General features: G+C 62.2%; 108 protein-coding genes and 1 pseudogene (1 of these 109 only partly in view). 54 read left to right on the forward strand and 55 right to left on the reverse strand.

What is annotated here, in order from left to right; genetic code table 11:
- Nucleotides 1-106: the beginning of a polyamine ABC transporter ATP-binding protein gene (gene potA / locus GWQ44_RS25845; protein WP_060838662.1), read on the reverse strand. It extends 1037 nt beyond the left edge of the window; the window shows 106 of its 1143 coding nt (coding positions 1-106); it begins with the start codon at nt 104-106; the stop codon falls past the left edge of the window.
- 250 nt (nt 107-356) lie between these two features.
- A complete protein-coding gene (locus GWQ44_RS25850) occupies nt 357-1112 on the reverse strand; it encodes a gamma-glutamyl-gamma-aminobutyrate hydrolase family protein (protein ID WP_275928564.1) in 756 nt (251 codons plus the stop codon).
- 266 nt (nt 1113-1378) lie between these two features.
- Between GWQ44_RS25850 and GWQ44_RS25855 the strand changes: the two genes are divergently transcribed.
- The 4 genes from GWQ44_RS25855 to GWQ44_RS25870 all read left to right on the forward strand — a co-directional run bounded on the left by GWQ44_RS25855 (nt 1379) and on the right by GWQ44_RS25870 (nt 6432).
- Nucleotides 1379-2755, forward strand: coding sequence for a glutamine synthetase family protein (locus tag GWQ44_RS25855; protein ID WP_275928565.1), 1377 nt, complete (start codon nt 1379-1381; stop codon nt 2753-2755).
- A 33-nt stretch (nt 2756-2788) separates the two neighbouring features.
- Nucleotides 2789-4279 carry an aldehyde dehydrogenase gene (locus GWQ44_RS25860; RefSeq protein WP_275928566.1) on the forward strand — a complete coding sequence of 497 codons (1491 nt, stop codon included), beginning with the start codon at nt 2789-2791 and terminating at the stop codon, nt 4277-4279.
- A 55-nt stretch (nt 4280-4334) separates the two neighbouring features.
- Complete coding sequence (locus tag GWQ44_RS25865; protein WP_065363688.1) at nt 4335-5615, forward strand: FAD-binding oxidoreductase; 1281 nt, start codon at nt 4335-4337, stop codon at nt 5613-5615.
- 268 nt (nt 5616-5883) lie between these two features.
- Nucleotides 5884-6432 carry a cupin domain-containing protein gene (locus GWQ44_RS25870; RefSeq protein ID WP_016968722.1) on the forward strand — a complete coding sequence of 183 codons (549 nt, stop codon included), beginning with the start codon at nt 5884-5886 and terminating at the stop codon, nt 6430-6432.
- Nucleotides 6433-6620: 188 nt separating this feature from the next.
- On the opposite strand, the gene GWQ44_RS25875 is transcribed toward GWQ44_RS25870, so the two are convergent.
- From GWQ44_RS25875 to GWQ44_RS25900, 6 genes are all read right to left on the reverse strand, one after another.
- The gene (locus GWQ44_RS25875) at nt 6621-7160 is read right to left on the reverse strand and encodes an AAA family ATPase (protein ID WP_275928567.1); all 540 of its coding nucleotides are present in this window, start codon (nt 7158-7160) and stop codon (nt 6621-6623) included.
- 412 nt (nt 7161-7572) lie between these two features.
- Nucleotides 7573-8133, reverse strand: a complete 561-nt coding sequence (locus tag GWQ44_RS25880; protein WP_275928568.1) for a hypothetical protein — start codon at nt 8131-8133, stop codon at nt 7573-7575.
- Nucleotides 8130-8690, reverse strand: a complete 561-nt coding sequence (locus tag GWQ44_RS25885; protein ID WP_179596921.1) for a hypothetical protein — start codon at nt 8688-8690, stop codon at nt 8130-8132. Before GWQ44_RS25885 ends, GWQ44_RS25880 begins: the two co-directional genes overlap by 4 nt.
- A gap of 614 nt (nt 8691-9304) precedes the next feature.
- Nucleotides 9305-10498 (reverse strand): radical SAM protein, encoded by a 1194-nt coding sequence (locus GWQ44_RS25890; protein ID WP_103741901.1) that lies wholly within the window; start codon nt 10496-10498, stop codon nt 9305-9307.
- Nucleotides 10499-11257: 759 nt separating this feature from the next.
- Complete coding sequence (locus tag GWQ44_RS25895; protein ID WP_016968718.1) at nt 11258-11716, reverse strand: Hsp20 family protein; 459 nt, start codon at nt 11714-11716, stop codon at nt 11258-11260.
- Nucleotides 11717-11920: 204 nt separating this feature from the next.
- Nucleotides 11921-12175 (reverse strand): bacteriocin immunity protein, encoded by a 255-nt coding sequence (locus tag GWQ44_RS25900; RefSeq protein ID WP_275928569.1) that lies wholly within the window; start codon nt 12173-12175, stop codon nt 11921-11923.
- A gap of 268 nt (nt 12176-12443) precedes the next feature.
- Here GWQ44_RS25900 and GWQ44_RS25905 point away from each other — a divergent pair, with 268 nt between their 5' ends.
- The 5 genes from GWQ44_RS25905 to GWQ44_RS25925 all read left to right on the forward strand — a co-directional run bounded on the left by GWQ44_RS25905 (nt 12444) and on the right by GWQ44_RS25925 (nt 15548).
- Nucleotides 12444-13892, forward strand: coding sequence for a PAAR domain-containing protein (locus GWQ44_RS25905; RefSeq protein ID WP_275928570.1), 1449 nt, complete (start codon nt 12444-12446; stop codon nt 13890-13892).
- Nucleotides 13889-14284 (forward strand): hypothetical protein, encoded by a 396-nt coding sequence (locus tag GWQ44_RS25910; RefSeq protein ID WP_016968654.1) that lies wholly within the window; start codon nt 13889-13891, stop codon nt 14282-14284. Before GWQ44_RS25905 ends, GWQ44_RS25910 begins: the two co-directional genes overlap by 4 nt.
- Nucleotides 14285-14307: 23 nt before the next feature.
- Nucleotides 14308-14448 carry a hypothetical protein gene (locus GWQ44_RS25915; protein ID WP_275928625.1) on the forward strand — a complete coding sequence of 47 codons (141 nt, stop codon included), beginning with the start codon at nt 14308-14310 and terminating at the stop codon, nt 14446-14448.
- Between the two features lie 99 nt (nt 14449-14547).
- Complete coding sequence (locus GWQ44_RS25920; protein ID WP_275928571.1) at nt 14548-15153, forward strand: hypothetical protein; 606 nt, start codon at nt 14548-14550, stop codon at nt 15151-15153.
- Nucleotides 15150-15548, forward strand: a complete 399-nt coding sequence (locus GWQ44_RS25925; protein ID WP_253165920.1) for a hypothetical protein — start codon at nt 15150-15152, stop codon at nt 15546-15548. The genes GWQ44_RS25920 and GWQ44_RS25925 overlap by 4 nt, the downstream gene beginning before the upstream one ends.
- Before the next feature lie 843 nt (nt 15549-16391).
- Here the strand turns inward: GWQ44_RS25925 and GWQ44_RS25930 are convergent.
- From GWQ44_RS25930 to GWQ44_RS25940, 3 genes are read right to left on the reverse strand one after another with little or no spacing between them, the layout of a single operon-like run.
- Complete coding sequence (locus tag GWQ44_RS25930; RefSeq protein ID WP_275928572.1) at nt 16392-16928, reverse strand: hypothetical protein; 537 nt, start codon at nt 16926-16928, stop codon at nt 16392-16394.
- A gap of 53 nt (nt 16929-16981) precedes the next feature.
- The gene (locus GWQ44_RS25935) at nt 16982-17911 is read right to left on the reverse strand and encodes a hypothetical protein (protein WP_275928573.1); all 930 of its coding nucleotides are present in this window, start codon (nt 17909-17911) and stop codon (nt 16982-16984) included.
- 3 nt (nt 17912-17914) lie between these two features.
- Complete coding sequence (locus tag GWQ44_RS25940) at nt 17915-18559, reverse strand: 2OG-Fe(II) oxygenase (protein ID WP_275928574.1); 645 nt, start codon at nt 18557-18559, stop codon at nt 17915-17917.
- Between the two features lie 105 nt (nt 18560-18664).
- On the opposite strand from GWQ44_RS25940, the gene GWQ44_RS25945 reads away from it, so the two are divergent.
- Entirely contained in the window at nt 18665-19273 is a 609-nt protein-coding gene (locus GWQ44_RS25945; RefSeq protein ID WP_275928575.1) for a TetR family transcriptional regulator, read from the forward strand.
- Nucleotides 19270-19956: a hypothetical protein gene (locus GWQ44_RS25950; RefSeq protein WP_275928576.1), complete on the forward strand. Its 687-nt coding sequence runs from the start codon at nt 19270-19272 to the stop codon at nt 19954-19956. Before GWQ44_RS25945 ends, GWQ44_RS25950 begins: the two co-directional genes overlap by 4 nt.
- 154 nt (nt 19957-20110) lie before the next feature.
- Here GWQ44_RS25950 and GWQ44_RS25955 read toward each other — a convergent pair whose 3' ends face one another.
- The 3 genes from GWQ44_RS25955 to GWQ44_RS25965 all read right to left on the reverse strand — a co-directional run bounded on the left by GWQ44_RS25955 (nt 20111) and on the right by GWQ44_RS25965 (nt 22790).
- Nucleotides 20111-20539 carry a hypothetical protein gene (locus GWQ44_RS25955; RefSeq protein ID WP_275928577.1) on the reverse strand — a complete coding sequence of 143 codons (429 nt, stop codon included), beginning with the start codon at nt 20537-20539 and terminating at the stop codon, nt 20111-20113.
- Between the two features lie 114 nt (nt 20540-20653).
- Nucleotides 20654-21313: a hypothetical protein gene (locus GWQ44_RS25960; protein ID WP_275928578.1), complete on the reverse strand. Its 660-nt coding sequence runs from the start codon at nt 21311-21313 to the stop codon at nt 20654-20656.
- A 406-nt stretch (nt 21314-21719) separates the two neighbouring features.
- Nucleotides 21720-22790 (reverse strand): SDR family oxidoreductase, encoded by a 1071-nt coding sequence (locus GWQ44_RS25965; protein WP_275928579.1) that lies wholly within the window; start codon nt 22788-22790, stop codon nt 21720-21722.
- A 74-nt stretch (nt 22791-22864) separates the two neighbouring features.
- On the opposite strand from GWQ44_RS25965, the gene GWQ44_RS25970 reads away from it, so the two are divergent.
- Nucleotides 22865-23248, forward strand: coding sequence for a MerR family transcriptional regulator (locus GWQ44_RS25970; RefSeq protein ID WP_016963274.1), 384 nt, complete (start codon nt 22865-22867; stop codon nt 23246-23248).
- Between the two features lie 37 nt (nt 23249-23285).
- Here GWQ44_RS25970 and GWQ44_RS25975 read toward each other — a convergent pair whose 3' ends face one another.
- Together GWQ44_RS25975 and GWQ44_RS25980 are read right to left on the reverse strand one after the other, a co-directional pair.
- Nucleotides 23286-26936, reverse strand: a complete 3651-nt coding sequence (locus GWQ44_RS25975) for a transporter substrate-binding domain-containing protein (protein ID WP_345894554.1) — start codon at nt 26934-26936, stop codon at nt 23286-23288.
- A gap of 98 nt (nt 26937-27034) precedes the next feature.
- Nucleotides 27035-28234 (reverse strand): EAL domain-containing response regulator, encoded by a 1200-nt coding sequence (locus GWQ44_RS25980; RefSeq protein ID WP_047303581.1) that lies wholly within the window; start codon nt 28232-28234, stop codon nt 27035-27037.
- Nucleotides 28235-28455: 221 nt separating this feature from the next.
- Between GWQ44_RS25980 and GWQ44_RS25985 the strand changes: the two genes are divergently transcribed.
- The 5 genes from GWQ44_RS25985 to GWQ44_RS26005 all read left to right on the forward strand — a co-directional run bounded on the left by GWQ44_RS25985 (nt 28456) and on the right by GWQ44_RS26005 (nt 32484).
- Nucleotides 28456-29085: a response regulator transcription factor gene (locus tag GWQ44_RS25985; protein ID WP_275928581.1), complete on the forward strand. Its 630-nt coding sequence runs from the start codon at nt 28456-28458 to the stop codon at nt 29083-29085.
- 193 nt (nt 29086-29278) lie between these two features.
- Nucleotides 29279-30031, forward strand: coding sequence for a fimbria/pilus periplasmic chaperone (locus GWQ44_RS25990; protein WP_275928582.1), 753 nt, complete (start codon nt 29279-29281; stop codon nt 30029-30031).
- Nucleotides 30028-30525 carry a fimbrial protein gene (locus GWQ44_RS25995; RefSeq protein ID WP_275928583.1) on the forward strand — a complete coding sequence of 166 codons (498 nt, stop codon included), beginning with the start codon at nt 30028-30030 and terminating at the stop codon, nt 30523-30525. Before GWQ44_RS25990 ends, GWQ44_RS25995 begins: the two co-directional genes overlap by 4 nt.
- 7 nt (nt 30526-30532) lie before the next feature.
- A complete protein-coding gene (locus GWQ44_RS26000) occupies nt 30533-31615 on the forward strand; it encodes a hypothetical protein (RefSeq protein WP_275928584.1) in 1083 nt (360 codons plus the stop codon).
- A gap of 305 nt (nt 31616-31920) precedes the next feature.
- Nucleotides 31921-32484, forward strand: coding sequence for a fimbrial protein (locus GWQ44_RS26005; RefSeq protein WP_042940615.1), 564 nt, complete (start codon nt 31921-31923; stop codon nt 32482-32484).
- A gap of 163 nt (nt 32485-32647) precedes the next feature.
- Here GWQ44_RS26005 and GWQ44_RS26010 read toward each other — a convergent pair whose 3' ends face one another.
- Nucleotides 32648-32968 (reverse strand): hypothetical protein, encoded by a 321-nt coding sequence (locus GWQ44_RS26010; protein ID WP_235436977.1) that lies wholly within the window; start codon nt 32966-32968, stop codon nt 32648-32650.
- Between GWQ44_RS26010 and GWQ44_RS26015 the strand changes: the two genes are divergently transcribed.
- The 4 genes from GWQ44_RS26015 to GWQ44_RS26030 are packed head-to-tail and all read left to right on the forward strand — an operon-like array spanning nt 32876 to nt 37246.
- Nucleotides 32876-35284 carry an outer membrane usher protein gene (locus tag GWQ44_RS26015; RefSeq protein WP_260620689.1) on the forward strand — a complete coding sequence of 803 codons (2409 nt, stop codon included), beginning with the start codon at nt 32876-32878 and terminating at the stop codon, nt 35282-35284. The two genes, GWQ44_RS26010 and GWQ44_RS26015, sit on opposite strands and share 93 nt — an antisense overlap.
- Nucleotides 35285-35299: 15 nt before the next feature.
- Nucleotides 35300-36055, forward strand: coding sequence for a fimbria/pilus periplasmic chaperone (locus tag GWQ44_RS26020; RefSeq protein ID WP_275928585.1), 756 nt, complete (start codon nt 35300-35302; stop codon nt 36053-36055).
- A complete protein-coding gene (locus tag GWQ44_RS26025; RefSeq protein WP_275928586.1) occupies nt 36045-36695 on the forward strand; it encodes a hypothetical protein in 651 nt (216 codons plus the stop codon). The genes GWQ44_RS26020 and GWQ44_RS26025 overlap by 11 nt, the downstream gene beginning before the upstream one ends.
- 8 nt (nt 36696-36703) lie before the next feature.
- Nucleotides 36704-37246, forward strand: a complete 543-nt coding sequence (locus tag GWQ44_RS26030; RefSeq protein WP_275928587.1) for a fimbrial protein — start codon at nt 36704-36706, stop codon at nt 37244-37246.
- A gap of 112 nt (nt 37247-37358) precedes the next feature.
- Here the strand turns inward: GWQ44_RS26030 and GWQ44_RS26035 are convergent, their stop codons facing one another.
- From GWQ44_RS26035 to GWQ44_RS26055, 5 genes are all read right to left on the reverse strand, one after another.
- Nucleotides 37359-38123 carry an amino acid ABC transporter ATP-binding protein gene (locus tag GWQ44_RS26035; protein WP_016964488.1) on the reverse strand — a complete coding sequence of 255 codons (765 nt, stop codon included), beginning with the start codon at nt 38121-38123 and terminating at the stop codon, nt 37359-37361.
- Nucleotides 38120-38779 carry an amino acid ABC transporter permease gene (locus tag GWQ44_RS26040; RefSeq protein ID WP_275928588.1) on the reverse strand — a complete coding sequence of 220 codons (660 nt, stop codon included), beginning with the start codon at nt 38777-38779 and terminating at the stop codon, nt 38120-38122. The genes GWQ44_RS26035 and GWQ44_RS26040 overlap by 4 nt, the downstream gene beginning before the upstream one ends.
- Before the next feature lie 9 nt (nt 38780-38788).
- Entirely contained in the window at nt 38789-39436 is a 648-nt protein-coding gene (locus GWQ44_RS26045) for an amino acid ABC transporter permease (RefSeq protein WP_047303593.1), read from the reverse strand.
- A 63-nt stretch (nt 39437-39499) separates the two neighbouring features.
- Nucleotides 39500-40288: an ABC transporter substrate-binding protein gene (locus tag GWQ44_RS26050; RefSeq protein WP_103740118.1), complete on the reverse strand. Its 789-nt coding sequence runs from the start codon at nt 40286-40288 to the stop codon at nt 39500-39502.
- 190 nt (nt 40289-40478) lie between these two features.
- Nucleotides 40479-43526 carry an aminotransferase class III-fold pyridoxal phosphate-dependent enzyme gene (locus GWQ44_RS26055; protein ID WP_275928589.1) on the reverse strand — a complete coding sequence of 1016 codons (3048 nt, stop codon included), beginning with the start codon at nt 43524-43526 and terminating at the stop codon, nt 40479-40481.
- A gap of 139 nt (nt 43527-43665) precedes the next feature.
- Here GWQ44_RS26055 and GWQ44_RS26060 point away from each other — a divergent pair, with 139 nt between their 5' ends.
- The 5 genes from GWQ44_RS26060 to GWQ44_RS26080 all read left to right on the forward strand — a co-directional run bounded on the left by GWQ44_RS26060 (nt 43666) and on the right by GWQ44_RS26080 (nt 49201).
- Nucleotides 43666-44106: an Lrp/AsnC family transcriptional regulator gene (locus GWQ44_RS26060; RefSeq protein ID WP_016964483.1), complete on the forward strand. Its 441-nt coding sequence runs from the start codon at nt 43666-43668 to the stop codon at nt 44104-44106.
- 126 nt (nt 44107-44232) lie between these two features.
- Complete coding sequence (locus GWQ44_RS26065) at nt 44233-44739, forward strand: sigma-70 family RNA polymerase sigma factor (RefSeq protein ID WP_275928590.1); 507 nt, start codon at nt 44233-44235, stop codon at nt 44737-44739.
- Nucleotides 44736-45701 carry a FecR domain-containing protein gene (locus GWQ44_RS26070; protein WP_275928591.1) on the forward strand — a complete coding sequence of 322 codons (966 nt, stop codon included), beginning with the start codon at nt 44736-44738 and terminating at the stop codon, nt 45699-45701. Before GWQ44_RS26065 ends, GWQ44_RS26070 begins: the two co-directional genes overlap by 4 nt.
- Before the next feature lie 97 nt (nt 45702-45798).
- Nucleotides 45799-48633, forward strand: a complete 2835-nt coding sequence (locus tag GWQ44_RS26075; protein WP_275928592.1) for a TonB-dependent receptor — start codon at nt 45799-45801, stop codon at nt 48631-48633.
- A 103-nt stretch (nt 48634-48736) separates the two neighbouring features.
- A complete protein-coding gene (locus GWQ44_RS26080) occupies nt 48737-49201 on the forward strand; it encodes a DUF3429 domain-containing protein (RefSeq protein WP_275928593.1) in 465 nt (154 codons plus the stop codon).
- A 125-nt stretch (nt 49202-49326) separates the two neighbouring features.
- Here GWQ44_RS26080 and GWQ44_RS26085 read toward each other — a convergent pair whose 3' ends face one another.
- On the reverse strand, nt 49327-49533 hold the full coding sequence (locus tag GWQ44_RS26085) for a hypothetical protein (protein WP_016964479.1): 207 nt from the start codon (nt 49531-49533) through the stop codon (nt 49327-49329).
- Nucleotides 49534-49633: 100 nt separating this feature from the next.
- A complete protein-coding gene (locus tag GWQ44_RS26090) occupies nt 49634-49864 on the reverse strand; it encodes a hypothetical protein (RefSeq protein WP_016964478.1) in 231 nt (76 codons plus the stop codon).
- A gap of 277 nt (nt 49865-50141) precedes the next feature.
- Here GWQ44_RS26090 and GWQ44_RS26095 point away from each other — a divergent pair, with 277 nt between their 5' ends.
- Nucleotides 50142-50834, forward strand: coding sequence for a tRNA (adenine(22)-N(1))-methyltransferase TrmK (locus GWQ44_RS26095; protein ID WP_345894555.1), 693 nt, complete (start codon nt 50142-50144; stop codon nt 50832-50834).
- Between the two features lie 62 nt (nt 50835-50896).
- Here GWQ44_RS26095 and arsH read toward each other — a convergent pair whose 3' ends face one another.
- Genes arsH through GWQ44_RS26110 form a run of 3 tightly spaced genes read right to left on the reverse strand, consistent with a single transcriptional unit; the run spans nt 50897 to nt 52485 of the window.
- Nucleotides 50897-51589: an arsenical resistance protein ArsH gene (gene arsH, locus GWQ44_RS26100; RefSeq protein ID WP_047303668.1), complete on the reverse strand. Its 693-nt coding sequence runs from the start codon at nt 51587-51589 to the stop codon at nt 50897-50899.
- A 24-nt stretch (nt 51590-51613) separates the two neighbouring features.
- Nucleotides 51614-52084, reverse strand: coding sequence for an arsenate reductase ArsC (locus tag GWQ44_RS26105; RefSeq protein ID WP_047303606.1), 471 nt, complete (start codon nt 52082-52084; stop codon nt 51614-51616).
- Nucleotides 52085-52137: 53 nt separating this feature from the next.
- Complete coding sequence (locus GWQ44_RS26110) at nt 52138-52485, reverse strand: metalloregulator ArsR/SmtB family transcription factor (protein ID WP_275928595.1); 348 nt, start codon at nt 52483-52485, stop codon at nt 52138-52140.
- 243 nt (nt 52486-52728) lie between these two features.
- Here GWQ44_RS26110 and GWQ44_RS26115 point away from each other — a divergent pair, with 243 nt between their 5' ends.
- Together GWQ44_RS26115 and GWQ44_RS26120 are read left to right on the forward strand one after the other, a co-directional pair.
- Complete coding sequence (locus tag GWQ44_RS26115; RefSeq protein ID WP_275928596.1) at nt 52729-53583, forward strand: hypothetical protein; 855 nt, start codon at nt 52729-52731, stop codon at nt 53581-53583.
- Nucleotides 53584-53704: 121 nt separating this feature from the next.
- Complete coding sequence (locus GWQ44_RS26120; protein WP_275928597.1) at nt 53705-54130, forward strand: GNAT family N-acetyltransferase; 426 nt, start codon at nt 53705-53707, stop codon at nt 54128-54130.
- Between the two features lie 67 nt (nt 54131-54197).
- On the opposite strand, the gene GWQ44_RS26125 is transcribed toward GWQ44_RS26120, so the two are convergent.
- Entirely contained in the window at nt 54198-54629 is a 432-nt protein-coding gene (locus GWQ44_RS26125) for a hypothetical protein (protein WP_016968439.1), read from the reverse strand.
- Nucleotides 54630-54910: 281 nt separating this feature from the next.
- On the opposite strand from GWQ44_RS26125, the gene GWQ44_RS26130 reads away from it, so the two are divergent.
- Both GWQ44_RS26130 and GWQ44_RS26135 read left to right on the forward strand, forming a co-directional pair.
- On the forward strand, nt 54911-55801 hold the full coding sequence (locus tag GWQ44_RS26130) for an AraC family transcriptional regulator (RefSeq protein ID WP_275928598.1): 891 nt from the start codon (nt 54911-54913) through the stop codon (nt 55799-55801).
- Between the two features lie 416 nt (nt 55802-56217).
- Complete coding sequence (locus tag GWQ44_RS26135; RefSeq protein WP_275928599.1) at nt 56218-57150, forward strand: alpha/beta hydrolase; 933 nt, start codon at nt 56218-56220, stop codon at nt 57148-57150.
- 38 nt (nt 57151-57188) lie between these two features.
- Here GWQ44_RS26135 and GWQ44_RS26140 read toward each other — a convergent pair whose 3' ends face one another.
- Nucleotides 57189-57701 carry a ClbS/DfsB family four-helix bundle protein gene (locus GWQ44_RS26140; RefSeq protein WP_275928600.1) on the reverse strand — a complete coding sequence of 171 codons (513 nt, stop codon included), beginning with the start codon at nt 57699-57701 and terminating at the stop codon, nt 57189-57191.
- A gap of 139 nt (nt 57702-57840) precedes the next feature.
- On the opposite strand from GWQ44_RS26140, the gene GWQ44_RS26145 reads away from it, so the two are divergent.
- From GWQ44_RS26145 to GWQ44_RS26160, 4 genes and pseudogenes are all read left to right on the forward strand, one after another.
- Complete coding sequence (locus tag GWQ44_RS26145; RefSeq protein ID WP_047303615.1) at nt 57841-58128, forward strand: barstar family protein; 288 nt, start codon at nt 57841-57843, stop codon at nt 58126-58128.
- Between the two features lie 95 nt (nt 58129-58223).
- Nucleotides 58224-60788 carry a valine--tRNA ligase gene (valS, locus tag GWQ44_RS26150; protein WP_275928601.1) on the forward strand — a complete coding sequence of 855 codons (2565 nt, stop codon included), beginning with the start codon at nt 58224-58226 and terminating at the stop codon, nt 60786-60788.
- Nucleotides 60789-60908: 120 nt separating this feature from the next.
- Nucleotides 60909-61760, forward strand: a pseudogene (locus tag GWQ44_RS26155) (EcsC family protein).
- Between the two features lie 13 nt (nt 61761-61773).
- On the forward strand, nt 61774-62325 hold the full coding sequence (locus GWQ44_RS26160) for a GNAT family protein (RefSeq protein ID WP_042942239.1): 552 nt from the start codon (nt 61774-61776) through the stop codon (nt 62323-62325).
- Nucleotides 62326-62703: 378 nt separating this feature from the next.
- Here GWQ44_RS26160 and GWQ44_RS26165 read toward each other — a convergent pair whose 3' ends face one another.
- From GWQ44_RS26165 to GWQ44_RS26175, 3 genes are all read right to left on the reverse strand, one after another.
- Nucleotides 62704-63138 carry a hypothetical protein gene (locus GWQ44_RS26165; protein WP_275928602.1) on the reverse strand — a complete coding sequence of 145 codons (435 nt, stop codon included), beginning with the start codon at nt 63136-63138 and terminating at the stop codon, nt 62704-62706.
- A 4-nt stretch (nt 63139-63142) separates the two neighbouring features.
- Complete coding sequence (locus GWQ44_RS26170; protein ID WP_016968433.1) at nt 63143-63472, reverse strand: cyclic-phosphate processing receiver domain-containing protein; 330 nt, start codon at nt 63470-63472, stop codon at nt 63143-63145.
- Nucleotides 63473-63559: 87 nt separating this feature from the next.
- Nucleotides 63560-64165 carry a hypothetical protein gene (locus GWQ44_RS26175; RefSeq protein WP_275928603.1) on the reverse strand — a complete coding sequence of 202 codons (606 nt, stop codon included), beginning with the start codon at nt 64163-64165 and terminating at the stop codon, nt 63560-63562.
- Between the two features lie 228 nt (nt 64166-64393).
- Here GWQ44_RS26175 and GWQ44_RS26180 point away from each other — a divergent pair, with 228 nt between their 5' ends.
- The 5 genes from GWQ44_RS26180 (at nt 64394) to GWQ44_RS26200 (ending at nt 68199) form a co-directional block, all read left to right on the forward strand.
- Nucleotides 64394-65182: a hypothetical protein gene (locus tag GWQ44_RS26180; RefSeq protein WP_047303623.1), complete on the forward strand. Its 789-nt coding sequence runs from the start codon at nt 64394-64396 to the stop codon at nt 65180-65182.
- 130 nt (nt 65183-65312) lie between these two features.
- A complete protein-coding gene (locus tag GWQ44_RS26185) occupies nt 65313-65942 on the forward strand; it encodes a DUF4375 domain-containing protein (protein WP_179596866.1) in 630 nt (209 codons plus the stop codon).
- A 59-nt stretch (nt 65943-66001) separates the two neighbouring features.
- Nucleotides 66002-66448, forward strand: coding sequence for an NUDIX hydrolase (locus GWQ44_RS26190; protein WP_275928604.1), 447 nt, complete (start codon nt 66002-66004; stop codon nt 66446-66448).
- A gap of 209 nt (nt 66449-66657) precedes the next feature.
- Nucleotides 66658-67353 (forward strand): OmpW family outer membrane protein, encoded by a 696-nt coding sequence (locus tag GWQ44_RS26195; protein WP_016966342.1) that lies wholly within the window; start codon nt 66658-66660, stop codon nt 67351-67353.
- A gap of 222 nt (nt 67354-67575) precedes the next feature.
- Nucleotides 67576-68199, forward strand: a complete 624-nt coding sequence (locus GWQ44_RS26200) for a cell wall hydrolase (protein ID WP_275928605.1) — start codon at nt 67576-67578, stop codon at nt 68197-68199.
- A gap of 15 nt (nt 68200-68214) precedes the next feature.
- On the opposite strand, the gene GWQ44_RS26205 is transcribed toward GWQ44_RS26200, so the two are convergent.
- The gene (locus GWQ44_RS26205; protein ID WP_275928606.1) at nt 68215-68613 is read right to left on the reverse strand and encodes a GFA family protein; all 399 of its coding nucleotides are present in this window, start codon (nt 68611-68613) and stop codon (nt 68215-68217) included.
- A 256-nt stretch (nt 68614-68869) separates the two neighbouring features.
- Here GWQ44_RS26205 and GWQ44_RS26210 point away from each other — a divergent pair, with 256 nt between their 5' ends.
- The gene (locus GWQ44_RS26210; RefSeq protein ID WP_275928623.1) at nt 68870-69331 is read left to right on the forward strand and encodes an isoprenylcysteine carboxylmethyltransferase family protein; all 462 of its coding nucleotides are present in this window, start codon (nt 68870-68872) and stop codon (nt 69329-69331) included.
- Between the two features lie 42 nt (nt 69332-69373).
- Here GWQ44_RS26210 and GWQ44_RS26215 read toward each other — a convergent pair whose 3' ends face one another.
- Nucleotides 69374-69811 carry a hypothetical protein gene (locus GWQ44_RS26215; protein WP_042941717.1) on the reverse strand — a complete coding sequence of 146 codons (438 nt, stop codon included), beginning with the start codon at nt 69809-69811 and terminating at the stop codon, nt 69374-69376.
- Nucleotides 69812-69998: 187 nt separating this feature from the next.
- Between GWQ44_RS26215 and GWQ44_RS26220 the strand changes: the two genes are divergently transcribed.
- Nucleotides 69999-70526, forward strand: coding sequence for a DUF1993 domain-containing protein (locus tag GWQ44_RS26220; protein ID WP_016966348.1), 528 nt, complete (start codon nt 69999-70001; stop codon nt 70524-70526).
- Between the two features lie 24 nt (nt 70527-70550).
- Here GWQ44_RS26220 and yfcF read toward each other — a convergent pair whose 3' ends face one another.
- Nucleotides 70551-71183, reverse strand: a complete 633-nt coding sequence (gene yfcF, locus GWQ44_RS26225; protein ID WP_253165875.1) for a glutathione transferase — start codon at nt 71181-71183, stop codon at nt 70551-70553.
- Nucleotides 71184-71471: 288 nt separating this feature from the next.
- Between yfcF and GWQ44_RS26230 the strand changes: the two genes are divergently transcribed.
- Nucleotides 71472-71801 (forward strand): hypothetical protein, encoded by a 330-nt coding sequence (locus tag GWQ44_RS26230; RefSeq protein WP_016966349.1) that lies wholly within the window; start codon nt 71472-71474, stop codon nt 71799-71801.
- Between the two features lie 344 nt (nt 71802-72145).
- Here GWQ44_RS26230 and GWQ44_RS26235 read toward each other — a convergent pair whose 3' ends face one another.
- Nucleotides 72146-73042 (reverse strand): DMT family transporter, encoded by an 897-nt coding sequence (locus GWQ44_RS26235; protein ID WP_275928607.1) that lies wholly within the window; start codon nt 73040-73042, stop codon nt 72146-72148.
- A 108-nt stretch (nt 73043-73150) separates the two neighbouring features.
- Between GWQ44_RS26235 and GWQ44_RS26240 the strand changes: the two genes are divergently transcribed.
- A complete protein-coding gene (locus GWQ44_RS26240; RefSeq protein ID WP_047303640.1) occupies nt 73151-74485 on the forward strand; it encodes a PLP-dependent aminotransferase family protein in 1335 nt (444 codons plus the stop codon).
- 52 nt (nt 74486-74537) lie between these two features.
- Here the strand turns inward: GWQ44_RS26240 and GWQ44_RS26245 are convergent, their stop codons facing one another.
- The 5 genes from GWQ44_RS26245 to GWQ44_RS26265 form a co-directional block, all read right to left on the reverse strand.
- Nucleotides 74538-76166 carry a methyl-accepting chemotaxis protein gene (locus tag GWQ44_RS26245; RefSeq protein WP_113194354.1) on the reverse strand — a complete coding sequence of 543 codons (1629 nt, stop codon included), beginning with the start codon at nt 76164-76166 and terminating at the stop codon, nt 74538-74540.
- A 248-nt stretch (nt 76167-76414) separates the two neighbouring features.
- Complete coding sequence (locus tag GWQ44_RS26250; protein WP_275928608.1) at nt 76415-77296, reverse strand: alpha/beta hydrolase; 882 nt, start codon at nt 77294-77296, stop codon at nt 76415-76417.
- A gap of 87 nt (nt 77297-77383) precedes the next feature.
- The gene (locus GWQ44_RS26255) at nt 77384-77905 is read right to left on the reverse strand and encodes an alpha-ketoglutarate-dependent dioxygenase AlkB (RefSeq protein ID WP_016966353.1); all 522 of its coding nucleotides are present in this window, start codon (nt 77903-77905) and stop codon (nt 77384-77386) included.
- A 56-nt stretch (nt 77906-77961) separates the two neighbouring features.
- On the reverse strand, nt 77962-78279 hold the full coding sequence (locus tag GWQ44_RS26260) for a hypothetical protein (RefSeq protein WP_275928609.1): 318 nt from the start codon (nt 78277-78279) through the stop codon (nt 77962-77964).
- A gap of 106 nt (nt 78280-78385) precedes the next feature.
- Nucleotides 78386-79111, reverse strand: coding sequence for a murein L,D-transpeptidase catalytic domain family protein (locus tag GWQ44_RS26265; protein ID WP_016965372.1), 726 nt, complete (start codon nt 79109-79111; stop codon nt 78386-78388).
- A 153-nt stretch (nt 79112-79264) separates the two neighbouring features.
- Between GWQ44_RS26265 and GWQ44_RS26270 the strand changes: the two genes are divergently transcribed.
- The gene (locus tag GWQ44_RS26270) at nt 79265-80836 is read left to right on the forward strand and encodes a L,D-transpeptidase family protein (protein ID WP_275928610.1); all 1572 of its coding nucleotides are present in this window, start codon (nt 79265-79267) and stop codon (nt 80834-80836) included.
- A gap of 101 nt (nt 80837-80937) precedes the next feature.
- On the opposite strand, the gene GWQ44_RS26275 is transcribed toward GWQ44_RS26270, so the two are convergent.
- Nucleotides 80938-82821 (reverse strand): amidohydrolase, encoded by a 1884-nt coding sequence (locus GWQ44_RS26275; RefSeq protein WP_275928611.1) that lies wholly within the window; start codon nt 82819-82821, stop codon nt 80938-80940.
- 113 nt (nt 82822-82934) lie between these two features.
- Here GWQ44_RS26275 and GWQ44_RS26280 point away from each other — a divergent pair, with 113 nt between their 5' ends.
- Nucleotides 82935-83306: a hypothetical protein gene (locus tag GWQ44_RS26280; protein ID WP_042941186.1), complete on the forward strand. Its 372-nt coding sequence runs from the start codon at nt 82935-82937 to the stop codon at nt 83304-83306.
- Nucleotides 83307-83309: 3 nt separating this feature from the next.
- A complete protein-coding gene (locus tag GWQ44_RS26285; RefSeq protein ID WP_047303656.1) occupies nt 83310-83492 on the forward strand; it encodes a DUF1289 domain-containing protein in 183 nt (60 codons plus the stop codon).
- Here GWQ44_RS26285 and GWQ44_RS26290 read toward each other — a convergent pair whose 3' ends face one another.
- From GWQ44_RS26290 to GWQ44_RS26305, 4 genes are all read right to left on the reverse strand, one after another.
- Nucleotides 83493-83978: a hypothetical protein gene (locus tag GWQ44_RS26290; protein ID WP_275928612.1), complete on the reverse strand. Its 486-nt coding sequence runs from the start codon at nt 83976-83978 to the stop codon at nt 83493-83495.
- Between the two features lie 13 nt (nt 83979-83991).
- Complete coding sequence (locus tag GWQ44_RS26295; protein ID WP_179596840.1) at nt 83992-84633, reverse strand: LysE family translocator; 642 nt, start codon at nt 84631-84633, stop codon at nt 83992-83994.
- 139 nt (nt 84634-84772) lie between these two features.
- A complete protein-coding gene (locus GWQ44_RS26300; protein ID WP_275928613.1) occupies nt 84773-85324 on the reverse strand; it encodes a hypothetical protein in 552 nt (183 codons plus the stop codon).
- Between the two features lie 67 nt (nt 85325-85391).
- Entirely contained in the window at nt 85392-86150 is a 759-nt protein-coding gene (locus GWQ44_RS26305; protein ID WP_072452364.1) for a hypothetical protein, read from the reverse strand.
- 323 nt (nt 86151-86473) lie between these two features.
- Here GWQ44_RS26305 and GWQ44_RS26310 point away from each other — a divergent pair, with 323 nt between their 5' ends.
- Nucleotides 86474-87148, forward strand: coding sequence for an ATPase (locus GWQ44_RS26310; protein WP_275928614.1), 675 nt, complete (start codon nt 86474-86476; stop codon nt 87146-87148).
- Nucleotides 87149-87266: 118 nt separating this feature from the next.
- On the opposite strand, the gene GWQ44_RS26315 is transcribed toward GWQ44_RS26310, so the two are convergent.
- From GWQ44_RS26315 to GWQ44_RS26325, 3 genes are all read right to left on the reverse strand, one after another.
- Nucleotides 87267-88112: a CAP domain-containing protein gene (locus GWQ44_RS26315; RefSeq protein ID WP_177435212.1), complete on the reverse strand. Its 846-nt coding sequence runs from the start codon at nt 88110-88112 to the stop codon at nt 87267-87269.
- 99 nt (nt 88113-88211) lie between these two features.
- A complete protein-coding gene (locus tag GWQ44_RS26320; protein ID WP_275928615.1) occupies nt 88212-88907 on the reverse strand; it encodes a DUF1963 domain-containing protein in 696 nt (231 codons plus the stop codon).
- Between the two features lie 81 nt (nt 88908-88988).
- The gene (locus GWQ44_RS26325; RefSeq protein WP_275928616.1) at nt 88989-89948 is read right to left on the reverse strand and encodes a helix-turn-helix domain-containing protein; all 960 of its coding nucleotides are present in this window, start codon (nt 89946-89948) and stop codon (nt 88989-88991) included.
- A gap of 97 nt (nt 89949-90045) precedes the next feature.
- Between GWQ44_RS26325 and GWQ44_RS26330 the strand changes: the two genes are divergently transcribed.
- Nucleotides 90046-90501: a tautomerase gene (locus GWQ44_RS26330; RefSeq protein ID WP_275928617.1), complete on the forward strand. Its 456-nt coding sequence runs from the start codon at nt 90046-90048 to the stop codon at nt 90499-90501.
- 20 nt (nt 90502-90521) lie between these two features.
- On the opposite strand, the gene GWQ44_RS26335 is transcribed toward GWQ44_RS26330, so the two are convergent.
- Complete coding sequence (locus tag GWQ44_RS26335) at nt 90522-91016, reverse strand: PaaI family thioesterase (RefSeq protein WP_103742535.1); 495 nt, start codon at nt 91014-91016, stop codon at nt 90522-90524.
- A 724-nt stretch (nt 91017-91740) separates the two neighbouring features.
- Between GWQ44_RS26335 and mqo the strand changes: the two genes are divergently transcribed.
- The 3 genes from mqo to GWQ44_RS26350 all read left to right on the forward strand — a co-directional run bounded on the left by mqo (nt 91741) and on the right by GWQ44_RS26350 (nt 95222).
- The gene (gene mqo / locus GWQ44_RS26340) at nt 91741-93378 is read left to right on the forward strand and encodes a malate dehydrogenase (quinone) (RefSeq protein WP_016965389.1); all 1638 of its coding nucleotides are present in this window, start codon (nt 91741-91743) and stop codon (nt 93376-93378) included.
- Between the two features lie 270 nt (nt 93379-93648).
- Nucleotides 93649-94371, forward strand: coding sequence for a GNAT family N-acetyltransferase (locus GWQ44_RS26345; protein WP_275928624.1), 723 nt, complete (start codon nt 93649-93651; stop codon nt 94369-94371).
- A 68-nt stretch (nt 94372-94439) separates the two neighbouring features.
- Nucleotides 94440-95222, forward strand: coding sequence for a DeoR/GlpR family DNA-binding transcription regulator (locus GWQ44_RS26350; RefSeq protein ID WP_275928618.1), 783 nt, complete (start codon nt 94440-94442; stop codon nt 95220-95222).
- 75 nt (nt 95223-95297) lie between these two features.
- On the opposite strand, the gene GWQ44_RS26355 is transcribed toward GWQ44_RS26350, so the two are convergent.
- The 4 genes from GWQ44_RS26355 to GWQ44_RS26370 all read right to left on the reverse strand — a co-directional run bounded on the left by GWQ44_RS26355 (nt 95298) and on the right by GWQ44_RS26370 (nt 99379).
- Nucleotides 95298-96626, reverse strand: coding sequence for an MFS transporter (locus GWQ44_RS26355; protein WP_047303685.1), 1329 nt, complete (start codon nt 96624-96626; stop codon nt 95298-95300).
- Between the two features lie 89 nt (nt 96627-96715).
- Nucleotides 96716-97909 carry an L-2-hydroxyglutarate oxidase gene (lhgO, locus tag GWQ44_RS26360; RefSeq protein WP_275928619.1) on the reverse strand — a complete coding sequence of 398 codons (1194 nt, stop codon included), beginning with the start codon at nt 97907-97909 and terminating at the stop codon, nt 96716-96718.
- Nucleotides 97910-98031: 122 nt separating this feature from the next.
- Nucleotides 98032-98742, reverse strand: a complete 711-nt coding sequence (locus tag GWQ44_RS26365) for a FadR/GntR family transcriptional regulator (protein WP_016965400.1) — start codon at nt 98740-98742, stop codon at nt 98032-98034.
- A gap of 109 nt (nt 98743-98851) precedes the next feature.
- Nucleotides 98852-99379, reverse strand: coding sequence for a GNAT family N-acetyltransferase (locus tag GWQ44_RS26370; RefSeq protein ID WP_179596830.1), 528 nt, complete (start codon nt 99377-99379; stop codon nt 98852-98854).
- A 124-nt stretch (nt 99380-99503) separates the two neighbouring features.
- On the opposite strand from GWQ44_RS26370, the gene GWQ44_RS26375 reads away from it, so the two are divergent.
- A complete protein-coding gene (locus tag GWQ44_RS26375) occupies nt 99504-100385 on the forward strand; it encodes a LysR family transcriptional regulator (protein ID WP_179596828.1) in 882 nt (293 codons plus the stop codon).
- A gap of 11 nt (nt 100386-100396) precedes the next feature.
- On the opposite strand, the gene GWQ44_RS26380 is transcribed toward GWQ44_RS26375, so the two are convergent.
- Entirely contained in the window at nt 100397-101011 is a 615-nt protein-coding gene (locus GWQ44_RS26380; protein WP_275928620.1) for a LysE family transporter, read from the reverse strand.
- 305 nt (nt 101012-101316) lie between these two features.
- Here GWQ44_RS26380 and GWQ44_RS26385 point away from each other — a divergent pair, with 305 nt between their 5' ends.
- Nucleotides 101317-101775, forward strand: coding sequence for a GNAT family N-acetyltransferase (locus GWQ44_RS26385; protein ID WP_179596826.1), 459 nt, complete (start codon nt 101317-101319; stop codon nt 101773-101775).
- Nucleotides 101776-102059 lie beyond the last annotated feature (284 nt).

Below are 102059 nucleotides of genomic sequence, written 5' to 3' on the forward strand. Positions count from 1 at the left end.
CGGTTTCATCGAACTTCTTGGTCACGCGGTCGATCTTGACCAGGACCTTCTGCGGGCTCGGGGTGCCTTCGAGGGCCTTGCGGTAAGTGCTGGAGGCGTTTGCCATGTGAAACTCCCAACAGGTGTCAGCAGCCTGGCCAATTCGGCCGGGCTTAAAGGTTGATTGCCAGCCCGCAGGGGGTGCGGGCTGATTCGGCGCTGCCTTCCTGGCGGCCTGACGCTATTTGTTGTTGTGGTCTTGCCGTTTGCTGCTCACGCCGAACGTCGGGCGCGCACAGGCGCGCTCGCCGTGGGGCAGGGCGTGGTGAATCGTGTTGAATGCCTGGAGGGCCGCCTTGGCGGCCGGGGTTTGCCGCTTAGCGCCGTTGCGCGGCCCGTTGCCGACAGGCGTCGCCAAAGGCCTGGAAGATCCGCAGGTAGGCCGGGTTCGACAGCACCTGCCATTCCGGGTGCCACTGCACGCCGAAGGCAAAGGCCTTGCTGTGTTCCACCGACAGCGCCTCGATCAGGCCATCCGGGGCCACGGCCTCGACCCGCAGGCCGGGGGCCAGGCGGTCGACGCCCTGGCTGTGGATCGAGTTGACCTGGATCTCGCCGGCCAGGCCCATGGCTTCGAAAACGCCGCCGGGCTGGATCGCCACCGGGTGGGCCGGGGCGTACTGCACTTCGATGCGCGGGTCGTCGGCTTCGCGGTGGTCCATGTAGCCCGGCAGTTCATGCACCTTCTGGTGCAGGCTGCCGCCGAAGGCCACGTTCATTTCCTGGAAGCCGCGGCAGATGCCGAGCACTGGCACGCCAGCGGCAATCGCCGCGCGCAGCAGGGGCAGGGTGGTGGCATCGCGTTGCGTGTCGTGGGCGGTGCCCGGTGCGCTGGGCGGGCCCTGGTAATGGAAGGGTTCGACATTCGATGGCGAGCCGGTAAACAGCAGCCCGTCCATGTTGTGCAGCAGATCGTCGATATCGATCAGATCCGCCAGGGAAGGAATGATCAGGGGCAGGCCCTCGGCCGCGACGCTGACAGCACGCAGGTACTTGTCGCCGCTGACGTGGTAGGGGTGCAGGCCGATCTCTTTGACGCACGCAGTAACGCCGATCAATGGCTTGAATGCCATTTTTATCACCTCGAAATTCACGCTGGAACGAGTTTTTCCAGAGCTTATCCTCGTTGATTTTAATTAACAACTTCCATGTAAAAAATTCTAAACGTTACTCGTCTGAAACCCGCAAGCGGCGCGGATTGCGCCGGTTATTTGTCTCTAGTGGAGAAAAATAATTGACGAAAAGCCGCCGCTGTTGGCTATTGACTCCGGTTTTTCTTTCGGGTTGACTGCTGGCGTGTCACAGCAGTGAACATAATAATTAACACAATAGGTGCATCATGTCGGTCCCCCCGCGTGCCATTCAACTCAATGAAGCCAATGCCTTCCTGAAAAAACACCCCGAGGTTCTCTACGTCGATCTGCTGATTGCAGACATGAACGGTGTGGTGCGCGGCAAGCGCATCGAGCGCACCGCGCTGCACAAGGTCTACGAGAAGGGCATCAACCTGCCAGCCTCGCTGTTTGCCCTGGATATCAACGGCTCCACGGTGGAAAGCACCGGCCTGGGCCTGGACATCGGCGACGCCGACCGCATCTGCTATCCGATCCCCGGCACCCTGAGTGTCGAACCCTGGCAGAAGCGCCCCACCGCGCAACTGCTGATGACCATGCACGAGATCGAAGGCCAGCCGTTCTTCGCCGACCCCCGCGAAGTGCTGCGCCAAGTCGTCACCAAGTTCGACGAGATGGGTCTGACCATCTGCGCCGCCTTCGAGCTGGAGTTCTACCTGATCGACCAGGACAACGTGAACGGCCGTCCACAGTCGCCCCGTTCGCCGATCTCCGGCAAACGTCCGCATTCCACCCAGGTCTACCTGATCGATGATCTGGACGAATACGTCGACTGCCTGCAAGACATCCTTGAAGGCGCGAAAGAGCAGGGCATTCCGGCCGACGCCATCGTCAAGGAAAGCGCCCCGGCGCAGTTCGAAGTCAACCTGCACCACGTCAGCGACCCGATCAAAGCCTGCGACTACGCAGTACTGCTCAAGCGCCTGGTGAAGAACATCGCCTACGACCATGAAATGGACACCACCTTCATGGCCAAGCCCTACCCGGGCCAGGCGGGCAACGGCCTGCACGTGCACATCTCGATCCTCGACAAGCAGGGCAACAACATCTTCGCCAGCGAAGACCCGGAAACCAACGACGCCCTGCGCCACGCCATCGGTGGCGTGCTGCAAACCCTGCCCGAGCAGATGGCCTTCCTGTGCCCCAACGTCAACTCCTACCGCCGCTTCGGCGCGCAGTTCTACGTACCCAACTCGCCGACCTGGGGCATCGACAACCGCACCGTGGCCGTGCGCGTACCCACCGGTTCGGCGGACTCGGTGCGCATCGAGCACCGGGTCGCCGGAGCCGACGCCAACCCCTACCTGCTGATGGCCTCGGTGTTGTCGGGCATCCATCACGGCCTGACCAACAAGATCGAGCCCGGCCCGGCGATGGAAGGCAACGCCTACGAACAGAGCGAGCCGAGCCTGCCGACCAACCTGCGCGATGCCCTGCGGGTGCTGGACGACAGTGAAGTGATGGCCAAGTACATCGACCCGATGTACATCGACGTGTTTGTCGCCTGTAAGGAAAGCGAGTTGGCGGAGTTCGAAAACTCCATCTCCGACCTGGAATACAACTGGTACCTGCACACGGTCTGATGACCGTGCCGCCTTCTGTGTTGAGTATTTGCCATGACTAAATCCCGCAGCGACTGGGAGCAGCACTTCCAGTCCCTCAGCCTTGAAGGCCGTGCCTTTATCGACGGCCAGTACTGCGCCGCCGCCAGCGGTGCCACCTTCGAATGCCTGAGCCCGGTGGACGGACGCTTTCTGGCCAACGTTGCCAGCACCGATCAGGCCGATGCCGATCGTGCCGTGGCCGTGGCGCGCCAGGCGTTCAACAGTGGCGTCTGGTCGGGCAAGGCCCCGGCCGAGCGCAAGCGCATCCTGATTCGCTTCGCCGACCTGATCCTTGCGCACCAGGAAGAACTGGCGCTCCTGGAAACCCTGGACATGGGCAAGCCGATTGGCGACTCCATGGCCATCGACATTCCGGCCACGGCCAACGCCATCCGTTGGAACGCCGAAGCCATCGACAAGCTTTACGACGAAGTGGCGGCCACCCCTCACGACCAGCTGGGCCTGGTGACCCGGGAACCGGCGGGCGTGGTGGCGGCCATCGTGCCTTGGAATTTCCCGCTGATCATGGCCAGCTGGAAGTTCGCCCCGGCCCTGGCGATGGGCAACTCGTTCATCCTCAAGCCGTCGGAAAAGTCGCCGCTGACCGCGATCCGCATCGCCCAGCTGGCCCTGGACGCCGGTATCCCCAAGGGCGTGTTCAACGTCCTGCCGGGTTACGGCCACACCGTCGGCAAGGCCCTGGCCCTGCACATGGACGTGGACGTGCTGGCCTTCACCGGCTCCACCGCCGTGGGCAAGCAACTGCTGGTGTATTCCGGTGAAAGCAACATGAAGCGGGTGTGGCTGGAAGCCGGTGGCAAGAGCCCTAACGTGGTGTTTGCCGACGCCCCGGACTTGCGTGCAGCGGCCGAAGCGGCGGCTGCGGCCATTGCCTTCAACCAGGGCGAAGTCTGCACCGCCGGCTCGCGCCTGCTGGTGGAACGCTCGATCCGCGAGCAGTTCATCCCGCTGCTGGTGGAGGCCCTCAAGGGCTGGAAACCGGGCCATGCCCTCGATCCGCAAACCCGGGTTGGCGCGGTGGTGGACCAGCGCCAACTGGAGAACGTGCTGCGCTACATCGAGATCGGCAAGGAGCAGGGCGGCCAACTGCTGGCCGGTGGTGTACGCACTCTGGAGAGCACTGGTGGCCTGTATGTCGAGCCGACGATCTTCGACGGCGTGACCAACGCCATGACCATCGCCCGGGAAGAGATCTTCGGCCCGGTGTTGTCGGTGATCAGCTTCGATACCGAAGAAGAGGCGCTGCAGATCGCCAACGACAGCATCTTCGGCCTGGCGGCCGGGGTCTGGACCGCCAACCTCAGCCGCGCCCACCGTTTTGCCCGTGGCCTGCGGGCCGGCAGCGTATGGGTCAACCAGTACGACGGCGGCGACATGACCGCGCCGTTCGGCGGCTTCAAACAGTCCGGCAACGGCCGCGACAAGTCGTTGCACGCCTTCGACAAATACACCGAGCTCAAAGCGACCTGGATCAAGCTCTAACTCTTATAACAACAGCGGCGGCGGGCCTGGGCCCGTACCCGCTGGGGAATTTCTCATGCAAACCTACGTGAACAGCTACTACGCGGCGACCCGCAACCAGACCACCGACTACCCGCAACTCGACGAGTTGGTGGAGTGCGACGTCTGCGTGATCGGCGCCGGTTACACCGGCCTGTCCTCGGCCTTGTTCCTGGCGGAAGCCGGCTACAGCGTCACCGTTCTGGAAGCGGCCAAGGTCGGCTTCGGCGCCAGCGGGCGCAACGGCGGGCAACTGGTCAACTCCTACAGCCGCGATGTGGACGTGATCGAAGAACGCTACGGCGAAAAAAGCGCCGAAGTGCTCGGCAGCATGATCTTCGAAGGTGCCGACATCATCCGTCAGCGCATCCAGCACTACGACATTCAGTGCGACTACCGCCCCGGTGGCATCTTCGCCGCCCTGAACAACAAGCAGCTCAAGGGCCTGGCGGAACAGAAACGCAACTGGGAACGCCTGGGCAATAACAACCTGAAGATGCTCGACAAGGCGCAGATCGACCGCGAAGTCGGCACCAAGAACTACATCGGCGGCCTGCTGGACATGCAGGGCGGCCACATCCACCCGCTGAACCTGGCCCTGGGCGAAGCCAGCGCCATCATCGGTCTGGGCGGCAAGATCTTCGAACAGTCGGCGGCGGTGGAAATCACCTACGGCGAACCCAACGTGGTGCGCACCGCCAAGGGCGTGGTCCGCGCCAAATACCTGCTGATCGCCGGCAACGCCTACCTGCAGCAAGACCTCGACCCCCGCGTGACCCGCAAGAGCATGCCCTGCGGCTCGCAGATCGTGGTTACCGAGCAACTGCCGGAACAACTGGCCCGCAGCCTGATCGCCAACAACTACTGTGTGGAAGACTGCAACTACCTGCTGGACTACTTCCGCCTCACCGGCGACAACCGCCTGCTGTACGGCGGTGGCGTGGTCTACGGCGCCCGGGAGCCGGATGACATCGAGCAACTGATCCGGCCGAAGATCCTCAAGACCTTCCCCCAGCTCAAGGACGTGAAGATCGACTACCGCTGGACCGGCAATTTCCTGCTGACCATGTCGCGCATGCCGCAATTCGGCCGTATCGAAAAGAACGCCTACTACATGCAGGGCTACAGCGGCCACGGCGTCACCTGCTCGCACCTGGCGGGTAAGCTGATTGCCGAAATGATTCGCGGCGACGCCGAACGCTTCAACGCCTTCGCCTCGCTGCCGCACATGCCGATGATCGGCGGCCGCACCTTCCAGGCCCCGCTGACCGCCATGGGCGCCGCGTACTACGCCCTGCGCGACCGCTTCGGCATCTGATGCCACCTCGCTCCTACAGCCCCCACTCCTGTAGGAGCGAGCTTGCTCGCGAAGCTCCGGCCCTTGACTCACCCCAGAAAAAGCCCCGCAAAGCCCCGGAAAACCGGCACTCCATCACCCGGCCTTCACGCCCATCGCCGGTCTTTACAGCTTGCCTGTCAAACATGTTTAAATAGCCGCCTTTTCAGGCTCCAGGGCAGCCAAATCGCGATCTTCGCGACCCAACCGCCGCAAAAATACCCTTAAGTACTTCTCACATAAGGCTGTTATGGACACGGGCACCCGACTCAAACTCGTTCGCGAAAGCTACAAACTCTCCCAGCGCGAGCTGGCCCGCCGTAGCGGCGTGACCAACGCCACCATCTCCCTGATCGAACAGAACCGCGTCAGCCCCTCCGTCAGCTCCCTGAAAAAGCTGCTGGAAGGCATCCCCATGTCCCTGGCCGACTTCTTCACCTTCGACCAACCGCCCCGCGAGCACCAATACGTGTTCCGCGCCAACGAACAGCCGGACCTCGGTCGCGACGGCCTGCGCCTGCTGATGATCGGCGCCCCGGTGGCCAACCGGCAGATGCGCTTTCTGCGTGAGCAGTACGCCCCCGGCGCCAGCTCCGGCGAAGAAGCCATCGTGCATGCCGAAGGCGAGGAGTGCGGGCTGGTTGTTCGCGGCACTGTGGAGTTGACGGTGGATGGGCAGGTGAGTGTTTTGAATCCTGGGGATGGCTATTACTTTCCGACCACTTTGCCTCATAGCTTTCGCAATATTGGGCAGGATGAGGCGGAGATTATCAGTGCCAATACCCCGGCGAACTTTTGAGTGGGGAGACGGGGGGACTGATCTGAAGCGGCTTTTGATAGCCGCTTTTTGTGAGTGAGGAGGGGCTGATCTTATTGGTTTGGCGGTGTTTGCTTTTGACTGTTAATGGTCATTTAGAACGGGCAGCAATAGGCCAGAAGTATCCGCTCGTAACCAGCAGTTTCCGTAGTGAGTCAGTCAGCCGTCGATCAACCTCGCGGAACTGGGACAGTCGAACTTCCAATATTCGCGAGAAAAATGCCGATATCCCGATTGGACTGCAGACAAACCACGCGGCAAGTGGATGGCGCTGTTGCCACAAGTTGCTGCATCTTTTCTCGCGCTGAATTTTTCGTCCGCCACATGAATCTGAAAAACTCTGGCAGGTTCGCCAGCATTTCGGGGCAGTTCTCCGGCAAGTCGGGCCGAGACTGACCGCGTTGGAGCAGCGTTCTGCGCAGTACGCGGAAGAATCGAAGCGTCGCCGAACGATCAATCCATATCAAAAGATCTGCACGGGCCACTCGGTTGTCCCAAGTGGCTGAATGGCCACCTTCGAATATCCAGCGATCTTGAGCCTCTACATCGAGACATAGTCGGGTTTTCTCTTCCGGGCTTCGTTCTATCCATCCTGGCTGCCAGTGGATAGTGTCGATATGGACGACCGGCAAGCCCGTGCGCTGACCAAGCTCACGCGCCAAAGTGCTTTTGCCTGATCCAGGTTGACCAACAATCATCAGCCGTTGCATCGAAGCTCCTTCTCGCTATGCAAGCTGATCTTTTGGGGCGGCGATTTTATGTCACTGCTTACCTTGGTCAACAACAAATGGTCGGCACTACAGGTAGCTAATGGCCGAAAGTAGCGATTCAAAAAGCCGATCACCGTATGCTTTTGCAACGATAAATCGAACGATCGCTTATCCGGAAACGCTCATCGAGCGAATACCGCGTCTACAGTTCGATGCGTCACCGCAATTTAGTGACTGGTCATCGCGGGCCAAAAACTATGGACATAACGCCTCGTTGTCCGATCTGTATGCCTGCGCTCAGCAACGCATCGGCGCAGCCCGCAACCTGCTTGAACTCGGTTGAGTGCTGAGGAAATGAAAAAGGGCGCCGCATTGCGTCGCCCTTATCCTAGAAAAAACACCGTTGGAGCATTCATTGGTGGCCGCGCCAGTAGAATTCGATGTGCCACAACGGCTTTCCTTGAAGGGCATCGCGTATGCCATTGATCACCGCTTGATACTGCTCGGTATCGAGCTTCGACCAGCGTTGTTTTCGTGCTTGTCTCCAGACGGCCTTTAAAGCGCCAATGTCCTGATGGTAGAGCTCATCCAGCAAAAGCTTGTCGATAGGAGGGTGCAGGGCCTGCACATGGGGATGCAGTTCCTGGCCGCCGCAAACAAAGGCGCCCTTGAGATAAACGTTGATGAGCTTTGCTGCGACGCCGTGGCCGAACCCAACCAGGCCTTTGCTCTTGGCCGCTTCGATTGCCAGTTCGCGCCAGATCTTGTGCTGGGCATCGATACGCTCGGGAGGCGGCAGAAGTTCTGGGCCTGCCAGTAGCAGGTGCAGGCCTGTGGCTTCGATGATCACCTTGCCGGTGCTGACACTGAAGCGGCAGGTCTTGGTGCTCGCTGCACGGCCTGCGGCCCAGGTGCAGTAGCGATGCCGGTGCTCGACAATTTCGTAGTCGTTAATCTGCGTCGCAACCTTCATGCAGGCATCTCCAACTGCTCATAGGCGTATAGCCAATGCAGTGTTTCTTGTTCATCGAAGGCCTTGACCTCGACCGCGTCGCTATTGTCTGGCAGCCAGCTGTTATCCCAGGCCCGGACGGTGTCTTGCTTCTTCCACCAGTTGACAATATTCGGGCTCCAGGTTTCGGCAAGCATCAAGCGATAGACACTGCGTGTCCGGGTGGAAGGGGAGATGAATTTTTCCAGTATCGGTGCCAGGGTTTCTGCATTCATACGTTGGAAGTCGTTACGCAGTTGCTCGGCTTTCTCTAGCCTGAACAGGCGCTTGGCCTCGACAAAGAACACCCGCTCCTTGTCGAACAGCATGCAGTCGATCCGATATTCAAAACGTTGGGTCAGTGGGTTGAGAAACGGCACTTCCATAAAGGCATGGGCGCCGTTACGTGCTCCAAAGGCGTTGGCCAATTGAAAGGTGAGGTTGCGTTCGTTTATGCCATTGCGGCCGTAGGAGGGGTAGAACGCACTCAAACTGTGGGAAAAATTTTCCGCGGCTTGTTGAATCACACGGTTGATCACTCGACTCACAGCATCCCTCTGCTTCTGTCCTGGAAAATGGGCCTGCCCTGGTGTTATTGCCCCCGAGGCACGGAGCGCATCATAAATACCTTGGCCAGGGCATGGCCATTAAAATGCCGCTATTGATGGCGCGGCTTTTCGCGTGCTGCGTGCTGGGGCTATCGGGCCGCGCAGGAGGCGGGGTCATGCCATTGGCTATGCCATGCTCGATCCCCCATCCATACCGGCGCTTTCCCACTGTTCAAGCAGCAAACTGCGTCAAACGATCACTGGCGGTTCAACAGGCGCCGCGCCCGGTTGGCGCTGTTGCGTTTTCTGCGGCTCTGGCGAAGTCATCTCGTTCAGCCCGAACCGTAGCTGCCGGTGGCGATAGTAAAAAACGGGAAGTAACGACCGAGGCTGTGTGAAAGCGTCAATGAAAATTGCACGCCTACGTAAACTTCAGGTCTGCCGACTCACAAAATACCAGCAGGTTTTACGTAGCAACGCGGACGTCAAAACGGTGCGTGAGTTTTCATGCGGCCTCGGCTCATAGACGCCAGTTTTCGCTGGGCGGCAACACAGTGAAGACCAGTCTTTGTCCCGGACTGGTGTTTTATGACGCGAAACAATCTTCAGCTCTGATCCGTCACCATGTTTGAATCCTTGCGTGCCAATGGTGAACTTGCCCCTTTCCTGCCTTCATAACGACCAAAAAACAGGTAGTGCTGATAACCACTGGAGAAGGCGTTATTGGCGATTGCGGCCTTCACATCATGGTTCGACTGTAGATACTGATGCTCATCAAAGTCTTCTGCGCTAACTTCGTCGTCCTGCTTTCCAAGTGCTTCATTGTCAATCGGTAGGCCTAGAAGGCTGCGGCGTTGAAAATCCATAATGCGACTGACAGCGTGGCGTTCCAGCGGCCCTTGGTTGGGATACATGGCGTACTCGTGCAAACCATTTTTTGCGCAACGATTGCACATGTCGACGCAATTTTCTTTAGTGGATTTAAGGCTTGTTAGCTGCTCCAGTGGCAGATCCAGATACTTTCCGACTTGGTACTCGGATTGGTTGAAGATAGAGCAGCAAAGTACAGTGTTGCCGTTACAGTCAAGTACCAGCATTTGATCTTTTAGCTTGCACGCCCGCTTCGGGTAGTGTTTGACCAGGTTGATCAGATCGTCGTAGGGCGGTAATGCGAGTCTATTAAGGGTTTCACGATCTGCTTCGGTGACGGACGGATCGCGCTCGATGATGGCAAAGGTTTTTTCCAGCGGCATCATCACAGAATAACCTGTGCTGAAACTGAAGCCCAAGCGCTCGCTGAACTCGCGCATCAAGCTTTCTTCTTCCAGGTTGTCTAAGTAGCGATGGTAGTAGACTTCGATCAATGTATTAAGATTGTATTGCTGCTTGATGTCATGCAGCATGATCATGTTTTGTTTTACAACTTCGATGTCACCTCCCACATGTCCCTGTGCGTAGGTGTTTTGATGGAAGCCGGACAGCGAAATACGGAAAAATGAAGGCTCAGCCCGTAGGGCTTGTTCTATGTTCTTGGCAATGTTCAAGTTGGTGCTAATACCGCTGGCAATGCCTGCGGCGTTTATTATTTGGATAAATTCACCAATTCGCGGGTGAATTAAGGGCTCAGTCCAGTTGTAAAGATGAATCGAGTCGACACCCTCCAGCTTGGCTTTTTCTACTATTTGCCTGAACGTCTCGATCTGCATGGATTTTTTGAAGTTGTTGTTTTCAGAGTTTCCCATGGGGCATGAGGGACAGCTTAAATTACACGCTCCAACTATATCGATAAACATGTGCATTATGGGGCTCTTTATATAAGTTGTGTGAGTGCTGCTGCAGGCTTTCGGTGTTAAATGCGATTTGGTGATCGCTGAATTTCATGCTGGCAATTTGACGCATTTTTTTCAAAGCAAAATTCGAGCCATGGTAGGGGCGATACGATTGTATTAGGTCGAATCTGGCTGTTCTATGCTGGTCGCGACTGGCTGCTTCTGGCTAAAAATAGGCGTTAGTAAGTTGATCACCGGATGTTATTGAAACGATAAACCGCACGATCTCTACCCAGAAACCGTCATCCAGCGTATTCCACTTCGATAGTTCAACATGTCAGCGCTTGTTGGTGACTGACCATCGCGGGCTAAAAAGCTAAGGGCATAACGCCTTGCCTTTAAGCCGATTCCATCTGGCTGTTTGACGACGGTAAAGGCTTGTCTCTCATGGAGCTTCACCAATGACCCGCACCTATACTTTCAACCCATCCAGCTCACCCGTGACGACACCGACCATACCGTCCTATATCTGAACGCCAATGCCTCGTTGCCTGATCTGTATACCTGCACTCAGCAACGCATCGGCGCAGCCCGTTGGAAATTTTCGACTGCGCTTCTGGCTCGCAGTACCTTTCACAAATCCACTTTGCCATCGACCTGTTACTCAGTGAGGGTTTCGATCTGCTACGTACCTGGGTGATAGAACATTGGGGCAGGTTGATCCTGCCTAATCCCGGCTTAGTGCTCGACAAAAAAAGAGGCGCTCCGCAGAGCGCCTCCCCATGCCGGTTACTGCTCGCTGACCGGCTTCGAATCAGCAGCCTCAGCTCCCCCGATCATGATGCGTTTAGGCTTCGCTTCCTCCGGTACAACCCTGAGCAGGTCAATGCTCAGCAGACCGTTGGTGAGCTTCGCACCCTCCACCTCGATGTGATCCATCAAGCGGAACGACAGCCGGAATGCCCGCTGTGCGATACCTTGATGCAGGTAAGTGACAGCTCCGTCGCTTTCTCGCTTGTCACCGGTGACGGTCAACACACCTTTTTCAACCTGAATGTCCAGATCCTCTTCGGCCAGGCCTGCTACCGCGATAACGATCCGGTAGTGGTCATCACCGTGCTTTTCGACGTTGTGCGGAGGATAGGAAGTACCGGCCTCACTGCGAAGCGCCGATTCAAAAAGGTCGTTGAAACGGTCAAAGCCGACCGAGTGGCGGAAAAGTGGGGCCAACGAAAGGGTAGTAGCCATTGCAAAATCTCCTGAGGTTTCTCCAAGTGATTTGAGGCGCGGCCCGCATTCGGCACCGCGCAAGAACCTAGGTATGTGCCAGAAGCAAAACTTCAAGAGCCCCAAAAAATTGATTTTATCTATTAATTTCAAAGAGTTAATCGCCGTTTTTCAATGTGGCGAAGATGCTCGTTGAGCCGCTACAGGTTCTGGCGGTGAATTCAATCAGCCGTTCTTGAGTCCCGGCAGTCCCTGAGCTTTGCGCCATTCCTTCACGGTACTGGTCACCCCCTCGGCGGAGTTATCCGCGCCGGGCTCAGGGTGGAAAATCAGGTCGTAGCCATCTGGATGGCCGGCGAGCTTGCTGAACCTTTCAAGCAACTCGCCTAGCTCATCGTCCGTCCCGCTCTTGTTGACGGTTTGTATGTTTTTCACGAAGGAAATGAATTCGGCTTCGGTCAAATCAGAAATGTCTTCCATGTAGTGCCTGTTCTCTTTCGTGAGGGTCAATGGGGTTTCGTGTGTCGTTGATCTTCAAGCTTTCTGCGTCTTACGCCACCCAAGCGTCTTGGTCTGCGGGGGCACTTTCAAGGGCTCGGCTCTGGGTTCGTTATCTTGCCTCAGCCACCGACCCTCAGCGCCACTCACCGCGTTTTGAGAATCTCCTTAAGGCCCTGCCCGAACTCCTGCGTTAGCGTTTCCTGTCTCCCGGACTGGAGGCTTTTTCACTCATAGCGCAGGATGCCAAATGATCTCTTCCTCTCGCCTGGGCGACAGCCATGTCTGCCCGCTGCCGGGGCACGGCACTACGCCCATCGTTACCGCTTCCAGCAACGTCATCATCAACGGCATGGGCGCGGCCCGGGTCGGTGATGTCTGTGGCTGCGGCGCGGTGATTACCACAGGATTTCCTTCTGTGCTGGTCAATGGCCGGCCCCTGGCCCATGTGGGCAGTCTCACCAGTCACGGTGGCAGCATCGTCAGCGGCTCTGGCGATACCTTCGGCGGCTCGCTTTTCGCGCCCGCCGACGGCGCCGCCATCGTCAACTTCGCCACGCTGGGCGCCATCCGCGCCGATGGCTCGGTGGATGAGTCGCGCATGGCCACGCTGCTGGCCGATCCGGCGCTGACGGAAAAAGCCCAGGCGGCCAATGCGCTGGTCAGCCCATTGGCTGCTTCCACGGCGGCCCTGCAGGAGGGCGTCGAGCCGGGGTTTCATATCGTCGAGCAGCCCATGTCCCGCTCGGCACTGGAGTCCATACTCTTCGCCAGGCCCGATAGCGCGGTGCTGGAGAAGTTTCGCCGCCTCAACCCGCAACTCAGCGACTACGCCAAGCCGGGACAATTGATCGTTCTCAGTGATCCGGCCAACGTCCAGTGCACCCGTGAGGAGGCCTGGCTGATGGAGGTGGCGGAGAAGGTCAACGCGGCACTTGAGCCGATGAGCGATGAAGAGGCCAGTTTCCTGGCGCGCCATCGTGATCTGTTGGAGTCCTTTGCCTCCCAGGGATCGACCGCGCTGGGCGTCGGCGCCGCGATCTTCGCCAAGAACCTGGAGGATGTGAAAGCCTCGCTGCGGGATATCGAGAGCTTGCATCAACGTACTTTTCAGCAGCATGGGCATTTGCGTTCTGTCGAGTTTTTTGCCGAGCGCAAAAGGTTGCTGGCGCAGTTGGATACTCGGTTGACTGCCTTTACCCGCAAGGGGATCGGTTTTCCCGAGCATCCCAAGTTGAAAACGGCGCTGGGGATTTCCAGCCGCAGCCTGGTGCACCACTGGAAACTGGCTGGCGCACCGGGGCAGATACCGGGGTATGCGACGAATATGCAAGGCGTGGCAAAGGCGTCTCAGTATGTAAAGCGCTTGGGCTGGCTGGGTGTCGGGTTGGGTGGGGGCGCTTCGTATCTGAAGGTTCAGGAGGTGTGTACGGCGGGCAATGTTGAGGCTTGTGAACGGGTGAGATTGACAGAGGGAGGCAGTTTTATTGGGGCTGTCGGTGGTGGTATGGCGGCGGGCACGATATTGACGGGTTCTGTTGCAAGCTCCGTTTGTGTGGGGTTAGGAGTTCCTACCCTGGGTGCCGGAGCTCTGGTTTGTGGACTAATAGTTGTAGGGGTTGGTTCTTATGCTGCTGGCACTGCAAGTGGTCTGGTGGGAGAAAAGGTAGGAGAGCGGATCTATGAGATGCAGAAATGAACCTAGTCAGTAGCGTGTATGAATTTTCTGTCCTTCTGGGCGCCGTGGCTCTATCGGGGATTTTCGTTTGGATGGGCGTCTGCCTGTATTGGGGATATACCCAGGTCGATGAGTTTCTGGAGCGTCTCAAGCATTGTTCTGCCGTCATGAACCTGGCTCCGCTTAAGCAGGGCGGTCCTTGGGCAAGGTTGTTGTTGGTCGGGGGGGTGACGTCTATCGTAACTTTTCCACGTGTATATCTTAAGAATGGCGGTGTCAGTGTGGAGGATCTCGATAGTTTTCCGCAGAACTTAAAGAACAGGTTTGCCGTATTGCAGTGGGTTGGGCGCGGACTCATTACGGGACTGCTTATATCTGCCGGAACGATAAAATTAATAGAACTGAGTGTCTGAGTTGTTCGGGAGGAGGGTGTTAAGTGCAGCCTGTGGACAAACTCTCCGGCGAGCTGGTTTATAACCCACATCATTCCATTCAGGCTATTCAGCAGTTCGCGTACACCAAGGGTAAAAATGCAACTGACAGCGCGCTCATCATTGACGCCATGGACTTGCTGTAGCCCTTTGCCTCCCAGGGATCGACCGCGCTGGGCGTCGGCGCCGCGATCTTCGCCAAGAACCTGGAGGATGTTAAAGCCTCGCTGCGGGATATCGAGAGCTTGCATCAGCGTACTTTTCAGCAGCATGGGCATTTGCGTTCTGTCGAGTTTTTTGCCGAGCGCAAAAGGTTGCTGGCGCAGTTGGATACTCGGCTGACTGCCTTTACCCGCAAGGGGATCGGTTTTCCCGAGCATCCCAAGTTGAAAACGGCGCTGGGGATTTCCAGTCGCAGCCTGGTGCATCACTGGAAACTGGCTGGCGCACCGGGGCAGATACCGGGGTATGCGACGAATATGCAAGGCGTGGCAAAGGCGTCTCAGTATGTAAAGCGCTTGGGCTGGCTGGGTGTCGGGTTGGGTGGGGGCGCTTCGTATCTGAAGGTTCAGGAGGTGTGTACGGCGGGCAATGTTGAGGCTTGTGAACGGGTGAGATTGACAGAGGTTGGAGGCTTTCTTGGTGCCGTTGGTGGAAGTGCCGTGGTTGCTGGCTACTTGTCGGGGGGAGCTGCTGGAGCTCTGTGTGTAGCTCTGGGAGTTCCAGCAGGGGGGACTGCTACAGTTGTATGCGTACTTGCAGTAGTTGGGGCCGGGTCTTACGCCAGTGGCGCAGCTATTGGGGCCTTGGGAGAGCAAACGGGCGAAGTAATATACGAGATGATTCAATGATTTTTATCGATTTTTTATACAAGGCTTTAGCGCTGCTGGGTGGAGTATTTATTCTAGGTATGTTTGTTTGGATGTACTTGTGTCTACGTTTGGCATATACGCGAATGGACGAAATACTGGATCTTCTTAAAAACTGCACGGCAATTATGAGTCGCGCGCCACTCAGGCATGGAGGGGCTTTAGGTAAATTGCTGTTGATAGGTGGCATATCAGGGATCGTTGCCTTTCCTGGTTTCCATCTCAAACATGGAGGTGTGAGCATTGAAGATTTGAATGGGCTTCCCACATCACTCAGGAAGAAGTTTGTTTTTTTGCAGTTGAGCGTTATCTGTTTAATTGTTGGGGCGTGTATATGTGCTGCGGGTATAAAGCTGATAAAACTTTATGCGGGGTAAAGCATACGTCAACCCTATGGGGTCGGAGTCTTGGTCAGTGGGTTAAAGGTAGTTGGCTGTCACTGCAGTTGTCTCCCACTCCCTGATCGAACAGAGCGTGTTAGCGTATACATTGACCTTCTTGAAGGAAGTCTTTTAACGCTGCCTGATAAATAGTCAATGGTTTATTTTCAGTGCTGAGTAGGGCGAATGGTATCGCGGTGAGGTGCGAGAACGATATTGAGCTTATGGAGTAGGATTTCTGTCTGCAAACGCCGTGACTATTGTTCAGTGTGAAATCGAACCTGAATAGGTTGGGTCTTGTACACCAGCTAGGAATAAAGCCAAGACTCAAGCCGGTTAAGTAGTCTTGTACGCAAGCGCCTCCAGACGGAAACTCGGAGATTTTTATTTCTAATTCAGGAAGGTGTGGAGCTATAAGTCTTGAACTATTGTCTTGTGCATTTGGGATGATTTTTTGTGTTGCTTCGTATGCGTTCTTTGCGAAGCGGCTGTTTTTCCATGTGGAGTCTATTTTATACGTGAAGCTGGAGATGGTTTCTTTTGTTCTTGGTTCGAAGTGTTCACTGATTGGTGGTTTGGACGTATAGGATGTGCAGCCGGAGCAGGTTATGGCAAAGCTGATAGCAATCAGGCTGTTAATTATTGAGTGACGCATCCTGAGCTTTCCCTGGCTATTGGTTGTTCGGTATTTATTTAGTTGAGCATTCATTACGTACCTTATGTACGTCAGGTTGATTCTGAGCAACCCCGATTGAGTCCTGAAGATACGAAAAAAGCTGGGAGACAGCTATCTGCTAGATCAGAGAAAGCAAATCTACCTCGCTGCCCCAGTGCCTTTTTCTAAAAGTTGAAGCGTTGGTCAAACACGGTCTGCTCGCCCACCATCACGCTGCATTGGCGGGCCACTTCAACTGGTATCACCTTGCCCAGCAACGGCGCCAGCGACTTGTAGAACGCCTTGTCGCAGGCGTCGTCTTTGCTGAAGGCTTGGGCGTTACCGGCCGCGTCTTTTGTGATCCGGCAGCCTGCCACCAATTCGCTGGGCAACTCGTTCAATGGCACTGTTGTCGAGCCGGAGCCCTGCAACTCGATCAGCTCGTTGCATGTGCCCTTGGCCGGACCTTCCTTGATGGTTTTGGTAAAGGCGACGCGTTGGTAGTCGGTACCGGTGAACAGCACCTGGTCGTTAACAGTGACTCGGTATTGTGAGGGTTTGAAGGCGATGGTCTTGATGCAGAACTGCGTCGTGACCGGTTTCCCATTGACCTCAGCGATGGCCGCTTTGCAACCTGGGGTGGCCTGGGTGAAGGAGGTATCGGACGAGCTGACACAACCGGCCAGTGAAAGCAGACACACACCGAACAGCATTCTTTTCATGGGACTTCCTGTGCTCAAACACACCGCCTCCAGCAGGCGGCTGCGGACGCGGATCATACCCGCGACCTGTTGGCCAAAGGCGCAGAGCGGGTATTGAGGGACAGGGGTAGGGCGTCCTGGCCCTTGTCGCCATGTACCAGTATCCGGCCGTCATACCCACAGCTGATCCAGCGACCGGCGCGGGTGGGGAGCACATCGGTTGCAAAGTTGTCGTGTGAGCCGATGATCGCCCCCTGCCGTGAGGGCAGGTCCCAGCGTCTGACGAATCCGTCCTCGCCGCAGGTCAGCAGCATGTGTCGCGCCTCGAAGCGCACGCGCCGGACCGGCCCGTCATGAGCGGCAAGGCAATCCAGGAGCGCCAGCCTCGGTTCGGTCGCTAGCAGGTGCACCGCGCCGTCAAGATCACCAGCGGCCAAGGTGACGCTGCCATCGGCGTCGATCCAGCTCGCCAGCGTCCTCAGGGGGCGGCCCAGATCGAGCACTTGTACGCAGTCCCGCTCCTCGGGTCGCCACAGCCTGACGGTTCCGTCCTCCGATGCGCTGGCGAAACCACCGTTGGCCGTAGGCGCGATCGCCCAGACCCAGCAGGCGTGGGCCTGACGCCTGTCCGCGGCACCTGTGGCCAGGTTCCAGACGGTCAGGCGACCGTCAGCAGCCCCGGTCACGAAGCAGTCAGCGCCTAACCTTGCCGAGGACAGGACGGCCGAGTCCGATGTGCCGACCAACCTTGACTTGCCGGTCGCCAAGGACCAATGCCGGATCGTACGGTCCCGCGAGTGAGAAACCAGCTCGCCAGGCGCCACTTCCACCAGACCCAGAATGGATTGTGTATGTCCGTCAAGCTGACCCAGGCAGCGGCCCTCGCGATTCCATAGCCGGATGGTTGCGTCACGCCCGGCGCTTGCCAAGCCCCGGTCGCCAAGGTCGGCAAGCGCCCATACGTAGCCGCGGTGGCCCGGCTGGAAGGGGCCGGCGACGTGCAAGGATTACTGTGGCTCGTACATCAGGTCACTGCGCATGACGTATTTTTGGCCAGTGTCCACTAAGGCGCCGGCGTGCCAGAGGGTGTGGTCGAATACGATCAGGCTGCCCTTACGCGGGCGCAGCCTGAGCGTCGCATTCCGGTTCGACATGGCGGCGGACCGTCCCTCGAAGAACAGCGTCTCTCCGCCGCTGAATGCATCGTCGTTAAGATAAATCATGAAGGTCAGGCGTGACTGTTGGTGCTGGCGGTGGTGTACACCATCCTGGTGGGCACGGAACTGGGTGCCGGGCCGGTAGCGGCAGAAGCGCAGCCGCTCATTGATGCCGACCGGACGCCAGCCGTCCTCATCGATCACCGTTCCGAGCCTCGGCATCCGCGAGGCGCAGTGCTTCAAGCGTTCGAAGAGTCGCTCGGCCAGAGCTGGGTCGTCTGCCACGATCCGGTCATTATCGCGGTAGGAAGACGGGTAGTCAGACCCTGCGCTGGCGAACCCGCGCTGCTCCGTGGCTTCTATCAACGCTTCGCACTCGCTGGCCGAAAGAAACCCGTGGACCAGTACACAGCGCACCCGGTCACCCAGCGGTAGTTCGACCGAGGCCGACGGAGCAGTGGCCCCCGCCAACAGTTTTTCAGCGAAGGAATTCATCGCAATCTCCAAAGTTGGTCTGATAACCAATATTTGGAAAACTAGGGTGTGGCAGGGTCGATGTCAATGCTAAGCTGGTTGCGCAACCAACATTGGAAAGGTGACATGGCACGGCGCTCGAACACTGATGAAAGACGCGGCCAGATCGTGGCGGCACTCCAGGCCGTCATGGCCAAGGCCGGCTACGCTGGCGCAACCGTAGCGGCCATCGCCCGGCATGCGGAGCTGGCCCCTGGGCTTGTGCACTACCACTTCAAGGACAAGCGCGAGATCTTGGTGGCACTGGTCGACTCACTGGCCGACTACGCCCGTCAGCGTTACGAGTCCCGCGCCGCTGCGGCCCAGACCGCCGAGCAAAGGCTTCAGGCCTATATTGCAGCACACCTGGCCTACGGTTCGGACGCGCAGCCCGATGCGGTGGCGGCGTGGGTGATGATCGGCGAGCAGTCGGCCCACGACCCAGAGGTGCGCGAGGTCTATCAGGCCGTGCTAGCGGCGCAAATGAAGCTCCTCAAGGGCCTGCTCCGGCAGCGATTCGCCGAACGCGGACGCCGCGTCCGAGGGCTCGACGCCCTGGTGGCGGGCATTACCTGCTTTATCCAGGGGGCGTTCACGCTGTCCATCACGGCGCGGCCGCTGCTGCCGACGGCTTTCGCCGCACCGACGTTGATCGCCTGGGTCGAGCGTTACATTGACGGGGAAGAGGAGCGATGAAGGGAACGCCAGAAGGGAACTGCCTATTCCCGGCCGGCGCGCACGGCGCCGCCGAGGTGCCTGATGGTGTGGACTTCGCCGCCTGGGCTCGCCTCTGGGCGGAGCTTGGCGCCGGCTGCCCGCCGCGAGCAACCTACGAAGAGCTCCTGCGACGCTACCGCGAGCCCCATCGTGCGTATCACAACTGCCAGCATTTGCAGGAATGCCTCCAGGTGCGCCGACTGATCAACGCTGCCTGCCAGGCCCCCGCCGAAGTCGACCTCGCACTTTGGTTTCATGACGCCATCTACGACCCCCTTCGCAACGACAACGAGCTGCGCAGTGCGCAATGGCTGGACGAGGTGGCACGCGATAGCGGCCTGGGCGATGAAATCCGACGCAGGCTTTACGGCCTGATCATGGTGACGCGACACGACGGCGCTCCAGCGTCGGCAGACGAGGCCGTGCTGGTGGACACGGATCTGGCGATCCTTGGGACATCGGCCGCACGGTTTGATGAGTACGACCGCCAAGTCCGTCGCGAGTACCGATATGTGCCGCTGTTTGTGTACCGCCGAAAGCGGCGCCAGGTCCTGGAGGGCTTCCTGGCACGCGGGCGCATCTATACGACCGAACCGTACTTCGATGCATTCGAACAGCAAGCCCGCGCCAATCTTGCCCGCGCCATCAAGCGTCTCGACTGAGAAACAGCCAACAGCGGAGGCAGGGCATTCGCCTTCTCAGGTGCTTGGCCACTTGGCAGATCAACCCGCCACCGCAAACAGATGACGGGGCATCGCCGGCCAAAAAAACATGGTTACAGGTCACACAGGCTGCCGTTGCGCTCTTGATCTCGACCTAAGGCTTGGCCCGATCCCATCGACACTCCGCCAATCGGTGCTCATCGGTTCCGCTCTTTTCTCGCCTGTCGATGTCGCCGTCGGCGTTAAGGTAGATATGGGTGTTGGGCCATTGCGGGGTGATGCTGATGCAATGATTGCGTCCGGTGTTCTTGCTCCACCAGGAAAACTCCATAAAGAATTCGTCGTCCGGGAAGAGCACGCCATGGTCGGTTGCGCCGCCTCCAGGAAGCATTCCTCCTTTATCAATCCGATCCTGGACATTCCAGATGTACCTGAGCTCATCCCGGCCGGCTTGGGAGTAGTGAACAGTCACCCTTGGCAACGCGAAGTCCCAATGGGTGACCAGCCCAAGCAGCAGCGGTATCCAGAGCCGCTTTAGGTACCATGGCCGGCGCGTGCCTGCGTGGCGGGGCCAGAATTTCATCTCCATCCTTTGGGCGTATTTTTTTGGGGGGGCGTGGGGTTGCTAGTGGAGACGGCAGTGTGGCAGCCGGTCGTTATCCACGTCCGGCTGCTGTGTGGCTTCTCGTGCTGACGGTCAGCAGCCAGAAGTCTTGAGTTCCGTGCCGATGGTCACCGCGTTGACCTGCACTTTCTCAAAGGCCTTCTGCGCGGCGGCGTCGTATTTCTGGTCGCAGTTGAAGCGTGTCTCCATCACGTAGTCTTCGCCCTCGGCTTTGCGCATCTGCGCTTCCCACTGGTTGGCGGCGTTGAGCGCGGGATCCGAGGCCAGCACCACCTCCAGCAGCACCTCTCTGAAACCTATGGCGCGAGGGCCTTCCCAGTGGGCATAGACGGAAGGGTCGGCGGCGTTGCCGCACATGCTCAGGCAACTGGCGCTGTAGCTCAGGCCGCCACCGGACGATGCGTTGAAGGCGCCGACGGTGAGGGGTTTGCCTGGGGCGGGGGCGAAGCTGCCGACGAACTGGGTCAGGTCGGCCTGGCATTTGGGCGTCAGCTCCATGCGCAGTTTGCTGACTGTGCCGCCCTCTATGGTGGCGGTGATATCGCAGCCCTGGACTTTGAACTTGTGCTCATCGCCGAAGGATTCCCGAGGGATTCCGGCGACGGATTCAAAGTAACGCTGATTGGTGCCCAGCATCTCGCCGGTGAAGACTTGGGCCACGGAAGTGGCGTGGGCAACGTCGATAGACAGGGCCAGTGTCGAGGCAAAAAGGCCGTAGGTCAGCTTGTTCATGGCAGAGTCCTTTCAATGGGGCGGTCAGTGCCTGTGGTCATCTTCAGGCGGGTTCGGGGGGGGGGGCGGAGTCTAGCAGGCGTCGCTGCTGCATTTTTTGGGGGCTTGCTGATTGCTCTGGGTGTTGATGCCTATCCGCGGAAAGTTGCTTCAGGCCGCAAGTGTTCACTTAAGAACGGCTGAGGACAGCGTGGCGCGCTCAGTTGCTTAAAACACGACATAAAACACCGATCACCAAAGCAATCAGGGGCCGAGAATAGCTCATTTGCTGAACGTGGATGGCATGGATGACGATCCCTGTCGCTGAATTGTTGTTCGTTAGGATACCGCTCTACATCACTTGCCTGCGCACAGTTCCTGCCATCGGGGCTAAGCGTTGTGCCGCCCCGAGGGGAGCCGTCGGCGGCTAGCGCTTGGCCATGCAATGAGCGTTGACGAAGGTTGCAGTGTGCCGCAGAGACTGGCGTATATCCGGTTTGGCGATTGCGTGCCTGTTGGCAAATTGCTCGACGGCCGCGGTATCAAAACGCGTGGTCTGGATAAAGTCCAGGGCTTCGGGTTGGGTATTCATCAATCGCGCGACGGGTGGAATGCTCAGCAGCCACTTCAGCAGGCGAAGCGAAACGTGATGCCTGGGCGACTTCAAGCCCAAGGGTTGGGCCACCTGTGCCAACAGTTCTCGCAAGTTGGGCGTTTGCGCATCCAGCGCCAGCAGTTCCTGGCCGGCCATGGCCGGGTCAAAGGCACAGGCCGCCATCAGCTCAACTAGGTAATCCACGGTGACCAGTGGCAGCCAGTGCTGGGCGGTGCCGGGCACGGCCGTCAGCTTTCCCTGCACCAGGTTGCGTATCAGCGCCACCAGGGGCTGGCCGTCGAGGATATGCCCGGTGCGGCTGTGGCCACACACCGTCGCCGGGTGGACAACGGTCAGCTCGCCACCCTTGGCGGACATGGTCTCCAGGGTCGCAAAATGTGCTTCCAGCTTGCTCGCCTCGTAACCACCGACCTGCCGGTAGACCGCAGGCCAATCGGTCCGCTGCGGATGACGAGGATCGATGCCGATGCGTTGCAGGTGCTTATGGTTTTTCAGCATGTAGCCGCCGATCATCACTAACCGGCTGTTCTGCTCAGCCGCCAGCAGCGCCACGCGCTGGGCTCCTGCAACGTTCACCGCGCGCGACTGCGCCAGGGAAAGCCCCCAAGCGAAGTGGGCGCCCAGGTGGAAGACGACGCCGGCGTGCCTCAGCGCTGCTCGGTCGTCAGGACTCAGCCCGAGGTTGTCCCGTTCCAGATCGCCGGCCACGGCCAATACCCGGGTGCCACAGCCGCCCAAATGCTCGACTTGCTCGCGCAGTGCCGCGAGTCGCTCGGGACGACGCATCAATACCCGGACGGTGTGGCCTTTCGCACTCAGGTGCGCCAGCAAATGTTGACCGATGAAGCCGGTACCCCCGGTGACAAAACACTCCACGCTCATTTCCCTGTTCCTTGTTGACGGTGAGAAATCAAGCGTAAACTGTCGACCCAACTCTACAGTCAAGCGGTGTTTTCATGAAAATCGGTGAAATCGAGGCCCGCAGTGGCGCCAGCCGTCATACGCTGCGTTACTACGAGCAAATCGGCCTGATCTCTCCGCAGCGGCGAACCAACAACTATCGCGTTTACACCGCGCAAACCCTGCAGGATCTGGACTTTATCCAGCGCGCGCAAAGCATGGGGTTTTCCCTGGGGGAAATAGGCGAGATTCTGGAGGCGCAGCGCAACCAGCAGATCGACTGTGCCGAGGGCGCCAAGCTCATTGAAAAGAAGATGGCCCAGATCAAGCAGAAGATCGCCAACTTCCAGGGCATTTATCGCTACCTGGACCAAGAGCGTGCAAAGCTCGAAGCCAGCGCCGCCGAGCAACTTGAGCTGCAGCGGCGGAACAACCCCTAGCCCGCATCCCTAGCCCGCACCCTGGGCCTGCGCCACGCTATCCCCCGGCAAGGGGTGCTGGCCCTTCGTACTGCTCAAGCAGGTGCTGTTCAAGGCTCAGGATGGCCTGCTTAACCTGTTCGACACATTCGCTCACCAGGAGCATGTTCAGCTCCGGGCCCAGGCAGGCGTCTTCCAATTGCCGGCAGCTCTCCACCAGTTGCTCGCCCTTGACGACTCGCGCAGCCCCCTTGATGCGATGCGCCAACTCGGCAAGTTCCGCTGTCGCTTGCTCCCGGAGCAGTGTCTCCAGGGTCTGCAGGTCGGTGCGATTGTTGCTGAGCAGTTCACTGAGAATGTGCTGCAGCATGGTCGGCTCGCTGCCCACCAGGGTATGCAGGGACTCCAGGTCGAATACCTGTGGGGATTGGCTGCTGACGCGTTCTTCGGGCGGCAGGGGCGGGCGTTCTTCTTCCTCGACCTGACCCAGGGCCAACAGGCGCGCTTCCAGTTCATCCAGGCTGATGGGCTTGATCAGGCAGTCATTCATTCCGGCCTGGATGCAACGCTCCACTTCCTCTGGCTGGGCGTCGGCGGTCAGGCCGATGATCACGATCGGCTCGTCGTGGCTGTCGCGTTCTTCCTGGCGAATTGAGCGCGCCAGTTCGGCACCGTTCATGACCGGCATGTGGCAGTCGGTGATGATCAGGTCCAGGGCATGCTCGCGCCAGATCTTCAGCGCCTCTTGGCCATGTTGCGCTTCGACTACGTCGTGCCCGAGAAACGCCAGTTGCTGTCCCAGGACCTGACGGTTCACCGGATGATCGTCCACCACCAGAATCTGCAAGCGGTACATCTGCCGCTGCTTGATGCTGGGTGGCGGTTCTGCGGCGGCCAGGCGCTCCAGCACTTGAAGGCGCAGGTCCACCTCCACCAGGGTGCCCTGGCCCAGGGTGCTGCTCATCGACACAGTGCCGCCCATCATTTCGCACAGGGAGCGACAGATCACCAGCCCCAGACCGGTGCCTTCGGTATTGAGCACATTGCGTTCGACCTGGGCAAAAGGTTGGAACAGGCGCTGCTGGTTGCTGGGCGATATGCCTATTCCTGAGTCTTCGACGCGCAGTTTGACGTGCAGCAGCGAGTTCTCCAGCAGATCGCCAGTGATGCTCACTTTGATGAAGCCGGCTTCGGTGAACTTGATGGCGTTGCTTATCAGGTTGGACAGAATCTGCTTGAAGCGCATGCCGTCTACCAGCACATCGCAATTGATGCGCGAGTCGATATCGAGGATGAAGCTCAGGCATTTCTGGCGTGCCAGGCCTTCGAACACACGGGCGATGGATTCCACCAGTTCGCGCAGGTTGGCGCGCTTGGGCGAGAGGCTCAGGCGTCCCGACTCGATGCGGGCGATGTCGAGTATGTCGCCGATCAGGTCCAGCAGGCTCTTGGCCGAGCTGTAGGCAATCTCGATGCTGGAACGCTCGATCCGGTCGCTGTCGGCGCGTTTGAGCGCCAGTTCCAGAATGCCGATGATCGCGTTCATCGGCGTGCGGATTTCATGACTCATGGTGGCCAGGAACGTGGTCTTGGTGCGGCTGGCCTGGTCGGCCAGGTTCTTCGCCTCTTTCAACTCCTGGACCAGATGGCGGTGCTTGGTGATGTCCAGCCAGCCGCAGATCACGCCTTTGGTGACGCCATTGTCGTCCTGGAAGGGCTGGATCCAGTGATCGATCCAGACCTCCTTGCCCTGCAACCTGACCTGGTACACCGAACTGATGGTCTGCCCCTCGCGCATGGCTTGCAGGTAGCTGTGATGCAGGTCGGGTTGGGCCGAGAAATGTTCCTCGGGCAGCTGTTGCACGGATTTGTGCAGGACCTGGTCGGCGCTCAGGCCGACACTCTGCAGGTAGCTGCGGTTGCACGAGAGCATGTTGCCGTCCATGTCCCGAATGTAGAGAACCGGAGGCATGTTTTCGGCCAGGGCCTCGATGAAGCGCAATTGGTCGTTCAGGGTTTTCTCGGCCTTGATCCGCCGTCGCAGATAGAGGGCCCAGGCCAGTGTCAGCACCAGCAGCAGCGTCGCGGCGGCGATGATTTCGGCGATCAGCAGCGCATAGTCGCGCCAGGTTTCGCCACTCATGCCCGGTGGCGAGCGCCAGTGGTTGGCGATGGCGTTCAGATCGTCCGCCGGGAGGCTGAGCAGGGCCTTGTCGAGAATCGACTGCAGCTCCGAGTCGCTGCGCCGCAGGGCAAAGCTGGCGGTTGCCCGGCTGGTGTGGATCAGGTCGGCGATGTTCAGGCGATTTTGAAACAGGCGGACAATGTAGTAGCGAGCGGCCGGCAACGACACCAGGGCGGCACCGGCGCTGCCGTCATAGACCTTGTTCATGGCATCCAGGGAGGTGCCGGCCTCGATCAGTTGCGTGCTCGGATAAAGCTCGCGGACGTGTTGCAAGGTCACGTGACCTGACGGAATGGCAAGACGCTTGCCTGCCAGGTCTTCGGCGGTCAGCCGCTTGTCCTTGCTGCCGTTGGGTGTGACCAGGACAAAAGGGCTGGTCAAGAAGGGCCGGGTGAAACGTAGTTTGTCCTCGCGCTGCGGACTGGCGGTCATGATGGCCATGTCCGCCTCGAAGTCGCTCATGGCTTCAATCTGCTGCGGATAGCCGCCGTTACGCACGGTCACCTGGAAATGCAGGCCGGTGCGCTGCGAGATGATCTCCAGCAGTTCGGCGGCAACCCCCGAGAACACCCCGTTGGCGTCGAAGAACGCCACGGGCGCCAGGTCATCGTTGATGATCAGGCGGATCACCGGGTGACGATCGATCCAGCGTGATTCTTCTGGCGTCAACACAACCTTTTCGCCGGTGGGCACGAAACCGCTGCCGACCCAGCGCTGGCTCAGATTGCTCAGTTTTTCCTTGCCAATGGCCTCGATGCTTCGGTCAAGGATGCGCTGAAGACGGTCGTTGTCCTTATTGATCGCATAGCCATAGCCACCCGTGGTCAGGTCAACGAAGCGCTCGAACTTGAGGAAGCCGTAGTAAGAGCGATTGATCTGGAAGTAGGCGCTCAGTACATCGTCCAGGTACATGTCGGCATGACCAAATGCCGCGGCGGCGAGGGCCTCGTTGTGGGTGGGGTAGATCATCAAGCGGGCCCGGGGAAAGCGCGACTGGGCTTCGCTGCTGTGTTCCTTGGCCACGGCAACCCGCAGCCCGGCCAGGTTTGCCGGGGACTGGCGCTGTTCGGCGTTGCGCTTGAACAAGGCCAGCCGCCCATCGGCGAACGGGCGGGTGAACCTGACGCCATCACTGGCTGGCCCGGGGCTGTCGTAGCTGCCCATCAAGTCGATCGAGGCGTCCTGCAACGCCTGTAGGGCTTGTTCTCGAGAGGCGAAGGGAACCACCTTCATGCCGACTCCGAGCATCTGCCCGATCAATGAACTGACGTCCGCGGTAATGCCTTCGTAGCGACTGTCGTTGTAATCGACATTGAAGGGGGGCGACTCCTCGGCGACCACGCCGATTTTCAACTCCGACGTGTGCCGTAGCCAGTGCCAGTCCTCTTGTTCAAGTATCAGGTCGTGATGATCGAGGCGCACCGGGCTGTACAGAGTATTGGGCATTAGGGGCGCTTGGGCCGCAGCCGTCTGAGCCGCGATGGTCAGCGAGCAGATAAATAGCCAGATAAGTCGTAGGGGCATGGTTTCTTCAGGCAATGGGGGGAGGCTTGGTTGCGTCGAAAGCCCCGCAAGTACAGGGTGAAAATAGTAGCTGTAGCCGCTGGCCTTGGCCTATCAATTTAAGGCGTCAACGGGGAACTTGAGTGCTTGCTGCAATAGGCGATGAAGTGACTTTCCGGCATGGGGCGGGCAAATAGAAAACCCTGGGCAAGCGCGCCACCCAACTGCAAGAGTTGCTCCTGCTGTTCATGGGTTTCCACGCCTTCGATGATCACTTTCATTCCCAGGGCGTCACCCAGGGCCAAGGTGTAGCGGATGATGGCGCGGCTGGCGGGGTGATGTTTCATCTTGCGCACGAAGTTGCCGTCCAGCTTGATCTGGTTGAACGGCAGTTCGCACAGGCGTTGCAAGGAGGCGAAGCCGGCGCCGAAATCGTCCATGGCCAGGCCGCAGCCCATCAGGCGCAGACGCACCAGGTTTTCCAGGTTGCAGGCAGACGCGCCCAGCACACAGGTTTCGGTGATTTCAAAGGTGATGCAACTTGAAGGCACCTGGAACAGCGTCAACAAGGAGGTGACGGACTCGGTCAGCGTCGGCGAGGCCAATTGCGCAGGGTGCAGGTTGAAGGAAAAGTTCAGCGCAAGGTCCTTTCTCGCCAGTTTGCGCCGTAGGGCCAGGCCTTGATCGAACAACTGCCAGAACAGTCGATCCAGCAGGTTGTGGTCTTCCATGATGGTCAGGAAATGCGAGGGCGGCAGCACGCCCAGTTGGGGGTGGTTCCAGCGCGCCAGGGTTTCGGCGCCTTGCAGTGCCGCGGTATCGAGCGCCACCTTGGGTTGGTAGTAAGGCTCGAACTCTCCGTTGTCCAGGCCGCGCACCACATCGCTCAGGGTGGGCAGGGCAATGCGCGGGAGCGGGCTGCCCAGGTCATGGCGCAAGGGCTGGTAGCGGTTCAGCAAGGTGGTCAGGCGTTCCAGGTTGAAGGGTTTGCTCAGGCTTCCAAGAAAATGTAGGCCCAGGCGCTTGATCATGGACACGGTGGTGTTGCGCAGCGCCAGATCAATCTGGCTGCAGAGGATGACCGCGCGCAGTTTGCCGCTGTGGCTGGCGTGACGCAGAAAGGCCAGGCCGTCCATGCCGGGCATTTTCAGATCGCAGATGGCAATGTCCATGGCTTCACAACTTTCCAACAGCGCCAATGCCTGACTGCCGCTGATGGCTTCATGAACCTGGCCGGGTATGACCTTCCTTAACGCAGTGATGGTGACCAGGCGTTGCAGGGGCTCATCTTCCACAACTAGAACGTTCAGCTGTTGCATTGCAGGCTCGTCTCGTTTATCCGACGGATATCTTGCTTAAGCCATTTGATGCGGGTCTATTAGAGTGATCTTCATGCCTTGTAGGAAATTTCCTACCTAAGAATAAGAGCATCTGAATTTTTCAAAGATCGTCAATAACCACTTGTAACCAGGGGCAATTCCGGGGAGTTTGCAGCCCGTTAGTTGCAATCCGGCGGCAAGTTACAAGGTGAAATGACATTATGCACAGCGTATTAATAGTGGATGATCATCCCGTCGTCCGACTGGCGGTGAAGGTTCTGCTGGAAAAGCACGATATGCAGGTGGTGGGCGAAACCGATAACGGGCTGGATGCGCTAGAGCTGGTACGCGAGCATGTTCCGAATGTGGTGATTCTCGATATCGGCATTCCCAAACTCGATGGCCTCAAGGTGCTGTCCCGGATCAAGGCACTGGGCTTGCCCACCGAGGTACTGGTGCTGACATCACAGTCCGTCGAGAGCTTTTGCAAGCGCTGCATCCAGCTCGGCGCCCGGGGCTTCGTCAACAAGGAAGAAGACCTGAGCAATCTGGTGGTGGCGCTGAATGCGGTGCTGGCCGGCTACACCTTTTATCCTTCCCAGGTCACCGATGTGTCCAGGCCGGCTGCCGAGCAGTTGTCCGAGACCGAGCTGATTGGCTCGCTGACCGATCGGGAAATGATCGTGCTGCAGTATCTGGCTCAGGGTTATTCCAACAAGGCCATCAGCGAGAAGCTGTTTCTCAGCAACAAGACCGTCAGCACCTACAAGGCCCGCTTGTTACAGAAACTCGGGCTGGGCTCGCAAGTTGGCCTGGCAGAGTTCGCCAAGCGCCATGGGCTGACTATCTGAAAGATGGCAAAGCGGAAATATTGATATTCGGCAGTGCAGTTTGAACTGCGGGTATCTGTGCATCCTGCTCAGGCAAGTTACCAAGTTATTGCAGAGACTTTCCGTCGTTATGTAGGAAGTTTCGCAATGATAAAGGTCTTGTCTATTGAATAGACTTTTCCGGTATTTAAATGTCTGGACCGCAACTTTGATCATGATTAAACCCACCACTCTCGTTGCTTTGCTGTTGGCTTTCTTTAACGCGCAAGCGATGGCGGCGCTGGCCCTTGGCAGTTCGCGAATCATCATCCAGGCGCCCAAGACCCGTGCCGTGGTCATGGTGCATAACCGTTCCCCCCATAGCGCTTATCTCGCCCAGTCCTGGATCGAAGATGCTCAAGGGCAAAAGCCTGAACGCGCGCCCGTGGTGGCCTTGCCGCCGATCCAGCGCCTGGAAGCCCGGCAGGACAACCAGTTGAACATCCAGGTGCTGCCGCAGGTGGCTGATCTGCCCCAGGATCGGGAAACACTGTTCTATCTGAATGTGCGTGAGGTTCCCCCGCGCGGCGAAGACAAGGAGGTCATCCAGATCGCGCTGCAACGGCGGATAAAAGTCATTTACCGGCCACAAAGAATACGCCCGCTCACGGTCGGCCTCACCAGTCCCTGGCTGTCGGCCTTGACCTTGTGCAAAGAACAAAGCGGACGCTTTCAGCTGAACAATGCCACTCCCTACCATGTGACCCTCATCGAGGCCTTCGGTGATGAGTCCGGCGTAGCGCCTGTCACGGACTTCAAGCCCATGGAAATTCCGCCTTACAGTGAGCATCGCCTTGAGGGCCAGTTCGCTCCGGGCGTCCAGCGGCCGACCTTGGTCTATATCAATGATTTTGGCGGGCGTGGGCAATTGAGCTTCGACTGCCTGGATGGCGTGTGCACCGTCATACAGAACAGTGTCCGCTCATGAGACGGATAAACCTGATTGGGCGTGTGCTGTCTGGTCTGTGCGCTGTCCTGATGGCGGGAAACCTACAGGCTGCTACGCCGGGTGGGCTGTATGTGATCGTGAGCTTTGAAGTGTTCGATCCTGCCAACTGCAGCGTGAATGTGCTTCAAACAAAGATAGATTTTGCCGAGGTCAAGATTGATGAGATCAATGGGCGCGAGGGCGCCAGGAAGATTGCTTATCAGATCAGTTGCAAGAATCCCTCCCAGTCACCCGCACTCAAATTGAAGTTTGTCGGCTCCCTCGGCTTCAATCCTGAAGTGTTGTGGACCAGTACCAGCAACCTCGGCGTGCGCTTTCTGGTGAATGGCAAGCAACAGCCCCTCAACAGCGAGTTCTCGGTGAACTACGCCTCTGTACCCACGCTGGAGGCTGTGCTGGATGCCAAGCCCGGCAGCGCTTTGCGAACGGGTGCCTTCACTGCCAACGCGGTGCTCGTTATCACTCAGGAGTAAGCTCCCCGTGGCTATTTCCACTCTGGATACAACAAGCAAGATAAGCCTGTGCCTGCCAATCTCGTGGCTGGCTCTTGCGGCGACATTTTTCTCGGCCGAGGCCCGGGCAGAGCCTGTTCCCCCTGGAACACCGGACGGTGCCTGCTGGGGCAACAATCAGCTGAGTATTGAAATAAAGAACGGCACTTTTACCTCCAATGAAAAGGGCGCGCTGTATGAAACGACCTATCAGACCATTCCCAGTGACTACAACGGTTGGTGCTACTCCAACAGTGGCGAGCAGAAGGCCAGCTATTTCAAGGCCGAGCTGAGTCAGACCTTGTCCCGTGTCGACAATGAGTTCTTCAGATTGACCGAAGACATCGACATGAAAATCTTCGTAACGGGCAATAGTGCGCCGGAAAGCTTCGTCCCCTTCAAGGACAAATTCAATGCGGGCGCCACCGCCGGGCCTTCCGATAATGGTGTCACGCCCTTGCGCTGGGCAAACGCGGGCAACCAGGGCAAAGTCACCTTCCGTCTTCGGCGCAAGGCGCTCAGCGGGGCGGTGTACCTTCCGCCCAGCGAGCTTTTTTCGTTCTTTCGCTACTCGCAACCGGGGCGCTGGAGTCCTCAACCGCTGTACACGCTGTCGTTGAAATCACCGACCATTCTGTCCGTTCCCGCCACCTGTGATCTTAATGATGGGCAAAGCTTCCTGATGCTGAAGTTGAGGGAGCGGGTTGATAGCAGCAAGGTCCAGAGTGTTGCGGTGAATAATCTTATCTACGGTTATAGCGTGGGTAGCAAATTGACCCTGCGCTGTGACTCCGGTCAGCTTGATCCGGCCAAATTGTCTATTGGCCTGATAGGCAGTCCCGGGGAAAAGAGCGGTGCACTGGCCACATCAAATCCGGGAATCGATCTGACATTTTATGCTCGCTCGGGCAGTGGCAGTTATATCCAGCTGATGCCATTTGAGCAGACTCCGCTCAATGGACTGGCAACTAAGGGGCAACTCGAAGTCGAGGTGATAGTGCAGAAAACATCAAAACCCATATCCACCGGCTCTCATTCCGGATTTGGCGTTCTGACCCTTGCCGAATATTAATCTCTGGTTGAACCAGTATTTTTCAAGCGGCGCCCAGGTTGACACTAGCCTGGGCGCTTTTTTATGCGCCCTGAGTCGCTAGGTAGATGCATTAAGACAAGCTAGAAGTTGACTCGGAATTTTCCTATGCGCTTATCGAACCTTTCTTATCTTAATTCTCTTGGTTGGTAAATATAATAACTCTCGACACTCGCTAGTTGGCTGCGGTTTGCTCGGCTAGTGGCATGTCATGGATTTTGCCTTGTGGTCTATCCATGTGATGCATGGTGCCAACATATCAAATGTGTACTTGTAGGGATTCTAAAATGAAATTCAGCAAAATGGCTGCAGCTGTAGCAGCAGTGATACTCAGTGGCACTTCGGTTTTGGCCATGGCGGCGGGCCAGGGCGGTGGCAAGGTCAACTTCAAGGGCAACATCAACGACTCTCCTTGCTCGATTTCCAGTGGCTCCCTGGAGCAGGTGGTGGAGTTCGACTCGATCTCCAACAGCGCGCTGAAAAATGGTGGAAAGTCCGCTCTGAAGCCGTTCTCCATCAAGCTCAATGGCTGCGACCTGGGCTCGCTGAAAAGTGCTACCGTGACCTTCACCGGCGCGCCTTCGGCGGCCAACCCCGATCTGCTGGGCTTCCAGGGCGGTACTGCCAAGGGCGCGAGCCTGGCGATCGCCGATCGCAATGGCACCCTGATCAAGCTCGGCTCGTCCTCCGATCCGCAGAATCTTTCCGACGGTGAAAGTGCGCTGAACTTCACGGCCTATCTGCAAGGCGACATGCTGGCTCCCGAAACCGAAGGCGGTGAGGCCAAGCCGGCCACTGTGGTCGCGGGTACTTTTGATACTGTGGCCAACTTTACCCTGGCGTATCAGTAACTTTGCATGAGGTGCGGCCTGGATACGCAAGTTCGCGTATTCCAGGCGCACTGCCGATCTTGTCTTAATGGGATCGCCGCCAGACTTCTCGGATATTCATTGTTTCGACGTTATAGACCATGCACTGCCATGGCGCTCGAACATGACTCTCGTTAATCAGTACTCAACACTTGCATGTTGCCTTCAGGCATATCCAATGGCGTTCCTGACAGTGTTGGGCACAGTGGTCGATCGATGCTGTTTTATGGCCAGGGGAAGCGGGCGAAAGAAGTGGTTGTCGTTGTAAAGGGAAGTTAATTACGTGGTTCAACACCGGGTATGGCTCTTCACTACGTTGTGGTCTATGGCCAGCTTGGCTAGTGCAGCCGAAGAGTTTCAGTTCAATACGGACATCCTTGATCTCAAGGATCAACAAAATCTCGATCTCGGCTTGTTTTCCAAGGCTAACTTCATTTTGCCGGGGCAATACAACCTGGTCGTTCATGTGAACCGCGACTCGTTGCCGGAAACTTCCGTGGACTACATCGCCCCGGAGGATGACCCCAAGGGCAGTGTGGCCTGCATCTCCCCGGCACTGGTGGCCGAGTTGGGGCTGAAAAAACAGCGGATCAATCAACTTGCCTGGTGGCACCAGGGCAATTGCCTGGATATCAGCAGCATTCCGGGCATGACGGTGCGTGGCGACCTGGGCGCCTCGGCCTTGTACCTGAACATTCCCCAGGATGCCCTTGAATACACCGCAAGCAACTGGGACCCGCCTTCACGCTGGGACGAGGGCATTGGCGGATTTTTATTTGACTACAACCTCAATGCCCAGACCACGGATTACGCCGGCCCCCAGGCCAGTGACCAGCAGTTGACGGGTAACGGCACCGCCGGTTTCAACCTCGGCGCCTGGCGCCTGCGGGCCGATTGGCAAGGGCAGGTGCACAAGACCTCCGGCAAGCCTAGCCAGCGGCAATTCGCCTGGAGCCGCTACTACGCATCGCGGGCGATTCCGGCGTTGCGCGCCCACCTCAGCCTGGGAGAAAACTATCTGGACTCCAACCTGTTCGGCAGCGTGCGCTACACCGGTGCCAGTCTGGCCACCAGCGACAACATGCTGCCGCCCAACCTGCGCGGCTATGCGCCTGAAGTCAGTGGCGTCGCGCGGACCAACGCGCGGGTGCTGGTCACCCAGCAGGGACGCATTCTGTACGACACCCAAGTGCCGGCGGGGCCCTTTCGCATCCAGGACCTGAGCGATGCGGTGAGCGGCAAGCTGGATGTGCGCGTCGAAGAGCAGGACGGCAGCGTTCAGGAATTCCAGCTGGACACGGCCAGCATTCCCTATCTCAGCCGCCCGGGCACGGTGCGCTACAAGGTGTCCGCCGGCCGGCCTTCGGACTGGGAGCACGAGCCCGATGGCCCGGAGTTCGCCAGCGGCGAATTCTCCTGGGGCGTGAGCAATGGCTGGTCGCTGTATGGCGGAGCGCTGGGCGCGCGGGACTATCGCTCGCTGGCCGTGGGCGTGGGCCGTGACCTGATGGCCTTCGGCGCCCTGGCGGTTGACGTGACTCAGTCCAATGCCCGCCTGGCGCAAATCGGCCAGCGCCAGGGCAAATCCTATCGCGCCAGCTATTCGAAGCGCTTCGAGGATTACGACAGCCAGGTGACGTTCGCCGGTTATCGCTTCTCCGAAGAGGACTTCATGACCATGAACGACTTTATCGAGGCCCGTCGCAGTGGCCGGTTGAACAATCAGAGCAAGGAAATGTACACCGCGACACTGAGCAAGAATTTTCGTGATCAGAACCTGAGCCTGTACTTCAACTACAACCACCAGACCTATTGGAACAACGCGCCGAGCGACCGGTACAGCCTGTCGCTGTCCCGTTATTTCAACCTGGGCGGGCTGAAGAACCTGGGCCTGTCGCTGACCGCCTATCGCAGCCAGAGCCATGGCGCGGTCGATGAGGGGGCCTATGTCTCCCTGAGCCTTCCCTGGGGCGACAGCGGCTCGCTCAGTTACAACGCCACGCTCAACCGTGGCAGCAGCGGTCACAACTTGAGCTATTACGACCGTCCGGATGAGCGCAACAGCTACATGCTCAGCGCCGGCACCGCCAGCGAGGGCAACACGGCCAGTGGCTACCTGAACCACGAGGGCAGCCTGGCCGATGTCACCGCCAGCGCCAGCTATCAGGCCGGACGCTATCGTTCCGCCGGTCTTGCAGTGCAGGGCGGGGCGACCCTGACCGCCGAAGGGGCGGCGCTGCACCGGATCACCACCCTGGGCGGCACCCGCCTGCTGCTCGATACCAATGGCGTGGCCGGGGTGCCGGTGCAGGGCAACGGCGCCAGCACCTATTCCAACCGCTTCGGCAAGGCGGTGGTGGCGGATATGAACAGCTACTACCGCAATCAGGCGAGCATCAACCTGGATCAACTGGCCGATGATGTGGAAGCCGGGCGCTCGGTGACCCAGGCCACCCTGACCGAGGGCGCGATTGGCTACCGGCGTTTCGGCATCGTTTCCGGGAGCAAGGGCATGGTCCGCATCCTCCTGCCCGACGCGAGCCCGCCGCCTTTCGGCAGCGGCGTGTTCAACGCACAGGGCCAGGAAACCGGAATCATTGGCGAAGAGGGCCTGGTTTACCTCAGTGGCATGCGGGCGGGTGACCTGATGTCGGTGCATTGGGACGGCAAGGCCCAATGCGACTTCGCCCTGACGGAGCAGGTCAACGCGGATGACCCGCAAGCGCAATTTGTCTGCCGGCCCCTTGCGGCCCGCGAAATCCAACCCCCCAGCAATCAGTAATAAGGAGTGGCCTCCATGCCGTGGTTCGACCTGAAAAAAAGCCTGCTTGTCATCGGCCTGAGCCTCTTGGCTCTGGAGTCGGTGCACGCCGCCATCGCCCTGGACCGTACCCGAATCATCTTCAATGGCAGCGAGAAATCGGTGAGCGTGGGCATCAGCAACCAGAATCCCCAGCTGCCGTATCTGGCCCAGGCCTGGCTGGAAAACGACAAGGAGGAGAAGATCAGCGGCCCCTTGACCGTGCTGCCACCGGTGCAGCGGCTCGAAGCCGGCGCCCGCAGTCAGGTGAAGATCCAGAGGCTGGCGCAGGTGGGGCAGTTGCCCCAGGACCGGGAGTCGCTGTTCTACTTCAACTTGCGTGAGATTCCACCGCGCACCGACAAGCCCAATGCCTTGCAGATTGCCCTGCAGACACGGATCAAGCTGTTCTACCGTCCCGAGGCCCTCGTCAGGGGCGGCGGACAGAATCATGTGCCTTGGCAGGAGCAACTGACGCTGTCCCGGGAGGGCGAGCGCTACGTGGTGCATAACCCGACGGCCTATTACGTGACCCTGGTGGATGCCCAGGTCCGCGTGGGCGGGGCATCCGTTGCAGACTTTCAGCCGGTGATGCTGGCGCCCTGGGGACGCCAGGAGTTGAGCGTCAGTGCCCGGACCCTGGGCAACGCGCCGGTGCTGACGTATGTCAACGATTTCGGCGGGCGGCCGCAACTGGAGTTTCGCTGCACGGCGGGGCAGTGCCTGGCCAGGCCGGTGGCCGATGCGAGCTGAGGCGGGCGTGACGCCACAGGGCGCGTTCGGGGTGGTCGCTGCGCAGGCGCAGTGGCTGGGCGCAAGGCTTGCGGCGCCGCCCCGGATGGGCCGGGAGCTGGCGGCCGGCGTTTTCACGAGCCGGTTGTGGCGCAGCAGAACCGGGTGCCTGGTGCTGCTCTGCGGCCTCTTTTGGCTGGGGCTGCCGAGTGTGGGGCGGGCGGCGGGGAACATGGATTTCGCCGGCGTCTTGATCGCCCCTCCGCAATGCACGGTCAGCGACAAGGACGCGCCGATCAGGGTGTCATTCGGCAACGTGCTGCTGCGCAAGATCGACGGCGAGCACTATCGTCAGCCGATCCCCTATCAGATCAAGTGTCCGGGGCTGGTGGCGCAAAACTCGATCTGGAAGATGCGCCTGACCTTCAAGGGCTCAGCGGCGGATTTCAACCCGGCGTTGCTACGTACCTCCGTCAGTGGCTTGGCCATCAAGCTGTTTCTGGGGGCGCGGGAGCTGGAGCTCAACCAGCCTCGGCAGATCAGTCTGGACAGTCTGCAAAAACCACCGGCATTCGAGGCGGTGCCGGTGAAGAAGGTCGGAGCACAGCTTGCGTTGAGCCAGTTCAATGCTTCCGGGCTGTTGCTGGTCGAGCTGTATTAGGGGAAGTCATGAAGCGATTGCTCAACGGTTGTCTGTGCCTGTGTTGTGCCTGGCTCGTGGGGGGCTTTGGCACGGTGGCGGCTGCGCCAGACAACGTCTTTTTCAGCGGCCAGCTGATGGATCAGACCTGTACCCTGGAGCCCGGCTCCGAAACCCGGACCCTGGACTTCGAGGATGTGAGTCAGCAGGAGCTCTATCGCGACGGCAGGACCGCGAGCAAGGCGGTTGTCCTGAACCTGATTGACTGTGATGCCAGCGCCAGCAGGACCGAGGTCAAGGCGACCTTGAGCGGCCATGAAAGTCAGCAGATACCGGGCTTTCTGGCGCTCGACAGCGGCAGTCCGCAAGGACTGGTGATTGGCCTGGAGGATGCCGCGGCGCAGCCCTTGCCCCTGGGACGCGCGCATTCCATTGGCCGCATCAGCCAGGACGGCAAGCAGTCGGTCACCTTTCTGGCCTACCTCAAGGCGCTTCCCAAGGCCCTGAGCGAGCACAGCATTGGCAAGGGGCAGCTGGCTGCTTCACTGACTTTCACCTTGAGCTATGAGTGAGGGTGGGCGGGGTCGCGTCCAGGCAGCACCGGGTCCAAGACAGCACCGCGTCTAAATCGGCGCCGTTGCCCCTGGCGCAACAGCACCTTCGGCAAGCGCGGGCGCCACTGTTCTAGGCGTGCAGGTGCTTTTTCAGGAACGACCGGGTGCGTTCGTGAGTCGGGTTTTGCAGGATCTCCTGCGGCGCGCCTTCCTCGACCACCACGCCACCGTCCATGAAGACGATCCGGTCCGCCACTTCACCGGCAAAGCGCATTTCATGGGTGACGATCAGCATGGTCATGTGCTCGGCGGCCAGTTGCTTCATCACCTGGTTGACCTCTTCCACCAGCTCGGGGTCCAGGGCCGAGGTGGCCTCATCGAACAGCATGACCTTGGGGCGCATCGCCAGGGCCCGGGCAATGGCCACGCGCTGCTTCTGTCCGCCGGACAGGCGAGAAGGGTACTCATTGAACTTGCTGGCCAGGCCGACTTTCGACAGGTACTCCATGGCCAGTTCGCCAGCGGCGGCTTTATTCAGCCCTTTGAGCTTGATCGGCCCGAGGGCGATGTTTTCATGCACGGTCAGGTGCGGGAACAGGTTGAAGTGCTGGAACACCATGCCCATCTGCTGGCGCACGCTATTGATGTGCTGTTCGAATGCGCGACCTTTCAAGGGCCGGTTGACGTGTTCGCCTTCCAGCCAGACCTCTCCCTCGTTCAGCACTTCCAGGTGGTTGATGGCCCGCAGCAGGGTGCTTTTACCCGAACCGCTGGGGCCGATGATGGCGATGATCTGTCCGCGCGAGACAGACAGATCGATGCCTTTGAGCACTTCCAGGGCGCCATACGCCTTGCGCGCGCCCTTGACTTCAACCATGAACTTTTCTGTGGTCATCGTGACATCTCTACCTTGGTTTCAAGCAGGTGCAGGCCGGCTTCCAGAACAAAATTGACCGCGTAATAAATCACCGCGACGGCCAGATAGAATTCGAACGGGCTGTAGGTTTCGCTCACGGCGCGCTGGGCGCTGTAGACCAGCTCGGCAATGCCGATGATCGACACCAGGGAGGTGTCCTTGAGCAGCACGATCAGGTTGTTGCCCAGCGGCGCCAGGGTGTTGCGCAGTGCCTGCGGCACAATCACGTAGCGCTGGGCCTGGCTGCGGCTCAGGCCAATGGAGCGCGCGCCTTCAAGCTGCCCGGGGTCGACCGACAGGACCCCGGCCCGAATCACGTCGGCGTTGTAGACCGCAAAATGCAGGCTCAGGCCGATGATGCCGGCAATCAGCGCCGGGATATCGATCCCCACTTGCACCAGGCCGTAATAGATCAGGTACAGCTGCAGCAGCAGGGGCGTGCCCATCAGCAGCCAGGTTAGGAAACGTATGGGCAGGGACACCAGTTTCGGGGTGTAGAGCACGATCAGGGCAAAGGCTATTCCAGCGATCAGGCTCAGCACACTGGAGCAGAGAAACAACACGAGGGTCCACCAGAGTCCGGTGGCCAGCAGCTCGGAATAGGGGGGCACGATACTCAGGTCAAGGCTTGGCATGGAGGCGTCTCACTTGGCCGCGAAGCGTTTATCGAGAAGATCAACCATCAGCCTGACCGTGTAGACCATGGCGATGTACAAAATGGCCGACACCATGAAGATCTCGAACGGCTTGTAGGTGGAGCTGATAAAGCGCTGCGCCGTGTAGGAGAGTTCCACCACGGAAATGGTCGACACCAGGGCCGAGCCCTTGATCAGCGCCACCGCATTGACCCCCAGTGGCCTGATCATCAGCTTGGCGGTTTGCGGGAGGGTGATCAGCCACAGGGTCTGGCCCTTGCCGAAACCGATTGAGCGGGCGGCTTCGACCTGGCCGGGATCGATGTTGCTGATCGCGCCGCGAATGGATTCGGCCATGTAGGCCGCAATGTTCAGGCCCAGGCCGATGACGCCGGCGGAAAACGGTTCCAGCTCAAGGCCGATCTGCGGGCCGCCAAAGTAGATGAGGAACAGCTGGACCAGGCACGGCGTGCCGCGAAAAACGCTGACGTAGACCCTGGCCAGGCAGCGAAGCAGAAAGAAGCCGGACAGCCGCGCTGCCACCAGCACGACGGCAACCAGCAGGCCCAGCAGCAGTGCCAGCAGCGAAACGTGCACCGTGACCCAGGCCGCCTCCAGAAAAAACGGCAGGGTGCGCTGTATGAGTGTCAGATCCATGGGCAAGCTCGAAAAGGTCGGATTGACTGGCCCGACCCCAGGTCGAGCCAGGCTGCGGATGAGTCAGCGAATGTCCTTGCCGATCCACTGCATCGAGATCTTTTCGTAGCTGCCATCGGCGAGCATGTCGTTCAGCGCCTGCTGCATCGCGGCCTTGAGCTCGGGGTTGTTCTTGCGCAGCGCAATGCCCATGCCTTCAACCCCGCCGTCACGGTCGGGCGGGGTGATGATGCGCACTTTCTGCCCGGTTTCCTTGACGGCCACCAGCACCGGAACGCTGTCCATCACCAGCGCATCGAGGCGCCCGGCATCCAGGTCGACCAGCATCTCGGGAAGGCCTTTGTAGGTCTTGACCTCCAGGTTGCCGCGCGCCCTGGCCCATTTGTCGTGGGCATCGCCCAGGGTGACGCCGACCTTCACCTCCTTCAGGTCATCCAGGCTGTGGATCGGCGAGTCTTCCTTCACCACGATGGTGCGGCCGGCGTGGTAGTAGGGGCCGACGAAATCCACGGCCTTCTGGCGCTCCGGGGTAATGGTCATGGAGGCGATGATGGCGTCGTATTTTTTCGCCAGGAGCCCGGCGATGATCCCGTCGAAGGGCGTGGTGACAATGCTGACCTTCACCCCGAGCCGCTGGGCCAGGGCTTCGCTGATGGAGGCGTCGAAGCCGACGATCTGGTTCTGCTCGTTGGCAAAGCTGAAGGGCGAGTACTGCCCGCTCATGGCGATGCGAATCTCTTTGGAGGCCTGGATCGATTGCAAGTCATCCGCCTGAGCGGCTGCCGGACAGAGGAGCGCCGCGGCCGCGACGGTGGATGCAGCAAACAGACCCTTGAGCGTTCTGGTTAGCATTGGATGGCACCTTTGAAGAATCATTAATTATTGTTGTTGGGCTCTTCACCCAGGCCTCGGGAAAAGCTTTGCATAGGCCGTTCTGGAAAGCACCCGGCAAGGTGTCCGCCAGCCGGGCACATTGCCGGAGTTGGCCGACACTCTGTCGGCCATGCACGCTGGCGGTCACTCGCGCGCCGATCCTGGCGCTCTACTGCAGGGCCGCCTTGAAGCTGTCGTCCAGCACCTCCAGCAGGAAGTCGGCGTGCTTGTGGCTGAAGATCATCGACGGGCGCATTTTCAGCACGTTGTCATGGGGGCCTTCGGTGCCGATCAGAACGCCGCGCTCCCGGGCGCCATCGGCGACCTTTTTCGCCAGTTGGGTGGCCGGAGCCTTGCTCTGGCGGTCGGTGACCAGCTCGATCCCGAGAAACAGCCCCAGCCCGCGTACATCGCCAATGGCGTCGTAGCGCTGCTGCAGCGTGCGAAAGCCATCAAGCAGGTAACTGCCCACCGTCAGTGCGTTGAGTTTCAGGTTGTCGCGCTCGATCACATCGAGAACGCTGAGCCCTACGGCACATGAAACCGGGCTGCCGGCGAAGGTGTTGAAGTACTCCATGCCGTTGTTGAAGCTGTCGGCGATCTCGCGGGTGGTCACCACCGCCGACATCGGATGGCCGTTGCCAATGGGTTTGCCCATGGACACCGCGTCGGGCACCACGCCCTGGGTTTCAAAGGCCCACCAGTGGCTGCCCACCCGGCCAAAGCCGACCTGGACTTCATCGGCCAGGCACAGCCCGCCCTCGGCCCGCACCATGGCATAGACCTCTTGCAGGTAGTTTTCCGGAAAGAACAGCTGCCCGGCGACACTGGGAATCGACTCCGCCAAGAAGAACGCCGGGGCCCGGCCCTGCTTGCGCATGCTGTCGATCTGCTCGGCGACACTTTGCGCGAAACGCTTGCCCAGCTCTGCGAATGGCCAGTGATCGGCCGCGCGGTAAACGTCCGGCACGGCCGCCTCGAACACATGCTCGGCGCGCCCCTTGCCGGCCTTGCGCTTGTACTTGTAGGGGCTCAGGTCAATCAGCTCCTGGGTGGTGCCGTGGTAGGCCCAGTCCAGCACGATGGCGTCGTTGCGCCCGGTGTGATTGCGCGCCATGCGCAGCATCAGGCTGTTGGCTTCGCTGCCGGAACAGCCGAAGGAGGCCACCGCCAGGCCCTTGGGCAGGGTCGCGGTGAGGCGCTCGGCGTACTCGACGATGTTGTCGTGCAGGTAACGGGTGTTGGTGTTCAGCCGTGACGCCTGGCGCGCAAGGGCTTGCACCACATCGGGATGGCAGTGGCCGAGGTGGCAGACGTTGTTGAAGCAGTCCAGATAGGCCCGGCCAACGTTGTCGATCAACCAGACCCCATCACCGCGCACGAACTTGATCGGATCCGAGTAGGAAATCGACAAGTTGGGCAGCAGCACTTGCTTACGCCTGGCCACGATCTGCGCTTTGGTTCGTCCTTCCTGGTGGTAGGTTTCCGGGGGGATCCCGGCCAGGGTCGAGGCATCCGGGAACAGGTCGGCCCAGACCTCAAGATAGGCGCGCTCACCGACGCCGATAAACTCGCTCGCCTTCAACTGGGTATCGGTGGACATCTGGAAATGCACATGGGGCAGCCAGCCGCCGTTTTCCGTGTCCGCGCCCATGTAGCCCACCAGCGCACCTGCTTCAAGGTGGTCGCCGGGCTTGAGGCGGGTCAGCGCTTCGTGGGCCATGTGACCCCACAGGGTGAGGAAGGGCGGGCAGCCTTCAGGCGAGTGCTTGAGCATGATCAAGCCGCCATAACCCAGCGGTTCACCCTCGACCTCGACGCTCTGCACCACCCCGGCAAGGGGGGCGTACAGCGGCGTTCCGGCGGGCATGATCAAGTCGACGCCCAGGTGCATGATCCGACGCTCTCCTGCAATGAAGCGCGATTCAAAGGCGCGGTCGGTGTAGATGGTCCTGGCTTCGCCCCAGGGCCCGATGCCCAGCGGCACTTGATGTTCAGCTGAGAAATCATTCCACCACCGGGTCGCCTCCGCCGGGCGCTGCTCGGCTGAAGCGATGGTCATCTCATGGCTGGCATCGGCGAACGGCACAATCGCCTTGTTCAGGGTCGCCGCCGAGGGATGCACGATGTCGGCGAAGGACTGGCGGTGTTCGTCCACCCAGCGGCGAATCGCCCCGGCGCCTTCTATCGCGTCGTAACCACAGGCCTTGCGCAGGATCGCCGTGGCCAGGCGCGGGTTCATGCGATCCATCTTTTCCAGCAGGCGCCAGGCCGGCGCTTCGCTGATGGCCAGGTAGGGGTTGTCCTGGGTCTGCTGGTGGCGCGAGGCGGACAAGGTGACGCTGATCACCAGGCGCATGGCGATCAGATTGAACAGCACGTCCAGCTCTTGCGCCTGCAACGGGTAGCGCTCGTGGAAGCCGCCGGTGAGGGCGGCGGCCGCGCCGATCGGGTCTGGCGTGTCGAGAATGGCGTAGGCGCAGGTGATGGCGACTTCGGCAATCAACACCGTGTGCACGGCATCGCCGAAATCGATGATGCCCGAGATCTGCTGCTGGTTTTGCGGGTTGACGAGGACGTTCCAGTCATTGCCGTCGTTGTGAATGACCTGGGTGCGCAAGCGTGCCAGCTTGGGTTCGACCCTGGTTTCGAAATCATTGATGAAGCGCTGCACAATGGCGCGTCTGGCCGGGTCCTTGATGAAGTGCAGGCGGGTTCGGGAACGGGCGGCGTGGCGCAGGTCCCAGTCCAGATCGCGCACCGCGCCGGGATGCATGAAGCCCTGCAGCGCACGGTCCATGTCGGCGAACGCTTGGCCCAGGTGGCGCATCAGTTCGAAGGTGCGCGGGACCTCGGCCAGCGGCGTGCCCGGCAACCAGCTCACCAGGCGCACCGCGTGGGTTGCGCCGCAAGGCCCCACGGCCGAGGCGAGGCCATCACCGGCCAGGCTCTTTTTCAGCTGCGGCACGGCCAGCTCGGGGCAGGTACTGGCCAGATGGCTGAGCAGGGCGGCCTGCAGTTCGCTTTCAATGCGCGGCTCGCTGGCGTTGACGACTTTCAGAATCCATCCCGCATCGCTGGCGGTCTGCAACCGGTAGTTGCAGTCTCGCTCGCCGTCCAGGGGCGAGGCGCTCGCGCTGACATTGAAAAGGTGCTTGGCCAGGTGTTCGGCATCGCGGGGCGAGAACTGCGGGGCGGGGTGGCAAAGATCAGTCATGGTGGTGGTTTTCCTGGTTATTTTTTTCAGTTAGCTTGGCATGCGGAATCTTCGTGGGCAGTAGGTATGCGGTCGGCTTTGGCCTGCATATTGTCGGAATCGACCGGCACAAAATCGGCAGTCAATGTGAGGAGTTTCAATGCGCGAGCTGGACGTGAAAGATCGGGAAATACTCGACATTCTGTCTAAAGAGGCACGGATCGCCCTGAAGGCCCTGGCCGCGAGAATCGGCCTGTCCAGAAGTGCCACCAGCGAGCGCGTCAGTAACCTTGAACGCAATGGCGTGATCCGCGGCTACCGGGCGGACATTGGCGAAATCGACGCCAACGTGATTCGCGCCATGTTTCTGGTGTGCCTGAAACGCACACCGGCCATCAGCCTGCTGGACATGCTGGCCCAGCACTCGCAGGTGCGCCGCATCTCTTCGGTCAGTGGCCAGCTGGACCTGGTGATCGAGATCGAATCACGCACCATCGATGACCTGAACCGAGTCCGGGATGCCGTCGCCAGCCACGAATCGGTCGAGGACATCACCACCGCCGTGGTGCTTCGCCGCGACATCGACCGACAGGCTTCCTGATTCGCCGCGCTCGCCCGGGAAACGTGGCGGGCAAACCCCTTGGCCGCCGTCTTGAGCGTGCCGTGCTGTACAACGCCCATCGGCAAATCATAAAATGAGAAGCATTATCATTAGTGCGAATCTCTCATGCCCAACCACAGCCTTTCTTCGCCCGTCGCCCAGCTGTATGCGAACCATCACGGCTGGCTGCGTGGCTGGTTGCAGCGGCGCCTGGGGCACAGCGCCGATGCCGAGGACCTGGCTCACGACACCTTCATCCGCGTGTTGCGCTCCCAGGAGGATGTGCGTGAGCTGCGCCAGCCCATGGCGTTTCTGGCCACCATCGCCAATGGCTTGCTGATCAATCGCTGGCGCCGCCAGGCCATCGAGCGGGCCTATCTGCAGGCGCTGGCGGCGCGGCCGGCGGGGGAGGAGCCTTCGCCGGAGGAGCGGCACTTGATGATCGAAACCCTGTTGCAACTGGATGCGTTGCTGGTGGGCTTGTCGTCGCGGGTGCGGCAGATTTTCTTCCTGTCCCAGCTCGATGGCTTGACCTATGCGCAGATCGCCGCGCAGTTGGGCCTGACCGTGGCCCAGGTGCAGCGGGCCATGGGCAAGGCGTTCAGCGTCTGCTACGCGAGCCTCTTTGAATGAGTGGCGCGGCGATCGATCCGCGGGTGCGGGACTGCGCCATCGATTGGCTGGTGCGCGTGCAGTCCGGGTTGATGAGCGCTGCCGAGCAGCAGGCTTTGCAGCAATGGCGTCAGGCCAGCGCCGAGCATGAGCACGCCTGGCAGCGGGTCAGCCGTCTGCCGCTGATGCTGCAGCCGGGGGCCGATCTGTTGGCCGATGCCACGGCGCGCCGGGCCTTGCAGGCGGCCGGCGCCGATCCGCAACGGCGGCGGCAGGTGCTCAAGTGCCTGTTGGCGGTGGGGCTGCTGGGGGGCATCTCCTGGCAGGGGGCGGATTCCACCCTGGTGCGTTCGGCCCTGGCCAGTTATCGCACCGGCATCGGCGAGCGCCGGCGTTGGGCCCTGGCGGACGGTGGTTCGCTGTGGCTGAACACCGCCAGTGCGTTGAACCTGGACCTGAGCGCCGGGCAACGCCGCGGGCAGTTGATCGAGGGTGAATTGGCCCTGGATACCCCGGCCGGATCGGCCTCCCTGCAACTGCAAACGCCGGATGCGCTGTTGTACAGCCGCGGCGCCCAACTGCTGGTGCGCCATGATCGCCAGGGCACCCAGGTGACGGTGCTGCGCGGGCTGGTGCAGGTCAATGCCCGGCAGCAGCCGACGCCGCTGGCGGTGCAGGCCGGTTGGCAAACCCGGGTCGATGCCCGGGGCGCCGGGCGACCGAGCCCCATCGATACCTTTCTGGCCCAGGCCTGGATGCGCGGCATCCTGCCCGCCGAGCGCATGCGCCTGGATCAGTTGCTGGCGGAGCTTGCGCGCTATCGCCCGGGGTTTTTACGTTGCAGCGAAGCGGTTGCCGCTTTGCGGGTGACCGGCAGTTTTCAGCTGGACGACACCGATGCCGCCCTGGCCCTGGTGGCCAATACCCTGCCGGTGCGCATCGAGCGCAGAACCCGTTATTGGGTGACGGTGGTGCCGGCCTGAAAGTTTTTTTTCACCTGCGCGATAGTTTTTTCGATCTGGCTTGGCCTTCAGGTATTCCCCACCGGCACAGGTGGGTTTCGATCCCTAGGAGCCTTGCATGATTTTCCCCGTTCGTGTCTTGCGTACCCATACCTTCGGCCTGCTGTTGCTCAGCCTGCAACCGCTCTACAGCGAGATGGTGCTGGCGGCCGGCGAGCGCCACTACAGCATCGGCGCCGGTCCCCTGGACCAGGTGCTCTCGCGTTTTGGCGCCGAGGCGGGGATCAGCATGGCCGGCAGTGCGCTGCTCACGGCGGGCAAGACCAGCCAGGGCCTGCAAGGGGATTTCACCACCGAAGCGGGCCTGAACCAGCTGCTGGCGGGCACCGGCCTGGGCTACGTGCGCCAGGCCGACGGCGGCTATGCCTTGCGCCTGCGCCTGGAGGCGGTGTCGCTGCCGACGCAGCAGGTCAAGGGCGAGAACCCTGACGAGGAGGCGGTGTATCGGGCGCCGCGTTCGTCGGTGTACATCTCCGCCGACGATATGCAGCGCTTTGGCCTGGTGTCGGTGGGCGACGTGCTCAAGGGCCAGCCCGGGGTGCAGGTCGGCGACAGCCGCAATGGCGGCGGCCTGGATGTGAACATTCGCGGCATCCAGGGCCAGAGCCGGGTGGCGGTGACGGTGGATGGCTCGCAACAGGCGCTGGATGTCTATCGCGGTTATGCCGGCACCCAGCAGCGCAGCTACATCGACCCGGACATGATCAGCGACATCGCCATCGACAAGGGCCCGAGCCTGACCTCCAGCGCCATCGGCGGCACGGTGAAGATGCGTACCCTCGGGGTCGGCGACATCCTCAAGGATGGTCAGCATGTCGGCCTGCGGCTCAAGGGCGACCTGTGGAACAACGGCGTGGCCCCGGCCGGTCGCGACCCGCACTCCAAGACCGAGGACCTGTACGCGGAGCCGCACCAGAGTCGCGGCGGACTGTTCGGCTCGCAGGCCGAGTCCGGCAGCGCCGCGTTCGCCTACAGCCATGACTTGTTCGATGTGGTGGCGGCCTACGCCCAGCGCAACCAGGGCAACTATTTCGCCGGCAAGAAGGGCCAGGATCGCTACCGCACCTTTGACCGCTACGGCGATGAAGAGACCAGCGTGGCCACCACCTACAACGCCGGGGAAGAGGTGCTGAACTCCTCGTCGAAGACCCAATCCTGGCTGCTCAAGACCATCCTGCGTCCGGCGGACGGCCACAGCTTCGACCTTGGCTATCGGCGCTATGACGGGCGCATCGGCGAAATCATGCCCTCGGACATTTTCCGTTTCGGCACCGGTGGCATCTACCAGTACCCCCTGGGCCACACCCAGATCGACACCTACACCGCGCGCTACAACTACCTGCCCGCAGACAACCCGCTGCTGGACCTGACTGCCGACCTGTGGCTGACCGATGCGCAAACCAGCCAACTGAGCGCCTGGTCGGCACCGGCCTCCCAGGCCTATCGCACGGATCGTTCCTGGGCCCGCCAGGCCAACCGCCGCACGGGCGGCGGGCTGGCCAACACCTCGCGCTTTAGCACCGACTACGGCGACTTGAAGCTGGACCTGGGTGGCTCGTTCCAGCTGGAAGAACTGCGCCCGCAAAAAGGCGTGGTCACCACCCAGGACGACATCAACGCCAACCGCAGTTTGCGCGAAGGCTCGCGGCAGGAGTTCAGCGTCAACGGCAAGCTGGAGTACCAGCCGGTGGAGCGCCTGACGCTGTGGGGCGGCGGTCGTTACACTCACTATCGCAGTAAGGACCATGTGGCCAATGCCACGGCGCGCAGAGAGGAGCGCGAACACAAGTACGTGACCGTCTCCAGGCCCGGCGACTATGGCTACCTGATGTGGTTCCCGGACCAGAACGGGCTGTACACCGATGCGACCGACCCACGCTTGAACAACGGCATTGTTTTCAACAACACCAACTATCCATTTGAAGGCACGCCCTATAACCAATTCGGCGCGACCGAGACGGAGGTGGGCGACGCACAAGTGGGCCGGGTGGTCACCGGCTACAACTATGCCGGCAAGGCCAGCAACAGTGGCGGCGCCTTTGCCCCGGCGTTCGGCATCAACATCGAGGTGCTGGCGGACACCTTTGTCTATGCCTCCTACACCCAGGGCTTTCGCATGCCTTCGCTGTTCGAAACCGGTTACGGCGTGCAGCAGACCACACCGGGCAAGGGCCTCAAGCCCGAGCGCTCAAGCAACTGGGAGATCGGCGCCAGTACCCTGCACAAGGGCCTGTTGGTGGATGACGATACGGCGGCGATCAAGCTCGCCTACTTCAACAACAGCATCAAGAACTACATCACCCGCTACTACGATCCGAGCCCGGGCCTGTGGGGCCTGATGCGCTTCAGCAATACCGAAAGCTACACCACCCGCGGCCTGGAACTGCAAACCCACTACGATGCCGGACGGATGTTCGCCGACCTGTCGTCCACCTACTACCTGAAGACCGAAACCTGCGACGCGGCCTTCGCCGCCACCCTGCGCGCCACCAGTAACCCCTACCGCAAAACCGCCGACACTCCGGACTGCACCCCGGGCAGCTTCATGGGTTCCTACACCAACACCCAGAACCCGCCGCGCTTTGCCGGCAACCTGACCACCGGCCTGCGCTTCTTCGACCAGAGCCTGACCCTCGGCACGCGGATTACCTACACCTCGGGGCCCACCGTCACCGCCGACAAGCCCTGGCAGACCGGCGCCACCACGCCACAGCTGAACTACCGTGAAGTGGCGCTGTTCGATCTGTTCCTCAATTACACGTTGAAGCAAGACGCCAGCCTCAATGTGTCGCTGCAAAACCTCACGGATCGCTACTACCTGGACCCGCTGGCGCAGAGCTTCATGCCGGCGCCGGGGCGTACGCTGCGGGTGGGGATGCAGGCGAAGTTCTGAGGGGCCGGCAGTGGCCAGCCGGTTGCGCCGAGTCAACGCGACGGCCATTCAGAGGGCGCTTTTGCGGCTACAGTTTTCAGTGCGCTAATCGAGAGGAATCCAGATGAACCTTTTGTCTTCTGTATCGCCCCCCAAGCCTGTTGCCCTGCTGGGTTATGGCGGTTTGCTGCCGTTTCTCGGGCTGGCGTTGCTGGCCGTGGTTGCGCACGGACAGCGGCTGTTGTGGTGCCAGGCACTGGTCAGTTACGGGGCGGTGATCCTGAGTTTTGTCGGAGCCCTGCATTGGGGCTTTGCCATGATCGCTCCCGGCATGAACGCGCAGCAGCGTCAGACACGCTTTATTTGGAGCATCGTCCCTGCGCTGATGGGGTGGGTCGCCACCTTGCTGCCGCTGTCATGGGGCGGGTTGCTATTGATCGGCGGACTCTTCGCCCACTGGTGGCATGACCGGCAGCTCTCGCAGGTCATGCACCTGCCGGCCTGGTACCTGCCGATGCGTTTGCGACTGACCATCGTGGCCAGCGCCTGCCTCCTGCTGGGCGTGCTCGTGATGGCCATCGGCAGTTAAGCGACGCTGTCTTCTACCAGGCGCAGCAGGCCTCTGGCGAGCAGAGGTGGCTACAGAGAGCAGCCCATGGTCTGCACCTTGATAGGGGGGGCTTTCCAGGGGTTTCCATTCATCAACCCCTACTTTTATTCCTGTCCGGCAAGGTCGGTCTTGTATTCGCCCCACTCCATGTACGCGTAGTACTGGGTCATTGCTTCGAAATGGCTGTGGGCTTCAATTTCCCACACAAGCTGGGCGTCGGGGTGAAGCAGTTTGCGTGCGGTGTTTCCCTGTGGGCCGCCCAGGCAGAATGTCTGGCAGTCATCCGGTTCCATCCAGAGTTGGTAATTCATCTTTGGTACCCATCTTTTTTGCTTTGGTGCGCCCGTCAGCCTTTTGCCCCTGGGCTTGTGAGTGGGCTGGGTGCGCTATCGCGGTTTTGCTTCGATCGACCTAGATCGAGCCGACCGAGCGCAGGTATTTTCGTGCCTGACGGCCGCTGATCTTTTCTGGCTCAAGGACATACAGCGAGCTCCAGAGCGGCGGTAAACCCAGTTCCTCCATGTAGGAAGTGAAACTGTTGAACGACTCGGTACCCATGACCTCGGCCGTGAGCCACAGCGACTCGCACTCTTGGCAAACGTACAGAATCTCCTGCGTTGCCCGCACTTGAACCTTGGTCACTTCACCTTGTTCACATTCTGGACAGATCATTTTTTTAGCCCCCAATGGGCGCGGAGTCTATCACTGACCAGGGTGCACGCTGCCAGCAACGAAGGTCTGCTTCCGCTCAGAAACCCGCCATGGAGGACGGTGCTTTCGGCCCCGTCCGGAGCGGGCCTTTTCTGCAGAGCATCCCAGGTTCCGGTCGCATAAATTTGAAATGCCCGGCATTGCCCGCCAGAATCGCCCCCCGATCCGGCCCTGGCTGGCGGAGGTTCGTGGTGAAAAGGGGCAGCAGTTGAAGCAACAGACATTGTCCATGCGCCTGGCGCGTGTGGCGGCGCATGTGCCGAGTGGGGCGCGCCTGGCCGATATCGGCTCGGATCATGGTTATTTGCCGGTGGCCTTGCTGCTGCGCGGCAGCATCACCGCGGCGGTGGCCGGCGAAGTGGCCTTGACCCCGTACCAGGCCGCCTTGCGCACGGTGCGCGACAACGGCCTGGAGCAGCAGGTCAGCGTGCGCCTGGCCGATGGCCTGGCGGCGATCGAACCACAGGACCGAATCAACGCCATCAGTCTGTGTGGCATGGGCGGCGAGACCATACGCGACCTGCTCGACAGCGGCCAGGCGCGCCTGAGCGGCCAGGAACGCTTGATCCTGCAACCCAACGGCGGCGAGCAGCCGCTGCGCCAATGGCTGATGGACAACGGCTACCGCATTCTTGCCGAGGAGGTGCTGCGGGAAAACCGCTTCGACTACGAAATCATCGTCGCCGAGCGCTCGGGGCCGGTGTGCTACAGCGCCCGGGAACTGTACTTCGGCCCGCTGCAAATGCAGGTTCGCAGCCCGGCATTCCTGGCCAAGTGGCAGCGCCTGCTGCGCCTGAAACAGCGCACCCTGGCGAGCTTTGCCCGGGCGCAGACCGTGGCGGATGCCAAGGTGCAGGACCTGGAGCGCCAGGTGCGCTGGATCAGCGAACTGCTGGCTTGACCCGATTCTTCACGTTGTCCGCAGCCTACAAGACGCAGCGAGGCGGCGCGCGGACCGTGCGCTCAGAGCGAACGCTGGTTGACCCGGGCCATCAGTTGCTCGGCACTTTCCTTGCGCTCCGAGTAGCGATCCACCAGGAAGGCCTGCTGGTTTCGTAGCAAGAGCGTGAACTTCACCAGTTCCTCCATCACGTCCACGAGCCGGTCGTAGTAGGCCGAGGGTTTCATCCGCCCCGACTCGTCGAATTCCAGGTAGGCCTTTGCTACCGAGGATTGATTGGGGATGGTGAACATGCGCATCCAGCGGCCCAGCACCCGCAGCTGATTGACCACGTTGAACGACTGCGAGCCGCCGCACACCTGCATCACCGCCAGGGTCTTGCCCTGGGTCGGGCGCACGGCACCGAGCTCCAGGGGAATCCAGTCGATCTGTGCCTTGAACACCGCCGACATCGCGCCATGGCGTTCCGGCGAGCACCAGACCTGGCCTTCGGACCATTGCACCAGGTCCCGCAGTTGCTGAACCTTGGGGTGCTCCACGGGAGCGTCGTCGGGCAGTGGCAGGCCGGACGGATCGAAGATCCGGGTTTCGGCACCCAAGTGCTGCAGCAGGCGCGCGGCTTCTTCGACCAGCAGGCGGCTGAACGAGCGCTCCCGGGTCGAGCCGTACAGCAGCAGGATGCGCGGTTTGTGCTCGGGCCTGGCGTGCTTGCCATCGAGCAGGGAGAGGTCGAGGTTGGGCAGGTGTTCTGACAGCTGTTCTGACATGTGGCCTCCGGCTCAGAGTGTGCCGATACGGTTCAACTCGTGCTGCAGTTGCTCACGGCTGAGGTGGTTGAAAGGCAGGCCCAGGAAGGCCCGGCAGCGCTGCTCGATGTGCGCCAGGGTGGCGCGGAAGGCGGCGTCGACGCAGGCTTCGTCACCCCGGACGTCGGAGGGATCTTCCAGATTCCAGTGGGCCTTGAGTGCGGGGCCGAAGTACACCGGGCAGGCTTCGCCCGCGGCCTTGTCGCAGACGGTAATCACGATGTCGGGCGGGTTGTCGGCGAAGGCGTCGTTGCCCTTGCTGTACAGGCCGCTGGTGGCGATGCCGGCCCGCTCCAGGGTGGCCAGGCTGCGGGGCAGCACCTGGCCCCTGGGGAAACTGCCCGAACTCAGGGCCGCAAATCCCTCGGGCGCCAGGTGGTTGAACAGGGCTTCACAGAGGATGCTGCGGCAGCTATTGGCCGTGCACATGAACAGGACTCGCATGGGGTGCTCCTCGCGCTGCGGGGTGGATTTCAACGACTCGATTGTTTGCCAATTCAGCAGCAGGCAGCAGCGCGGACCGGGCGTCCATCCATGTTCTGCAAGCGGGTAGCATTGTCCTGGAGCCAGTCGGCGTTGGCGTGCAGGGTCACTTGCAGGATCTGGTGCACCCAGGCGGGCAGATCCGGATTGAGGCGGTAATAAACCCACTGTCCCTGGCGGCGATCCAGCAGCAGGCCGCTGTTGCGCAGTTGGCCCAGATGGCGGCTGATCTTCGGCTGGCTGTCGTCCAGGGCGCACATCAGTTCACAGACGCACAGTTCGCCCTGGTGCGCGATCAGCAGGGTGGCGCGGGCGCGGGTTTCGTCGGCAAGGCTCTTGAATACGTCGGCAGGCGTCATCATGGTGGCGGCTTGAATATATGGGAAATCGAATATACGGAAATCCATATGTTGCATGCAAGCCGTGGCAGCAGCGAAGCCTGCTGTTGCCGCCATCGAGCAGTCCAGACCCGAAATGAGCGCCCGCACTTGCCATTTGCCAGCATCTTGTCGGTGCCGAAAACCTGCCTTTATGATCGTCGCGTCATGCACGACGCCGCCGACGCAGTCCGCGGTTCTCTACAGGCTCACAGGGACGTTCAAGCGATGAAAATCACGATCAAGGCCGGTTCGCTCATGCAAGGCTGCTTGGGCAAAGGCCTGGCAGGGCTGCTGTTATCAACCTTCACCCTGGCGGCGCCAGCGCTGGTTGCGGCCAAGGAGGCACCGATTCCCCCCGGCGCGGTGCTGGCGGTGATGCAGAACGTCGAGGTTCCCGCGGCGAATGAGGAAGTGGAGCTGGAGGACGGTGTCACCGCCACGTTCTGGTACGGCAAGGAGCTGGACTTCGACGGCAAGCATTACTACGCGGCGTTTGTCTGGCACACCCGGGACAGCGCCGCCCGCCAGGGCGAGGATTTTGCCGCGCCCGAGGTCCAGGTGCGGCTGGCCGATGCCACCTTCGAACTCACCCACCCGGGCCAGACGCCGGCCTATTCCATACTCAGTATCGAGCGCAAGATCGGCTTCTTTGGCGGCCGGGAAAAGCCCGAGGAAGTGGACACCAGGCGCCAGGCCCTGGAACACCGCACTGCCGATGGACGCCTGCTGTTGGCGGTGCCCACGGCCACCTTTGAGAACGGCATCGTCACCAAGGGCTACACGCTGTTCGTGTTCAACCCGCACAAGAAACCCGAAGACGACGGCTGGATCTGGTCCCATGTCGGCCAGGTGCGCACCGGCGAGGACAATTCGGCGGCCTGCGATTACGGTGCGGTGATGCCGTGCATCGGCAGCGACGGTGAGCTGAGTTTCGTCGCCGGCCAGGAGTCGCTGCCGCAGGTGCAGGTCAAAGTCAGCGGCACCACCTTCCAGGGGCCGGAAAAAGTCCGTCCGCTGGTGGCGGCCGACAACCTCACCTATGTCTATGACAGCAAGACCCAGCAGTACCTCAGCCACTAGGCTGTGACCCGCAACGCTGGGCTTCTGGCGGTGTAATCTCGCGAAACGCCACATCACCACGGGGTGATGTGGCGACACCTTCAACCATGCATGACGGTGCAATTATCCAAGGGATCGGTGAATGACAACGCGTATTGAAATACTGGTTGACCCGGGGCAGGAGGTGCGTGCGGCCATTCTCAAGCCCTTGCGTGCCCATAACCTGGCCCAGGCGGGCGACCCCAAACCACAAGCCATCGCCCTGGTGATCAGGGATGAGCACAGCGGTGAAATCATTGGCGGCCTGCAGGCCGAGATCTTCTATCGCTGGATGTTCATCGAGCTGCTGGCGATCCCTGAGCAGGCACGGGGTCAGGGTACGGGCGCGCAGCTGCTGAAGATGGCCGAGGACACGGCAAGGGAAAAAGGCTGTGTCGGCATCTGGCTCGATACCTTCGATTTTCAGGCGCCGGAGTTCTATCAGCGGCATGGCTTCAGCGAGTTCGGTCGGCTGGATGATTTTCCGCCGCAGCACCAGCGCTTTTTCCTGCACAAACGCCTGAGCTGACCGGGCGCCGGGGCCTGGCTGGCGAACGCCTGTTCAGGCGTTGTCGCACAGCCAGGGCCGAGGCTACTCAGGCACGGGCGTCGACGCCGATCCGGGCCAGCAGCCAATCCTGATAGAGCGCAGCGCTGGCCGTCGATTGGCTGCCGTTCTTGGCGGTGATGGTTCTGCCGTCCAGGCGCCCGATGTCCTGCAGGTATTGCAGGCCCTTGAGTACATGGGTGGCGTCGTCCTTGTTCAGGGTCTGCACATCGGGCAATGCGACGGAGTTGTTCTTGTCGTCGAAGGTCGCCCAGGTGGGGTTGGCTCTGTATTGGGCGATCAGCTTGGCATCCGCGGCCTGTGCTTGTTGAAAGTTGGCGTCGAGCCTGGCCTGCATTTGCGGCGTTGCGTTCGCGACCTGAATCTTCATGGATTTGAGCGTGCCATTTTCCAGTGCCCGGGTGATTCCTTTGAGGCCGGTGGCAAACAGCGACGTGGTATTTGAGATGCTTCCTGTCATGTGACGACTCCCTGGTTGGTCTGAGGCCAGCAGAGCAAGACCCGGGCCAGGTGCCCGCGGCCCCAGGCAGCACGGCTGCGGCCGCGATGCCTGGCGCGGCGCGGGGCAGGGGCTGGCCGCCATGGGCAAGCGATTGCCAGCCGATTGCAGGCCTTTGCCAGTGGTTGCCGGCCCCGAGTCGGGCCAGGCGCCTTCGGCGGCCTTGAAGAAACACTCGATCTGCGCGGGCAATCGGCGCACAGTGGCCGCCTGTACGTTCGTCCATTCCGATAGTCCGCACCATGACCCAACCGCAGAACGCCACCATGCTCGCCCGCCTGATCGCCCGGCACACCCCGGGTTCCGGCGACTTTCCCAGTGCCGTGCCCAACCTGACCCTGCATCGGCGCGCCACGCCGACCTCGGCCATTCCCTGCATCTACAGCCTGGGCCTGGGGGTGATTGCCCAGGGCGGCAAGCAGGTGCTGCTGCATGATGCGGTGATCGACTACCAGGCCGGGCAGGGCATGCTGACCAGCATCGATCAGCCGGTGGTGGCGCGGGTGTCCAGGGCCTCGGTGGCGGAACCCTTTCTGGGCATGATGCTGACCCTGGACATGCAGCAGATCCTGCAGACCGCCGCGCAGATGCCGCCGCTCCCGTCCCAGGCCAGCGGTCATCGCTCCGTGGTGGTGGATGAGCTGGATGCGGGACTGCTCAATGCCCTGGAGCGGCTGCTGGGATTGCTGGACGAGTCGGCACTGATTGCGCAACTGGCGCCGCTGATTCAGCAGGAGATCATCGTGCGCCTGCTGGCCGGGCCTCACGGCCGGGCCCTGCAACAGCTGCTGGCGGTCGGTTCGCCAAGCCAGCAGATTTTCAGGACCGTGGCCTGGCTCAAGCAGAACTTCACCCAGCCGCTGCGCATCGACGATCTGGCGCAACGGGCCCATATGAGTGCGTCGACGTTCCGCCAGCATTTTCGCGCGATCATCGGCGTCAGTCCGCTGCAGTTCCACAAGCAATTGCGCCTGCAGCAAGCCCGGCAACTGATGCTCAACCAGAACCTCGATGCCGGTCGCGCCGCCGGGCTGGTGGGCTACGAAAGCGCCTCGCAGTTCAGTCGGGAGTACCGCCGGGTGTTCGGCGCACCGCCACAGCGGGATATCCGCCGGATGCGCGAGGCCGGTTGAGCCCGCGCGCCGGAACCCCGGTCCGGGCTCGACAAAATAGGCAAACCGGCGCAAGCCGCAGAACCGCGGGTTGCCGGGCATCGGTGTGCCTTCGTGCACGCCGGTGAGACGGCCGAGGCCAGGCTGGGCCTGCTGTCCTGGCATGGCCGAGGATGGCTCGGGCGAGTCAGCAAAAAGCGCAGAACAGGCAAGCTTGTCGTTGGAATAGGCAAGGTTTCGCCGCGTGCCATTTTTATACTGGCCCCCAGCGACGCAGCAGCCTCAGGGCCTGCGCTGCTCCGGGCCACCTCTGTTACGCCCGATTGCGACGGCCGCCCGCCGTCTTGCCTGTCAGTACCGCATCTGCCCACCTGTGCCGTAGCGGTCCGCCTATCGATCCAGACGAGCCTGCCCAGGGCGGCTCAAGGAGCATCTTCATGAGCAACAGCATCGAGCACGTCAGCTTCCGCAACCTCGGCTGGGACAACGCCGCGGACCTTTACCTGCCGGCGGACTTCGATCCGGACCGCCGCTACCCGGCGCTTGTCAGTAGCCACCCGATCGGCAGTTGCAAGGAGCAGACCTCCGGCAATATCTACGCCGCCGGGCTGGCCCGGGCCGGGTTCGTGGTCATTGCCTTCGATGCCAGTTTCCAGGGCGCCAGCGGCGGTCAGCCGCGGTTCATCGAAGACCCGGCGATCCGCGTGTCGGATATCCGCTTCGCCATCGACTACCTGGTGACCCTGCCTTATGTCGACCCTGAGCGCATCGGCGCGATCGGCGTCTGCGGCGGCGGTGGCTACACCATCCATGCGGCGATGACCGACTACCGGATCAAGGCCCTGGCCTCGATCACCGGGGTCAACTTCGGCCGGCTGATCCGCGAAGGCTTCAGTCAATTCGATCCCGTCAGTGCCCTGCAGGCCATCGCCCGCCAGCGCAGCGCCGAGGCGCAAGGCGCGGCCAGGCAGGTGATCAACTACCTGCCGGCGTCGAGGGCCGAAGCGCAGCAGAGCGGCATCAGCGATATCGACGTGCTGGAAGCCATCGACTACTACAAGACCGCCCGTGGCCAGCAGCCCAATGGCGCCACCAGTGGCCTGTTGTCCTTCAACGGCGCGGCCTTCGGCTGGGACGCCTTCTTGCAGGCCGAAGTGCTGCTGACCCAGCCGCTGATGGTGGTGATCGGCGACAAGCCCGGCGGCTTCGGGGCCTACCGCGATGGCCTGGAAATCCACGGCCGCGCCGCGTCCAGGGACAAGCACCTGGTGGTGGCCCAGGGCTTTTCTCACTATGACCTGTACGACCGCGCCGAAGCGGTGGCGCTGGCCATGGAGCAACTGCTGCCGTTCTTTGGCAAGCACCTGTAAACCCCCTGTGCAGCGGCGCCCCGGTGGCGCCGCTGCCGTCATGGGGCGCTGTGGTGCTTGAGCCAGCGGCGCAAGCGTCCGCGGGCGTTGGCGTAGGGCGCGGCGGTGTTGAGCTGGATCATCCGGCCCAGGGTCCACTTGGCGTACCAGGGGCATTGGTAGAGCGCGGCATTGTCACGCTGCCGGATCAGGCTGACGATCCGTTGCTTGGCCGCCTCCAGGCGTTGGCGCTTTTGCGGGTAGGCCAGGGCGTCATGGTCGCGGTAGAACTTTTGCGCGAGCAGGCCCAACTGGTTCCACTTGAAGCCGTCCGCTGGAAAGGCCATGGGCAGGCCGGCCAGGTCCTTTTCCAGCCAGTCCAGTACCCGCTCGCTCCAGCCCAGCAGGTAGGCCACGAGCTCGGAAACGCTGATCCGCGTACCCTTGACGTGGCCTTCCAGGCTGCGTTCGTCGACCCGCTCCGGGGGCACTTGATCCAGCGCTTGGCTCAAGGCATTGAAGTGGCTGTCGATGGCCTTGAGCAGTTGTTCCTTGTCCTGGGGGATCGCCATGCCGGTTGTTCCTGTGCGGCGAAAGCCCGGAGTGTGCCAGCGATTGGCCGCGACTGATTGCGCTGCATCAACGCCTGCCAGGATGGGCCTTGGCATCGGGTATGCTGGCGGCCGGTCAACCTGAGCAGAGACACGCAACATGACTCGCCTGCCATTGCTGGAAATCGATGTACGCGACCTGGGCACGGCCCGCGAACTGCACCTGGCCTTGCGCGACGCCTTGGGTTTTCCCCAGTGGTATGGCTGCAATTGGGATGCCTTCTGGGATGCCATTTCCGGTCTGGTGGAGCTGCCGCTGCAGTTGCGCATCCGCGGCTGGCACGGGCTCTGTCGGCGCTTGCCGGACGATGCGCGGCTGATGGAGCAGTGCCTGCGGCGCCTGCAGACCCAGTACCCGGCATCGGCTGCAGAACTGCAGTTCGATTGAGGCGCAATGCAAAAAGCTGCGCCGGGGCGATTTACTAATGCCGCGCAATCCTCTATACATTTTTCCCTCGGCGCCGACCTTTGCGGCGCCATCGGGTGATAACAGGAGGATGCTATGTCACCGTTAAACGTGTAACCGCAACGCTTTGCCCCATCGCCACACCCTCGCTTGAACACCTCGAAACACGCTGGTCCCAGCGCTGGCTGGAAGAGGGCACCTACGCCTTCGATCGCAGTGCCACCCGGGACGCCGTCTACTCCATCGACACACCGCCCCCCACGGCCTCGGGCTCGTTGCACGTCGGCCATGTGTTCAGCTACACCCACACCGACATCATCGCGCGCTTTCAACGCATGCGCGGCAAGGCCGTGTTCTACCCCATGGGCTGGGACGACAACGGCTTGCCCACCGAACGCCGGGTCGAGAACTACTACGGCGTGCGCTGCGATCCCCAGGCGCCTTACCAGCCGCAGTTCCAGCCTCCTGCCCAGGCAGCCGAGCGCCGCGCCGACTATGCGCCGGTCAGCCGGCGCAACTTTGTCGAGCTGTGCCACCAGTTGACCGCCCTCGACGAGCAGGCCTTTCGCCGCTTGTTCATGCAACTGGGCCTGTCGGTGGACTGGGGCCTGACCTACGCCACCATCGATGAGCGTGCGCAGCGGATCAGCCAGCGCGCCTTGCTGCGCAACTACCGGCGCGGCGAGCTCTACAGCCAGCAGGCGCCTTGCCTGTGGGACCTGACCTTCCAGACCGCCGTGGCCCAGGCCGAGCTGGAGGAGCGGGAGGTGGCGGGGGCCTATCACGACCTGCGGTTCCAGGGCATCGACGGCCCGGACCTGAGCATTGCCACCACTCGTCCCGAGTTGTTGGCGGCTTGCGTGGCACTGGTGGCGCATCCGGACGATCCGCGTTACCAGGGGCGCTTCGGCCAGCAGCTGCGCTCGCCGTTGTTCGAGGTCGAGGTGCCGTTGCTGGCCCACGTCCTGGCCGACCCGCAGAAGGGCAGCGGGCTGGCGATGGTCTGCACCTTTGGCGACCTGACCGATGTGCTCTGGTGGCGCGAGCTGCAGTTGCCCACCCGCTCGATCATCGGCGCGGATGGTCGGCTGCTGGCTCAGATTCCCGACTGGCTGGCCACGCCAGCCGCGCGGCAAGCCTATGAGACGCTGGCCGGGCGCAGCCTGCCCCAGGCGCGCAAGTTGTTGCTGGCGCTGTTGCGCGAGTGCGGCGCCTTGCTTGGCGAACCGCGGCCGATCCGGCACGGGGTGAAGTTCTTCGAGAAGGGCGACCAGCCCCTGGAGATTGTCGCCACGCGCCAGTGGTACCTGCGCAACGGCGGGCGCAGCGAGGCGCTGCGCGAGCAACTGCTCGATCGCGGCCAGGCCCTGGCGTGGCATCCACCGTTCATGCGCAGCCGCTACGAGCACTGGGTCGGCGGCCTCAATGGCGACTGGCTGATCAGCCGCCAGCGGGTGTTCGGCGTGCCGCTTCCGTTCTGGTATCCCCTGGATGCCCAGGGCGAGCCGGACTACGACCGGCCGCTCCTGGCGGACGAACGCTCGCTGCCGGTGGACCCGACCCTGGATACGCCAGCGGGCTTTTGTCCCGAGCAACGCGGCCAGCCCCATGGCTTTATCGGCGAGCGGGACATCATGGACACCTGGGCCACCAGCTCCCTGACTCCGCAGATCGCCGCCGGCTGGGAGGAGGACGACGACCTATTTGCACGGGTCTTCCCCATGGACCTGCGCCCCCAGGGCCACGACATCATCCGCACCTGGCTGTTCTCGACCCTGGTGCGCAGCCACTTCGAGGCGGCCGCGGTGCCCTGGAAGCATGTGGCGCTGTCGGGCTGGATCCTCGATCCGGACCGCAAGAAGATGTCCAAGTCGCGGGGCAATGTGGTCACGCCCCAGGGCCTGCTGGAGCAGTACGGCAGCGATGCCGTGCGCTATTGGGCGGCCCTCGGGCGCCCGGGCAGCGATACCGCCTTCGAAGAGCAGCAGATGAAGATCGGCCGGCGCCTGGCGCTGAAGTTGTTAAACCTGTCGAAGCTGGTGTTCGGCGTGCCGGGCGACCCTCACGGGCCGGTCGAGCAGAGGCTGGACCAGGCCATGCTGCAACGCTTGGGGGCGGTCACCGCCGCCGCCGAGGCGGCGCTGGTGGGCTACGACTACAGCAGCGCGCTGACCGGCATCGAGGGCTTCTTCTGGTGGTTTTGCGATGACTATGTCGAGCTGGTCAAGCGCCGCGCCTATCGCCCCGAAGGGCATTCGGCGCGCAACGCCCTGGCGGCGGCCTTGAGTGTCCTGCAGCGCTTGTTCGCGCCGTTTCTGCCCTTTGTCTGCGAGGAGGTCTGGCGTTGCTGGCAGCCGGGTTCGGTGCACCGGGCCCAGTGGCCCGAGGCGCGGGTGGCCGAGGATTGTGTCGAGCCGCTGTTGCAGGCGGTCAGTGCCACGCTGGCCGCCATTCGCAAGGCCAAGTCCGATGCCCGGCAGTCGATGAAGGCCGCGGTGGCGCGCGTTGAGCTGGTGCAGCACGCGCCGCTGCTGGAGTCCCTGCAATGCGCCCGTCAGGACCTGATCGAGGCGGGGCAGGTGGCCAGCCTGGTGTTCATCGAAGGCGCGCAGCCGCAGGTGCGGGTCTGGCTGCAGGAGTGATCTGCTGCCTCCGCGATTCCACGAGCCGTCAGGTTCGTGGGGTCGCCCCGGCAGGATAAATCTTGTCGTGATGTGGGCGGCCAGCGGTTTATGCTTCCCGGGCGCAGTAGGTCGCAGCCCATGGAGAAACCGGTGAGCATCAAAGACAGTCCCGAGGATTATCAGGACCTGAAGCGGGCGGTCAGCCTGCTGGAATCCCCTTCATTGACCGCGCGCCTGTCGGGCCTGCTCGGCTCGCCGATTGAAAGCGCGGTCAAAGCCTTGCCCAACTGGGTGTCGGGAAAAATCAATGACGCGGTGGTGGCCGCGCTGCATACCTCCGCCGATGCCGCGCTGTGGAGCCTGGAAAACACCCCGAAAAAACAGGCGTCGACCTTCTTGCACAAAGTTTATGCCGCCACTAGCGGCGCAGTGGGCGGGGCTTTCGGGTTTGCCGCGCTGTTTGTCGAGCTGCCCATTTCCACCACCATCATGATGCGCTCGGTGGCCGATGTGGCCCGCAGCGAAGGCTTCGACCTGGAGGACTTCGCCACCAAGCAGGCGTGCATCGAAGTGTTCGCCATGGGCGGCAACAGCCAGGCCGATGACGCCACCGAGACCGGCTATTACATCACCCGCAGCTTCACCACTCAGGCCATGCAGCAGTTGTCCAAGGAACTGGCGGCCATCGCCGCCTAACAGGGCGCCGGTGCGGCCGGCCGGCTGTCGCCGGGGCAGGTGGGCAAGTGGCTGGCGCTGCTGATCGAGAAGGTCGCCAGCCGTTACGGCGTGACCATCTCCAGCAAGTTCGCAGCCCAGGCGGTGCCGGTGATCGGCGCCTTGACCGGCGCCACCATCAATGCGCTGTTCACCGACTTCTATCAGGACATGGCCCGCGGGCACTTCATCGTCAAGCGCCTGGAGCACAAGTACGGTTTTGAGCAGATCAAGGGCGAGTATGCGCACATCCTGGGCCGGCGGTTGGCAGGCTAGGGCGGGTGTCGATATGAGTGGCTTTCCGGTTATCCATACCCCGCGCCTGATCCTCAGGGAACTGTGCCCGGCCGATGTTCCTGGGTTGTTCGCCATTCACAGCGATGCCGATGCCATGCAGTGGTTCGGCACCGACCCCATGACTGACGAGCAACAGGCCGAACAACTGCTGGCCCAGTTCGCCAGCTGGCGGAGCTTGCCCAACCCGGGCGTTCGCTGGGGCATCGAACGCCAGTCCGGCCCCGGCCTGCTGGGCACCTGTGGCCTGTTCAAATGGAACCGCCCGTGGCGCAGCTGCGCCATCGGCTTCGAGCTGGCGCGTGCGGCGCAAGGGCAGGGGCTGATGAGCGAGGCGTTGGCGGCCATCCTCGACTGGGGCTTTGCCCACATGGCGTTGAATCGCATCGAGGCCCAGGTGCACCCGCAGAACCTGGCGAGCCTCAGGTTGCTGGAGCGGATGGGGTTTGTGCGCGAAGGGCTTTCACGGCAGGCGGGGTATTGGCTGGGGGCGCATCATGATCTGCAGCAGTACTCGTTATTGAGGGCGGAACGTAGCGTTCGGTGAGCTGCCCCCTGCACTTGGCCAAGTGCAGGGCGGTGCTCAAGTCGTCGACAGCTGGCCCGGGCTTCAGGCATCTCTCAGGATGGCCGCGGCAGCCGCGACTTTGTTGTCTTGAATCATCTGAAAGAAACCACGCTCCACATCGGCGACACGAGCATCGGGCAAGTAGGTCCGAGCGATGTCAGCCAGGCGTTCGCACCAGCCTTCGTAAGCGTTCGAATTGGCTTTACTGATACGAATCCGGGTCGGGTCCTGTTTGATTGCCGCCAGGACCGTAAGGCATAGCCTGCTACCGCATCGGCCAATGTTTTAGCTTGCAGAGGACTGAGTGGCATCACGTGCTCCTTGTGTAGTCATGGGGGGGAATGGCGGGGCGGCCTTTCAGCGGTTGCCGGGCACCGGTACATCGCGGTCTTCGACGGCTTGCAGGTCGTGGTAGGAGGGGAAGACCTTCCTATCGCTGATCTTCAAGCCTGTGGGTTGCGCGAGCCCTTGGGTTTTACTGGAGTCCCAGGTCCGACGTTCGCCGCAATAGGTATGCACCACCTCAGAGTTGTCCCAGAACAAACGCTCCAGAAGGGCTTCGTACTCGTCTAGCCACGCATCATCGAAGATGTAACTGCCTTTGGGGTAGGTGGCGAAGTGCATCATATGCCCGTAGTAGCAATGCCCCGGGCTGTTTGGCAGCACGCTGAAAAGCGCCCTGGTGATCTGCGCCCCCGTCACTGGCAGGCTGTGCAGTACCGCGCGATTGTGCGCTTCGGCAGCCGGCGAAGGGTCAAAGCAGTGGATGTAGCCATACAGGTTGCCGCTCATGGGGTCAGATGCCTGTGTTGTCGGTTGATGGGCGGCATCCGTTGTTGCGGGCCAGTCGATCGATCGCTTGCACGCCGGCGCGCATCTTTTCCACGGCGCTGGCATTGGCCGAGTGGATGTGAATGCGCGGTGGACGAAAGCCATTCAGGGCCACGGCCTCTTCGATCCACAGGATCACGTCGTAACCGGTGCCGCGCTGGTCATCTCCGAGGTCGTGGTCGAGGCTGATCTCTTCGACGCCGCCGGCTTTGAGCAACGCGATGACTTCGTCCGGCCAGTAGGTGCGAATCCAGCCTTGCGGGGTCTGGCGTTCGTCGTCGAGGTAGATTTTCATGGGCTTGTTTACTCTTTCAGATGCAGATCAAGCATCCCACGGCATTGAATGCTTTGGGTGTGCCAAAGAAATGCAGTTCCTGTCCGTTCAGTCTTGCCAGCACGTCAAGTTTCCTTTCGTATCGCGTCGGTCAGCGCTGGGTCCTTGCAACCTGCGCCGCAGCGCTAGCAGGACCGCGTCAGCGTGGCAGAGTTGCCCGTCCAGAGGAATTGCACCGGCTGTTTCAGGCACCAACCTGATTGTGCTGGGCACGCCTTGGCCGCAGAGCTGCTGTTGAGCTAGCAGCAGGACTCGGCGGCTGCCTGCAAGCCAATGCTTGTTCTGCTCTGACAGCAGTGCAACGACCTGTGGATAGGTGCAGGCCAGTTTTTGCCGCAGGTTGCCCATCGCGGTTTTGTCGTGGCGATTGAATTCAGGAGTCAGCACATAAAAGTTGCCCATCGCAGCGTCCTGATCGTACTTGTCTTGCAGGTAGTCATCCACGCTGATGGCACTACCGATGGCGTCGACCACTCCAGTCTGGACGTTGACCAGATGGGCGTTTATGCCGATATAGCAACTCGACTCCACGCCGTGCTGCACATAATCCGCGCTGTTGCAGCGGATCACCCAGTAAGCCCTCAGGGGGCAGAGCTCGCAGGACTGAATGACAAAACGCTCAGGCTTTCCATCGTTGATAATGCCGTCATGCATGGCGAGCACCAGAGCACAGGCTTGTTGGGCTGAGAGCATCGGTGGGTGGTCTTTTACGGTGAGTGTCTGGATGAATTTTCGCCCAGTTGTATAACCCGATATTGAGTAATAAGCCATTGCCGGGCTTAAGGTTGCACAGTTTTTCCAGCAGTGGATTAGTCCACCGCAGTTGTGTAAAAACGCTCCACTATTCAACCCGGCACCCGCTGCCAACTCAGGTGGAACCCAATGCGGCCCAACGCCGAACTCCGATTGTTTGCACTGCCGGCATGCGCCGGTCTGGTCTATGCCGTGATCAAGGGGCTGATCAAGGGCTGGAATGGCACGCAGCTGTTTTCCGGGTTTCTGTTTGGCAGCGTGATTGCCATGGTCCTGGGCATTCCCCTGTTGCTGTGGATCGACCGGCGCTGCCCGCAGGCCAGGACGCGCTATCTGTGGCTCGGCTTGATCTTGAGCCTGGTCGCGACCTTGTTGGTGCGGGCGTCATGGATGCAGTTGTTGCTACTGCCGCTGGCCGGCGGATTGGCCCTGGGTGGCCTGTACAGCCTGGTGATCCGTGGTATCGACAAGCTGCCGGTGCCGCTTGATGGACGAGTTCGGCAGGGTTGGGGGCGGATCCTGGCGGTGCCTCTGTCGGGTGCATTGACCCTGGGCAGCATCGCTACGGCGCTCTATCCCAAGGGCGTGGAAAGCCTGCCGATGTTTTTCTTCGGCGGGTTGATCGGCGCGTGGCTGAGCGTACTGGTGTGTTGGCCGATGCTGTGGCTGGTGGAGCGGGTACTGGTCACTCCTTGGCGCTACGTGATTGGTGGCGGCCTCAGTGGTCTGGTGGTCTGGCTGCTGTCCGGGGCACAGGGGTTGATGGTCAATCCTCAGGGCTGGTCCGCGGGGCTGGGCTTCTGGGTGCCGCTGCTGACCTATGGTTTCTTTCCGTTCCTGCTGATCGGGCTGTTGAGCGGGATGCTGATGACGGCCTGCAACCGGATGCTCCAGCGCGAGAAGGCGGGCCCCAACTGAATTCGATAAGCCTGCCGCCGTCCAGACACAGCAATGCGGCAAATTTAAGGACGTCGCGGCACTCTTGCGCTGTAGAGCAAGTGATTGTTCGTCCGGCGGCCAAGACCTTCAGGAAAAAATAGGTGGCGTTTTGAAATTCCCTCCCATCCTCCATGTCGACTTCGAAGATGAGGCGCTCTGCCTGAGCTGGGCCGACGGCCTGGTCCTGCGCCAACCCTTGAGTCGTCACAGCCGGCTGCAAAGCGCCACGCCCGAGCAGCGTGCGGAGTTTCAGATCCACCCGCATGGGATCTCGGTGTCCTGGCCGCACCTGGGAGACGCGGATGTCAGCATCGACGCCTTCGACTGGATCTGGGAGCACCTGTGCCGGGAATCCATGGGGCGGCTGCAGGCTCTGGAGTGGCAACTGGAGCAATTGCCAGAGGACGATCAGTTGATCGTGGCGCTGTGGCGCCTGGAAGCGGACGGTTACAACGGAGGTTTCCTGCAGTTCTTCTGCAACTGGGGCGAGCGCAGTTACGAGCTGGCGCTCAAGGCGCTGGTTGCCATTGGCGCGCGTAGCACCCACGCCGTGGTCAGCCGCCAGCGGGAGCTGATCGGGCCTCTTGAAGATCACCCGCAACTGCAGCGGCTGTGGGACATTCCCGAGCTGCTGAGTGACGAGCAATACGAGCTGATCGGTGGCGAACTGGACGAGCAATTGTGGTCGGCGATGGAGGAGGTGCCGACGCTGGCGGTCAAGTATTTCTACGCTGGCTGACGCTCCTTGCGCCATGCTCTAATGCCGCGCTTTGCCCCCCTTTGAAAGGACTTCATCCCTTGGCTGAGCCCCGTATCCGCGCCCTGGCGCTGTGTGTCTTCCACCACCAGGGCAAGATCCTGGTCAATCAGTTCGTTGATGCCGACACGCAACAGACGCTGTTCCGGCCGATGGGCGGCGGGATCGATTTTGGTGAGCACAGCGCCCAGGCCATTGTTCGCGAAGTGCAGGAGGAACTGGGGCAGTCGATCAACAGCCTGCGGCTGATCGGCACTCTGGAAAGCCTGTTTGTGTACGACGGCAAACCCGGCCATGAAATCGTCCAGGTGTACGACGCCCGCTTCGAGGATGCGACGCTCTACCAGCGCGCTCAACTCGACGCCCAGGAAAGCGACGGCGCGCCCTTTGTGGCCCGCTGGCAGGGCAGCGCCAGTTTCACTGAGCACACGCCGCTGGTGCCCCAGGGATTGGGTGAGCTGTTGAAGAACGCCGGCTTGCTGGACTGACCCAGGTCCGGTCGCGATTGGCCGCCGATGCCGGCCGCGGCCTTGATTCAGGAAACACTCCGCAACGCATCCGGCGCCAGATCGGCCGCGGCCTATGTCATTCGGCTGATGTGCGCCTGTACCCGCTTCTCGATACTCGAGCCTCCCTGGCACAGCCCGCCGTGATCACGGCTGGCGGGTTGGCCGTTGTTCGAGTAGTGGAGTGATGCATGCGTAAATTGACCCTTCTGAGTACCAGCCTGCTGTTGTCTACCCTGGCGGTTTCCACGGCCCAGGCCTTCGAGGCCGGCGACATTATTGTCCGCGCCGGCGCGGTGACGGTGGACCCGCGCGAGAGCAGCTCCAGCGTCAAGGTCGATCGTGGCGCCCTGGCCGGCACCAGCCTGGGGGGCAAGGCCAGCCTGGGCAGCGATACCCAATTGGGCCTGAACTTCGCCTATATGCTGACCAACCATCTGGCGGTGGAACTGTTGGCGGCGACCCCCTTTGAACACAACGTGAGCCTCAGCGGCACCGCCGGCGGCATTGCCGATGGCAAGCTCGGTTCCCTCAAGCACCTGCCACCGACCCTGAGCCTGCTGTACTACCCGATGCACAGCAAATCGGCGTTCCAGCCCTATGTGGGGGCGGGGCTCAACTACACCTGGATCTACGATGAAAAGGTCGGCAGCCGGGCTTCCGCCGCAGGCTTCGACAACTTCCGCGCCGGCAACTCCTGGGGCTGGGCGGCACAAGTGGGCATGGACTACATGCTCACCGACCGGCTGATGCTCAACGCGCAGATGCGCTACATCGACATCAATACCGATGCCTATGTGAACAACACCCAGCTTGGGGTTCGCTCCAAGGTCAATGTGGATGTCGACCCGTTGGTGTACATGGTGGGCTTGGGCTACAAGTTCTAGGGGCTGAGCCGGGGCGCTGCGCCGAGGTCCAGCGCCCCTTGCCCGGTCAGCATTTTTCAAGGGAATGTTTGAGTGGCGCCATGGTCGACTCGATATGGCCCGCTCATGACCCGTCGGTTATCGCCTACGTGCCCATGCGCCGGCCTCGGTGCGCGGCCCTGTCGCTCAATGGCTCAGGGCTGGCGCTGACACAGGGTCCATGGCTTGTAGGAAGAGTCGATCATGCACTTCATCGCAAGGCTTAGCTGCTACGGTTTGATGCTCTATATCGCCCAGCTTCTGGCCGCCGAGCCGCAACCGGCGGTCCAGGAAGTGGCCAAGGACAAGGCCCAGGTCCTGGAGCAGAAGGTTGCGGACAAACAGAGCCCCAAGGCCGAGCCCCAGGCGGCCCCCATCACCAGCACGGAAGTCCAGGCCGTGGATCCCGCCGGGCAGGCACCGGTGGACGATGCCATCACCTGTCTGTCGCGGACCCTGTATTGGGAAGCCAAAGGGGGTGAGTCTGCCGATATGGAAGCGGTGGCCGATGTGGTCCTGAACCGTCTGGGTCATGAAGGTTTTCCGTCTACCGTGTGCGAAGTGGTCAAGCAGGGCTCGGAAAAAAGTCCGTGCCAGTTCTCCTGGTGGTGCGACGGTCGCCCGGATCAGGTGCAAGAGGAGGGGCGCTATAGCCTCGCCAAGGAGATTGCGCGCAAGGCGCTGAATCAGCAGCTCCAGGACCGCACCGGCGGCGCCCTGTACTTTCACGACCGCAGCGTTTCACCGCAGTGGGCCAAGAGCTATATCAAGACCCGCGAAATCGGCAATTTCCTGTTCTACAAACCCAAGGATCTGGCGGCGCGCTAGCGGCGGGTCGAGCAGTCAGGGGACTTGCGGGTATTGATCGCAGATCTGGTGCCAGGTGGCCTTCATGGCCACGCAATGGTGCTTCTGCTTCGGGGCCGTGAATGGCGTATCCAGGGTGGCGATGGCGATTGAAATCCACTGCGTGTATTCGCCTCCCGTCTCTTGCCAGAACAGCGATGAGCCACAGCCGCCGCAGAACTGGCGCAGCACGCCGGGGGAGGACTCATAGCCCTTGAGGGCTGCGCCGTCGTCGCTGACGTGCAGATTCGCGCGCGGGGTGCTGGCGTAGGAGGCAAAGGCCGCGCCATGGCCTTTCTGGCACTTGCGGCAGTGGCAGTGGGTGACGGCTTTCAGCGCGCCGGACACTTGATAAGTCACCGCGCCGCACAGGCAACTGCCTTGATGGATTTGCATGCTGAGGGATTCCGAGGTTTCAGGGCCATCAGCGCTAAAACCGCTCCAGTTGGGGGTTCAGAGTGGATGGGGACAATCAGATCGAGGCCAGGAGGATGTACAAATGCGCGCTGATGCTCAAGTGGGCAGTGCCGGCTTCCGAGGAATTTCTTGTCGCATCATTGAGTGACGTTAAGCTGTGGCGGGTGGCGGGCAACTTCTGAGGCCAGAGGTTCGTCGCCTGTCTATTGCGCAACATGTCGAGGGAAGAATCATGCTGCAGGCACTGGAAAACAAGGTTCCGCCCCCGCTGGTGGCGCTGGTGTTCGGCGGGTTGATGGGCGGTGCATCGCTGGGGCTGCCGGGGCTTGACCTGGCATGGGGTACACGCCTGCTGTTGGCGCTGCCGCTGATCGGGGCTGGGCTGCTGTTCGTGCTGGCAGGCGGAATCTCGTTCCGGCGTGCCCGGACCACGGTCAACCCCTTGAAGCCCGAAGCGGCTTCGGCGTTGGTGACGTCGGGCATCTACCGCCACACCCGCAACCCGATGTATGTCGGCTTTGCCCTGTGGTTGCTGGCCTGGGGGCTGTACCTGGCCTCGCCCCTGGTGCTGCTGGGCGTCCTGGGGTTTGTCCTGTACATGAACCGCTTGCAGATCGCTCCCGAAGAACGGGCGCTCGGGCGGTTGTTTGGTGCGGATTTTGCGGCGTATCTACAGCGCGTGCGGCGCTGGCTCTAGGTCGCACGCCTCTGTGCCCGCGGCAGAGGCGTGAGGCTTGTCTCAAGCCGCCACTTGCGCCTGAATCTGCAACTGGCCGTCCACTTCGCGGGTCAGGCCGCTGGCGACGAACAGCGGCACCAGCCGCTTGTGCAGTTCGGGCTCGACGAAGTCCTTGACCGTCGCCAGGTCCAGCGCGCCGCTTGCTGGCAGTTCGGCCTTGGTGAAGGACAACCAGGCCTTTTTCAGGGCCAGCAGCACGTCGCTGCCGGCAGTGGTGGCGAAGCGGCGGTTGGCGACCTTGCCGGCAAAGTTGAAGCTGTGCGGGTGCTCGTAGCCGGTTTCGTCACCCTGGCTGGCGACGCAACGACCGCAGGAGCAAGGGCCGTCGGCGAAGGCCGCGCGCAGGTAGCTGTTGAAATCGACGATGGGCTTGAGGGCCAGGCGCTTGTCGACTTCGAACAGGTCCCCGGTCATTTTTGCTTCACTGCTCAAGGGCATTTTCCTCAGTGTCTGGCGGTGTGTTTTTCAAGGGCCGCACCATACCAGCCGGATCGGTCCAGGGGTACTGTTCTGGCGTTGTCCGCGGCTTGAGAGAGGGGGAACATCTGCTAGGATCCATCGGCTTTTATGGCGGGGCGACGGGCAACAACCGGCCCCTGTGTCTTGATCTCATCGAGGAACACCCATGTCGATCCACGCAATCACCGTTTCCTGTTTCGCCCAGATGCTGCGCGCCCTGGAGGGCTTTCTCGCCAAGGGCGAAGAGCAGGCCCGGGAGCGGGGGTTCGAACCCCAGGTGCTGTTGCAATCGCGGCTGGCACCGGACATGTATGACCTGGCGGCCCAGGTGCGTTTTGCCTGCACCCAGGCCCGCGAAGCGGTCCAGCGCCTGAGCGGGCAGCCGCTGACTGCGTTGCAGGCGCCGGCCAGCATGGCCGAGGCCAGGGCACTGATCGACGACACCCTGGCGTTCCTGGCGGCGGCGGACCGCGAGCTGATCGACAACAGCGGCCAGCGAACCATCGCCATCGAGCTGCACAACGGTATTGCCTTCGACATGACCGGCGCAGAATTCGCGCGCAACTGGGCGACGCCGCAGTTCTATTTCCATCTGGTCACGGCCTACAACATTCTGCGGCATAACGGTGTGCCGCTGGGCAAGGCCGATTATGCCCAGCACATGCTGGCCTACTTGCGTCAGCCCCAGGCCTGAAGGCCTGGCGCTATCGGCCGGCCGCTACAGCGCCGGGCGTGGCAACCGCAGCCATTCCTGTACCGCCGGCCGTTGCCATTGGCGCCGGGCATAGTCCACCAGGCGCGCCGGCATCGGGTCGCCGTTGAGGATCAGTCGGTTGAGCATCAGCGCCAGGTCGACATCGGCAATCGACCACTGGCCGAACAGGCAGTCGCGGCCCTCCGCCAACAGCGCTTGCGCGGCCTCGATCAGCTTGCTCGCCGCCGCTTCGGCCTGGGGCGACAGCGGCTCGCCCTTGCAGCCATAGAACACCACCAGGGTCGAGCGCTCCTGGCGGATCGGCAACAAGTCGCTGCGCAGCCAGGCCTGGACCTGGCGGGCCTTGGCTCGCTGTTGCAGGTCTTGGGGATAGACCGCAGGTTCGGGGAACAGCTCCTCCAGGTATTCAGTGATGGCCGAGGATTCGGACAGGGCAAAGCCTTCATGCACCAGGGTCGGCACCCGCTGCGTCAGCGACAGTCGGGCGTAGTCCGCTGCGCGGTTCTGGGCCGTCTCCAGGTCGATCGGCAGCAATTCGAAGTCGATGCCCTTTTCCCGCAGCACCACGAACACGGACAGGGCATAGGGGCTGGTGAACTGGGCATCGACGTACAGGCGCGGGCGGGAAGCGGTCACGGCGGTATCTCCATAGGGGGAGCCGCCACGCTAAGAGATCCTGTCCGATAAATACAATGCGCGATTTTTATCCCGGCATTCCTCTTGGGAATACTGGCGAGCAGCCGGCGCAGCGGGTGTCATGCTGCGCTGTATCGGCCTCGGACAACTGAGCCGCCATTGGGGGGATCGCCTGGGTGGCCAGTATCGGCAGGCATTTTGCCTTGATTGGTCAGGCAGAATACTGGCCCCGGACAGTCTGAAATGTCGCCAAAATCGCTTTATTTTCAGGTGGTTAGGTGACCGAAAATGCGCCATGTGTTGATTACCCTGACGTCCTTTGCCCTGCTGGGCGGGGCTTGCGCGGCCCAGGCCCGGGAGCTGGCGGCCAATGACCGTTATGTCTGCAGTTGGGGCGCAGGCACCGCTGCTCGGGCCCAGGAGCTGAAATTGTCCGGGGTGTCGCTGTACGCGGCGCGGCAGAAGATCCAGACCTACAAGTTCAGCAAGGGCTGGATGCGCATGATGGCCCTGGGGATCACCGAACAGACCTACGACAGTGCGTCGCGGATCAGGCCCGAGGCTCTGCGCAAAAGCTTTTACGACGACTGTGTGCGCTACAAGCTGGCCCGGCGCTAGCACCACGCAGGCGCTCAGGGTTGGGCGAGCGAGGCTGGGCCGATCTTTCTGATCCGTATTTTTCTTGCGTATCTGCGTCTGTTATCAGAACAGCCGAGGTTTGAAAATGGCGCGCCCGTCCGGCCTTCCGGCTGGAAACCGGGCCCGCTGCACCGCATACCTACTGTTCAGGAGGCCTGATGACTAAGATGGCGTTTTTCTTGTTTGGATTTTTAGCCTTGACCATCGCGATCGGTGCGCTTGCCACTATCTCTCCGACCTAGACCCCCAAGCCGTTTGCAGCACCCGCGCCAGGTAAGGCGCAAGCAGTGGCAGGCCTCTTGAGCCTGCCACTGTCGTTTCTGTCACTGGGCCCAGCGCTTGGCCCCGGCCACGCAGAGGATCACCGCCAGAGTGACCCCGAGCATGCCCAGGCTGACCTGTTCGTGCAGCAGGCCGGCGGCCAGGGCCAGGCCGAAAAACGGCTGCAGCAACTGCAATTGGCCAACCGCGGCGATGCCGCCTTGAGCCAGGCCGCGGTACCAGAAGACAAACCCGATCAGCATGCTGAACAGCGAGACGTAGCCCAGGCTGAACCAGGCCGGCGGGCTGATGCCGCTGAAGTGGGGCGGGGCGCTGAACAGGGTCAGTGCGGCCATGATCGGCAACGACAGCACCAGGGCCCAGCAGATCACCTGCCAGCCGCCCAGGGTCCGCGACAGCTTGGCGCCTTCGGCATAACCCAGGCCGCAGACCAGCACCGCCAGGAGCATCAGCGCATCACCCCGCGGCGAGGCCGTCAGGCCCTGGGACAGGGCATAGCCCACCACCAGCAGGCTGCCCAGCAGCGAGAACAGCCAGAACACCAGGCGCGGTCGCTCGCCGCCACGCAACACGCCAAACACCGCCGTGGCCAGAGGCAGCAGGCCGAGAAACACGATGGAGTGGGCCGAGGTCACGTATTGCAGGGCCAGGGCGGTCAGCAATGGAAAGCCCAGGACCACCCCCAGGGCGACGATGCCCAGGGGCAGCAACTGCGCGGGGCTCGGGCGCCTTTCCTTGAACAGCAGCAGGAGGCACAGGGCCAGAAGCCCGGCGAGGCTGGCCCGGACCACGGTGAGGAACAACGGTTCGAACTCCAGCACCGCGACCCGGGTGGCCGGCAGCGAGCCGCTGAAGATCAGCACGCCGATAAAGCCGTTGAGCCAGCCGCTGGTGGAGCGGGCCTGGGCGGGTGATTGCAGGTTCGATGTTTGTGCCATTGGGGGAGTGCTCAAGAGGTGGGAGGCCGCCGCGGCGGAGCTTGTGTCGAAGGCATCCTAGGATTGAAAATCAGCACAATCAAAAAATTGTCATGGATACAACGCCCTATGGCCCGTGCTCGCTACAAGCAACTGGTGGACGCCTTTGCCGCCGATATCCGCGCCGGAGTGCTGGCCCCCGGCACTCGCCTGCCGACCCACCGCCAACTGGCGGCGCAGGAGGGGCTGGCGCTGGTCACCGCGTCCCGGGTGTATGCCGAGCTGGAAGCCATGGGCCTGGTCAGCGGCGAAGCCGGACGTGGCACCTATGTTCGGGAAACCGCCCTGCCTCCGGGGCAGGGGGTGGATCAGCCGGCCACTACGGCGGGCACCCTGGACCTGAATTTCAACTACCCGGCGCTGCCCGGGCAGGCCGAGCTGTTGCGCAGTGCCTTGCGCCAACTGGCCTTGGCCGGCGATCTGGAGGCCTTGCTGCGCTACCAGCCTCACGCCGGGCGCGCCCATGAACGGGCGACGCTGGCCCGTTACCTCGCCGGCTGCGGGCTGACGGTGGATGGCGAGCAGGTGCTGATGGTCAGCGGCGCCCAGCATGGCCTGGCGACCACGGTGATGGCCCTGCTCAAGCCCGGCGATGTGGTGGCGGTGGATGCCTTGACCTACCCCGGCTTCAAGCTGGTGGCCGAGGCCCACGGGCTGGAGTTGGTGGCCATTGCCCTGAGCGAGCAAGGTCCGGACCTCGACGCTCTCGAGGCGCTGTGCCGAAGGCGACGGGTGCGGGCGGTGTACGCCATGCCGACCCTGCACAACCCCATGGGCTGGGTGCTGGACCTGGCCTGGCGCCAGCGGCTGGTGGCGATTGCCCGGGCCCGCGAGTTGCTGATCATCGAAGACGCCGCCTACGCCTTCCTGGCGCCCAACCCGCCGCCGCCCCTGGCCGCCCTGGCGCCGGATCTTACGGTGTACGTCTCGGGGTTTTCAAAGAACGTGGCCACCGGCCTGCGGGTCGGTTACGTGGTGGCGCCGTTGAAGTGGGTGGCGCCGATCGAGCGCGCGATCCGTGCCAGCACCTGGAACACTCCGGGGGTGATGACCGCCCTGGCGTGCGCCTGGATCGAGGATGGCAGCGTGGCGCGGCTGGAGCAGGCAAAACGCGAGGATGCCAGGGCCCGTCAGGCCCTGGCTCGGGAGGTCATGGCCGGGCTGGCCTATGTCAGCCATCCGAACGCCTACTTCCTCTGGCTGCCGTTGCCCGAGGAAGTCCGGGCCGATCAGGTGGTCATGGCACTGCTGCGCGAGAACGTCTCGGTGTCCACCGCCGAGCCCTTTGTCGGCGCCGGGCCGGTGCCCCACGCCATTCGCCTGGCGCTGGGCTCGGTGGACATGGCCGATCTGGGCCTGGCCCTGGCCAAGGTCCGACAAGTGATTGAGCGTTACGCGTTCTGAAGCGGCAAGCTTTGAACTTGAAGCTTGCCGCTCGAAGCTTGCCGCTGCCTTTTCAGAGCTTGAACTGATTCACCAGAGCGTTGAGGTCCACCGCCAGGCGCGACAGTTCCTGACTGGCGGCATTGCTCTGGTTGGCCCCGGCCGAGGTCTGGGTCGACAGGTCGCGGATATTGATCAGGTTGCGGTCCACTTCCCGGGCCACCTGGGCCTGCTCTTCGCTGGCGCTGGCGATCACCAGGTTGCGCTCGTTGATCATGGTGATGGCCTGGGTGATCTGGTCCAGGGCCAGCCCCGAGGCGCGGGCCGCTTCCAGGGTCAGGTGGGCGCGCTCGTTGCTGTTGCGCATGGCGCTGACCGCGCCCTCGGTGCCTTCCTCGATGGTGTTGATCATGCTTTCGATTTCCTGGGTCGACTGCTGGGTGCGATGGGCCAGGGCCCGCACTTCGTCGGCGACCACGGCAAAGCCGCGTCCGGCGTCCCCGGCCCGGGCGGCTTCGATGGCGGCATTGAGGGCCAGCAGGTTAGTCTGTTCGGCGATCGAGCGGATCACTTCCAGGACCTGACCGATATTGCGCACGTCCACCGCCAGGTGCTCGACCCGTTCACAGGTCTGGGTCACGTCCGTCGCCAGTTGGCCGATGGAGTCCACGGTGTGCTGTACCTGCTCGCGGCCGTGGTGGGCGGTGCGGTCGGTTTCCTGGGAGGCTTGCGAGGTGCTCACGGCATTGCGCGCCACTTCTTCCACGGCGGCGGTCATTTCGTTGACGGCGGTGGCGGCTTGTTCCACTTCATTGCTCTGCTGGTGCAGGGTCTGGCTGGAGTGCTCGGTGACCGCGTGCAGTTCTTCGGCGGCCGAGGCCAGCTGGTTGGAGGAGTCGGCAATGCGTTGCAGGGTGCCGCGCAGGCTCGCCTGCATGGTCTGCAGGGCTTGCAGCAGGCGCGCCGGTTCGTCCTTGCCGCTGACCGTGATGCTCTGCCCGAGGTCGCCGTTGGCGATGGTTTCCGCCACCGCCACTGCCTGCCCCAGGGGCTGCACGATGCTGCGGGTCAGCAGCAGGGCCAGGGCGATGGTCAGGGTCACCACCACCAGCATGATCAGCGCGACCATGGTGATCGCACCCTGGAACACCTCGCTGGTGTGCTCGGCCGCGGCGACGCCACCGCGGGTGTTGATGTCGATGATCTTCAGCAGCTCTTTGAGCATGGCGTCGGCGTTGGCCAGGTACGGGCCGGCGTCGACGATACCGATGGCGGCTTCCTTCTGCCCCTGGCGCACTCGTTCCACCACCTGATGCTGATCCTTGCTGTAGGCCTCCTTGGCGCTGAGAAAGCGTTCATAGGCTGCGCGTTCCTCGGTTTCGGTGATCAGTTTTTCGTAGACGCCCTGCTGGTGGCTGAGCTGCTCGTCGAGCTCGCCGACGCGCTTGAGCAGCGCCTGTACATCGTTGTTGTCACGGACCACCAGCATGCGCAGGGTGATGGTGCGGATCTGGGTGCTGGTCAGGGCCAGGGCGTTGGCGGCGACGATCGAAGGCTGCCAGTTCTGGTCGACCTCAAGGGATTGCTGGTTCATGCGCTGCATTTCCAGCAATGAGAAGCCCCCCAGGCCCAGTGCCAGCAGGGCGATCAGGGCGAAGCTGAACCCTGCGCGGCGGGAAATGTTCATCGTTCTCAAGAGCATGACTGTGTTCCTTGTGGCGGCAAAAAGTACAACCGGCGACGGGCATCGCGGTTTGCATCAATGCGGCGCGCGCTGGAGCAGGCTCCATGGCGCCGTCGGTCTTTTGCACACAAGGCGGGGGGGTGGCAGGCGCGTCTGGGCGGCGCCTTGTCCAGGGGTTCCAGGGTGATCGGGATGCACGGCCCGGTCTGGAAAACCGGGCAATGATATCACGGTGACATCTATTCTGGGGGCTGGCAGCGGGGTTTTCAGCGGCCTTCGTGGCGTAGAAATCCGAGGATGGCCCGTGCGCTGGCTGCCGGGTCGACTTGCATGAAGCAGTGTTGGCCTTCGATCACTTGCGTGCTCAGGTGGGGATTGATGGCTGCCCAGCGTTTCACCGAACGGGCCACGTAGGGGTAGCTGTCGCGGCCATGGATCACCAGGCTCGGGGTCTGCACTTGACGCAGGGAACGCCACAGGTGCCGGGGGAAGCTGCTGAAGATGTCCACCTCGCGCTCGGGAGCGCATTTGAGCGCCACGCCCTGGCCATCGTCCTTGAGCGCGTGCTCGACATAGGCATTCAGGGCGTCTTCGCTCCAGCCCTTGAAGATTCCCCGGTTGACCAGGCTGGCCCTGGCCGCGGCGCGGTCCGGCCAGTGCTGGCGCCGGGCGGCGGCCTTGCGCGCCAGGCTGTGGCGGCGATTGAGGCCCAGGGCCGACAGCAGCCTCAGGGAACTGATCATCGATGGGCTGAAGATCACCGGATCCAGCAGCACCGCCTTACGAAACAGCTGCGGGCGTTCGGCCAGGATCAGGCTGGTGAGCACTCCGCCAAAGCTGTGGCCGACGGCGTAGCAGGGCACGTCGGCGTAGGCCCCGCGTCCGGCTTCGAACGCTTCGGCGGCCAGCTGTGCAGTGCGGTTCCAGCCGCGGAACGGGCCGCCATGATCGCTGTCGCCATGGCCCTGGACGTCGCTGAGCCACAAGTCGAAGGACTCGGCCAGCAAGGCCAGCAGCGGACGATAGGCCATGGAGCAGAAGCCGTTGCCGTGGAGAAAGTGCAGCAAGGGTTTACCCGAAGGTGCGGAGCGCAGGCCGCGCAGGGTGAAGCCTTCGGGGCAGGCGTAGGACCAGGGAAGCAACTGCATGGGGCCTCTATTCGAGCGGTGATCACAGCCGGGCATTGTCGATGGCGCGGCCCTTGAGTCAAGGGCCGATCCTGACCGAGTCCAGCACTACGCGGTCTTGAGCTGGCGAAACGACAGGCTGATGCGTTCGCCCGCATCCGGTGCCTTGGGAATCGCGTGCAGCCAGTGTTTCTGCAGTTCGTCGGACATGTGCAGCAGCGAGCCGCTGGCCAGGCTGTAGTCGAAGGTGGCGCCGCTTTCCTTGTGGCGAAAGACCATGGCCCGGGCGTGGCCCAGGGAGACGATCACCACCCCGGTGCCTTCCACCAGTTGCTCGTTGGCGTCGGAGTGAAAGCCCATGGAGGACTGGCCGTCCGGGTAGAAGTTGAGCAGGCAGTTGTTGGGACGAAAGCCCAGCAACTGCTCGATCGGCCCGCACAGCTGTTCCAGCGCCTCGGGCATCGGCACCGCCGGGTAGGTGATCTGCGAGTAGTCGTAGGGCGCGCCGAAGCTGGCGGTCTTGCGTGCGCGCATGCGCTCGTCCCACTGCACGTCATGCTTGAGGTGGTTGAACAGCCGTTGCGGGTCGGTGATGAAGTCGGGGAAAAAGTCGATCTCGGGTGGATTCATTAGAGCGCTGCCAGTATTGAAAGGAGGGCAACTGCCGGGGGGGCAGGGCCCGATCCTTATCGGTCCTTGATGTGTGCCTGGAGTGTGCCGCCTGCCACCGACTGGATGAAGTGCGCGGCCCTTTCGCCTAGACCCGCCTCTGAGGCGCGGATCAGCAAGACCAGGGGCGTCAGGGACAGTGGATCGATGTCCAGCCGTTGCTGGCTGGAGTCGCGCAGTATCAGGGTCAGCTCGGTCCACTGCTCATCGTCGGCGGTTCGGCTGTCGCCATCGGAGTCCACGTTGCAGCCGGCACCCCACAGGTGTTCGGCAACCCGGTAGAACGCCGGGCGTGGTCCGGGATGATGGAGAAGCAGGGAGTGCGCTGAAGGCATGAGGTCCGGCTCGGGCGAGGTGGCGTTCCAGGTCGGCAACGGTATCTCGCCGCCGGCGCTCGGCGCAACCCGGCAGCGGGCTGGCCGCTGCGTTCAGCGCGTTTGTTCAGCCGCCATTGGCACTGAGGATGCTCGCCACCTGACGCGGCTGGCAGTTGAGGTAGGCCGAGGATTTCAGCCAGCGCTGGTCCGGGTACCAGGAGAACATGAACTGGCCATCCTTGAGCTTGTCTATCACCTGGCGCGCCACTTGCGGGCGCACCGCCGGGCAGCCCTGGCTGCGGCCGATGCGGCCCTGGCGCTGGCTCCACAAGGGGTTCACGTAGTCGGCGGCATGGATCACGATGTCGCGGTCCCGGGCCCGGTCGTTGAAGCCGGGCTCCAGGCCGTCCATGCGCAGCGAGTAGCCATGGCTGCCTTCGTAGCTTTCCTGGGTGCGGAACAGGCCCAGGCTGGACTGGTAGCTGCCCAGGCGGTTGGAGAACTGGGTGGCGAAGTTTTCCCCGGACTTCTGGCCGTGGGCCACCAGGTCGCGCAGCACCAGTTTCTTGCTGCGCAGGTCGAAGATCCACAGGCGCCGGGCGGTGGACGGTTGCGAGTAGTCGATCACCGCCAGGTGCCGGGCCTGGCGGGCGCCACTGGCGACCGCGCATTGCATGGCGCTGAGGGCGCTTTTCAGGGCCTGGGGATTGAGTTCCGGCGCGGCGTGGGCGAGGCTGGCGTACAGCGCGGGACTGGCGGCGGGGCGAGGTTTGTTGGCGGCGAAAGAAGGACTGCAAATGGCGCCCAGGGCAATGGCCGCCAGGCAGAATCGGCACAAGAAGGTCAACATGTATAGTGCATCCCCATGGTCACTTTGGCTCCCGACATCCTGTCGTTCCCCCGGCGGGCTGGTCTATATATTCAAGGCCCGGGCCTGATTGACTTCCCCATCTGCGGTAACGATTGGCCGTCAAGTGGATGGCCACGGATTGGAGTAAAGCAGTTGTTCAAAAAACACGCATGTTACTTGAGCCTGTGCTTGCTCGCTGCGCCATTGGTCGCGCTGGCCGGGGAGCAGGCGCCGCTGCCGGCGAGTCCGATGCAACAGGCGCTGACCCAACTGGCGGTGGCGTGTCCGACCCTGGCCACGCGCGTGAATCCTGCCCGGCAGCAGCTGTTGCAGGGCTTCTACCAGCAGCAGGGCGAGCAGCCGCTGTGGGGCGTCGAAGGACGCTTGGCCGACCTGCAGGCGCAGCTGGCGCAACTGGTGGACGACGGTCTGGACCCTAGCCATTACCGCCTGCCGTCGAACAGTCCGGCGGCCGACCCGTGTCACGACATCGAAATCAGCCAGCAGTACCTGCAAGCCTTGCAGGACCTGCATTACGGACGCCTGTCGCAGACCCGCTTCGAACCCCTGTGGCGAGCCCAGCCGCTACCGGACGATCGCCAGGCGGCGTTGCTGGCGCTGGCCGTGCCGGGCATCGAGCATCTGGCCACGGCCTTTGAACAGGCCCGGCCCAACCTTGAGCAGTACCGCAACCTGCGCCAGGCCTATGCCCGGCTTCGCCAGCAACCCTTGCCCCAATGGCCGGCAGTGGCCGGCGGCCCGTTGCTGCGTCCGGACATGCAGGACAAGCGCGTCCCCGACCTGGCCCTGCGCCTGTACCGCGGCGGCCTGCTGCCGAGCCCTGAGGTCAGTGCGGATAATACCTACGGCAGTGAGCTGGTGAGCGCCGTGAAAAACTTCCAGCTCAGTCACTCGCTGCAGGCCGATGGCGTGATTGGCGCGGGCACCCTCAAGGAGCTCAACGTCAGCCCGGCCCAGCGCCGCGAGCAGTTGCGCATCAACCTTGAACGCCTGCGCTGGCTGGCCCAGGATTTCGAACCGAACATCGTCCTGGTCAATGTCGCCGCGGCGCAGTTGACCCTCTACAAGGACGACGCGGTGGTCTGGCAGACCCGCACCCAGGTCGGCCGCGCCGAGCGTCAGACCCCGTTGCTCAAATCCCAGGTCACGCGCCTGACCCTGAACCCCACCTGGACCGTGCCTCCGACCATCCTCAAGGAAGACAAGCTGCCGGAGATCCGCCGTGACCAGGGCTTCCTCGACCGCCAGAACCTGCAGGTACTGGACGCCAATGGCCAGCCCCTGGCCGCCGAGGACATCGACTGGGAACGTCCGGGCAATATCCTCCTGCGCCAGGGCGCGGGGCCGCGCAACCCCCTGGGACGCATCGCCATCCGCTTTCCCAACCCGTTCTCGGTGTACCTGCACGACACCCCGAGCCAGGCCCTGTTCAGCAAGGGGCCGCGGGCCTTCAGCTCCGGCTGCGTGCGGGTCGAACAGGCGCTGCAACTGCGCGACTGGCTGCTGAGTCCGGCGGAACGGCTGCGCACCAACGACCTCTTGGCCACCGGCCTGACCCATGAGTTCCGCCTGGCCAAGCCGGTGCCGATCCTGCTCAGCTACTGGACGGTGCAGGCCGACAGCCATGGGCAGTTGCTGTACGCCCCGGACATCTATGGGCATGACGAGGTGCTGTCCAGCGCCCTGGGCAGCAAGCTCCTGTAGGCGCGAGCTGGCGCGCGCTGAACCGCGGGGCGCCGCGTTCAACCGGCCCGTTCGGGTTCAGCCGCCAGCAAGACCCGGCACGGGGCCGGGTCCCGGCGCTTTCAAGGCTGCGCCGGCGCCAGCCGGTCATAGATCACCTCCAGCGCCGGCCCCAGATCGCCGTCACCCTGGACCACCGCCTTGATGCCCTGGGGCCGCGGCAGCGACGGGTCGCCATGCATGCCCAGCGGTGCTGGTCGCAGCGCCACCTGGGCGGGTCGCTCATAGATCACCCGGCCTTCCTTGACCGTCTTCAGCACCTGGATCTCGCTCAGGGTCGCGGGCGCCACGGTCAGCGGATTGGCCGAGAGCACGGCGAAGTCCGCCAGCTTGCCCGGGGTGATGGAACCTTTGCGATCCTCCTCGAAGTGCTGGTAGGCCGACCACAGGGTCATGGCCTTGAGCGCTTGCAGAGGCGTCACTCGCTGGTCCGGGCCCAGCACATAGCCGCTGCGGGTGGTGCGATTGACTGTGGCCGCCAGCACTCGCATGGAGTCCGGCAGGGCCACCGGCGCATCGTGGTGGGTGGTGAATTTCATCCCGGCCTTGAGCACCCATTGGGTCGGCGAGATGTTTTGCGCACGTTCCGGGCCCAGCACCGATTCGCGGTGCCAGTCGCCCCAGTAATAAGTGTGCATGGGGAACAGTGACGGGAAGATCTTCAGTTGCTTGAGCTCGGCCACCTGGTCCTGGCGCAGAGTCTGGCCGTGGATCATCACCGGACGCACATCGACTCCGGGGTAGGCTTTTTCCGCGGCGCGCATCGAGCTCAGCAACTGGTCGATGGCCCGGTCGCCGTTGGTGTGGGAGAGGATCTGCCAGCGGTTGGCCAGGGCTTCCTTGTAGATGGCCAGGGCGTCGGCGTCCTTGATCACGCCATAGCCGGCATAGCTGGCGTCCTGGCCCTGGGGCGGCTTGAAGTAGGGCTGGCTCAGCCAGGCGGTCTTGCCCTGGGGCGAACCGTCCAGGGTCAGTTTGACCCCGCCGATGCGAAAGTGCTGGTTGTACACCACTGGCTGGTTGCTCGGGTGATACCAGGGCGCGACCAGCGTTTCCCGGGTGCCGGGGGTGAGGATATCCGGGTAGGAAACGATGTCCGCCAGCAGTTTGCCTTCGCCCGCGGCCTTGATCGCGGTCTTGATCTGGTCCGCAGAGGAGCGACCGTCCTGCAGGGTGGTGTAGCCATAGCTGATGTACAGCTTCTGCCCGGCGCTGAGCATGTCCACCGCCTGGTCGGCGCTGAGCTTGGGGAAGATCTTGATCAGGGCATTGAAGAAGGCGTTTTCCTCCAGCACGCCGTTGGGTTCCTGGCTGCCCTCGACTCGACGGATCACCCCGCCTTCCGGGTTAGGGGTCGAGGCGTCGATCTTCGCCAGTTCCAGGGCCTTGCTGTTGAGCACCCCCAGGTGCGAGGACTGGTGGACGATGGCGATGGGGACGTCCTTGGCCACCGCGTCCAGCTCGTCCTTGGTCGGATGACGCTGCTCCTGAAGTTGGGAATCGTCATAGCCAAAGCCGAACATCACGCCGAACTGCTTGGGGATCGGCGACTGCTGCTCGAAGTCGCGCAGGGTTTGCTGAAGCTTGGGGATGCTGTTGTTGGCACCGTCCGGCGGTGGCAGCAGGTTGGCACTGGCGGCCTGGAAGCCGACCATCGACACATGGCCGTGGGGGTCGATGAAACCCGGCAGCAGGGTGGCGCCCTTGAGGTCGAGCATCTGTGTGGCCGGGCCTTGGTTCTTCAGCACTCGCTGCTTGTCGCCCACGGCGAGGATCTTGCCGTCCTTCACCGCCACGGCCTGGGCATTGGGGTGCTGGTCGTCGATGGTGATGATCGGGCCGTTGAACCAGATGGCGTCGGCTATCGGAGCGCCCGTGGCGGCCATGGCGGTGCCGCAGGCGAGCTGGATCGCGGCCAGGAGCAGTGTGAGGGAGGGGCGAGACATGATCGTTCTTCCTTGACGGTACGCAGGAGGGCTCAAGCCTAGACGCAAAGATGCGTCCTGAGTGAAACACTTGAGGTATCGTGTGCGGCCTTTTTTGCCTGTTGAGGGTCGTCATGCCATTGAACAAACGCCAGCAGGCCGCCATGGAGCGTCTGCTGGCCGCCACCCTGACCCAAGCCTGCGAGGCCGCCAAGGCAGAGATCATCGGTTTTTCCTGGCTGACCCACGAAGTGGATTACGCCGCCTTTCCGGCAAGCCTGGTGGTGGCCTGGATCTTCGACACCCAAGCCCACAAGGAGCAGGCCCTGGCGGCGGGCCAGGGCGCGCGGATGATCGAGCTGACGGCCTGGGCCCTGGGCGAAGCCGGGGTTCACCTCGAACCGCTGGCGAGCCATGTGTTTTTCGACAGCGAAGAGCAATGCCGGCGGATCAATGCTGGCGATTGGGCGCAACGCCTGAAGCGCCTGCGCCCTGGGCGGGGTTGAGCCATGGCCAAGGAAATCGACAATCCGTGCATCGCCCTGTGCCGGCTCAGTGGCGACCTGTGCCTGAGTTGCGGGCGCAGCAAGGACGACATCCGCCAATGGAAGCGCATGAAGCGCCCGGAAAAGATGGCCGCGGTGCAGCGCGCCAGTGCGCGGCTCAAGGCCTTGCAGAAAAAGAAGGGCTGATCAGGTATCGCTCTGGAATTGGCCGACGCCCAGGCGCCGCACGCTCAGCCAGAAGTCTTCCCCAGGTTCGTACTCGGCCAGAGACAGGCGGTGCACCTGTCCCTGCTCGTCCTCCACCGTCAGGCTGGTCCCCCAGTCGAAATCCGGGTTCTGGGAAATGGTGTAGGACGGGTAAGGGCTGTTGATCTGGAAATGAATCGAGTAGACCTCCAGTGGCGGGCACGACAGCAGGCCTTGTGCGTACAGCTGCCAGGCCTTGCGCATGCCGGGTACGCACAGGCGCTCGGCAAAGGCCAGGGCCTGGGGGATGTCATCCCAGACGGCCTGCACCCCTTGCTGCGCGGCCGTGAGCCGGCGCTGGGGCGGTTCGTTGCTGGGGTGCTGGACGTAGACCAGGCGGCTGCCGAACTGCAATTCGCATTGCAGCACGCCTGCAGAGGTTTCCCAGTGGCCGAGCAGCGATTCGTTGAGTAGATCTATCTGCATTACGTTTAATCGCTCAGACCGTTTGCCGACGCATGGCCAGGATGCTGGTGCCGAAGAAGATGAAGGTCGAACCCACCACGCGATTGACCCATTTGGACAGCGCCGGGCGGGTCAACACGCCCTTGGCCCGGGAAGCGAGCAGCGCATAGACGCTGAGGGAGGTCAGCGACAGGGCCATGAAGATCAGGGTCAGGATGAAGAACTGCGGCAGCAGCGCGGTGTGCTGGTCGATGAACTGCGGGAACAGCGCGGTGAAGAAGATCGTCGCCTTGGGGTTGGTGGCGGCGGTCAGGAAGGCCGACTTGAACAGTTTGAAGCGTGGCGGCGGCGCGAGCTTGCCGTTGTCGGCGCTGCTGGCGCTCAGCAGCTGGCGCTTGCTGAACAGCTGCTTGGCGCCGAGGTAGAACAGGTAGCCGGCACCGACGATCTTCACCGCATTGAAAACCCACTCGGAACTGGCGATCAGCGCGCCGAGGCCGAGCATGGCCGCGGCAGACATGCAGAACAGCCCGCTGACATTGCCCAACGATGACCAGATAGTGGACTTGGCGCCGTAGGCCACGCTGTTGTGCAGCGCCACCAGGGTAGCGGGGCCGGGGCTGGCAATGGCGATGGCCGCCACCAGGGTGTAGGTCAATATCGAGTGAGCATCCATGGTTCGGACTCGTCTTGCAGAAAAAGGGGGGTCGATTCTATAGGGGGCAGCACCAGGCTGTAAGCCAAAAACTTCCAGGCTGCGTCTGGGCAGTTTTGGACTGCAAGTGCCGCGCTCGGTTGGCAATTGTCAGTAGCGCCTAGAAGGTATTGCGGTGATACACCGTCAGATCGCAGGACGACGCAATGATCAGCGTGCGGCCGCTGTAGGAAAAGCCAAAAGCTCTGTAGCCGGCTTCAATGGCCAGTTTGTGGAAAACCGCCGGTCGATGGATCTGGGCGCCATACAGCCAAGATCCAGGCTCCACCAGCAGCAGGTGATGTTCGGGCCATGCCAGGGAGACACTCTCGACCTGCCAGCCGTCGTTGCTACCCAGGGGCAGACTGCCGCCATTGATACCCGACATGGCGATGGTCTTGCCCGCTAGAGGCCCAATCCCCTGGGCCTCGAGGTAACGGTTGCTTTCGACGTCCTGCGTATAGTCCCGGGCAATTTTTTCACCCGTCAGGCAGTCGATGACACTTCGTCCTGAACTGGAGGTCACCAGCAACAGCTCAGACTCACGATCGAAACCGACTTCCAACAGGCTGCCTGCGGCTCGCTCAGTGACCAGCTTCCAAGGTTCCGGAGGCGGGCTGAGGGGGCATTGAGCGATGGTGCGACGCAAGGTGTCCAGGTGCGAGGTATTCATCCGGGGCTCCGCTGACAGTTCCTGATTTATCGAGTGTTCAGGCACCGGCTGGTTGGTCGAGGTCGATTTACTGCATGGCCACGTCGCTGAACTTGAGGGTCAGCGGGTCATTGTTGCCATCACGAAATACCAGCTTGATGGCCGGGGTTTTGCTCATTTTGTTGTTACTTTGCTGAAAGATCAGGGTGACCCGGGTCGGTACATTGCGAATCAGCTGGAAGTCCAGCCAGGAATGGGACTCGACCTGCCCCACCCGAATGGAGTTGAAGGTCAGTGGCCCGCCGGATTCGTCGAACAGACGAGTGCCATTGTCGAAACTGAAATTGCGATCAAGGTTGAGGTTGGTCAGCTCGAATGAGCAGGTCGGCAAGCGGCCGATGTTTTCACAGCCTTCCAGTTCGAAACGTACGTTATCCAACACTTCAATGCGTCGGCCCAGGAGGTTGTTGCCTTCGTTTTCGACAATCTTGGCCTGCAGCTTGGCGAATTCGAACGAGGGTTTGGCGTACTCGGTGCCAAGGATGAAAAAGCCGAAGGAGAGGATGCAGGCCAGGCCGAACTGCAGCACGCCTCTCAGCAGGGGCGTGAGGTTGCGCATCTGCCAGCCCAGGGATACCGCCCCCAGGAACAGGAAGGTGCTGACCAGCAACACTACATTTTTCCAGCTGATGAAGCTGAAACCGAAGACGCTGGGATCGGGGACCGCATAAGTAATCAGGGCCCACAGACCGCTCAGTACGACTCCGAGGCCCGCCATTCCCCGAGTGATCAATGAGGTGAGTTTCTGGGTGCGGGTCGACGGTGCGATTGAATCTTGAGATGACATCAACGGTACTGGCTCCTTGTTCCGTAGTCGGATCATGCGTTCTTGCAGGCGTTTGTCAGGCAGTTTTTCCAGTGGACCTCATGGCAGAGGAGTACTGTTCGGCTATGGCGAGTTGCCATTATCCAGTATCGACGGGAACGGTAAAGCAGAGTCTGTTTTTGCAGTCCTGGGCGCGGGCGATCAATGCAAAAGCAGCTCAAGTGTCCAGGCCTTTTACATCATTGCTGCAATCGATAGTTATCATCAAAAAGTGCAGGTTCCGTTTTTCCAGCAAAGGAGGAAGATGGCGCTTACACCGTGCTGGCTGCAGAAGGAAACACCCGATGAGAATCTCGACTCTATTGACCCTTGTGGTTGTCTTGATCGCGGGAACCGGTGCTTCTGCGACAGCCTTCGCCGCCGATGACATGTCCTGCCACTTCTTGCCCATGGCGGACAGCGGCGCCGATCTGCGGCACGCCCAGTCGGTCGGGGTGCTATACAGCGAAAACACCCTCAATACCCTGCAATACCTGGAGCACTACCACTCGGTGGCGCTGAACGGGGCAAAAAATGCCGGGCTCGACCCGCGCATCAGTGCGGCCTTTGTCGACAGCTCCGACCCGCAGCGGGCGATCAACTGGTTGATGGCGTCGTTGCAGAAGCACTTTGCCAGCGTGACGCTGTATGACAGCCTCGATGCGCTGGTCCAGGCCCGCCCCGATGCGGTGGTGATGCTCGACACCTACAACCAGCTGGTGACCAAGGGCAACAGCAAGGTGGAAGCGCGTTTTATCGCCAAGTTCTATGACGCCAACCTGCAATACATCGGCCAGGCCGAAGGCATCCAGGCCAAGGTCCTGCCGTCGGTCTGGGTTCGGGGCAAGGCGGCGCCGGAGATCGCGGCGCAGATCAATCAGCAGACCGAACTGCAGGTCGACGCGCTGAAGCAGTTCGATGCATCGCTCAAGGCCCTGGTGAGTCAGGGTGAGGCCGGGCAGGTGGCGACCAATCGCTAGTCAGATGCTTGCCGGAACGAAAAACGCCCCGATTGATCGGGGCGTTTGCGTTTCGGGGCATGAGCGAAGGCTGTCGACGGCCTGGGCCGGCCCTGCGCCACGCCCGTACCCTTGGGCCTCAAGGCGCGCCGAACATCGCCGTCCAGTAGATGCCGGCGTCGCTTTTCGGGTCCACCGCATAGGCCGCGCCTAGTTCGCGGTAGGCCGGGTTCATCAGGTTGGCGCAATGCCCGGGGCTGGCCAGCCAGCCGTCCAGCACCTTGCGCACGCTGTCCTGGCCGGCGGCGATGTTTTCGCCCACCTGCTGGCCGGCATAGCCTGCCAGCTCGGCGCGGTCGCCCGGGGTGCGGCCGTCGTGGTCCTTGTGATCGAAGTAGTTCTGGTTGGCCATGGCCCGGCTGTGGGCTTCGGCGGTGCTGCCCAGGGTGGCGTTCCAGGCCAGCGGCGCGGTGGCGGCGAAGCGCTGCTCGCCGCATTGCCGCGGCTGGCTGCGGGCGGTGTTGATCTGGGCCAGCAGTTGCTGGCCCTCGGCTTGCCAATCGCCGAGACGCGCGGACAGCAACGGCCGGGCGAGGACGATGCGCCACTGGTTGGCCTGGCGATTGACGCCGATATCGACGAACTGCGGGTCCAGCACCACCTGGCAGAAGCTCTCGCGCACCGCCTGCATTGCCGCCTGGGCATCCCGTGGCCCGGAGAGGCTGATGGCCTGCACGTTGACCATGGGGTAGCCCGCCCGGGACATGGCCTGTTGCAAGTCGCCGATATTGTCCACCGGCAGGATCAGCCGCGGATCGCTGGCCAGTGGCGGCAACTCCGAGGAGGCCTGGTTGGCGCAGCGTTGCGGCTGGCTGCGGTAGGCGTTGATCGACTCGATCAGTTGCGATTGGTCGTCGGCGGCGGCGCCGGTGGCCGCCAGCAAGCCCAGCGACAGGGCGGCGGCGGGCAAGAGCAATGAGCGCATGGGCATGCAAGTCTCCGGAAAAATGGCAGCGCCCATGATGCACCCGGCGCCGGGGCATTTCATCCGCCGCTGGATGAAATCGATGTTAGCCGGTAGGCCTCAATAGAAGTCGTAGTACAGCGCCCATTCGCCGCTGCCGGGATGCTTCCAGAACATCAGGCTGCCGCCGTGCACCACGTTGAGGTTGATCTTGGTGTCGGAGGAAATCTGCATCACGAATTCGAAACCGTCCCCGGCATCGATCCCCGACTGGCAGAACGAGGGGTAGCCCCCGAGCTTGTGCTGGTAGCAATGGCTCACCAGGTCGTAGTAGCACTCGATCTGCCCGGTGTTTTCCAGTTCGAGGATTTCCCGCTCCAGGTCCTCCGGCACGCCACCGCCGTCCCACAGCGGAAAGTCCGCGGGCACGGCTTCGGCCTTGAGCGGGAAGGGTTTGAGAAAAGCTCCCGGGGCGGTCAGCTCCTTGCGTACCAGGACATCCTCGGCACGGTATTCGCGAATCAGCCAGCGCTCGCCCATGGGCTCCAGGGGTTCGGGGAAAGGGTTGGCGATGAACACCGTGAGCACCCGCACGCCTTCCAACAGCGGGCTGTGCCAGGGCAGGGCCGGCAGATGCAACTGGGCGAATGGCAGCAGGGGTTCCCCGGCGCTGTTGCGTGGCAGCTCTTCATCCTCGCGAAACAGAAACACCCGGCCCAGCCAGCTTTCCTCGTCACTGTGGGTGGGGCGAAAACCGCCGGGGATCAGTTGCAGCGCCGGCTTGGCCAGGCGCCGCTGGATTTCCTGAATGTCCATGGTCAGGGCTGATTTCCTGTCAGTGGGTAGGGGGGCGGGCAATGTAACAAAGGCGGCGGGGCGGCAGTAGCGCGTCGGTGTTCAACGCAGCTGTCGCGGCGTGGCGTTGAGCAGCTTGCGCATCAGCCGGCGCAGGGCGGTGGCGTCCTGATAGCCGACCTGTTCGGCGACGCTTTCCACCGAGTACTTGCTGTTTTGCAGCAGCGCCCGGGCGCGGTTCAGTTGCACGCGCTGGATCAGGCGCAAGCTGCTGTGGCCGGTGGCCTTGCGCACCTGACGGCCCAGGGTGCGTTCGGACATGCCGAACTGCGCCGCCAGTTCGCCGACGCTGGGCAGCCGCGGCAGGCAGGCTTCGATATGGGCGCTGAGACGACCGATCAGGGCGCTGCCCTGGGCCATCATCGCCGGAACCGTACAAGGCGCTTGCAACTGGCGCCGATCAATCAGCAGCACCTGTCCCACGGCGTCCGCCAGGGCCGGGGAGAAGTGCCTGCGCAGCAAGTGCAGCAACAGGTCGGACTGGCCCAGGGCGGCACCGGCGGTGGTCAGCGGCGGATCGACGATGACCATCTGATCCGGGTCCACGCAGCAGTCGGCGACCCACTCCTGCAGCAGCGGCGCCAGCCACCAGGAGGTGGTCACCCGGCGCCCGTGCAGCAGCCCCGCGGCCTGCAGCAGGAACACGGCGGAACAGGACGCCGCGACTGGCGCGCCGCTCTGCACGTGATGGCGCAGGGCCTGGAGCACGGGTGCCACATCCGCTTGCTGCAGGCGCTGGGCGATGGCTTCCGGGGTGTCGAGGCCCAGCCCCGGCAGAATCCAGCAGGAGCGGTCGTCGGCCGTGGCGTCCAGGGCCTCGACTTCCAGCAGCAAGCCTTGCCCCAGGCGCACCTGGCCAGCGTGCAGTGCACAGACCCGCCAGCGCGGCGCGCCCAGCCCCAAGCGCGGAGCCAGCAGGGCGGCGCAGGACAGTATGTCCAGGGTCAGGGCGACGCTGGAGGCAAAGGCACCGGGAAGCAGCAGTACGGTGAAATCGTTCATTGGCCGATTATGCACGAAAGATGTCGAATCGGTCGCTGTTGGCCGAGCGGGGCAAGAGGCTCAATAGCAGTTCATTTTTCTTCGAATGGTGATAGCAATGCCCAACATCCTGATCAAGATTCCCCAGGGCGCCTTCGATGCCCAGCAGCGTGAGCGGATCCTGCAGGAAGTGACGCAAGTGGCGCTGGACGTGGAGCAGATCGGCGAGGACCCGCGTCAGCGGGCGCTGTGCTGGGTCTTGCTGGATGAGCTGGCCCCGGGCGCCTGGCGCTGTGGCGGCGCCGATCCTGGTGCCCAGGCGCTGCCTTGCCTGGTGCAGGTCAAGGTGCCCGCTGGGGTGCTCGATGCTGCCCGGCGCCAGGCCTATGTCGCCGGGTTGCATCAGGTCCTGGCCGCGTGCCGGTCGGCAGAGGACGGGCGGGTGCTGATGACCTCGATCCTGCTGGATGAAGTACCCGATGGCACCTGGGGCGCCAATGGCACGCTGTGGCAGCTGGCGGATTTCACCCGGGCGGCGGGGTATCGGCACCTGTCCCAGGCGACTGGTCAGTAGCTCAGGTTTCTGGCCCGGGCTCAGGCATCGCGGCCGTGGGCCGCCGCTGCGAGTTGCGCGGTATCGACCCGGACGAAGATCGAATCGCCGATGGCGGTCAGCACGTCGCCGGCATACACCTCGCAGATGACCCGGCTCTTGCGGCCCACCTCGCCGTCGACCCGGGCCCGCAGGGTCAGGGGCACGCCCATGGGCGTGGGCTTGATGAACTTGATGCCCAGGTTGCCGGTCACGCAGTCGATGCGTGGCAGGCTGCCCGGTTCCCGTTGTTCGTGGCGGTAGTGGTAGGCCATGGCGGTCCAGTTGGAGTGGCAGTCCACCAGCATGGCGATCAGGCCGCCGTAGACCAGGTCCGGCCAGCCGCAGTACTTGGCATCGGGCAGGTGCTCGGCGACCACATGCACGCCGTCCGCGTGCCAGTGGCTCTTGATGTGCAGGCCATGATGGTTGCGGCTGCCGCAGCCGAAGCACACGCCCTCGGGGGCGGTGGTGTCTTGCAGGGAGGTTTCGTGCATGGTTGTTCTTCTTGTCCTTGACGATGGTCTGGCAGGTGTTGCAGGCGCTCATGATGCCCGCGCCATCGCTGCCCGCCAAGGCGCAGTGCAGCGCTGTGGCGCGGTGACCGGCCAGCGGCGTTGTGACGCATTGATTGCGGCGGGTGTCGTAGTGGGTCGCGGTTTGTCCGGGGCCCGGGGCAGCCGCTCCGCTCAAGACAGGCTGATGCCGTAATGATATTCTTGCGCTGAATCGGTTCATCGTTTGTGCGGAAATACCTCCCCCATGCTTTGCTTCAAGTGGCCTGACCGGGTCCTTGCACGTGGGCGGGAGTGTCCGGGCAAACCTGCCGAATGCAATGTCAGGCAGTGTTCGTTGACCTTCTTTGGTTGAACCCGACCCTTCTTTTGCTGCTGGCCCCGTGTCGACGGGCGTCGGCATTGTGCGTCGTGCCGAGGCCGATGCCGGTGAAAGGAGTGGGGCTGCGCAGCCGGCAGGCGGTGCCCCGTGATGTGTCCCGAGAAACAAGTGTCACTCAAGTAGCTGAAGCCAAAAACGATAAGAAGTCAGCGCCCGAGCGATATAAAACTGAGGTCGAGCCAGTCTCGTCGGCCTTGTGTGCCCACCCTCCAGTTCTTCTGAATGCGCGTGTCCAGGGCCTGCGAAATGCCTGTTTCGTCAGGTGCCGAGCGTGCAGGATCGAGGATGGGGCGGCGGATGGCGTTCTATCGTAGGTACTACAGAATGTTGAAGAAAGTGAACACGGCCCTGATCGGGCTGGCGATGTCGATAGGCCTCACGACCGCGCACGCGGCTGAGCCGAAGAAAGTGGATGTACTGCTGATCGGTGGCGGCATCATGAGTTCGACCCTCGGGGTCTGGCTCAACGAGCTGCAGCCCGATTGGTCGATGGAGATGGTCGAGCGCCTGGATGGCGTGGCTGAAGAAAGCTCCAACGGCTGGAACAACGCCGGTACCGGTCACTCCGCTTTGGCCGAGCTGAACTACACCCCGGAAGGCAAGGACGGCAAGATCGAGATCGCCAAGGCCATCGAGATCAACGAAGCGTTCCAGATTTCCCGGCAGTTCTGGTCCTGGCAGGTCAAGAACGGCGTGCTGAAGAACCCGCGTTCGTTCATCAACTCCACGCCGCACATGAGCTTCGTCTGGGGCGATGACAACATCAAGTTCTTGAAGGCGCGCTACGAGGCCCTGCAGGCCAGCCCGCTGTTCAGCGGCATGCAGTACTCCGAAGACGCCGAGCAGATCAAGAAGTGGGTGCCACTGATGATGGAAGGTCGTGATCCGGCGCAGAAGATCGCCGCGACCTGGACCCCGATCGGCACCGACGTCAACTTCGGCGAGATCACTCGCCAGTTCGTTGCCCACCTGCAAGCCCAGCCGAACTTTGCCCTCAAGCTGTCCAGCGAAGTGCAGGACATCGAGCGCAATCAAGACGGCTCGTGGCGCGTGACCTACAAGAACCTCAAGGACGGTTCGAAAACCGAGACCGACGCCAAGTTCGTGTTCATCGGCGCTGGCGGCGGTGCCCTGCACCTGCTGCAGAAGTCGGGCATTCCTGAAGCCAACGACTATGCCGGCTTCCCGGTGGGTGGTTCGTTCCTGGTGACCGACAACGCCACGGTGGCCGAGCAGCACCTGGCCAAGGCCTACGGCAAGGCTTCGGTGGGCGCTCCGCCGATGTCGGTTCCGCACCTGGACACCCGCGTGCTGGACGGCAAGCGGGTGATCCTGTTTGGCCCATTCGCTACCTTCTCCACCAAGTTCCTCAAGGAAGGTTCGTACTTCGACCTGCTGACCAGCACCACCACCCACAACTTCTGGCCGATGACCAAAGTCGGCATCGAACAGTACCCGTTGGTGGAATACCTGGCCGGCCAGCTGATGCTGTCGGATGACGACCGCTTCAACGCCCTGAAGGAATACTTCCCCAACGCCAAGAAAGAAGACTGGCGCCTGTGGCAGGCCGGTCAGCGCGTGCAGATCATCAAGCGCGACGAAGAGAAGGGCGGCGTGCTGAAACTGGGCACCGAGATCGTCGCTTCCCAGGATGGCAGCATCGCCGGCCTGCTGGGCGCTTCGCCTGGTGCCTCGACCGCCGCGCCGATCATGCTCAGCGTGCTGCAGAAAGTCTTCAAGGACCAGGTTGCGACTCCGGCCTGGCAAGAGAAGCTGAAGCAGATCGTACCGAGCTACGGCACCGCCCTGAACGACAGCCCCGAGCGTGTCGCCAAAGAGTGGGCCTACACCGCCGAAGTGCTGCAACTGACCCCGCCACCTGCGGTGAAAGGTGCAGCGCCCCAGGCTCCGGCCAGCCTGGCCAAGCCCGAGAGCAACCCAGCGGCCGACATGGCGCTGTAAGCCTCGGCCCCGTCCGCGTTCGTCGGGTGGGGCACCGCGGCGGCCATTGTGCCGCCGTATCCTGTGCCGGTTGCGACGCTCCCCAAGCGGCGCTCGCAACCTGCCGGCCCGGCCGGCATCTGTTTCTCGTTCAAGCCATTTCCAGCATTTTCCATGACCCAGCGTGCCCGTCGCCCCGGCGTGGTGCTGCGCCTGAGCGGCCCGTGGCGGGTTATCATGGCGCCGCCCGCCACGCCCGGGCCTGCCCCCATCCTCGGAGTCACCGCCTCGATGTCCAGCATCACCCTGTTCCAAGCCCCACCGCCCGAAACCATCCTGAGCCAGATCCAGCAGATGGTGGTGGACTACATCACCGACATCAGCGCGCTGGCCATCGCCCCCAGCAACCCGCTGTACAACCTTTACCAGTACGGCGTCGGCTACGAGGTGCACCTGTACCTGCAGGCCATGGACGGTTCCCGGGGGATCGCGGTAGAGCTGGTGGTGGCCACCGACACTCAGGACCCTGAGCAGGTGCTGGGCTTCACCCTGTACCTGCCGCTCAAGGACGATCCCCAGGCCTGCGCCGTGGCCTACATGGCGGTGCTGCAAAGCCATCGGCGCCAGGGCATTGCCCGGCAGATGCTGCAAGCCATGCTGGCGCGTTACCCCCATGCCGAGCTGGCCTGTCACGTGGCCAAAGTGGCGTGCTTCGAGGCCCTGGGCTTTCAATTGCTGAGCGCCCGCGGCCCGCAGGTGCTGATGAATACCCGCGACCATGGCAGCGACGGCCTGCTGGCGGTACTGGATGTGGCGCCGATCTACCAATCGGTGGAAGTGCGGCAGATCCACACTTACCTGCTGGCCCAGCACGGGCGCAAGGCCATGCTGGAGGCGGAGAAAAAGCGCGACCGGCAGCTGGACCAGATGACCCGCCAGGCCCAGGCCCTGGTGCGCGAGCGCTTGGGCGAGGCCGCGCTGTACAACGCGCGCGCTCCCCAGTTGATCGCCTGAATGCCCAGGCTTGTGTTCGCGAGAGGGCTTGGCTAATCTCGCGAAAACACGCAAAAACGGGCAAGAACATGCAAAACCTGCATTCGGTAGCCGAGCTGCCATCCCTGCGTCGACAAAAGATCCTGCTTCTACTCGAACGCGACGGCAAGGTCCTGGCCGCCGAGCTGAGCCGGCACTTCGCGGTGTCCGAAGACACCATCCGCCGCGATCTGGCCGAGCTGGATGCCGCCGGCCTGGTGCTGCGGGTCCACGGAGGCGCGCTGCCGCGACCCAAGGACAGCGGCAAGGACTATTTCACCCGGGTCGGCGAAATCAATGAGGCGAAGCTGCGCCTGGCGCAATATGCCGTGCGATGGGTGCAGGACGGCCAGACAGTGCTGTTCGATTCCGGCTCCACCACCTTGCATATCGCCCAGTCCCTGCCGGCCGATATCCGTCTGACCGCGGTCACCGCCTCGCCGCTGATTGCCGTGGCCCTGGCCGAGTACCCGGGGGTCAAGGTGATCCTTGCCGGTGGCCAGCTCAACCCGGCGACCCTGTCCGTCAGCGGCCATCAAGCGCTGCACATGATCCAGGGAATCAAGGCCGACCTGATGTTCACCGGGGTCTGTGCGATCCATCCGGAGATCGGCATCAGCTCGTTGCATTTCGATGAAGTGCCGCTCAAACAGGCGATGTTCGACAGCGCCGCGCAAGTCATCGCCGTGACCACCGCCGACAAGCTGGGGGCCATGGAGCCCTTTGTGGTGGTGCCGTGCAATCGCCTGCAGCGGATGCTCACCGAACAGCAGGTGGCGAGCGGCGACATCGAGGATTACCGGCGCCTGGGAATCGAGGTGGTGCAGATCTGAGCCCGAGGGCCTGCACCTGCCAGGCGCCGGATCTCCACAGGCCGCCAGGGGCGCTGTGGAGGGTTGAATACCGCGTCAGTTCTTGAAGGCCGAATGCTTGCGGCCCTGGTCGCACAGGGCGAACACCACCACCAGCACGGCGGCCACGGCGAGGATGATCACCACGCCGTCGGTGGAGTGAGTGGCCGAGGCGGTGACCAGGGACAGGGCCCCCAGCGGCGCCAGGCCGCCGGCGATCGCGGTGCCGATTTCACGCCCGGTGCCGAACCCCGAGGAGCGGGTGGCGGTGGGGAACTGGCGGCTGAGGAACGAGCCCTGAGGCGCGAACATCATGGGCGCCAGGATGCCGGTGCCCACGCCAATGGCGATGTAGATCATCAGGCTGTCGCCGGTGTTGAGCAGGGCCAGGAACGGGTAGGCGAACAGCAGCGAAAACACCCCGCCGAGCACCAGCACCGCCTTGCTGCTCCACTTGTCGCACAGCCAGCCGAAGAACGGCACGGCGACGATGGCGATCAGGCTGGCGATGGTCACCGACAGCGAAGTGACGTGCACATCGACGTTCTTGTACTGGGTCAGGTAGGCCAGGGAGAAGGTCTTGAAGATGTAGCTCAGGGCGTTGTAGCCAATGGCGACGAAGAACACCACCGCCAGGCCCTTGAGGTCATTCTTGAACAGCGCCGTGAGCGGCGAGGGCTTGGCCTTCTGGCTTTCCTTGCTCAGTTCCTTGAACTCCGGGGTTTCCGGAATGCTGTTGCGCACCCACAGGCCCACCGCCACCAGGACGATGCTGCAGACGAACGGAATGCGCCAGCCGCCGGCCAAGAGGAACTCGTTGCCGTTGATGGTCAGCAGGTAGATGGTCAGCGACGACAGCAGCAGGCCCAGGTTCAGCCCCAGCGCCGGCCAGGCACCCTGGCTGCCGCGCTTGCCTTCGCTGGCGTGTTCATAGGAGGTGACCGCCGCGCCGGACAGTTCGGCGCCGGCGCCCAGGCCCTGGATGATGCGGATCGCCACCAGCAGGATCGGCGCCCAGATGCCGATCGAGGCGTAGCTGGGGATCAGGCCGATCAGCGCGGTGCACACGCCCATCAGGCAGAAGGTCAGCACCAGCACCTGCTTGCGGCCGAACTTGTCCCCCAGGTAGCCGAACAGGATGCCGCCGAAGGGCCGGGCGATAAAGCCGATGGCAAAGGTCGAGAAGGCCATCAGCGTGGCGCTTTTCGGGTTGCTGTTATCGAAGAAGATCTTCGAGAAGACGATGGCCGCCATGGTGGCGTAGAGGTAGAAGTCGTACCACTCCAGCATCGAGCCGAAGATGGTGGCCGCCGCGACCTTGCGCAGGCGTTTCCGGGTTTGTTGTGGGGTTTCCGCTGCAGTACTGCTGGTTTCAACTGCGCTCATTTCCGTACTTCCTCATGAATCATTGTATTTATTGTCGAGTTGACGCGAGTCTTGCCCGGCGCGCCCAAAGGGCGTGCCGCGTCGGTGTTTCAGTCGGCCTGGAAAATCTTGTCGGCGATCATCGAACCAATGGGAATCGCCGAGGTGGCGGCGGGCGAGGGCGCGTTGCACACGTGCAACATGCGCGGGGTCTGGGCGAACAGGAAGTCGTGCACCAGGCTGCCGTCGCGCATCACCGCCTGGGCGCGGATCCCCGCTTCATAGGGCAGCAGGTCCTCGACTTGCAGGGACGGGCAATACTTGCGGCACTGCTCCAGGTAACCGGACTTGAACAGCGAGTTCTTCATTTCGGTGGTGCCGGAGCCAAGGTTCTGCCAGATGGTTTTCCAGAACCCGGGGAAGCTGGCGTACTGCGCCACGTCGCGCCAGTTGATGGAGAACTTCTTGTAGTTCTCCCGGCCCAGGCCCAGTACCGCGTTGGGGCCGACGGTGACGCTGCCGTCGATCATGCGGGTCAGGTGCACCCCGAGGAACGGCAACTCCGGGTCGGGGATCGGGTAGATCAGGTGATTGACGATGTTGTTCTTCGCCTCCGGCAGGCGGAAGTACTCGCCACGGAAGGGGATGATCTGGTGCTCGATCCTGACCCCGGCCATCACCGCCAGGCGGTCCGATTGCAGGCCGGCGCAGGCCACCAGCTTCTTCGCCCGCCAGCTGCCGCCGTGGCTGCTGACGGTGACGCTGTCGGCGCTTTCCTGGATCGCGGTGACGGTTTGGCTGAGGCAGATCTCGCCGCCGTCGCGGCGGATCACCCGGGCCATGGTTTCGCAGACTTCGCGGTAGTCGACGATGCCGGTGGCGTCGAGGAACAGCCCGCCAAGGCCGACGATGTTCGGTTCGCGCTGGCGCAGTTGCTCGGCGTCCAGGCGCTCGACCTTCAGGCCGTTCTGTTGCGAGCGCTGGTACAGCGCTTCCATGCGCTGCACTTCCAGGGCATTGGATGCCACCAGCACCTTGCCGCAGACCTCGAACTTGATTCCGTGCTCGCGGCAGAACTGCTTGGTGGCCTCGGCCCCGCGCTTGCACAGGTCGGCCTTGAGGCTGCCCGGCGCGTAGTAGATGCCGGCGTGGATCACCCCGCTGTTGTGCCCGGTCTGGTGCTTGGCCAGGACGTTTTCCTTTTCCAGGATCACCAGCGAAGCGCCGGGCTGGCGCTTGAGGATCTCCATCGCCGTGGCCAGGCCGACGATGCCGCCGCCGATGATGCAAAAGTCGTAAGTCATTGTTCTTGGATACCTTGGCTCTAATCTGTTTCGGTCTGGTTATCAGGTTGTCAGACTAAGTAATCCGACAAAATCCCGGGCTGCGACGCTTGAAGCCTCAAGCGCGCCGCCGTTGTTAATTCTTAATCTGTAGTGGGCAACTCCAGGCCCAGGCGCTTGGCCGCGGCGCGCAAGTGGGCGTCGGCGCAACCGGCCGCGGCCTGGCGGTCGCCGGCGGCAATCGCCTGGTACAGCGCCTGGTGTTCCTGGGTGGCATCGGCGGAACCGCCGACCATGCGCAGCGCCGAGTTCTCCCAGGCGGCCTTGCGCGCGCTGGTCAACTGGCTGCGCAGAAAATCATGGAAGGCCACGAAGTAGTCGTTCTTGCTCGCCTCGGCGATGGCCCGGTGGAACTCCACGTCGGCCAGCCCCGCGGCTTCGAAATCACTGCGTTTGTCGTGCATTTCCTGCAGCGCCTGCTGCATCCGTTGCAGGTCGGCGGCGTCCCGGCGCTGGGCGGCAATCGACGCCGCCTGGGTTTCGATCCACAAGCGCATCTCGAACATCTGCGCCAGGTCCGGCAAGCGCCCGTTGCCCTGGGGAAAACGGAACACGGTGCCGGCCGGGGTCTTGGAAATGTACGAACCCAGGCCACGCCGGGCGATCAACACGCCGTCAGCCTTGAGCTGGGCGATGGCTTCGCGAATCACGGAACGGCTGACATTCAACTGTTCGGCCAACTGCTGTTCAGTGGGCAGGCGCGATTCGGGCGCCAGGCGGCCGGAATCGATCTCGCTGCGGATCGCATTGACCACGCGGACAACGAGGGAGTCAGGTCGCTGGAGTTCGAGCATGGGAAGGAAAAACCGTGGCAGTCAGGTTGTCAGACAATAGCGGTTGAGATTTTTCACTGTCAAGAAAAAACCACGCGGCAAGAGCGGGGCTGTTCTGACAGATCCGGGTTCAGGCGGTCAGCGGGCAGCTGAATATCAGGTCGTCGAAGTCCTCGCCGCCCTGGCGGAAGGCGCCTTCGTCGCGGCGCAGGAGGACGAAACCGCACTTTTTCAGGACCTGACAGGACGCGACATTGCCGTCGGTGACGGTGGCGACCAGGCGCTGGATGCCCAGATGCTGGCGGGCGTAGTCCATCAGCCCGCGCAGCGACTCTGCGGCCACGCCCCGGCCCTGGTGACCAGGGGCCAGCAGGTAGCCGACCTCGGCTTCGGCGGCGTCCCGGTCGCTGATCCGCAGACCGGTGAGGCCCAAGTCCTCGCCGCTCTCGCGATCACGGATCACCAGGCACAGCCAGTGTGTCGAGTCGAGGTCCCAGCGCGGCAGGCGCGAGGTGAAGCGCTCCTCGATCTGGGCCCGGGACAGCGGATCGCAGACATAGCGCAGGTTGTCCGGATCGCTGTGCAGGGTCAGAAACAGTGCCCAGTCATGGGGACTCAAAGAGCGCAGGTGCAGGCGTGGGGTGTGCAGTTCCAGCATGAGCGGTTCCCGATCCATGGGTAGTAAAGATCTGGCGCACTTTACCTGAGAAAAGTCTGATCGCCGCGCTGGCAATATCGCATAAGATCCCGGGCCTGGGTTTTCAGGGATAGGTCGGGTAAACGTGAACTGGGACGACCTGCGGTTTTTCATCGCTGTGGCCAATGCCAACAACATCACCGACGCCGGGCAGGCGCTGAAGGTGTCTGCCTCCACGGTTTCACGCAAGATCCTGGTGCTGGAGCAGGCCTTGAACACCCTGTTGTTCATGAAGACCACCCAGGGCTATTTCCTCACCGAGGCCGGCCACGCCTTGTTGCCCATGGCCCTGGAGGCCGAAGAGCGGTTCAAGCTGATGATGCGGCACATGGCCCAGCCCGGTGCGCGGATGGCGGGGGTGGTGCGCATTGATTGCCCGGAACTGATGGGCAGCCACCTGATCATCCCCGCCCTGGCGCAGTTTCGCGTGCAGTACCCGCAGATCAGCTTCGATTTCGTCAATGCCGCGCGCTCGGTCAAGCTCACCCAGAGCCACAGCGATCTGCTGCTGCGCCTGCAGCGGCCGGAGGCCGGCAACTTCACCCTGCGCCGGGTCGGCGAGCTGACCCAGGCGCTGTTCTGTTCACCGGGTTACGCCTCGGTCCATGGCGGCCCGGAGAAACCGGCCGACCTGGGCCAGCATTCGCTGATCGGCTGGAACCAGGCCCTGGAACACCTGCCCCTGGCGCGCTGGCTGGACCAGCTCAGCGGCGGCCAGCCGCTGTGGATGCGCACCGGCAATCTGGAGGCGCAGCTCAAGGCGGTGCAGGCCGGGCTGGGGATTGCCGCCTTGCCGGCCTATATCGCAGAACCCTTGGGCCTGCTCCGGGTGCTGCCCAAGACCCCGGTCCACCGCGCGGATATCTGGCTGTTGCGCAACCAGGCGACCCAGGGCCAGGAGCGGGTCGACCGGGTGGTGGCGTTTCTCTGTGAGCTGCTGGCGCGTCACGGGCTGCAGGGCGGGTGAGGGCGGTCGAGCTAGGCGCCGCGCAGGAAGATCCACACGGCCACCGCCATCAGCAGCAGGCCGAACAGGGCGTTTTGCGCCACCAGCAACCGGGGGCGGTCGCGTATCAGCACTTGCAGACTGCAACCCAGGCTGGCCCAGAGCAGATGACCGCACAGATTGACCGCGATCAGCGCGGCGCTGAGCACCAGCACCACCGCGCTGCCGGCGTCGGTGCTTGGGCTGAAGGTCGAGAACATCACCAGCAACATCACCAGGCCCTGCACATTGCTCAGTTGCAGCAGCACGCCATCGCGAAAACCCAAGGCAGCAGTCGCTGCGCCGGGCACGCCGCGCCGTGGCAGCAACAGGCGCAGGCCACGCCAGAAAATGTACAGACTGCCGGCCAGCCGCAGGCCCCAGAGCAAGTGCGGTTGCGCCGCCAGGCTGTGGTACAGGCCCAGCCCCACCAGCAAGGCCAGCAGCCAGTAAGTCAGGTCGAGGCCGAGGATAAAGCGCAGGGAACGGCGCACCCCGCTGTGGGCGCCGGAGCTGGCCACCATCAGGTTGCCGGGCCCGGCGCTCAGGGCCATGGGCAGCATGGTGGACAGCCACAACGGCCAGTTGATGTCGTGGATCGGGGGCACGGGCGGCTCCTGGAAGGCGATGCGGATTGCACCGGCGCCAGCTTAAGGCGCCGCCATGGGCGGGGTTAGCACCAGGAATGCAAAGTGGTTTTGCAGCGATTGTTCGCCGCTGTGCCAATGCCTGCGGGGCACCCGCGCGCTTGTAGTTTCAGGATTCATGGCGTGCCCGATCCGTTTCCAAGGACGACAAAGTGGTCTGCCTGTATTTCTGAAATTGGCCTGATCAAACCATCCACTGACGCTCTAGGCTGTGGCTTTCAATAACCGGGGCCGATCCCGGTATGGATGATCAAGAGGAGCGCGCAATGAGCGATCAACAACCCGCGGTTACGGTTCGGGCGATTCAACCAGGGGATTACCAGCAATGGCTGCCGTTGTGGCTGGCGTATCAGGATTTCTATCAAGTGACGCTGAGCGAAGAGGTCAGTCGCACCACGTTCGAGCGCTTCCTTGATTCGCGGGAACCGATGTATTCCGCAGTGGCGGTGCAGGGCGGTGAAGTGATCGGCTTCGTCAACCTGGTGTTGCACCGCTCGACCTGGGCCGTTGGCGACTTCTGCTATCTGGAAGACCTGTACGTGGCCCCGTCTATTCGCGGTAGCGGGGCGGGCAAGCTGCTGATCGAGTGGGTGCAGGCGTTGGCCCGGGAACGGCAGTGTGGGCGGCTGTATTGGCATACCCAAGAGAGCAACAAACGGGCCCAGCGGTTGTATGACTGGGTGGCGTACAAGCCGGGGGTTATTGAGTATCGGATGGAGTTGTAAGGCGGGGGGCTGGTGCTAGGGGGGGTACATATCCGTTGCTGCAGTAACGGCGGCTGGCGGTTTCGCTTTTACAGCGAGTGGGACGGGTACATATCCGTTGCTGCGGTCACGGCCACTTGGGGTTTCGCCCTTACGGCGACTCACTTTTGTCAAACGACACAAAAGTAAGCAAAAAGTCTTGCCGGTATGACTCACCCACATAGGTAACAAACCAGTTCAAGCACATAGGTAACAGTTTTTAACTGGCAGGGTCGATTCCGAGGATCTGACCATGCCGTGGCGAG

This window comes from Pseudomonas sp. 3MA1, assembly GCF_029237275.1.
Lineage (GTDB): Bacteria > Pseudomonadota > Gammaproteobacteria > Pseudomonadales > Pseudomonadaceae > Aquipseudomonas > Aquipseudomonas fluorescens_AP.

Coding starts and splice junctions, on each gene's coding strand:
- GWQ44_RS25895 (WP_016968718.1), bottom strand. CDS start 11,716: ATGGCTACTACCCTTTCGTTGGCCCCACTTTTCCGCCACTCGGTCGGC.
- GWQ44_RS26125 (WP_016968439.1), bottom strand. CDS start 54,629: ATGACAGGAAGCATCTCAAATACCACGTCGCTGTTTGCCACCGGCCTC.
- GWQ44_RS26170 (WP_016968433.1), bottom strand. CDS start 63,472: ATGAAAATCTACCTCGACGACGAACGCCAGACCCCGCAAGGCTGGATT.
- GWQ44_RS25940 (WP_275928574.1), bottom strand. CDS start 18,559: ATGAATTCCTTCGCTGAAAAACTGTTGGCGGGGGCCACTGCTCCGTCG.
- GWQ44_RS26045 (WP_047303593.1), bottom strand. CDS start 39,436: ATGGATCTGACACTCATACAGCGCACCCTGCCGTTTTTTCTGGAGGCG.
- GWQ44_RS26025 (WP_275928586.1), top strand. CDS start 36,045: ATGCGAGCTGAGGCGGGCGTGACGCCACAGGGCGCGTTCGGGGTGGTC.
- GWQ44_RS26205 (WP_275928606.1), bottom strand. CDS start 68,613: ATGCAAATCCATCAAGGCAGTTGCCTGTGCGGCGCGGTGACTTATCAA.
- GWQ44_RS25860 (WP_275928566.1), top strand. CDS start 2,789: ATGACTAAATCCCGCAGCGACTGGGAGCAGCACTTCCAGTCCCTCAGC.
- GWQ44_RS26005 (WP_042940615.1), top strand. CDS start 31,921: ATGAAATTCAGCAAAATGGCTGCAGCTGTAGCAGCAGTGATACTCAGT.
- GWQ44_RS26050 (WP_103740118.1), bottom strand. CDS start 40,288: ATGCTAACCAGAACGCTCAAGGGTCTGTTTGCTGCATCCACCGTCGCG.
- GWQ44_RS25945 (WP_275928575.1), top strand. CDS start 18,665: ATGGCACGGCGCTCGAACACTGATGAAAGACGCGGCCAGATCGTGGCG.
- GWQ44_RS26370 (WP_179596830.1), bottom strand. CDS start 99,379: ATGCTGGAACTGCACACCCCACGCCTGCACCTGCGCTCTTTGAGTCCC.
- GWQ44_RS26195 (WP_016966342.1), top strand. CDS start 66,658: ATGCGTAAATTGACCCTTCTGAGTACCAGCCTGCTGTTGTCTACCCTG.
- GWQ44_RS26255 (WP_016966353.1), bottom strand. CDS start 77,905: ATGAATCCACCCGAGATCGACTTTTTCCCCGACTTCATCACCGACCCG.
- GWQ44_RS26105 (WP_047303606.1), bottom strand. CDS start 52,084: ATGCGAGTCCTGTTCATGTGCACGGCCAATAGCTGCCGCAGCATCCTC.
- GWQ44_RS26135 (WP_275928599.1), top strand. CDS start 56,218: ATGAGCAACAGCATCGAGCACGTCAGCTTCCGCAACCTCGGCTGGGAC.
- GWQ44_RS26260 (WP_275928609.1), bottom strand. CDS start 78,279: ATGCCTTCAGCGCACTCCCTGCTTCTCCATCATCCCGGACCACGCCCG.
- GWQ44_RS25960 (WP_275928578.1), bottom strand. CDS start 21,313: ATGAACAAGCTGACCTACGGCCTTTTTGCCTCGACACTGGCCCTGTCT.
- GWQ44_RS25925 (WP_253165920.1), top strand. CDS start 15,150: ATGATTTTTATCGATTTTTTATACAAGGCTTTAGCGCTGCTGGGTGGA.
- GWQ44_RS25970 (WP_016963274.1), top strand. CDS start 22,865: ATGAAAATCGGTGAAATCGAGGCCCGCAGTGGCGCCAGCCGTCATACG.
- GWQ44_RS26180 (WP_047303623.1), top strand. CDS start 64,394: ATGCGGCCCAACGCCGAACTCCGATTGTTTGCACTGCCGGCATGCGCC.
- GWQ44_RS26275 (WP_275928611.1), bottom strand. CDS start 82,821: ATGTCTCGCCCCTCCCTCACACTGCTCCTGGCCGCGATCCAGCTCGCC.
- GWQ44_RS26035 (WP_016964488.1), bottom strand. CDS start 38,123: ATGACCACAGAAAAGTTCATGGTTGAAGTCAAGGGCGCGCGCAAGGCG.
- GWQ44_RS26320 (WP_275928615.1), bottom strand. CDS start 88,907: ATGGACATTCAGGAAATCCAGCGGCGCCTGGCCAAGCCGGCGCTGCAA.
- GWQ44_RS26040 (WP_275928588.1), bottom strand. CDS start 38,779: ATGCCAAGCCTTGACCTGAGTATCGTGCCCCCCTATTCCGAGCTGCTG.
- GWQ44_RS26315 (WP_177435212.1), bottom strand. CDS start 88,112: ATGCGCTCATTGCTCTTGCCCGCCGCCGCCCTGTCGCTGGGCTTGCTG.
- GWQ44_RS26310 (WP_275928614.1), top strand. CDS start 86,474: ATGAGAATCTCGACTCTATTGACCCTTGTGGTTGTCTTGATCGCGGGA.
- GWQ44_RS25990 (WP_275928582.1), top strand. CDS start 29,279: ATGATTAAACCCACCACTCTCGTTGCTTTGCTGTTGGCTTTCTTTAAC.
- GWQ44_RS25900 (WP_275928569.1), bottom strand. CDS start 12,175: ATGGAAGACATTTCTGATTTGACCGAAGCCGAATTCATTTCCTTCGTG.
- GWQ44_RS26140 (WP_275928600.1), bottom strand. CDS start 57,701: ATGGCGATCCCCCAGGACAAGGAACAACTGCTCAAGGCCATCGACAGC.
- GWQ44_RS26085 (WP_016964479.1), bottom strand. CDS start 49,533: ATGAATTACCAACTCTGGATGGAACCGGATGACTGCCAGACATTCTGC.
- GWQ44_RS26355 (WP_047303685.1), bottom strand. CDS start 96,626: ATGAGCGCAGTTGAAACCAGCAGTACTGCAGCGGAAACCCCACAACAA.
- GWQ44_RS25890 (WP_103741901.1), bottom strand. CDS start 10,498: ATGCACATGTTTATCGATATAGTTGGAGCGTGTAATTTAAGCTGTCCC.
- GWQ44_RS26175 (WP_275928603.1), bottom strand. CDS start 64,165: ATGCATGACGGCATTATCAACGATGGAAAGCCTGAGCGTTTTGTCATT.
- GWQ44_RS26365 (WP_016965400.1), bottom strand. CDS start 98,742: ATGCTCGAACTCCAGCGACCTGACTCCCTCGTTGTCCGCGTGGTCAAT.
- GWQ44_RS26300 (WP_275928613.1), bottom strand. CDS start 85,324: ATGAATACCTCGCACCTGGACACCTTGCGTCGCACCATCGCTCAATGC.
- GWQ44_RS25910 (WP_016968654.1), top strand. CDS start 13,889: ATGAACCTAGTCAGTAGCGTGTATGAATTTTCTGTCCTTCTGGGCGCC.
- GWQ44_RS26290 (WP_275928612.1), bottom strand. CDS start 83,978: ATGCAGATAGATCTACTCAACGAATCGCTGCTCGGCCACTGGGAAACC.
- GWQ44_RS26295 (WP_179596840.1), bottom strand. CDS start 84,633: ATGGATGCTCACTCGATATTGACCTACACCCTGGTGGCGGCCATCGCC.
- GWQ44_RS26230 (WP_016966349.1), top strand. CDS start 71,472: ATGCGCCATGTGTTGATTACCCTGACGTCCTTTGCCCTGCTGGGCGGG.
- GWQ44_RS25955 (WP_275928577.1), bottom strand. CDS start 20,539: ATGAAATTCTGGCCCCGCCACGCAGGCACGCGCCGGCCATGGTACCTA.
- GWQ44_RS26325 (WP_275928616.1), bottom strand. CDS start 89,948: ATGAACGATTTCACCGTACTGCTGCTTCCCGGTGCCTTTGCCTCCAGC.
- GWQ44_RS26130 (WP_275928598.1), top strand. CDS start 54,911: ATGACCCAACCGCAGAACGCCACCATGCTCGCCCGCCTGATCGCCCGG.
- GWQ44_RS26250 (WP_275928608.1), bottom strand. CDS start 77,296: ATGCAGTTGCTTCCCTGGTCCTACGCCTGCCCCGAAGGCTTCACCCTG.
- GWQ44_RS26160 (WP_042942239.1), top strand. CDS start 61,774: ATGAGTGGCTTTCCGGTTATCCATACCCCGCGCCTGATCCTCAGGGAA.
- GWQ44_RS26280 (WP_042941186.1), top strand. CDS start 82,935: ATGCCATTGAACAAACGCCAGCAGGCCGCCATGGAGCGTCTGCTGGCC.
- GWQ44_RS26345 (WP_275928624.1), top strand. CDS start 93,649: ATGTCCAGCATCACCCTGTTCCAAGCCCCACCGCCCGAAACCATCCTG.
- GWQ44_RS26330 (WP_275928617.1), top strand. CDS start 90,046: ATGCCCAACATCCTGATCAAGATTCCCCAGGGCGCCTTCGATGCCCAG.
- GWQ44_RS26245 (WP_113194354.1), bottom strand. CDS start 76,166: ATGCTCTTGAGAACGATGAACATTTCCCGCCGCGCAGGGTTCAGCTTC.
- GWQ44_RS26115 (WP_275928596.1), top strand. CDS start 52,729: ATGAAAATCACGATCAAGGCCGGTTCGCTCATGCAAGGCTGCTTGGGC.
- GWQ44_RS26055 (WP_275928589.1), bottom strand. CDS start 43,526: ATGACTGATCTTTGCCACCCCGCCCCGCAGTTCTCGCCCCGCGATGCC.
- GWQ44_RS26070 (WP_275928591.1), top strand. CDS start 44,736: ATGAGTGGCGCGGCGATCGATCCGCGGGTGCGGGACTGCGCCATCGAT.
- GWQ44_RS26020 (WP_275928585.1), top strand. CDS start 35,300: ATGCCGTGGTTCGACCTGAAAAAAAGCCTGCTTGTCATCGGCCTGAGC.
- GWQ44_RS26145 (WP_047303615.1), top strand. CDS start 57,841: ATGACTCGCCTGCCATTGCTGGAAATCGATGTACGCGACCTGGGCACG.
- GWQ44_RS25995 (WP_275928583.1), top strand. CDS start 30,028: ATGAGACGGATAAACCTGATTGGGCGTGTGCTGTCTGGTCTGTGCGCT.
- GWQ44_RS26075 (WP_275928592.1), top strand. CDS start 45,799: ATGATTTTCCCCGTTCGTGTCTTGCGTACCCATACCTTCGGCCTGCTG.
- GWQ44_RS25930 (WP_275928572.1), bottom strand. CDS start 16,928: ATGAAAAGAATGCTGTTCGGTGTGTGTCTGCTTTCACTGGCCGGTTGT.
- GWQ44_RS25875 (WP_275928567.1), bottom strand. CDS start 7,160: ATGCAACGGCTGATGATTGTTGGTCAACCTGGATCAGGCAAAAGCACT.
- GWQ44_RS26010 (WP_235436977.1), bottom strand. CDS start 32,968: ATGAACGACCAGGTTGTATTGCCCCGGCAAAATGAAGTTAGCCTTGGA.
- GWQ44_RS25985 (WP_275928581.1), top strand. CDS start 28,456: ATGCACAGCGTATTAATAGTGGATGATCATCCCGTCGTCCGACTGGCG.
- GWQ44_RS26065 (WP_275928590.1), top strand. CDS start 44,233: ATGCCCAACCACAGCCTTTCTTCGCCCGTCGCCCAGCTGTATGCGAAC.
- GWQ44_RS26200 (WP_275928605.1), top strand. CDS start 67,576: ATGCACTTCATCGCAAGGCTTAGCTGCTACGGTTTGATGCTCTATATC.
- GWQ44_RS25870 (WP_016968722.1), top strand. CDS start 5,884: ATGGACACGGGCACCCGACTCAAACTCGTTCGCGAAAGCTACAAACTC.
- GWQ44_RS25905 (WP_275928570.1), top strand. CDS start 12,444: ATGATCTCTTCCTCTCGCCTGGGCGACAGCCATGTCTGCCCGCTGCCG.
- mqo (WP_016965389.1), top strand. CDS start 91,741: ATGTTGAAGAAAGTGAACACGGCCCTGATCGGGCTGGCGATGTCGATA.
- GWQ44_RS26030 (WP_275928587.1), top strand. CDS start 36,704: ATGAAGCGATTGCTCAACGGTTGTCTGTGCCTGTGTTGTGCCTGGCTC.
- GWQ44_RS26235 (WP_275928607.1), bottom strand. CDS start 73,042: ATGGCACAAACATCGAACCTGCAATCACCCGCCCAGGCCCGCTCCACC.
- GWQ44_RS25865 (WP_065363688.1), top strand. CDS start 4,335: ATGCAAACCTACGTGAACAGCTACTACGCGGCGACCCGCAACCAGACC.
- GWQ44_RS25975 (WP_345894554.1), bottom strand. CDS start 26,936: ATGCCCCTACGACTTATCTGGCTATTTATCTGCTCGCTGACCATCGCG.
- GWQ44_RS26165 (WP_275928602.1), bottom strand. CDS start 63,138: ATGAGCGGCAACCTGTATGGCTACATCCACTGCTTTGACCCTTCGCCG.
- GWQ44_RS26265 (WP_016965372.1), bottom strand. CDS start 79,111: ATGTTGACCTTCTTGTGCCGATTCTGCCTGGCGGCCATTGCCCTGGGC.
- GWQ44_RS26335 (WP_103742535.1), bottom strand. CDS start 91,016: ATGCACGAAACCTCCCTGCAAGACACCACCGCCCCCGAGGGCGTGTGC.
- GWQ44_RS26215 (WP_042941717.1), bottom strand. CDS start 69,811: ATGCCCTTGAGCAGTGAAGCAAAAATGACCGGGGACCTGTTCGAAGTC.
- GWQ44_RS25965 (WP_275928579.1), bottom strand. CDS start 22,790: ATGAGCGTGGAGTGTTTTGTCACCGGGGGTACCGGCTTCATCGGTCAA.
- GWQ44_RS26285 (WP_047303656.1), top strand. CDS start 83,310: ATGGCCAAGGAAATCGACAATCCGTGCATCGCCCTGTGCCGGCTCAGT.
- GWQ44_RS26305 (WP_072452364.1), bottom strand. CDS start 86,150: ATGTCATCTCAAGATTCAATCGCACCGTCGACCCGCACCCAGAAACTC.
- lhgO (WP_275928619.1), bottom strand. CDS start 97,909: ATGACTTACGACTTTTGCATCATCGGCGGCGGCATCGTCGGCCTGGCC.
- GWQ44_RS25880 (WP_275928568.1), bottom strand. CDS start 8,133: ATGAAGGTTGCGACGCAGATTAACGACTACGAAATTGTCGAGCACCGG.
- GWQ44_RS26120 (WP_275928597.1), top strand. CDS start 53,705: ATGACAACGCGTATTGAAATACTGGTTGACCCGGGGCAGGAGGTGCGT.
- GWQ44_RS25950 (WP_275928576.1), top strand. CDS start 19,270: ATGAAGGGAACGCCAGAAGGGAACTGCCTATTCCCGGCCGGCGCGCAC.
- GWQ44_RS26385 (WP_179596826.1), top strand. CDS start 101,317: ATGAGCGATCAACAACCCGCGGTTACGGTTCGGGCGATTCAACCAGGG.
- GWQ44_RS26220 (WP_016966348.1), top strand. CDS start 69,999: ATGTCGATCCACGCAATCACCGTTTCCTGTTTCGCCCAGATGCTGCGC.
- GWQ44_RS26080 (WP_275928593.1), top strand. CDS start 48,737: ATGAACCTTTTGTCTTCTGTATCGCCCCCCAAGCCTGTTGCCCTGCTG.
- GWQ44_RS26350 (WP_275928618.1), top strand. CDS start 94,440: ATGCAAAACCTGCATTCGGTAGCCGAGCTGCCATCCCTGCGTCGACAA.
- GWQ44_RS25850 (WP_275928564.1), bottom strand. CDS start 1,112: ATGGCATTCAAGCCATTGATCGGCGTTACTGCGTGCGTCAAAGAGATC.
- GWQ44_RS25855 (WP_275928565.1), top strand. CDS start 1,379: ATGTCGGTCCCCCCGCGTGCCATTCAACTCAATGAAGCCAATGCCTTC.
- GWQ44_RS25980 (WP_047303581.1), bottom strand. CDS start 28,234: ATGCAACAGCTGAACGTTCTAGTTGTGGAAGATGAGCCCCTGCAACGC.
- GWQ44_RS26240 (WP_047303640.1), top strand. CDS start 73,151: ATGGCCCGTGCTCGCTACAAGCAACTGGTGGACGCCTTTGCCGCCGAT.
- GWQ44_RS26110 (WP_275928595.1), bottom strand. CDS start 52,485: ATGATGACGCCTGCCGACGTATTCAAGAGCCTTGCCGACGAAACCCGC.
- GWQ44_RS26060 (WP_016964483.1), top strand. CDS start 43,666: ATGCGCGAGCTGGACGTGAAAGATCGGGAAATACTCGACATTCTGTCT.